A 93,633-nucleotide genomic window follows, 5' to 3' on the forward strand; every position below is an offset into this window, starting at 1 on the left:
TCCGAAGCCCCGCCCGCCTCGCCCTACGGCACGTTGCCGCCCGCCTCGCCCCTGGCACAGCGCAAGCCCGTGAGCCTGCCGCGGCTGGCCGACATGCATGCGCGCGGCGAGAAGATCGCCATGCTCACCGCCTACGACGCCACCTTCGCGGCCATGGCCGACGCGGCCGGCATCGACTGCCTGCTGGTCGGCGACTCGCTCGGCATGGTCTGCCAGGGCCTGAACAGCACCGTGGGCGTGAGCCTGGAGGCCATGCGCTATCACACCGACAGCGTCTCTCGCGGCCTGCGCCGCGTGCAGGGCACGACCTGGCTCATCGCCGACCTGCCCTTCGGCAGTTACCAGGAATCGCGCGAGCAGGCCCTGGCCAGCGCCACCGTGCTGATGCAGGCCGGCGCACACATGGTCAAGCTCGAAGGCGGCGGCTGGACCACCGAGACCGTGCGCTTCCTGGTCGAGCGCGGCATTCCCGTGTGCGCCCACCTGGGCCTGACGCCGCAGACCGTGCATGCACTCGGCGGCTACCGCGTGCAGGGCAAGGGCGACACCGCCGGCGCGCTGCTCAAGCAGCAGGCCCACGCGCTGCAGGACGCCGGCGCCGCCATGCTGGTGCTCGAGATGGTGCCGGCCGCGCTGGCCGCCGAACTCACGGCCGAGCTGACCCGCTGCGCCACCATCGGCATCGGCGCCGGCAAGGGCACCGCGGGCCAGGTGCTCGTGCTGCACGACATGCTGGGCATCAACCTCGGGAAGATGCCGAAGTTCGTGCGCAACTTCATGGCCGACGCGCCGGGCGTGCTGCCCGCGCTGCAGGCCTACGTGCAGGCCGTGAAGAACGGCAGCTTCCCCGACGACCGCCTCCACGCCTGGTAAGCACAGAAGGACACCGACCATGTACATCGCCAAGACCATCGACGAACTGCGCCAGCACCTGTCTTCCAGCCAGCGCCCCGCCTTCGTGCCCACCATGGGCAACCTGCACGAGGGCCACCTCGCGCTCGTGCGCCAGGCCAAGCCGCTGGGCGACGCCACGGTGGCGAGCATCTTCGTGAACCGCCTGCAGTTCCTGCCGCACGAAGACTTCGACACCTACCCGCGCACCTGGGACAGCGACTGCGAGAAGCTGCGCGCCGCCGGCTGCGACGTGCTGTTCGCGCCCGACGAGAAGGCGCTCTACCCCGAGCCCCAAACCTGCAAGGTGCACCCCGATCCGGCGCTGGCCGACCTGCTCGAAGGGCACTTTCGCCCGGGCTTCTTCATCGGCGTGTGCACGGTGGTGATGAAGCTGTTCCAGTGCGTGCAGCCGCGCGTGGCCGTGTTCGGCAAGAAGGACTACCAGCAGCTCATGATGATCCGCCACATGGTGCGGCAATTCGCGCTGCCGATCGAGATCGTGGGCGGCGAGACCTTCCGCGCCGACGACGGCCTGGCGCTCTCGTCGCGCAACGGCTACCTGAGCGCCACCGAACGCGCCGAGGCCGTGCAGCTGTCGAAGGCGCTGCGAGACATGGCCGAGGCCGTGCGCGCCGGCGAGCGCGACGTGGCCGCCCTCGAGGCGCGCGCCATGCAGTCGCTCGCGCAGCGCGGCTGGCAACCCGACTACGTGGTGCTGCGCCGCCGCGCCGACCTGCAGGCGCCGCAACCCGGCGATGCGCTCGTAGCCCTGGCCGCCGCGCGGCTGGGCAGCACGCGGCTCATCGACAACCTCGAAATCGACACTCCTCTTTCGGCATGACCTACAGCGTCAAGGAAATCTTCTACACGCTGCAAGGCGAAGGCGGCCAGGCCGGCATGCCGGCCGTGTTCTGCCGCTTCGCCGGCTGCAACCTCTGGACCGGCCGCGAGGAAGACCGCGACACGGCCGTCTGCCGTTTCTGCGACACCGACTTCGTCGGCACCGACGGCACGCTGGGCGGCAAGTTCAAGAACGCCGACCAGCTCGCCGACACCATCGCCGCGCAATGGCCCGCCGGCGACACCGCGCACCGGCTGGTCGTGCTCACGGGCGGCGAGCCGCTGCTGCAGGTCGATGCGGCGCTGGTCGACGCGCTGCACGCGCGGCACTTCCGCATCGCGGTCGAAAGCAACGGCACGGTCGCCGCGCCCGCGGGCATCGACTGGCTGTGCATCAGCCCCAAGGCCGGCGCGCCGTGGGTGCAGCAGCGCGGCCAGGAGTTGAAGCTGGTGTGGCCGCAGGCCGGCATCGACCTCGATGCAATGGCACGCACCGGCGAATTCACGCACCGTTTCCTGCAGCCGATGGACGGGCCCGACCGGCTCGCCAACACCGAGCTGTGCATCGCCGAATGCATGAAGCAGCCGGTGTGGCGCCTGAGCGTGCAGACCCACAAGATCACGGGCATCCGCTGACGCGCGGCCCCTTTCAGTTTCGAGTTTCTTTTTTTGACGATGCGCTTCACCATCAGCCAACGCTTCTTCTTCGACGCCGCCCACACGCTCAAACGCGAGATCGAGGTCGAAGGCAGCCGCCGCATTCACGGCCACACCTACCACGCGGAGGTGTGGCTCGCGGGCGAGCGCGACCCGGTGACGGGCATGGTGATCGACCTGGGCCTGCTGCGCCGCCGGCTCGAGGACGTGCGCGAGCAGCTCGACCACCACCTGCTGGACGACGTGCCGGGGCTGCATCCGCCGACGCTGGAGAACCTGTGCGTGTTCATCGCCGACGCACTGCCCGACCTGCGGCCGTCGCTGGCGCGCGTGCGCGTGTGGCGCGAGGCGCTGGGCGACAGCTGTACGGTGGAGTTCTAGCCGCCGCCGGTCAGGCGGCGCCGATGCCGGCAACCAGGCTGCCCGGCGCCTGGCCGTTCTTCAGCCCAGCGGTGAACGCCAGCATGCGGTCGATCGGCACGCGCGCGCGCACGCCCAGTGCCGGATCGACGTGGATCTCGCCCGCGCCGGTCTCCAGCGCGTTCGCCAGTTCGACCAGCCCGTTCATCGCCATCCACGGGCAGTGCGCGCAGCTCTTGCAGGTGCCGCCGTTGCCCGCCGTGGGCGCTTCGATGAAGGTCTTGCCGGGATTCAGCGTGCGCAGCTTGTGCAGCATGCCGGTGTCGGTCGCGACGATGAACTCGGTCGCGTCGAAGCGCTGCGCCGCGTTCAGGATCGCCGAGGTGGAGCCCACCGCGTGCGCCAGCGCGATCACGTCCGAGGGCGACTCGGGGTGCACCAGCACCTTGGCCTTCGGGTGTTCCTTCATGAGCAGCTCGAGTTCGAGCGCCTTGAATTCGTCGTGCACGATGCACGCGCCGTTCCAGCTGACCATGTCGGCGCCGGTCTGGCGGCGGATGTAGTCGCCCAGGTGGCGGTCGGGGCCCCAGAGGATCTTCTGGCCGGCCGCATGCAGCGCGTTCACCACGTCGAGCGCGCAGCTGGAGGTGACGAGCCAGTCGGCGCGCGCCTTCACGGCCGCGCTGGTGTTGGCGTAGACCACCACGGTGCGGTCGGGGTGCTGGTCGCAGAAGGCGCTGAAGGCGTCGACCGGGCAGCCCAGGTCGAGCGAGCAGTTGGCGTCCAGGTCAGGCATCAGCACGCGCTTTTCGGGCGAGAGGATCTTCGAGGTCTCGCCCATGAAGCGCACGCCCGACACCACCAGCGTGGTGGCGGCGTGGTCGCGGCCGAAGCGCGCCATCTCGAGCGAATCGCTCACGATGCCGCCGGTTTCCTCGGCCAGGTCCTGCAGGTCGGGGTGCACGTAGAAGTGCGACACCATCACCGCGTTGCGCTCGCGCAGCAGGCGGCGGATGCGGTCCTTCAGCGCGACGCGCTCGTCGGGCGAAGGCTCGGGGGGCACGCGGGCCCAGGCGTGGCGCGTGTCGCAGACCGCGCCTTGCGCGGGCTGTTCGTAGTCGACATCGATGACGGAAGCGGTCGTCATGGCGGTTCAGTGGGTCAGGAAGCGCATCGAGTAGTCGATGGCCTTCACGTCCTTGGTCAACGCGCCGATCGAGATCCGGTCGACACCGGTCTCGGCCAGGGCGCGCAGGCCGTCGAGCGTGACGCCGCCCGAGATCTCGAGCACGGCCTTGCGGCCCTCGCCCACGGCGTCGTTCAGGCGCACGGCCTCGCGCAGCGTGGGCAGGTCCATGTTGTCGAGCAGCACCATGCGGGCGCCGGCGTCCAGCGCTTCCTGCAGCTGGGCCAGGGTCTCGACCTCGACCTCGACGAACGCGGCCTGCGCGGCCACGGGCGCCACCGCGCGCAGGGCGGCAGCCACGCCACCGGCCGCGGCGATGTGGTTTTCCTTGATGAGCACCGCGTCGTACAGGCCGATGCGGTGGTTCAGCCCGCCGCCCGTGCGCACCGCGTACTTCTGCGCCAGGCGCAGGCCCGGCAGGGTCTTGCGGGTGTCAACGATGCGGGCACGGGTGCCCTTCACGGCGTCGGCGTACAGCGCGGTCTTGGTGGCGACCGCGCTCAGCAGCTGCAGGAAGTTGAGCGCGGTGCGCTCGGCCGTCAGCAGCGCGCGGGCGCCGCCTTCGATTTCGAGCACGGGCTGGTCGGCGGCGCAGCGCTGGCCCTCGCCGCACAGCCAGGTGATGCGCGCCTGCGGATCGAGCCGCCGCACGGTGGCCTCGACCCAGGGCGCGCCGCACACCACGGCGGTTTCGCGCGCGAGCACGCGGGCATGGGCGGTGCGGGAGGCGTCGACCAGCGAGGCGGTCAGGTCGCCGTCGGCGACGTCTTCCTGCAGGGCGCGGGCGACGTCGGACTCGGCCAGCGCGGCGACGGCCGACGCCGAGAAATCAAAGCGAGGGCTCATGTCTCTGGAATCTCTAATCTTCTTCAGGAGGAATGGCGCGAGGCCGGGCCGGCGGGCGGCTGCACCGACTCGGGCACCGGGTCGCGCCCGGTCAGCGCCGCCACGGCGTCGCGCGGGCTCACCTGGCCGTCGAGCAGCGCGACCACGCCTTCGGCGATGGGCATCTCGATGCCCAGGCCGCGCGCGCGCTGCACCACGGTGCGGGCGCAGTACACGCCCTCGGCCACGTGGCCCAGCGAATCGACGGCCTGCGCCAGCGTGCGGCCCTGGGCCAGCAGCAGCCCGACCTTGCGGTTGCGCGACAGGTCGCCGGTGGCGGTCAGCACGAGGTCGCCCAGGCCCGACAGGCCCATGAAGGTGTCGGCGCGGGCGCCGAGCGCCAGGCCGAAACGGGTCATCTCGGCCAGGCCGCGGGTGATCAGCGCCGCGCGGGCGTTGAGCCCGAGCGCGAGGCCGTCGCACAGCCCGGTGGCGATGGCGAGCACGTTCTTCACAGCGCCGCCGACTTCGACGCCGACGATGTCGTCGTTGGCGTACACGCGCAGGGCCGGGCCGTGGAAGGCATCGACCAGCGCATCGCGCACGCCGGCGTGCGGGCTGGCGGCCACCAGCGCGGTCGGGCGCCCTTCGGCGACCTCCTGCGCAAAGCTGGGGCCGCTGAGCACGCCCGCCTTCAGTTCAGGCGCGACCTGCGCCCAGATCTCGTGGGCGAGCAGGCCGAAGGCGGTGGGAGAGGCATCGAGCGCGGGCTCGACGCCCTTGCACAGCCACGCCACCTGGGCGCTGGTGCCGCGCAGGGCGATCAGCTGTTCGCGCAGGGCGGCCATGGGCGTGGCCACGATGACGAGGTCGGCCCCGGCCTGCGCCTGGGCGATGTCGCCCGCGCGCACGGCCAGCGAGGCCGGCAGGGCCAGCCCGGGAAGGTAGCGGGTGTTTTCACGCGCGGCCGACATGGCGTCGGCCTGGGCGGCGTCGCGCGCCCAGAGGGTGACCTCGTGGCGGGCCGCCGCGTTGACTGCGACGGCCGTGCCCCAGGCACCGGCGCCATGAACGCAGATCTTCATCGTGCGCTGGCGGCGTCGTGCGGCCGGTTTACTGGGCCAGGGTGGGGGCAGCCTGGCCGGCGGCCTGGGCTTGCTGCTGCTCGTACATGGCCTGGAAGTTGATTTCGGCCAGGTGCACGGGCGGGAAGCCGCCGCGCTGGATCACGTCGGCCACGTTGCCGCGCAGGTACGGGTAGACGATCTGCGGGCAGGCGATGCCCAGGATCGGGCCCATCTGGTCTTCCGGCAGGTTGCGGATCTCGAAGATGCCGGCTTGCTTGGCTTCGACCAGGAACACGGTGCGGTCTTCGATCTTGGTCTGCACGGTGGCCGACACGGTGATCTCGAAGATGCCGTCGGCCACGGGCTGGGCGTCCACGCCGAGCTGGATGTCGACGGTGGGCTGGGTCTGCTCCAGCAGGATCGCGGGCGAGTTGGGTTGTTCGAGCGACAGGTCCTTGAGGTAGACGCGCTGGATCTGGAACACGGGATCTTGGGCTTGCTGGTCGGCCATGGCTGAACTTTCGAGGATCAAAACAATGCCCGCCGGGGAGAGGGTCCCGCAGCGGGCTGCAGATGAGGGAACAAACGATTATCGCCCGACGGCCCGCGCACTTTCGTGACGCCCGGCCGCGTGGGACTTCAGGCGCCTTGCAGCAGCGGGACCAGGCCGCCGCGGCTGTCCAGGGCCATGAGGTCGTCGCAGCCGCCCACGTGGGTGTCGCCGATGAAGATCTGCGGCACCGTGCGGCGCTGGGTGATCTCCATCATGGTGGTGCGGGCTTGCGGGTCGGTGTCGATGCGGATCTCTTCGATCTGCTCGACGCCCTTGGCCTTGAGGATCTGCTTTGCACGCGTGCAGTACGGGCAGACGGCGGTGGTGTACATCTTGACGGCTTGCATGCGCTCTACCTTGGGAACAATCAGGCTTTTTCAACCGGCAGGTTGGCCTCTTTCCAGGCCTTGAGCCCGCCAGCGACGGCTTGGGCCTGCTCGTAGCCGAGCTTCTTGGCCGTGGCCACGGCGCGCTGGGCGCGGGCGCCGGTGGCGCACACTAGCAGCAGCGGCACGTTCTTGTTCTTGACCGTGCTGGCCAGCTTCTCGTCCAGCAGGTTCAGGGGCACGTTCTTGGCGCCGATCATGTGGCCGGTCGCAAATTCTTCGGGTTCGCGCACGTCGACCAGCACCGCGCGTTCGCGGTTGATGAGCTGCACGGCGCCCTGGGCCGTGAGCGTGCCGCCGCCCGCACCCCGGAGCATCGGCCAGGCCAGCATGCCGCCCGAGGTGAGCGCCATCAGGATCAGCATCCAGTTCGCGGTGACGAATTCGATCAATTTCACGGGGGTTCCTTGGATGGCAAACCCGGGATTTTAGAATGCTGGTTTTCCCACGCGCTGCCAAAGGCCTCCGACATGCACAAACTGGTACTGATCCGCCACGGCGAATCGACCTGGAACCTCGAAAACCGCTTCACCGGCTGGACCGACGTCGACCTGACCGAGACCGGCGTCGAGCAGGCCAAGCAGGCCGGCCGGCTGCTCAAGGCCGAGGGCTACGACTTCGACGTGGCCTACACCAGCGTGCTCAAGCGCGCCACCCGCACCCTCTGGCACACGCTCGACGAACTCGACCGCACCTGGCTGCCCGTGGTGCACTCCTGGCGCCTGAACGAGCGCCACTACGGCGGCCTGCAGGGCCTGAACAAGGCCGAAACCGCCAAGAAGTACGGCGACGAGCAGGTGCTGGTCTGGCGCCGCAGCTACAGCACCCCGCCGCCGCCGCTGGAAGCGGACGACCCGCGCAGCGAGCGCTCCGACGTGCGCTACGCCAAGCTGTCGCCCGAGCAGATCCCGCTGACCGAATGCCTGAAGGACACGGTGGCGCGCGTGCTGCCGTTCTGGAACGAATCGATGGCCCCGGCCATCCGCACCGGCCGCCGCCTGGTCGTGGCCGCGCACGGCAACTCGATCCGCGCGCTGGTGAAGTACCTGGACGGCATCTCGGACGACGCCATCGTCGGCCTGAACATCCCGAACGGCATCCCGCTCGTGTACGAGCTGGACGACGACCTCAAGCCCCTGCGCCACTACTACCTGGGCGATGCCGCGGCCGCCGAAAAGGCCGCCGCCGCGGTGGCTTCGCAGGGCAAGGGCTGAAGACGTAAGCAAAAGAAGAAAACCCCGCCTGCCGGTTCCTCCGTGGAACCCCGGCAGGCAATTTGCTTCCAAGCTGTGTATATTGGTTCGACAGCCGTCGACATACAGGACATTTCACTCATGATGGGCCAGAAACTGAAGATCACCGGCTGGGTCGCCGCCGGCGCCGTTGCTGGCGTCCTGACCACCGTCTCGCTGCAGACGGTCGCGCGGGGTTCGCTCGCGCCGCTTCCGCTCGAGGAATTGCAGCAGCTCGCGGCCGTCTTCGGGATGGTCAAGAGCGACTATGTCGAGGCGGTCGACGAGAAGAAACTCATCTCGGACGCCATCTCGGGCATGGTCGCCGGGCTCGATCCGCACTCGCAGTACTTCGACAAGAAGTCCTTCAAGGAATTCCGCGAGGGCACCACGGGCCGCTTCGTCGGCGTGGGCATCGAGATCTCGCAGGAAGACGGCCTCATCAAGGTCGTCTCCCCCATCGAGGGCTCGCCGGCGTTCCGCGCCGGCTTGAAGCCGAACGACCTGATCACCAAGATCGACGACACCGCCGTGCGCGGCCTGTCGCTGAACGAAGCCGTCAAGCGCATGCGCGGCGAGGCCAACACCAAGGTGCTGCTGACCATCTTCCGCAAGGACGAGAGCCGCACCTTCCCGGTCACGATCACGCGCGAGGAAATCCGTACCCAGTCGGTGCGCGGCAAGATGATCGAGCCGGGCTACGGCTGGATCCGCCTGTCGCAGTTCCAGGAGCGCACGGTCGACGACTTCGTCAAGAAGATCGAGGAGCTCTACAAGGAAGACCCGAACCTCAAGGGCCTGGTGCTCGACCTGCGCAACGACCCGGGCGGCCTGCTCGACGCGGCGGTGGCGGTGTCGGCGGCCTTCCTGCCCGAGAACGTCACGGTGGTCACCACCGACGGCCAGCTGGCCGAAAGCAAGTCGATCTACAAGGCGGCGCCCGAGTACTACCAGCGCCGTTCGGGCAGCGACCCGCTGCGCAACCTGCCGGCCGCGATCAAGAACGTGCCGCTGGTGGTGCTGGTGAACGAAGGCTCGGCCTCGGCCAGCGAGATCGTGGCCGGCGCGCTGCAGGACCACAAGCGCGCCACCATCATGGGCAGCCAGACCTTCGGCAAGGGCTCGGTGCAGACGGTGCGCCCGCTCGGCCCGGACACCGGCCTGAAGATCACCACCGCGCGCTACTACACGCCCAGCGGCACCTCGATCCAGGCCAAGGGCATCGTGCCCAACGTGCTGGTCGACGAAAGCGCCGAGGGCAGCCCCTTCGCCGCCCTGCGCATGCGCGAGGCCGACCTCGAGAAGCACCTGGCCAGCGGCCAGGGCCCCGAGGTGAAGGACCCCGAGCGTGAAAAGGCCCGCGACGAAGCCCGCAAGCGCCTCGAGGAAGAAGCCAAGAAGCCGCCGCAGGACCGCAAGGTGCCCGAGTTCGGCACCGACAAGGACTTCCCGCTGGTGCAGGCGCTCAACCGCCTGAAGGGCCAGCCGGTGCTCGTCAGCAAGACGCAGGTCATCGTCGACAACAAGGACGAGAAGAAGGAAAACTGATCCCGGCGAGCGGGCCGCACGCACCGTGCGGTTCGCGCCACCGGCGTTTTCCCCTCCCCCGCACAGGCCCAGGCAGGCGCGCATGGACGATCACGACCTGCTGCGCTATTCGCGGCACATCCTCCTCGAAGAATTCGGCATCGACGGCCAGGAACGCGTCAGCGCCGGGCGGGTGCTCGTCATCGGCGCCGGCGGGTTGGGCTCGCCGGTGGCCCTGTACCTCGCGGCAGCGGGGGTCGGCCACATCGTGCTGGTCGACGACGACGAGGTCGATCTCACCAACCTCCAGCGACAGGTCGCTCACACGCAGGCGCGAGTCGGCCAGCCGAAGGTCGCATCGGCCGCGCAGGCCATGCGAGACATCAACCCCGGCATCGCCATCGAGACCCACGCCGTGCGCGCCGACGAAGCGCTGCTGTCGCGGCTCGTGGCTGAGGCCGACGTGGTGGTCGATTGCTGCGACAACTTCGCCACCCGGCAGGCCGTGAACCGTGCCTGCGTGGCGCACGCCAAGCCGCTGGTGGCGGGCGCGGCGATCCGTTTCGACGGCCAGCTGAGCGTGTACGACACGCGCGACGCGGCCTGCCCCTGCTACGCCTGCCTGTTCCCGCCTGAGGCCAGCTTCGAGGAAACCCGCTGCGCGGTGCTCGGCGTGTTCGGCCCGGTGGTCGGCACCATCGGCACGCTGCAGGCCAGCGAGGCGCTCAAGCTGCTGGCGGGCATCGGGCCGTCGCTGGCGGGCAAGCTGCTGATGTTCGACGGGCGCAGCACCGGTTTCGACACGCTGCGCGTCTCGCGCGACCCGCACTGCAGCGTCTGCGCGCAGCGGCCCCAGGCCGGCGCCTGAGCGCCCGCCTTCTTCTTTCTCGAGTTCTTTCTCAAGGCTGGCGAGCCCCCTTGGCCCGCGCGGCACCGCGCGCGGCGGCCCCGGCCGTGGGCCGGTTCGCCAGCGCCAGCACGCCCGTGCAGTCGGCGTTCTCGCCGGGGCCGGTCTCGATGGTCGCGGCCAGTGCCAGCAGCGGGTTGATGGCGCCCAGCGCCAGCGCCGCCAGACCGCGGCCGGCCAGCGGCCCGATCTCGACGCCGCCCTTGGGAGCGCCGAAGGTGCCGCTCACGACCAGTGGCGTGCGCAGCGACAGGAAGCTCGCGCTCTTGGGCTCGGGCCGGATCACGAAGTCCAGCGTCTCGGTCGCGAGATTGGCCTGGCCGGTGGCGGTGAAGACGGCGTTGGTGGTGTCCAGCACCAGCGTGCGCCCGTTCATCACGCCCTTGTTCACGTCGAAGGCCAGCGCCGCGCAGCGCAGCTCGACGTCGCGGTCGCCGCGCAGCAGGAACTTCAGGATGTCGCCGCCCACCAGCGTCGCGAACACGGGCATCAGGTTGCCGAACTGGCCGCGCCCCGACAGCACCGCCATGTCGCCCGATGCGCCGCCCAGCCAGCTGGCCACCGAATTGCCGGCGCCCGACAGGTTGATGCGCCCGTCGAGCCGGCCGACGCTGTTGCCCGAGTTCTCGAGCTTGGGAATGAGCCGCGCCAGCCGCAGGCCGCGCACATCGAGCGAGGCGCGGATGTCCGCCGGCGTCTTGGTGGCGTCGATGCGGATCGCGCCCACGAGCTTGCCGTTGGCCACGCCCAGGTCGAGCGGGTCGAGCGACAGCACGCCGTCGGTCAGCCGGATCTTGACGCTGCCGCGGTCCAGCGGCACTTCGCGCACGTTGCGGATGCGCTCGGCCGTGTAGGCCACGTCGGAGTTCATGGCGTGCAGCCGCCCGAAGTCGAAGGGCGTGGTGGGCAGCACCTTGCCGCCGGGCGGTCGCTTGGGCTGGGCCGAGGCGACCGGCGCCACGCCTTCCACCGCGTTGGCGGAACGCGCCGTGGGCGGCAGGCCGATCAGCGGGCCGAGGTCGTCCATGTCCATCACGCGCGAGCGCAGCGTGCCCGACAGGCGCGGCACCTTGCCGGCCTGGTCGAAGGCCATGTCGCCGCCGATGTCCGACAGGCCCAGCCGGCCGTTGAGCCCCGCCGCCTCCCAGAGCTTGCCGCGCTTGCGCAGCCCGCCGCTCAGCGCATAGGGCGGGGTCTGCGGCAGCACGATGCCGGTCAGCGGGTACAGCGCGCTCAGCGTCTGGCCCTTGACCTGGAACGTGGCGTCGATGCCGTCGAAGCCTGCGAGCTGGGCCACCGTGCCATTGGCCTTGAGCCGGGTCTGGCCGGCGGCGGCGTTGATCTCGAGCGGGAACGGCGGCGCGCCCGCGGCGTTGATCTGCAGCACGTTACCGGTGCGCCCGTCGGCCGTGAGCGGCTGGCCCTTGTAGCGGCCCTTGATGCGGTAGTGCAGCGGCAGCTCGCCGCGGGTGCTGTCGTAGTCCAGGTCGGCGTGCACGTCGACGCCCAGGTGCGTGGCCAGGAAGTCGACGGCGCCCTTGTCGACCTGGATCAGGCCGATGGTGGGCACGGTGCCGGTGTCGGAGGTGTCCTTGCCGAAGGCCCAGGTGCGGCGCCCGTCGGGTTCCATCTGCAGGCCGACGGTGGGCGCGGTCAGCGCCAGGCTCGGAATGACCACCCGCTTGTCGATCAGCGGCCACAGGCGGATCTCGAAGCTCGCGCGCTCGGCCTTCACCAGGTAGGGATCGCGCGCCCAGTCGGGGTTGGCGAATTCGATGCCGTCGACGTGGATGGTGGCGGCCTTCCAGCCCAGGTCCACGTCGAGCCGGCGGGTGATCTCGAACTTGCGCCCGGTCTTCTCGCTCACGAAGCGGTTGAGCGGCTCACGCAGCGTGTCCCACGGAAAGAAGGCCACGAGGAGCGCGAACGCGGTCAGCAGGACGGCGACCAGCAGCACGAAGACCGCCAGCAGCTTCTGCCAGCGCGGCCGGGTGCGAAGGGATTGGGTTGCCATGGTCGATTCTTACCCGGATGCGCACCCGAAGCGGGTCGGCGGCGGGCCGCAGACCCCGTGCGGCTTGGCCTACGGGCGGGCGCGAGGCGGCGTGGAGACAGCCGCCTGCACATGCGTCAGAACCCGCCTACAACGCGCGGCCCTCGAACCCTGCATGATCCGCTGCGGGAAAGCCTCAATGTCCATGGGCAGGCTCTCTCCTCCGCAGGGCGCTTGGACACGAGCACCTGCCCACCTCAGAGGAAGCGCGGTTCGGCATGGATTCCAGATTGCAGACCTACGTTGTCGAAGACAACCCCACGATCCGTGAAAACCTCATCGGCACTCTGGAAGAGCTCACCTGCACCACGGTCGTGGGCTTTGCGGAAACCGAGCAGCACGCGCGCGACTGGCTGCACGCCCATGCCGACGAGTGGCACCTGGCCATCGTCGATCTCTTTCTCAAGCAGGGAAGTGGCCTGGGCATCCTGCAGGCCTGCCAGTCGCGCAAGCCCGGCCAGAAGGTGGTGGTGCTCAGCAACTATGCGACGCCCGACATCCGGCGCCGCTGCGCCGAGTTCGGGGTCGACGCGGTGTTCGACAAGTCGAACGAGATCGACGCACTGGTCGACTTCTGCATCCGCCAGGCCGCCGCGCTGCGGTCCGCACCCGGCGATGCCTAGGCGCGGCTCAATCGATGAGCTTGTTCTTCAGCGCGTAGTAGGTCAGGTCGCTGTTGGAGGACAGGTTCATCTTCTCCATCAGCCGCGTGCGGTAGGTGCTCACCGTCTTCACCGACAGCGACAGCGTCTTGGCGATGTCGCCGGCGGTCTCGCCCTTGGCCAGCTTCAGGAACACCTGGAACTCGCGCTCCGAGAGCTGCTCGTGCGGCGCGGCGTCGTCCTTGCGGTCGAGCTGGCGGGCCAGCAGTTCGGCCACGGCGGGCGTGATGTAGCGCCGGCCCAGCGAGATGGTGCGAATGGCGTTCACGATCTCGATCGGATCGCACTCCTTGTTGAGGTAGCCGCTGGCGCCCTGACGGATCAGGTTCATCGCATAGTGCTCCTCGGGGTAACCGCTGAGGATCAGGATGCCCACGTCCGGCGCCTTGGCGCGGATCATGGCAAGGGCATCGATACCGCTTTGTCCCGGCATGGAGAGATCCATCACCAGCACGTCCAGTTCGGTGGTGCGTACCAGCTCGATGGCTTCACGGCCGCTCGCTGCCTCGCCCGCCACGCGCAGGTCCACGTGCTCGGAGAAGAACTGCCGGAGGCCCGATCGCACGATGGCGTGGTCGTCCACAATTCCAATTTTGATCATCTGTTACTTTCGTCGTTGTGCCGCAGCTTTGGAAGCCGCAGCATGCCGGTCCCTGATTGTTATCAATTATTCACGAAGTTGCATTGAATGCGACCCTAAGGGTGTCATGCACTGGTTAGCCCCCCAAAAAATGGCCGTGAGCCTCTTGCTCGCGGCGCTGGCCGCACTGGCCCTCGTGGGCATCAACGAGGCAGGATACCGGCAATCGAGCCGCGCCCTGGCGGACATCGACGAGGCGCAGCAGATCCGCGGCACGCTCAACCAGATCCTGCAGAACATGCTGGACGCCGAAACCGGCCAGCGCGGCTTCCTGCTCACGGGTGAAGCCGCCTACCGCCAGCCCTACGACATCGCGGTCAAGCAGGTGGACGGCAACCTGGCCACGCTGCGCCAGCTGTACGCCGAACGCCCGGCCGAGCGCACCCAGCTGTCCGAGCTGTCCAAGCACGTGCTGCGCAAGATCGCCGAGATGGACATGAGCGTGCGGCTGCGCCACGAGGGCAACGAGGACGCCTGGAAGTTCGTCATGACCACCGACGTCGGCCGCGAGGAGATGGAAGCCATCCGCGCCACGGCCAACGAGCTGGTGAAGACCAGCAACGCGACGCTGCAGGCCGGTCAGCTGCAGGTGATGAAGTCGCTGCAGCTGGCGCGCGTCGGCACCGGCATCGTGGCGCTCGCGGCGCTGATCGCCTTCTTCCTGTACCTGCGCCAGACGCACGCGCTGCGCTCCGTGGGCGAGCGCCAGCAGGAAGCGCTGCAACGCGAACGCAACGCGCTCGAGGACGAGGTGCGCGAGCGCACCGCCTCGCTGGCCGAGCTCGCCACCCACCTGCAGGACGTGCGCGAGACCGAGCGCGGCTACCTGGCGCGCGAGCTGCACGACGAGCTGGGCTCGCTGCTCACGGCCGCCAAGCTCGACGTGGCGCGGCTGAAGTCGCGCCTGGCCGACTCGCCCGACGCGATCCAGCGGCTGCAGCATCTGACCGAGCTGCTCAACAGCGGCATCGCGCTGAAGCGCCGCATCATCGAGGACCTGCGGCCTTCGTCGCTCTCCAACCTCGGGCTGGTCGCCTCGCTGGAAATCCTGGGGCGCGAGTTCGGAGAGCGATCGGGGCTGGAGATCGAAATGGCGCTGGAGCCCGTGACCATGGACGAGTCGCGCCAGCTCACGATCTACCGCATGGTGCAGGAGAGCCTGACCAACATCGGCAAGTACGCCGAGGCGAGCGAAGCCACCATCGTGCTGAAGAACTACGCCAACCACGTGATCGTGGAGGTGGCCGACAACGGCAAGGGCTTCGACGCGCAGCGCATGCGTCCGTCGACGCACGGCCTGGCGGGCATGCGCCACCGGGTCGAGGCGGCGCGCGGCAAGCTCACCATCACCTCGGCGCCCGGCCAGGGCACGCGGCTCACCGCGATGCTGCCGGTGGTGAAGCCGGCACCGCAGGCCGGCACGCCGGCGAGCCCCGACACCCCCGCGTCGCGCGGTGCCTGACGCAGGCGCTGGCATTTCTTCACGCCCCGGGCCTGCGGCGACTCGGTCGCCTCCTACGCACCCCCGCCCCGGTCGCTGACAGGGCCGATGCGGCCCTGCCCTTAAGGTGGGTCCTGTGTCATCCGGCACCGGGCCGCGTCTTCAGCGATGCGCCCGGATGCATGGTTTCAAACCACAAAGAGGGAAGCCTCGAAGGAGTTCCGCATGCTGCACTACGCCGTGGTATTTCTGGTCATCGCACTCATCGCTGCCGTGTTCGGCTTCGGTGGCATTGCCGCCAGCGCGGTGGGGATCGCCAAGGTCCTTTTCATCATCTTTGCCGTGCTCGCCATCGCCAGCTTCCTGGCCGGCTTGCTACGACGCAAGTAGCGTAGTTACGATCCACAGGCTCCCGCATTTCATCTTCCCGGAAAGGACTCTCCCATGAACACGACCAAGACCCCTTCGCAACTCGCCGACGACGTGCGCCAGACCGCCCAGGAAGCGGCCGAAACCACCCGCGCCTACGCTCAGAACGCGGTGAATGCGGCGGGCGAAAAGGTCCGCGAACTGCGCCGCGACGCCGAACCGGGTGTCGAGCAGTTGGCCGCACGCGTGCAGCAAGCCGTGCAGCGCGGTCTCGACGCCGCTTCGACCACCAGCGCCCGCGCGCACCGCCGCATCGAGCAGGCCGCCGACGTGACCGGCCGCTACATCTCCGACCAGCCCGTGCGCTCGGTGCTGCTGGCCGCCGCGGCCGGCGCGGCCATCACGGCACTGATCGTGCTGGCCAGCCGCCGCAACCGCGACGACTACTGATCCGCTGTTGCATCGCCACTGAACGACCGACCCCGCCCGACCACCCTCGCACATGCTTCATCCGATCTTCTCGACGGTGCTCGGGCACCCGGAGCTCATTGCCGATCACATCGCCAACTACGCCGCCCTTGTCCGGCAGGAGAGTGCCGTGGCAGGACGCGGCCTGGTTGCCCGACTGGTCGCGGGCGTTCTGGCAGTGGCCACCGCCGTGCTCGCCCTCGGGCTGATCGGCGTGGCCGTGCTGCTCGGCGTGCTGCACGGCAGCTTCCACTGGGTGCTGGTGGCCGTGCCTGCCGTGGCAGTGGTCATCGCGGCGATCTGCACCTGGATCGCCACCCGCCCGAGTCCGAACTACGGCTTCGACGATCTGCGCGCCCAGCTGGCCGCGGACCTCGACGCGCTGCATGCCGCCGGAGCCCGCCATGAGCAGCCCTGATCCCCGCCGCCCTGCCGCATCGCAGTTGACCCCGCAGCAGCGGCTGGCCATTTCGCGCCGTGCGCTCGTGCGGCAACTGAACGGCGGCGAGCCGGACGCACCGGCGCCGCATCGCGCCTTTGCCGCTGGCGAGGCCGACGACGATCTCGAATACGCACACACCGACGCGGACGATGCGCCACCCGCCTCGCCGGGGCGCCGTCACAACGTCTGGAGCGCCATGGCGCGCGGCGTGGTGCAGCGCTGGTGGCGCCGCCATCCCGCGCACGCGGCGGGCCAGCTGGCCCGCCCCCTGCTCGAACACTATGCTCGCACCGAGCCCGTCAAGCTCATGGCCGCCGCGGCCGCCACGGGCTCGCTGCTGGTGCTCGTGCGGCCCTGGCGGCTGCTCTCGGCCACGGCCGTGATCGCGGCGGTGCTCAAGACCTCCGATGTGGCCGACCTGGTCAACACGCTGCTGCAGAAGCCTGGGCGGCCGCCGCGGCAAGACCCGCCCTGACGCCACGCCAACGCGTGGCATGCAGACAAGAAAAAGCCCGGTCGAACCGGGCTTTTTGCTGGGCGCGGCGGAAGGGCCGGTCAGCCCTTCACTTCGAGCTGGTTGTTCACTGACTTCACGCCCTGCACGGCCTTGGCGATCTCCTCGGCGCGCGACTTGGCGGCGGCCGTCGGGGCCGGACCCTTGAGGCTCACGGCGCCGCCCTTGGTGTCGACGTCGATCTTGATCGCGCTCAGGTCCGGGTCCTTGGCCAGGCCGGCCGAGACCGAGGCGGTGATCGCGGCGTCGTCGACCGTGGCGGTCACGGCGGCGGTGGCGTCCTTGGCGGCTTCCTTCACATCGGCCGTGGCGCCGGCCATGCCGGTCTTGGCATCGGCCGCGGCCTGTTCGGTTTTGGCCTTGGCATCGGAGGCCGCCTGCTCGGTCTTGGCGACGGCGCTGTCGAGCTTCTCACCGGCGGTCTGGTTGCCCGGCTTGTCGCAGGCGGCCAGGGTCAGCGCGGCGCCGGCTGCGAGCACGGCGAGCCAGGTGCGCGAGGTGGCAAAGGGAGCGAGGGAACGGTTCGACGTTGTCATGGGAAATCCTCCTGCGGTCGGAATGGGTGCATGGACCGGCTTGGTCCACGCCAGTCAATCTAGTCCCCGCCGCCTGCGCCCGGGTGTCGCCGCAGGCCCGAAGCGCTGTAGGACAAGCAAGCGACGGCAGGCGGCTCAGGCGCTGACGATCCAGCCTTCGAGCGGGTCCATGGACCCCGGCAATCCATAGCCCGGCCCGGGGCTGCCGGCGCGCTGGCGGGCCCAGGCGGCCTGCAGCAGGCACAGCACCGCATCGAGCGCGTCGCCCTTGGCGTCGGCGCGCAGCCCGTCGCGCTGCGCGGCCGTGAGCTGGAGGCGCAGGCCGAGCCGCGTGCGCCCGGCTTCCAGCGCGGCCAGCAGGTCGGTGCGCGCGGCTTCGCGCTCGGGCGACTGACGCGCGAGGTCGTCGCTCTTGTAGCTGCGCCGGCCGATCAGCTCGCGGGCCAGCAGTCCGGGATACGCCTCCAGCGCGATGCGTTCCTTGTGGGTGCCCGTGTGCAGGCCCGGCAAGGTGGCGCCGGCGGCGAGCAGGCGCGGCACACCGGCGTGCAGCATGTAGGCGACCGGCGGGTTCACCCACTTCATCGACGGGCTCGAGCCAGCCGGCGCGTCGGTCGCACGGTGCGCGAACTTGCCGCCGACCGGACGCGCCGCGCAGAAGGCGACGAAGGTGTCGCGAATCTCGGCGCGGCTCAGGCCGGCGTAGTGGGCGATCAGCGCATCCCATGCGGTCGGCCACTGCAGATGCTCGACCAGTTCGCGTGGCAGGCCGAAGGGAAAGTCGAACCCGCCGACCCAGGCGGGCGTGCTGTTGTCGAGCCACAGGCCCCAGGCGTTGAGCGTGGCGAAACGGTGCAGGCCAGTCAGCGTGACGGCGTCCGTGCCGGCCAGTTCACCGACGGCCACGACGATGGGTTTGCGGGCGGTCGGTGCGCTCGAGAAATCGCAGCCGAAGAGCATCGCCCGCCTTCGGTCAACCCAGTGCGAGCGCGATCACGCCGGCCGCGATGAACAGCGCGCCCAGCAGCCGCAGCATGCGGTCGCCTTCGCGCAGCAGGTGCCCGCCGATCAGCGCGGCGAACAGCATCGACACCTCGCGCGCCGGCGCGACGTGCGAGATGGGCGCCTGTTGCACCGCGTACAGCACCAGCACGTACGAGACGGGGCTGATCGCCGCCACCAGCAGCGCGTACTTCCACTGTTCACGCCACATGCGCACGGTGGTCGCGCGGTCCTGCAGCGCGGCGGGCAGCAGCAGCACGAGGCGCACGAAGTTGCTCATGTAGTCGAGCAGGATCGGCGACATCGCGAGGAACTTGACGGCGTAGCTGTCGGTGACCGTGTAGGCCGCGATGAAGGCACCGGTCAGCACGCCGTAGCGCATGCCCTTTTGCACGCGCTCGCGTTGCACCGGGTCGTGCTTCTTGTGAAAAAGGCGCGGGCCGCCGGCCACCAGGAACACGCCGAGCACCACGCCGAAGATGCCGGCCACGCCGACGAGGCTGATCTTCTCGCCCAGGAACAGGATCGCCACCAGCGACGACAGCAGCGGCCCCGAGCCGCGCGCCAGCGGATAGACCACCGTGAGGTCCGACTTGCGGTAGCCGCGCAGCAGCACGACGTAATAGAAGACGTGCAGCACGCCGCTCAGCACGATGAAGGCCCATTCCTTCGTGCCCCAGGTCGGCACGACGCTCCAGCCGAGCGTGACGCCCACGGGCGCCCACACCACGGCCATGAACACGCCGCTCTGGAACGCGAAGCGCGAATCGCCGTTCGCCTTCTTGGCGGCGATGTTCCAGCTGGCATGGATGACCCCGGCCAGCAGGATCAGTGCGAAAGCGGAAAGGGGCACCCCGGTCGAACCGGGATCAGTGGCGGCCGACGATGGCCGCGGTGGCCATCAGTTCTTCGAGCAGCGCAAGCGAGACCTTGCCCGAGACCTTGTAGGGGTCGAGCTCGGGCTTCTCGGAGTACTTGAGCAGCGTCGAGGCGTTGAGCTTGGAGAGGTTGACCTGCCCCATCGTCCAGCCACCGAAGCGGCGCTCGGAGATTTCCTCGTAGTGCAGCAGCACCACATCCTTGTGGCGCGGATCGCGCTGGATGTGGCCGTAGAGATCGCTGATGGCGTCGCGCCCGCCCTCGATCGCCTGCAGGAAGGTGCCGGCGCCGTAGCAGAGGATGCCGGTGATGCCGCAGGCCGGGTTGTGCGTGCGCGATTTCGCGAGGATCGCCTCGATGGCCTCGGGGCTGGTATCGACGGCGCGACTGGCGTAGAGAAGTCGGACCAGCATGGCTCAGCTCTTTCGTGGCAGGAGGGAGAGGAATTCGCGGCGCAGGCTCGGGTCTTTCAGGAACACGCCGCGCATGACGGAGTTGATCATCTTGCTGTCCATTTCCTTCACGCCGCGCCAGGCCATGCAGAAATGCTCGGCCTCCATGACCAGCGCCAGGCCGTCGGGCTGGGTCTTTTCCTGGATCAGGTCGGCCAGTTGCACCACGGCTTCTTCCTGGATCTGCGGACGGCCCATGACCCATTCGGCCAGGCGCGCGTACTTCGACAGGCCGATCACGTTCGTGTGCTCGTTGGGCATCACGCCGATCCACAGCTTGCCGATGATCGGGCAGAAGTGGTGCGAGCAGGCGCTGCGCACGGTGATCGGGCCGACGATCATCAGCTCGTTCAGGTGCTCGGCGTTGGGAAACTCGGTGAGCGGAGGTGCCGGCACATAGCGGCCGCGGAACACCTCGTTGAGGTACATCTTGGCCACGCGGCGCGCGGTGTTGTCGGTGTTGTGGTCGTTCTCGACGTCGATGACCAGGCTCTCGAGCACGCCCTTCATCTTGACCTCGACCTCGTCGAGCAGCGACTCCAGTTCGCCCGGCTGGATGAACTCGGCGATGTTGTCGTTGGCGTTGAAACGCTTGCGCGCTGCATTCAGTCGCTCGCGGATCTTGACGGAGACGGGGGTGCCCTCGTCATCGTCTTTTCGATCGGGAAGCGGTTCGACGTCGGTTTTCCTCAGCATGGCGGGGATCGTACCAGTGAATGGCCCCAGGGGATTCGGGCTACAACGCCCGCCCCTTCTCGGAGCAATGCTATCAATTAGGTAGCGCGAAGTCGGCTACCAGCGGAAGGTGGTCGGACATGCGGGCCCAGATGGGACCCCGCGGCACGTTGCAGGCCAGCGGTTCGAGCTGGCGGCCGTAGACGAAATCGAGCTGCGTCACGGGCAGGCGCGAGGGGTACGTGAGCGTGCGCGGGCCGCGCAGGTCGCTGGTGTCGCGCAGGCCCATGGCGTTCATGGCGTAGCGCATGCGCGCGCCCCAGTCGTTGAAATCGCCGGCCACCACCACGGCCTCGTCGGCCGGCACCTCGCGCTCGATGAACTCGCGCAGCCGGGCCACCTGCCGCACGCGGCTGCCCTTGATGAGCCCCAGGTGCACCACGATGGCGTGCACCCGGCGCCCTTCGATGTCGATCACGGCATGCAGCAGGCCGCGCTGCTCGAAGCGGTGGTCGGAGATGTCCTGGTGGCCGGTGCGGATCACCGGCCAGCGCGTGAGCAGCGCGTTGCCGTGCTCGCCATGGCGCGTGACGGCGTTGGTCTCGTAGACGGCCGTGTAGCCCTCGGGCGCCAGAAAGTCGGCCTGCGGCAGCTCGGGCCAGCGCGGAAAGCGGGCGGCGGCCTGGCGGTTCATCTTGCGCACTTCCTGCAGGCAGACGATGTCGGCATCGAGCTGCTCGATGGCGTGGCCCAGGTTGTGGATCTCGAGCCGACGCGCCGGCCCGATCCCCTGCACACCCTTGTGGATGTTGTAGGTCGCGACCCGGAGGTTCTGCGTTGCTGCTGCTGCGGCGGCCGGTGGGTTCATCGCGCAAATTCTGGCAGCAACAGAATGGCTTCGGCGTTCGACGGGGAAAAGCAGGCGTCCGCCGCCTCGTGGTACGGCAGCCATTGCCAGTCGGTGTGCTCGCGCGGATCGAGCACGGGCGTCAGGCGTTCGGGCACGCACAGGCCGAACAGGTGCTCGGTGTTGTGGGTGACGCCGGGTTCGTAGCGCGCGCGCCAACCGGGGTAAATCTCGTAGACGTTGCGCAGCTGCCAGTCGACCAGCTGCGACGCCAGCGGCGTGCCTTCACTGCAATCGATGCCGGTCTCCTCGGCCACTTCGCGTGCGGCGGTGAGCGCGAGCGGCTCGTCGACTGCGTCCTTGCTTCCAGTGACCGACTGCCAGAAGTCGGACTCGGCATCCGCACGCCGGATGAGCAGCACATCGAGTGCCGGCGTGTGGATCACGACCAGCACCGACTCCGGGATCTTCCAGGGCCGGGTGCCGGTCGTCATGGCTGCATCAGGCCGCCTGCGGCGTGTTGCGCAGCTTGATGTGCAGTTCGCGCAGCTGCTTCTCGTCGACCGGGCTCGGCGCCTGCGTCAGCAGGTCTTGCGCGCGCTGGGTCTTGGGGAAGGCGATCACGTCGCGGATCGATTCGGCGCCGGTCATGAGCATGACCAGGCGGTCCAGGCCGATGGCGATGCCGCCGTGCGGCGGGGCGCCGTACTGCAGCGCGTCCAGCAGGAAGCCGAACTTGAGCTGCGCGTCCTCGGCGCTGATCTTCAGCGCACGGAACACCTTGCTCTGCACTTCCTCGCGGTGGATACGCACCGAACCGCCGCCCATCTCGATGCCGTTGAGCACCATGTCGTAGGCCTTGGCGATGCACTTCTCGGGCGCGGTGTCCATGAGGTCTTCATGGCCGTCCTTCGGTGCGGTGAACGGGTGGTGCACGGCGCTCCAGCGCTGGCCTTCCTCGTCGAACTCGAACATCGGGAAGTCGACCACCCACAGCGGGGCCCAGCGGTCGTCGAACAGGCCCGCCTTCTTGCCGAAGGCGCTGTGGCCGATCTTCACGCGCAGCGCGCCGATGGCGTCGTTGACGACCTTTTCCTTGTCGGCGCCGAAGAACAGGATGTCGCCGTTGCGCGCACCCGTGCGGGCGATGATCTCGGCCAACGTGGCGTCGTCCAGGTTCTTGACGATCGGGCTTTGCAGGCCGTCGCGGCCGGCAGCGGCATCGTTGACCTTGATGTAGGCCAGGCCCTTGGCGCCGTAGATCTTCACGAACTCCTGGTAGGCGTCGATTTCGCCGCGCGACAGGCCGCCCTCGGCACCGCCGCCGGGCACGCGCAGTGCGACGACGCGGCCGCCGGCCATGGTGGCGGCGTTGGAGAACACCTTGAACTCGACGCGCTTCATCAGCTCGGTGAGTTCGGTGAACTCGAGCTTCACGCGCAGATCGGGCTTGTCCGAGCCGTACTTGAACATCGCGTCGGCGTAGCTCATGGTCGGGAACACCGGCAGGTCGATGTCCGCGGCGTTGCGGAACACGTTGCGGATCATGCCTTCGAACATTTCGCGGATTTCCTCTTCGGCGAGGAACGAGGTCTCGATGTCGATCTGCGTGAATTCAGGCTGACGGTCGGCGCGCAGGTCTTCGTCGCGGAAGCACTTCACGATCTGGTAGTAGCGGTCGTAGCCGGCCACCATCAGCAGCTGCTTGAACAGCTGGGGCGACTGCGGCAGCGCGAAGAAGCTGCCGTCGTGCACGCGGCTGGGCACGAGGTAGTCGCGTGCGCCTTCGGGCGTGGACTTGCCCAGCATCGGCGTCTCGATGTCGATGAAGCCGTTGGCATCGAGGAACTTGCGCGTTTCCATCGTCACCTTGTAGCGCAGCATCATGTTGCGCTGCATGGCCGGGCGGCGCAGGTCGAGCACGCGGTGCGTGAGGCGGGTGGTTTCCGAGAGGTTGTCGTCGTCCAGCAGGAACGGGGGCGTGACCGAGGGGTTCAGCACCTTCAGTTCGTGGCACAGCACTTCGATCTTGCCGCTCTTGAGGCTGTCGTTGGTCGTGCCTTCGGGACGCGAACGCACCAGGCCGGTGATCTGCACGCAGAACTCGTTGCGCAGGTTCTCGGCCACGGCGAAGGTCGAGGCGCGGTCGGGGTCGCACACCACCTGCACATAGCCTTCGCGGTCGCGCACGTCGATGAAGATCACGCCGCCGTGGTCGCGGCGACGGTTGACCCACCCGCACAGGGTGACGGTCTGGCCCAACAGGGCTTCGGTCACAAGACCGCAATAGTGAGTACGCATGGCCATAGAGATGACTTCCGGCGCCGTCGTGGCGCGTTCGTTTTTATGAGTTGGATGGCTTGATCGCCACCGAGGAGGGGCCGCCTGGAACGACCACGCCCATCGAGACGATGTACTTGAGCGCTTCGTCCACGCTCATCTTCAGTTCGACGCAGTCGCTGCGCTTGAGCATGACGAAGTAGCCGCCCGTGGGGTTGGGCGTGGTCGGCACGTAGACGCTGAGGAATTCCTCGCTGCCCAGGTACTCGGCCACCTCGTTGCCCGGCGCGCCGGTCACGAAGGCAATGGTCCACACGCTCTCGCGCGGCCACTGGATCAGCACTGCCGTGCGGAATGCGTTGCCGTTCTCGGAGAACAGCGTGTCCGACACCTGCTTGACGCTCGAGTAGATCGAGCGCACGACCGGAATGCGGCGCACCACGGCGTCGCCCCAGCCGAGCAGGCGCTTGCCGACGAAGTTGCTCGCAATGGCACCGACCACCAGCAGGATGGCCAGCGTGAGCAGCACACCGAGCCCGCGGATGTTGTTGTCGTAGAGCCAGCGCTGCCATGCGCCCGGCAGCACCCACAGCGTCTGGTCGAGCGTGTCGATGATCCACTTCAGCACCGCCAGGGTGATGAACAGCGGAACGATCACCAGCAAGCCGGAGAACAACCATTTGCGCAGGGCGGACATGGGAGAGGGTTCCGTCAGTCGCCGCTCTTGGCGGCAGCCGTTGCAGCGGGGGCCGGCGCGGGAGCGGGCGCCGGTGCGGGGCTGGAGGCGGGGGACGAAGAAGAAGCGTCGGCCGACTTGGCGCCGTCGCCGGACGCAGCGGGCGCGGTGGCGGCCTCGGACTTCTTGCCGCCGCCCTCGCGGAAGTCGGTCACGTACCAGCCCGAGCCCTTGAGCTGGAAGCCGGCGGCCGTGACCTGCTTTTCAAATGCGCTCGCACCGCATTCCGGGCACACCGAGAGCGGCGTGTCCGACATCTTCTGCAGAACGTCCTTGGCAAAGCCGCAGGAACTGCACTTGTAGGCGTAAATGGGCATGGGAAATCGGGGTGGGAATGAGCGACGCAGCTGCCGCTCGCAAAGCCCTCGATTATAGGGGCGCCCCCGCCCGCAGGGGCCGTGGGGGCGCGGCCCGGCCCGCCGTCAGGCCGGCTCGGTCGCCAGGAGGCGGTGCGGCGTGTGAGTGTTCGCTATCCATTGCGGCAGCAGCGAGCCGATGACCATGCCCGCGAAGGAGGACAGCACGCCCGCCAGCTGGGCCGGGAAGGCGGTACCCCAGGGCATCGCCATGAACAGCAGCCAGACGCCGATGCCCCCCACGATCGAGGCGATGGCGCCCTGGGTGGTGGCGCGGCGCCAGTACAGGCCGCACACCAGCGGCACGAAAGCCCCGACCAGCGGCACCTGGTAGGCGCCCGACACCAGTTCGTAGATCGGCGTGCCCTGCATGCGGATCGCATAGGCCAGCACGGCGGCGCTGAACAGCAGCACCGTGATGCGCATGGTCATCAGGTTCTCGCGGTCGGTGCCGGCGGGACGGAACTGGCGCCAGATGTTCTCGGTGAAGGTGACGCTGGGCGCCAGCAAGGTGGCCGAGGCGGTCGACTTGATGGCCGACAGCAGCGCGCCGAAGAACAGCACCTGCATCACGAAGGGCATCTTCTGCAGCACCAGCGTGGGCAGCACCTTCTGCGGATCTTCCTTCAGCAGCACGGCCACCTCCTCCGGCATGATCAGCAGCGCGCTGGCCACCAGGAACATCGGCACGAAGGCGAACAGGATGTAGGCCACGCCGCCGATCACCGGCCCGCGGGTCGCGGCCTTGACGCTGTTGGCCGACATCACGCGCTGGAACACGTCCTGCTGCGGAATGGAGCCCAGCATCATCGTGATGGCCGCGGCGAAGAAGAACACCATGTCGTGCCAGTTGGGCTCGGGCCAGAACTTGAAGAGGTCCTTGCTGACCGCGAAAGCCACCACCTTGTCGGCGCCGCCGGCCATGTCGCCCGCGAACATCGCGATCACCGCGAGGCCGACGACCAGGATGATCATCTGGATGAAATCGGTCACGGCCACCGACCACATGCCGCCGAACAGCGTGTAGGCCAGGATCGAGACCACGCCGATCACCATGCCCAGCGGGATGCTGATGGCGCCGGCCGACAGCACGTTGAACACCAGCCCCAGCGCCGTAACCTGCGCCGACACCCAGCCCAGGTAGCTCAGCATGATGATCAGCGAACAGGCCACTTCCACGCTGCGGCCGTAGCGCTCGCGGTAGTAGTCGCTGATGGTCAAGAGAGTCATGCGGTACAGCTTGCCCGCGAAGAACAGGCCCACCAGGATCAGGCAGGTGCCCGCGCCGAACGGGTCTTCGACCACGCCGCTGAGGCCGCCCTCGATGAACTTGGCCGGGATGCCGAGCACCGTCTCGGACCCGAACCAGGTCGCGAAGGTGGTCGTGATGATCATGAACAGCGGCAGGTGCCGCCCCGCGATCGCGAAGTCGGTGGTGTTCTTCACCCGTTTGGCCGCATACAGGCCGATGGCGATGGTGACCAGCAGATAGACGATGACCAGCGTCAACAACACGGCGAAACTCCTCCAGCCTCTAGAACAAACGCACGCGCACCAGCACTTGCATGGCGAGCAACCCCAGGACGAATCCGATGCCGCCATAGAGGATGGCCTGCAGCAGCCGGTTGGTGCGCTTCTGCGCGGCCAGCAGCTCCTGCAACTCGCGGCGGTGATCGGGCGGCCGATTTTCCAGGAAATCGTGCAGCAAACGCGGCAATTGCGGCAGCAATTTCGCGTAGCGCGGCGCCTCGGCCCGCAGCTGCTGGAACAGCTTCTTCGGCCCGATCTGGTCGATCATCCACTTCTCGAGGAAAGGCTTGGCCGTGGCCCAGAGGTCGAGTTCGGGGTCGATGCTGCGGCCCAGGCCTTCGATGTTCAGCAGGGTCTTCTGCAGCAGCACGAGCTGCGGCTGGATCTCGACGTGGAAGCGGCGCGAGGTCTGGAACAGGCGCATCAGCACCATGCCCAGCGAAATCTCCTTCAGCGGCCGGTCGAAGTACGGCTCGCACACGGTACGGATCGCCGCCTCGAGCTCGTCGATGCGCGTGCCCTGCGGCACCCAGCCGCTTTCCAGGTGCAGCTCGGCCACGCGCTTGTAGTCGCGCCGGAAGAAGGCCGCGAAGTTCTGCGCGAGGTACTCCTTGTCGGACTCGGTGAGCGTGCCGATGATGCCGAAGTCGAGCGAGATGTAGCGCCCGAAGGTCTCGGGCGCCAGGCTCACCTGGATGTTGCCCGGGTGCATGTCGGCGTGGAAGAAGCCGTCGCGGAACACCTGCGTGAAGAAGATCGTCACGCCGTCGCGCGCGAGTTTGGGAATGTCGACGCCGGCGGCGCGCAGCTTGTCGATCTGGGCAATGGGCACGCCGTTCATGCGCTCCATCACGATGACTTCGGGGTGGCAGAAGTCCCAGAACATTTCGGGGATCAGCACCAGGTCGAGCGAGGCCATGTTGCGGCGCAGCTGCGCGGCGTTGGCGGCCTCGCGCACGAGGTCGAGCTCGTCGTGCAGGTACTTGTCGAACTCGCCGACCACCTCGCGCGGCTTCAGGCGCTTGCCGTCGGGCGAGAGCTTCTCGATCCAGCCGGCCATCATGGCCATGAGGGCCAGGTCCTTCTCGATCACGCCGCGCATGTTGGGGCGCAGCACCTTCACCGCCACGTCGCGGATCTCACCCTGGTTGGTGCGGATGGTCGCGAAGTGCACCTGCGCGATCGAGGCGCTGGCGATGGGCGTTTCGTCGAACTGCACGAACACGTCGCTCACCGGACGGCGGAAGGCGCGCTCGATGGTCGCGACCGCCACCGCCGAGGGGAACGGCGGCACGCGGTCCTGCAGGAAGGCCAGCTCGTCGGCGATGTCGGGCGGCAGCAGGTCACGCCGCGTGGACAGCACCTGGCCGAACTTCACGAAGATGGGGCCCAGCCGCTCCAGCGCCTCGCGCAGGCGCTGGCCGCGCGGCGCGTCGAGGTTGCGTCCGATCGAGACGATGCGCGCCACCACGCGCAGCCAGGGCTTCTGGAAGCTCGTGAGCACGAGCTCGTCCAGGCCATAGCGCAGTGCGACCCAGACGATGAACAGGCCGCGATAGAAGCGACTCATTCGGCGTGGCCCGCCGCACCGCCGGCACGGGCCGAGCGGTCGCCGACGAACTGGCGCAGCGCGCCCACCACGCGGCGCACGCCGTTGCCCAGCGTGTGCGCAGGCACGTCGCCGATCACGCGGGCCAGGTCGTCCTCGACGTCCCAGCGCACGTGGTCGACCAGCCAATTGACCTCGGCCGCGAGCTGCACGTCGCCGACGATCTGCACGGAAGGCTTGTCGCCGCGCAGCGTGGCGCGGGCGATGTCGAAGGGAGAGTCATCGATCACGGTGAGCGTGAGTTCGGGCGTAGAGCCGGCAGGTGCCAGATCGAGCAGGCCGGCCGGCGTGGCCACCAGCTCCATCGTCACGAAGCGCCACTGGAAGCGCACCACCCTGCCCTGCTGGCGCAGCAGCCGCTGCTGCGCTTCGGGCTCCTGCTGCAGCACGTGGTTCAGGAACAGGACCGCGCGGTGCTGGATCTCGTGGACGGCCCAGGCCGGCGGTTGCAGGCGTTCGCCGATGCGGTTGAACAGGTCGCCGAGCAAAGAAAAAGGGGACGATGGTGTAGCCATGGTCCCCATTATCCCGTCAGTGCTGCGCCCCGTAACCCGTGAACTGCATCGTCTCCTTCCAGAAACACCGCGGAACCGGCTTTGCCGGGCCGCTGGTGTTGCCCCCGGTAGGGGGTTGGAGAAGCGACACGCAGTGCGCGAAGCCTGGGGGCGAGCCTTTTACTTCACTGCAGCGCTTGCACGCCTGCGACGAGCCAGCCGGCGCTGCCGGTCTTGGTCATGTTCCAGACTTCGCGGAACGGGGCCGGGCCCGCCGACGCGTCTTCGCGGATCATGCCGGAGAACTCCACGCTCGCCATGTAGGCGTCGGGCAGCTCTTCGATGCCCAACAGCTTGGCGTCGAGCATCACGACTTCGGTCTTGTTGAGCGCACCGCCCGTGTGGCTGGCGCGGTCGGCCAGCTGCGTGCGGATCTCTTCGACCATGCTGTCGGTCATCATGGAACGCAGCATCGACACGTCGGCGCGGTCCCAGGCGTCTTGCAGGGTCACGAAGTTGCGCTTGGCGGCGGTGAGGAAACCGTCGGCATCGAAGCCTGCGGGGATGCCCCAGGACTGCGAACCGGCCAATGCCGAACCGATCATGCTGCCGCCGGCTGCGGCACCCGCGGCCGAGAGGCTGCTGCCGTGCGATGCCGGCGCGGCGTCGAACGCCGCGGCGTTGCGCTCCCACGGCCGTGCCGAGGCGTCGTTGCCGACGTTGGCCGGGCTGTACTGTGCCGGTGCGCGTGCATCGGCGGGGCTGCCGGCGCCCTGGAAGGCGAAAGCGCCCTGGCGGTTGGCGTTGCCCGACGACGCGGCCGAGCGCGCCTTGAAGATGCGCCACACCGCGAGCGCGGCAAAAGCCAGCAGCGCGATCAGCAGGATGTTGGCGAAGCCGGCACCCAAGCCCAGCGAATTCGCGAGCCATGCCAGGCCCAGGCCGGCGGCGAGACCGCCGAGCATCGCGCCCCACGGACGCTTCGGTCCAGCGGCGGCGGGCGTTGCGGGCTTGGGCGCCGCATTGGTCGCGTTCTGCTGCGCGGGGGCCGCGGGCTGCGTGGCCTGGCGCTGCGTCACGTTGGACGACTGGCGACCGACGGACTTGCCGCCACCCATGCGAGCAGCTTCCGCCTGAACGCTCACCAGCACCAGTGCTGCTGCCAAGAACAAAGAACCCAAACTCTTCATGCCGTCTCCTCTTGAGCGAAAAATTCGCGTCGTCATCGTGATCAACACTTGATTCCAACATGGAGGGCAGCAATTCCCCCCGTCATGTTGTGATAGTCCACATGTCCGAAACCGCCCTCTTTCATGAGGGTCTTGAGCTCCTCTTGCGAGGGATGCATCCGGATCGATTCGGCCAGGTAGCGGTAGCTCGCATCGTCGCCGGCCACGAGCTTGCCCAGGCGCGGCAGCACGTTGAACGAATACCAGTCGTAGGCCTTCGTGAGCGGCTTGGCGACCTTCGAGAACTCGAGCACCAGCAGCTTGCCGCGCGGCTTGAGCACGCGGTTCATCTCCTTGAGGGCGACGTCCTTGTGCGTCATGTTGCGCAGACCGAAGGCCACGGTGACCACGTCGAAGTGGTCGTCGGGAAAGGGGAGCTTCTCGGCGTCGCAGACGGTGGTGGGCAGCACCACGCCGGCGTCGAGCAGGCGGTTGCGGCCGGTGCGCAGCATGGCTTCGTTGATGTCGGTATGAACCACCTGGCCCGTGGCGCCGACCTTCTTCGAGAAGGCGAGCGCGAGGTCGCCGGTGCCGCCCGCGATGTCGAGCACGCGCGAGCCTTCACCCACGTTCGCGACCATCACGGTGTAGGCCTTCCAGGCCCGGTGCAGGCCGGCCGACATCAGGTCGTTCATGATGTCGTAGCGCGAGGCCACCGAGTCGAAGACGCCGCGAACGCGTTGCGCCTTCTCGCTTTCGTCGACTTTCTCGAAGCCGAAGTGGGTTGTACTCATGCGGTGGATGTTAGGCCGGAAGGCATTCCTTCAAGGCGACGACCCCGCGGGCACGGCGGACATTTGTTGCTTTTTCCTCCAACGGAGGGGCGCTGCAACGCGCGTGCTTGCTGTGTGTAAGGCTATCTTTTCAATAGCAACAGGGTATGTTTACCCTCGGTTCCCGTGACGCTCAATGGCTGCTGCAGGCGTGGCCGCCCTTGTCGGCCATCGGGGCATCGCGATCCACGCCCGCCGCGGCCAGGCGCCGCTCGTAATCGGCCCACAGTTCGGCCTCCCGCGCGCCCAGGTCGTACAGCAGGCTCCAGGTGTAGATGCCGGAGTTGTGGCCGTCGCTGAAGGCCGGCTGCACGGCGTAGTTGCCCACCGGCTCGAGCCCGACCAGGTCGACGTCGCGCTTGCCGGTCTGCAGCACCTCCTGCCCCGGGCCGTGGCCCTGCACCTCGGCCGACGGCGAATAGATGCGCATCAGCTCGAAGGGGATGCGGAAGGTGGCGCCGTCCGAGAAGCCAACCTCGAGCACGCGCGACTGCCCGTGCACGGTGATCGATTGGGGTGTCGGCGCGCCGGCTTGCAAACCTGCCATGGGGAATCCGTTCGGAAGAAGAGAGAAAGAGAAAAGGGGTGGGACTCGCGCAGTATGCCGCGCGCTGTGCGCCAGCGTGTCGGCCGCCTGCGCTTAGCATCGCTGCATGCCGTCACGCACACGCTCTCCCCTCCTCCTGTCGCGTCCGAACCGGGCCGCCCTCGTCCTCTGCATCGCGCTCGCGGGCGCTGCCCTTGCCCCGCCCGTCCATGCCTTCTGGGGCCTGATCGGCAAGGCGGCAGGCAAGGCCGCGACCGCCGGCAAGGCGGCCGGCGTGGCGGGCAAGGGCGCGGCGGTCGGCGCCGGTGCGGTGGCAGCCGAAGGTGCAACCGGCGTGGCCGCGAAGGGCGCGATGGCGCTGGGCGACGACGCAGCACATGCCGCCCAAGCGGGCTCGCGCAGCTTCGGCGGCGCGCATGAACTGAGCACCGTGAACGCCGCGCTGCCACCCGAGGTCGCGGCCTACCTTGCCAAGCCGGCGAAGGAGCTCACGCCCAAGGACACGTCGTTCATGATGGACAGCTACCGGCAGATGGTCGAGCGCGCCGGCAAGAGCGGCGACTTCACCGCCGTCGAGCGCATGCCGACCTCGGCGGGCACGGCACGCACGCTGCCAGCCGAACCCGTCAAGGCCGCAGCAACACCACAGCCAGCAACCACCACCGCATCGTCCGGCAGCTCGGGCGCGCTGCCCTTCCATGCGGTACGCCTGCTGGCCCACGCCGCGCATGCGGGCAACAAGAGCGCGCAGGCCGAGCTCGATCGCGTGTGCAGGGATGGCAGCGTGGCCTCGAAGCGCTTCTCGAAGGAAACGCGCGCCACGCCCGAATTCAAGCAGGCTTGTGCGGACCGCAAGGCAGGCAGCGCGACGCGCACCGCCGCGGCGAGCTGAAGAACAGGCCTCAGGCCAGCGTCGCGAGCCGGCGGACCATGTCGGCCTCTGCCTGCGGCAGCAACGCCTGAACGGCGGCCAGCCGCTCGGCCGGTGCGGTCCGTTGCACGGCGGCCCAGACCGACCCGGGGAAATGGCTGTCCCAATCGAAGCGCGCGATCACGTGCCAGTGCAGGTGCGCCACCATGTTGCCGAGCGCGGCGATGTTGAGCTTGGTGGGCGCCAGCGCGTCGCGCAGGCATTGCTCCACGCGCACCACGGCCTCCATGCACAGCACGCGGTCGGCCGCGTCGAGGTCGGAGAACTCCGCCGCATGGTCGCGCCACACCACGCGGTAGAAGGCCGGAAAGCCTTCTTCCTGCGCATGGATGACGCGCAGCTTCGCGCCTTCGAACACGACACGCCCGCCGGGCGCACCGCACAGCGGGCAACCCGCCACCGCCGTCATACGAGCACCCGCTCGATGCCGCCCTGGTTGGCCGCGGCCACGTAGTTCGGCATCCAGTCGTCGCCGAGCAGCTTGTTGGCCATCTCGACCACGATGTAGTCGGCTTCGAGCAGGCCGTTGTTCAGGTCGTTGCCGTAGCGCGAGAGGCCTTGCAGGCAGCTCGGGCAGCTGGTGAGGATCTTCACGTTGTCGGTCGCGCCGACCTTGCCGGCGTCGCGCAGCGCGGCTTCGCCCTTCTTCAGCTCTTCTTCCTTGCGGAAGCGGATCTGCGTCGAGATGTCGGGCCGCGACACGCCCAGCGTGCCCGACTCGCCGCAGCAGCGGTCGTTCTTGAGCACGTTGTCGCCGACCAGCGCCTTCACGGTCTTCATCGGGTCCTGCTGCTTCATCGGCGAATGGCAGGGGTCGTGGTACAGGTAGCCGCCACCGCCCGCATCGGCCAGGGTGATGCCCTTTTCGAGCAGGTACTCGTGGATGTCGATGATCCGGCAACCCGGGAAGATCTTGTCGAACTGGTAGCCCTGCAGCTGGTCGTAGCAGGTGCCGCAGCTCACCACCACGGTCTTGATGTCGAGGTAGTTGAGCGTGTTGGCGACACGGTGGAAGAGCACGCGGTTGTCCGTGATCATCTTCTCGGCCTTGTCGAACTGGCCGCTGCCGCGTTGCGGATAGCCGCAGCACAGATAGCCCGGCGGCAGCACCGTCTGCACGCCCGCGTGCCAGAGCATCGCCTGCGTGGCCAGGCCCACCTGCGAGAACAGCCGCTCCGAGCCGCAGCCCGGGAAGTAGAAGACCGCCTCGGTTTCCGAGCTGGTCGTCTTCGGGTTGCGGATGATCGGCACGTAGTCGGCATCCTCGATGTCGAGCAGCGCGCGCGCCGTCTTCTTCGGCAGGTTGCCCGGCATCTTCTTGTTGATGAAGTGGATCACCTGCTCCTTGATGGGCGCCGGCCCCAGCGTGGCCGGCGGCGCGCCGGTCTGCTTCTTCGCGAGACGGCTCAACAGGTCGTTGGCCAGGCGCTGTGCCTTGAAGCCCACGCCCACCATGCCCGCGCGCACCGCCTTGATGGTCTGCGGGTTGGTCGCGTTCAGGAAGAACATCGCGGCCGCGTTGCCGGGGCGGAAGCTCTTCTGGCCCATCTTGCGCAGCAGGTTGCGCATGTTCATCGACACGTCGCCGAAGTCGATCTTCACGGGGCACGGCGTGAGGCACTTGTGGCACACGGTGCAGTGATCGGCCACGTCCTCGAACTCTTCCCAGTGCTTGATGCTGATGCCGCGCCGCGTCTGCTCTTCGTAGAGGAAGGCCTCCACCAGCAGCGAGGTCGCGAGGATCTTGTTGCGCGGGCTGTACAGCAGGTTGGCGCGCGGCACGTGCGTGGCGCACACCGGCTTGCACTTGCCGCAGCGCAGGCAGTCCTTCACGCTGTCGGCGATGGCGCCGATGTCGCTCTGCTGCATGATCAGCGACTCGTGGCCCATGAGGCCGAAGCTCGGCGTGTAGGCGTTGGTCAGGTCGGCATGCAGGGTCTGCGTCTGCCCGGCGGGCGCGCGCAGCAGCTTGCCCTTGTTGAAGCGGCCCTCGGGGTCGACCCGGGCCTTGTACTCGGTGAAGGGACGCAGCTCTTCGTCGGTGAGGAACTCGAGCTTGGTGATGCCGATGCCGTGCTCGCCCGAGATCACGCCGTCGAGGCTGCGTGCCAGCGCCATGATGCGCACCACCGCGGCGTGCGCGGTCTGCAGCATCTCGTAGTTGTCGCTGTTCACGGGCAGGTTGGTGTGCACGTTGCCGTCGCCCGCGTGCATGTGCAGCGCGACCCACACGCGGCCCTTGAGCACCTGCTTGTGGATGGCGGTGCACTCGGCCAGGATCGGCCCGAACTCGGCGCCCGAAAAAATCTCCTGCAGCGGCTGGCGCAGCTGGGTCTTCCAGCTCGCGCGCAGCGTGTGGTCCTGCAGCTGCGGGAACAGCGTGTCGACGTTATCGAGCCAGCCGGCCCACAGCGCGCGCACCTCGTGCACCAGCGCCACGGCCTGCGCCACGCGGTCTTCCAGCAGCTCGGCCGCGGGAATCTCGTGCGCGTCGTCGGTCTTGCCCAGCGGCAGGTTGCCGCGTGTGAGGAAGGCTTCGAGCGCGTCGGTGAGCGCGAGCTTGTTCTGCAGCGACAGCTCGATGTTGATGCGCTCGATGCCGTCGCTGTACTCGGCCATGCGCGGCAGCGGGATCACCACGTCTTCGTTGATCTTGAAGGCGTTGGTGTGCTTGCTGATGGCGGCCGTGCGCTTGCGGTCGAGCCAGAATTTCTTGCGCGCCTCGGGGCTGATGGCAATGAAGCCTTCGCCGCTGCGCGAGTTGGCGATGCGCACCACTTCCGAGGTGACGCGCGCCACCGCATCGGCGTCGTCGCCCGCGATGTCGCCGAACAGCACCATCTTGGGCAGGCCGCCGTGCTTCTTCGACTTGGTGGCGTAGCCCACGGCCTTGAGGTAGCGGTCGTCCAGGTGCTCGAGGCCGGCCAGCAGCACGCCCGAGCGCTTCTGCTCGGCGAACATGAAGTCCTTGATCTCGACGATGCTGGGCACCGCATCCTTGGCGTTGCCGAAGAACTCGAGACACACGGTGCGCGTGTGCGCCGGCATCTTGTGCACCACCCAGCGGCAGCTGGTGATGAGGCCGTCGCAGCCCTCTTTCTGGATGCCCGGCAGGCCCGAGAGGAACTTGTCGGTCACGTCCTTGCCCAGGCCTTCCTTGCGGAAGGTGCGGCCCGGGATGTCGAGGCGCTCGGTGCGCAGCTTGGTCTTGCCGTCGGCGGCGTAGTACTGCAGCTCGAACACGGCGCTCTCGGCGTCGTGGATCTTGCCCAGGTTGTGGCCGACGCGGGTCACTTCGAGCCATTCGGCCTGCGGCGTGACCATGCGCCACGAGGCGAGGTTGTCCAGCGCCGTGCCCCAGAGCACGGCCTTCTTGCCGCCGGCGTTCATGGCGACGTTGCCGCCGACGCACGAGGCCTCGGCGGAGGTGGGGTCGACCGCGAACACGAAGCCCGCGCGCTCGGCCGCGTCGGCCACACGCTGCGTGACCACGCCGGCCTCGGTCCAGATGGTGGGCACGGGCGCGGCCAAGCCGGGCAGCGCGACGTGCTCGACTTCGGTCATGGCCTCGAGCTTCTCGGTGTTGATGACCACGCTCTTCCAGGTCAGCGGGATCGCGCCGCCGGTGTAGCCGGTGCCGCCCCCGCGCGGAATGATGGTCAGGCCCAGCTCGATGCAGCCCTTGACCAGCAAGGCCATCTCGGCCTCGGTGTCGGGGCACAGCACGACGAAGGGGTACTCGACGCGCCAGTCGGTGGCGTCGGTCACGTGCGACACGCGCGAGAGGCCGTCGAACTTGATGTTGTCCTTGGCCGTGAGCCGGCCCAGCACGCGGGTGGCCTTGCGGCGCAGCGCGGCGACGTCGCGGAAGGTGTCGTCGAAGGCGGCGACGGCCTGGCTGACCAGGCCGGTGAGCTCGCCCACCAGCTGGTCGCGCGGCAGGTCGCTGTCGGGGGTGCGGCGCTTCTGCACCTCGCCCAGGCGGTGGCGCAGGGCGTCGACCAGCTGGCCGCGGCGGCGCGGGTTGTCGAGCAGGTCGTCGACGAGGTAGGGGTTGCGCTGCACCACCCAGATGTCGCCCAGCACCTCGTAGAGCATGCGCGCCGATCGGCCGGTGCGACGCTCGGCGCGCAGGGTCTGCAGCAGGTCCCAGCCGCGTTCGCCCAGGAGGCGAATCACGATCTCCCGGTCGGAGAAGCTGGTGTAGTTGTAGGGGATCTCGCGCAGTCGTACAGGCTCTGCGGCCTGTGACAACAGCGTATTCAACGCGGTCGGAGCATTCATCGGGTGGGGCCCTTGGCCAGGCGCTGCGCGCCCATGTAGCCGGGGGGTCGATTTTAGGGCAGGCCCCGGGGGCTTTGCCGTGCCCCAGCCGCTATTCCCTATCGCGGGGCCCGCGGGGGCCCCGGCGGGCTCAGAACAGCACGCGGCTGCGGATCGTCCCGCCCACCTTCGCCAGCTTTTCCAGCGCCAGGTCGGACGAGGCGGCGTCGATGTCCATCACGACGTAGCCGATCTTCTCGTTGGTCTGCAGGAACTGGGACGAGATGTTGATGTTGTTGTCCGAGAAGATCTTGTTGATCTCGGACAGCACGCCCGGCACGTTGCGGTGGATGTGCAGCAGGCGGTGCTTGCCCGGATGCGCCGGCAGCGCCACCTCGGGGAAGTTGACCGACGAGGTCGAGGTGCCGTTGTCGCTGTACTTGACCAGCTTCTCGGCCACTTCGAGCCCGATGTTGGCCTGCGCCTCCATGGTCGAGCCGCCGATGTGCGGCGTGAGGATCACGTTGTCCAGCCCGCGCAGCGGCGACTGGAACTCGTCCTTGTTGGTGCGCGGCTCGACCGGGAACACGTCTATGGCGGCGCCCAGCAGCTTCTTGCTCTTGAGGGCCTCGGCCAGCGGTTCGATCTCGACCACGGTGCCGCGCGAGGCGTTCAGCAGGATGGCGCCCGGCTTCATGGCGGCGATCTCGGCCGCGCCGATCATCCATTGCGTGGCCTGGGTCTCGGGCACGTGCAGGGTCACGATGTCGCTCTGGCCCAGCAGCTGGTGCAGCTCGCGCACCTGGCGGGCGTTGCCCAGCGGCAGCTTGGTGACCACGTCGTAGAAGGCCACGTGCATGCCCAGCGCCTCGGCCAGCACCGACAGCTGCGCGCCGATGGAGCCGTAACCCACGATGCCCAGCGTCTTGCCGCGGATCTCGAAGGCGTTCTCGGCCGACTTGAGCCAGCCGCCGCGGTGCGCCACGGCGCTTTTCTCGGGCACGCCGCGCAGCAGCAGGATGGCTTCGGCCAGCACCAGCTCGGCCACCGAGCGGGTGTTGGAATACGGCGCGTTGAACACGGCCACGCCGTGTTCGCGGGCAGCTTCGAGGTCGACCTGGTTGGTGCCGATGCAGAAGCACCCGGCGGCCACCAGCTTGTGCGCGGCGGCGAACACCTCGGCCGTCAGCTGGGTGCGCGAGCGGATGCCCACGAAGTGCACGTCGGCGATCTTGGCCTTGAGTTCGGCGTCGGGCAGCGCACCCGGCAGCGACTCGATGTTGGTGTAGCCGGCGGCGCGCAGCACCTCCACGGCCGAGGGGTGGATGCCTTCGAGCAAAAGGAACTTGATCCTGCTTTTGTCGAGGGAGGTTTTGCTGCTCATGGCGTACTCAAGGAAGCCCCGGCCATGGCGACAAGCTAGGCCAAAAAAGGGAGGGCGATGCTAGCATGGTGCAGCGCAGCATGAGGCCCGCAACCCGCGCCGGGCTTGACGCCAAAGGGGTTTCCCCGATTGGAGGAACCCTTCGGTCCGTGCCCCAATGTGACGCGGCTGTGTCACGCACATGCCCTAGCATTCGCGCTTTCCATTTTTTCCCTTCAGGAGTCTTCATGCGATTCAAGACGCTCGCGTTGGCATCGGCGCTGGCCGCCACGCTGTTCAATGCAGCCCAGGCCCAGACCGAGATCCAGTGGTGGCATTCCATGACCGCCGTCAACAACGAGTGGGTCAACGACCTGGCCAAGCAGTTCAACGAGAGCCAGAAGGAATACAAGATCGTGCCGACCTTCAAGGGCACGTACGACGAATCCATGACGGCCTCCATCGCGGCCTTCCGCTCGGGCAACGCGCCGCACATCCTGCAGGTGTTCGAAGTGGGCACCGCCACCATGATGGCCAGCAAGGGCGCCGTCATTCCGGTCGGCCAGGTCATGAAGGACGCGGGCGAGAAGTTCGACCCGGCCGCCTACATCCCCGCCGTGGCCGGCTACTACACCGCCCCCAACGGCCAGATGCTGAGCTTCCCGTTCAACAGCTCGACCACGATCTTCTATTTCAACAAGGACGCCTTCAAGGCGGCCGGCCTGCCCACCGACAAGGCGCCCGCCACCTGGCCCGAAGTGGTCGCTGCCGCCGCCAAGCTCAAGGCCAGCGGCCACAAGTGCCCGTTCACCACGGCCTGGCAGAACTGGACGCAGGTCGAGAGCTTCTCGGCCTGGCACAACGTCGAGTTCGCCAGCAAGGCCAACGGCCTGCAGGGCCTGGACGCGCGCCTGAAGGTGAATTCGCCGCTGCACCAGCGCCACATCGAGAACCTGGCCAGCATGTCCAAGCAGGGCCTGTTCATCTACAAGGGCCGCGGCAACGTGCCCGAGGCCTCGTTCGTGTCGGGCGAGTGCGCCATGATCAACACGTCGTCGGGCTTCTACGGCAACGTGGCCAAGAACGCCAAGTTCGCCTACGGCCTGGCTCCCCTGCCCTACTACCCGGACGTGCCGGGCGCACCGCAGAACACCGTGATCGGCGGCGCCAGCCTGTGGGTCATGTCGGGCAAGAAGGCCGCCGAGTACAAGGGCGTGGCCAAGTTCTTCAGCTTCATCTCGACGCCTGAAGTGCAGTCCGCCAGCCACAAGCGCACCGGCTACCTGCCGGTGACCACCGCCTCGTACAAGCTCACCGAGGAATCGGGCTTCTACAAGCAGAACCCCGGCACCGACGTGGCCGTGACGCAGATGATCCGCAAGGTCACCGACAAGAGCCGCGGCATCCGCCTGGGCAACTACGTGCAGATCCGCGCCATCGAGGACGAAGAGCTCGAACAGGTCTGGGGCGGCAAGAAGACCGCCAAGGAAGCCCTCGATTCGATCGTGACCCGCGGCAACGAACAGCTCGAACGCTTCCAAAAGGCGAACAAAAGCTAACGATTGAAGATCCGGGCTCCGTGTCCGGCTAATATCGCCCGCCCCCGCACGCCCTTCTTCCAGGGTGCGCCGGGCGGGATTTTTTATGTAGGGGCTTCATGGAAAAACGCGTTTTCTTTCGCTCGGGCTGGTTGCCCTGGCTGCTGCTGACACCGCAGATGGCGGTGATCCTCGTGTTTTTCTTCTGGCCGGCCGGCCAGGCGCTGTTGCAGTCGCTGCAGCAGCAGGACGCGTTCGGCACCTCGGTCGAGTTCGTCGGGTTCGACAACTTCCGCCACCTGTTCGACGACCCGGCCTACGCCGAGTCGTTCAAGACCACCGCGCTGTTCTCGGTGCTGGTGGCCGGCATCGGCATCAGCCTGTCGCTGATGCTGGCCGTGTTCGCCGACCGCATCGTGCGCGGCGGCATGTTCTACAAGACCATGCTGATCCTGCCGTACGCCGTGGCGCCCGCCGTGGCGGCCGTGCTGTGGGTCTTCATGTTCTCGCCCTCGCTGGGCGTGGTGGCCTATGCCCTGGGCAAGATCGGCATCAACTGGAACCACCTGCTCGACTCGGGCCACGCCATGACGCTGATCGTGATGGCCTCGGTGTGGAAGCAGATCTCCTACAACTTCCTGTTCTTCCTGGCCGGCCTGCAGTCGATTCCGAAGTCGCTGATCGAGGCCGCGGCCATCGACGGCGCGCGCCCGTGGCGCCGCTTCTGGACCGTGCAGTTCCCGCTGCTGTCGCCCACCACCTTCTTCCTGCTGGTGATCAACGTGGTGTATGCCTTCTTCGACACCTTCGCGATCGTCGATGCAGCCACGCAGGGCGGCCCGGGCAAGGACACGACCATCCTGGTCTACAAGGTCTACCACGACGGCTTCAAGGGCCTGGACCTCGGCGGCTCGGCCGCGCAGTCGGTGGTGCTGATGGTGATCGTGGTGGCGCTGACCGTCATCCAGTTCCGCTACGTCGAGAAGAAAGTGCAGTACTGATGAAGCAACAAGAACAAATCGAATTCGGCGGAGCGCAGCATGGTTGAGAAACGCGGCACGCAGGGCATCCTGGCCCACGTCATCATGATCCTGGGCGTGTTCATCGTCGCCTTCCCGCTCTATCTGGCGTTCGTGGCCTCCACGCACACGGCCCAGGAGATCGTGCAGGCGCCAATGCCCCTGACCCCCGGCTCGAACATCGTCGACAGCTACAAGGGCGCCCTGTTCGGGCGCGAGAGCAGCGCGGGCTCCAACGCCCCGGTGGCGCACATGATGTGGGTGAGCTTCGTGACGGCCATGGTCATCGCCATCGGCAAGATCACCATCTCGCTGCTGTCGGCCTTCGCCATCGTGTACTTCCGCTTCCCGTTCAAGAAGATCTGCTTCTGGGCCATCTTCGTGACGCTGATGCTGCCGGTGGAGGTGCGCATCCTGCCCACCTACAAGGTGCTGTCCGACCTGAACATGCTGAACACCTACGCGGGCCTGACGGTGCCGCTGATCGCGTCGGCCACGGCGACCTTCCTGTTCCGCCAGTTCTTCCTCACGGTGCCCGACGAGCTCACCGAAGCGTCGCGCATGGATGGTGCGAGCCCCATGCGCTTTTTCTTCGACGTGCTGCTGCCGCTGTCCAAGACCTCGATCGCGGCGCTGTTCGTGATCCAGTTCATCTACGGCTGGAACCAGTACCTGTGGCCGCTGCTCGCGACCACGAGCGAAGACATGTACCCCGTGGTGGTCGGCATCAAGCGAATGATTGCCGGCGGCGACGGACAGAACGAATGGAACGTCGTGATGGCCACCGCCATCCTGGCGATGCTGCCGCCCGCGCTGGTGGTGATCCTGATGCAAAAGTGGTTCGTCAAGGGCCTCGTGGACACTGAAAAATAACTATGGCTGCTCTCTCTCTACGCAACGTCATCAAGCGCTACGGCCACGGGCCGAAAGCCAACCAGGTCATCCACGGCGTGAGCGCCGAGATCGCCGACCACGAATTCATCGTCATCGTCGGCCCTTCGGGCTGCGGCAAATCGACGCTGCTGCGCATGGTCGCGGGCCTGGAGGAAATCTCGGCCGGCGAAATCTGCATCGGCGGCAAGGTCGTGAACCAGCTCGAACCCTCCGAGCGCGACATCGCCATGGTGTTCCAGAACTACGCGCTGTACCCGCACATGAGCGTGTTCGCGAACATGGCCTACGGACTGAAGATCGCGAAGGTGCCGACGGCCGAGATCAAGGTGCGCGTCGACAAGGCGGCCAAGATCCTCGAGCTGGGCCACCTGCTCGAGCGCAAGCCGCGCGAACTCTCGGGCGGCCAGCGCCAGCGCGTGGCCATGGGCCGCGCCATCGTGCGCCAGCCGCAGGTGTTCCTGTTCGACGAACCGCTGTCGAACCTGGACGCCAAGCTGCGCGCCCAGACCCGCCTCGAAATCCAGAAGCTGCACCGCGAACTCGGCATCACCTCGCTGTTCGTCACGCACGACCAGGTCGAGGCCATGACGCTGGCGCAACGCATCATCGTGATGAACGGCGGCGTGATGGACCAGTTCGCCACGCCCGAAGAGGTGTACTCCAGGCCCGCCACCACCTTCGTGGCGAGCTTCATCGGCTCGCCGCCGATGAACCTGCTCAAGCACGCACCGGGCGTGCGTCCGGGCCAGATCCTGGGCATCCGCCCCGAGCACATGAAGCTCGACGAAAGCGGCTGGACGGTGCAGGTCGAGCAGGTCGAACTGCTGGGCGCCGAGCGCCTGGTGTACGGCCGCATCGGCGAAGAACAGATCATCATGCGCACCGACGAAGGCGACCACCCGCCGGTGGCCGGCGACACGGTGAAGATCGCCGCGCGCGAAGACAAGCTCCATTGGTTCGACGCCGGCTCCGGCAAGCGCGCCGACTGAGCGATGGCCGAACGCAGCCCCTGGCCCTACCCCCGCTGGGTCGCGCACCGCGGCGCCGGCAAGCTGGCGCCCGAGAACACGCTCGCCGCCTTCCGTTTCGGCGCCTCGCACGGCTACCGCATGTTCGAGTGCGACGCCAAGCTCAGCGCCGATGGCGTGGTCTTCCTGATGCACGACGCCACGCTCGATCGCACCACCAACGGCCACGGCATCGGCGGCCAGCAGGCGTGGAGCGCGCTGTCGCAGCTCGACGCGGGCGGTTGGCATTCGCGCGCCTTCGCGGGCGAGCCGCTGCCCACGCTGGAAAACCTGGCGCGCTTCTGCCGCGCCAACGACCTGCTGCTGAACATCGAGATCAAGCCCACGCCCGGCACCGAACGCGAGACCGGCGAGGTGGTGGCACGCGAAGCCGCGCGCCTCTGGCAGGGTGCGGCCATTCCGCCGCTGCTCACTTCGTTCCAAGTCGACGCACTGAAGGGTGCCCAGGCCGTGCAGCCCGAACTGCCGCGCGGCCTGCTGCTCGACACGCTCTGGAACGGCTGGCTCGACACGGCATTGAGCCTGGGCTGCCAGGCCATCGTCTGCAACCACGCACTGTGGGACGCCACCACCGTGGCGCAGGTGCATGGCGCGGGCCTGCGCTCGCTGAGCTACACGGTGAACGACGACTGGGCGGCGCAGCGGCTCATCGACCTGGGCACCGACGGCATCATCACCGACCGGGTGGACCTGTTCAGCCCCGCGGGCTGACGCTGCATTTCTTACCCGTTCTTACGTCATGGCGGCTTCTATGATGCGGCCATGAATCGGACCTCTCGCCTGGCGGGCCTGTGCCTTCCCGCCCTCCTGGCTCTGTGGGCCCTGCTGACGTGCGGCGGCGCCTTCGCGCAGCCGGACGCCAGCATGAACGCAGGCAACGGCAACCCCAACAACAGCGCCAACACCGCGGCGGCGGCCGCCCCGCCCCCCACCATCGCCGAACTGCGCGCGCAGTTCGCCCGCATCGCGCCTTCGGGCAAGGGCAACGCCAGTGTCGTTCCGGGCGCCGAAGACGACGCACGCAAGCAGCTCGCGCAGATCAACGAGATCGGCGTGCAGGCCGACAAGTTCGTCGCCGCCCGCGCCAGCGAGCTGGCCGACCTGAACGCGCGCCTCGGCGAACTCGGCAACCCGCCCGCCGCCGGCGCCACCGAAGACCCCAACATCACGCGCCAGCGCGCGCAGCTGACCAAGGAGCGCAACGCGCTCGACGCGGACATCCGTCTGGCCAAGCTGCTGGCGATCGACGTGCGCCAGCGCGGCACCGACGTGGTGTCGCAGCGGCGCCAGCAGTTCGAGGCCGAGCTCACCAGCCGCGCCGCCTCGCCGCTCAGCGGCGAGTTCTGGGACGACCTGCGCGAGGCTTGGCCCGACGACTTCGAACGGCTGCAGGCGATCGGGGCGGCGCTCGGCGACGGCTTCGACCAGGCACTGCAGCCCGAAAGCCGCACGCCCGTGATCGCCTCGTTCATCGGCGCGCTGCTGCTCGCCTGGCTCGGCGTCTGGGCCGCCGAGCGCGGGCTGGCGCGCCTGGCCACGCGCGTGCTGCCGGCCGGGCGGCTGCGCCGCTCGCTGCTGGTGATCGCCATCGTCGCGACGCACGTGCTGCTGGTCGCCGTGGCCGCACACGGCGTCGTCGAGGTGCTCAAGGCCCACGCGATGTGGGACGCGCAGGCGCGCAAGGCGCTGCAATCGGCGGCGCAGACGCTGACCTTCATGGCCTTCATCATCGGCCTGGGGCGCGGGCTGCTGGCCACCGGAAGGCCGTCGTGGCGCCTGCCGGCCATTCCCGACCTCACGGCGCAGCGCCTGTCGGCGCTGCCGTGGCTGGTGGCGCTGGTGGCCGCGCTGGCATGGACGCCGGCCGAGATCAACGCGCTCATCGACGCCAGCTTTGCCGCCGTGGTCACCACGCACGTGGCGACGGCGCTGCTGCTCACCGCGCTGGTCGGCACCGTCGTGTACCGCCTGAAGGCGCTGCGCGCCGACGCGCCCGACGCCGGCCTGCCGGAACGGCCGATGTGGGTCGGGGTGCTGGTGGCGCTGATCGTGGTGCTGGTGATCGCGATCTGGGTGCTGGTGGCCTTCGGCTACGTGGCGCTGGCGAGCTTCCTGGCCTCGCAGCTCACCTGGAGCGGCATCGTCGCGGCGGCCTTCTATGTGCTGTTCAAGTTCGCCGACGACCTGTTCATGGCCGTGGTGTCCTCGCGCAGCGCCTCCGGCCAGCGGCTGCAGAAGAGCTTCGGCCTGGCGCCGCAGACGCTCGACCAGGCGGCCACGGTGCTCTCGGGCCTGAGCCGCGTGGCGCTGTTCTTCTACATGCTGGTGGCGCTGGCCGCGCCGCTGGGCACGGGCCCGGGCGAGGTGTTCCAGCGCGGCGGCAAGCTCGGCACCGGCGTGAAGGTGGGCGAGTTCCAGCTGGTGCCGGGCGCGATCCTCAGCGCCGTGGCCGTGGCGGTGATCGGCTTCATCGTGCTGCGGGTGTTCAAGCGCTGGCTGTCGCGCAGCTACCTGCCGAGCACGCAGTTCGAGCCCGGCATGCAGAGCTCGATCACCACGCTGCTGGGCTACGTGGGCGGCATCCTGGTGGTGGCGTTCTCGCTGTCGGCGCTGGGCATCGGCATCGAGCGCATCGCGTGGGTGGCGAGCGCGCTGTCGGTGGGCATCGGCTTCGGCCTGCAGGCCATCGTGCAGAACTTCATCTCGGGGCTGATCCTGCTGGCCGAGCAGCCGGTGAAAGTGGGCGACTGGGTGGTGCTGGGCACCACCGAGGGCGACGTGCGGCGCATCAACGTGCGTGCCACCGAGATCCAGCTGGGCGACCGCTCGACGCTGATCGTGCCCAACTCGGAGTTCATCACCAAGACCGTGCGCAACATGACGCTGGCCAACGCCGAGGGCCGCGTGCTGATCCGCCTGCCGATGCCGCTGACCACCGACGCGCAGCGCGTGCGCGAGCTGATCCTCGAGGCCTGCCGCGCGCACGAGGGCGTGCTGGAAACGCCGGCGCCTTCGCTCACGCTCGAAGGCATCGAGAACGGGCTGCTGATCTTCCAGGCCATCGCCTACGTGCCGAGCCCCCGGCTGGCGGGCGGCGTGCGCAGCGACCTGCTGTTCACGATCCTCGACGCGCTCAAGCAGGCCGACCTGCCGCTGGCCACGCCCACGACGCTGGTGATGGCGGCGCCCGCGCCGGTGCTGCCCGCCGAGCCCTCGCCAGCGCCCGCCACGCCGGCGTCTCCGCTGCCAGGCACCACCAGCACCTGAAGCGCCGGCAGCTCTATTCGAGCGGCAGCGCCCCCGTGCACTTGATCTCGTTCAGGCACACGCTGGAGCGCACCGCCGACACGCCCGGCATGTGCATCAGCGTGTGCATCAGGAACTGCGACAGCGCCTCCAGGTCGCGCGCGACCACCTTGAGCACGTAGTCGAAGTCGCCCGTCACCGAGTAGCACTCCAGGATCTGGCGCATGTCGGCGATCAGGTCCTGGAACTTGGGCAGTTCGTCGACGTGGCCGCGCGCCATCGTGACGTGGATGAAGGCAATCACGCCCAGCCCGATGTGGCGCGCGTTGAGCCGCGCAGCGTAGCCGCTGATCAGCCCCAGTTCCTCGAGCCGCCGGTGGCGCCGCAGGCACTGCGCGGGCGACAGCTGGGCCACCTCGGCCAGGTCCAGGTTGGACGCGCGACCGTGCGCCTGGAGGTGGTCCAGAATCCGCCGGTCGGTGCGGTCGAGTTCGATGATCTGCAATTTCGTCTCCCCATACGCATCAATGATGCAATTATGTTTCCTAAAGCGGGGAAAGCCCGAGGCATTCATGCACCTTAATTGTGCAAAGTACGATCTAGACTTCGACGCGCCCGGACGGCGTTGCGCCACGCCGGGCCGCTGAATTGCGCGCCCTGGTGCTTTGCCGGTGCCTTGCCGGCGGCTTCGAACGCACCCACACCCCTTTCCCCACCCGGAGACCCTTACGTGAAAAACGCTTTGCTTCGCACCCCCTTCAGCGCCGTGGCCCTGGCCCTCGGCGTGCTCGCCGCCGCACCGGCGCTGGCCGCCGACAAGTCGGTCGCCGTGACCGCCATCGTCGAGCACCCGGCGCTGGACGCCGTGCGCGACGGTGTGAAGGAAGAGCTGAAGGCCGCCGGCTACGAAGCGGGCAAGAACCTCAAGTTCACCTACCAGAGCGCCCAGGGCAACGTGGGCACCGCCGCCCAGATCGCCCGCAAATACGTGGGCGATGCGCCCGACGTGATCGTTGCCATCGCCACGCCGTCGGCGCAGGCGACCGTGGCTGCCACCAAGACCATTCCCGTCGTGTACTCGGCCATCACCGACCCGGTGGCCGCCAAGCTGGTGAAGAACTGGGAGCCCTCGGGCACCAACGTGACCGGCGTGTCCGACCTGTCGCCGCTCGAAAAGCACATCGACCTGATCAAGAAGGTCGTGCCCACGGCCAAGCGCGTCGGCGTGATCTACAGCCCCGGCGAAGCCAACTCGGTGGCCATCGTCGAGTCGCTCAAGAAGGCCGCCTCGGCCGCCGGCATGACGGTGGTCGAAGCCGCCGCCGCGCGCACGGTCGACGTGCCCACCGCCGCCCAGAGCCTGGTCGGCAAGGCCGACGTGATCTACACGCCCACCGACAACAACGTCGTCTCGGCCTTCGAGGGCATCGTGAAGGTGGCCCAGCAGGCCAAGCTGCCCGTGGTGGCCGCCGACACCGCCACCGTCGAGCGCGGCGCCGTGGCCGCGCTGGGCCTGAACTACACCGACATCGGCCGCCAGACCGGCAAGATCGTGGTGCGCATCCTCAAGGGCGAGAAGCCCGGCACCATCGCCTCGCAGACCAGCACCAACTTCGAGCTGGTGGTGAACCCCGGCGCGGCCAAGCTGCAGGGCGTGACCCTGTCGGACGCGCTGCTGAAGTCGGCGAAGGTCGTCAGCACCAAGTAAACGCCGCCCCGGCGGGCCTTCTGCTCCCGGCGCAGGCCGGGCGCCGGGGCCCGCCGACTGCGCTCCCGCCGGAAGCCCCCATGTCCCTCATTGCTTCGCTGGGCGCCATCGAGATCGGTCTGATTTTCGGACTGGTCGCGCTGGGCGTCTTCATGTCGTTTCGCATCATCAACTTTCCCGACCTCACGGTGGACGGCAGCTTTCCGCTGGGCGCCGCCGTGGCCGCGACGCTCATCGTCGCGGGCTGGAACCCCGCCGCCGCCACGGCCGTGGCCTGCGTGGCCGGTGCCGCCTCGGGCTGGCTCACGGCCTGGCTCAACGTCAAGCTGAAGATCATGCAGCTGCTCGCGAGCATCCTGGTGATGATCGCGCTGTACTCCATCAACCTGCGCGTGATGGGCAAGCCCAACGTGGCGCTCATCACCGAACCCACCGTGTTCAGCATGGTCAGCTTCGGCGGCATGCCCGAGCAGTGGGCCAAGCCGCTCTTGCTGCTGATCATCGTGATCGCCGCGAAGATCGTCGTCGACCTGTTCTTTGCCTCCGAAGCGGGCCTGGCGATGCGCGCCACCGGCGGCAACGCGCGCATGGCGCGGGCCCAGGGCATTTCGACCGACTTCCAGACCATGGCGGGCCTGGCGCTCTCCAATGCGCTGGTGGCGCTGGCCGGTGCGCTGTTCGCGCAGAGCCAGGGCACGGCCGACATCTCGATGGGCGTGGGCACGATCGTGATCGGCCTGGCCGCCGTGATCATCGGCGAGACCCTGCTGCCCGCGCGCAGCATGGTCATCACCACGCTGGCCTGCGTGCTGGGTGCGCTGCTGTACCGCTTCTTCATCGCGATGGCGCTGAACACCGACTTCATGGGCCTGCAGGCGCAGGACCTGAACCTGGTCACCGCCGTGCTGGTGGCGTTCGCGCTGCTGGTGCCCGCCTACAAGCGCAAGCTGGGCGGACTCTTCAAGGGGAAGAACTGATGCTGCGCGCCCAACAACTCGAAATCACCTTCAACCCGGGCACACCGATCGAGAACCGCGTGCTGCGCGGCCTGAGCCTGGACATTCCGACCGGCCAGTTCGTCACCGTGATCGGCTCCAACGGCGCGGGCAAGTCGACCTTTCTCAATGCGATCAGCGGCGACCTGATGGTCGACAAGGGTCGCCTGGAGATCGACGGCAAGGACGTGACCCGCCTGAACGCCTGGCAGCGCTCGGGCATGGTGGCCCGCGTGTTCCAGGACCCGATGGCGGGCACCTGCGAGGCGCTGACCATCGAGGAGAACATGGCGCTGGCGTGGAAGCGCGGCGAGCGGCGCGGCTTCGGCTTCTCGCTCAACCGCAACCTGCGCGAGCTGTTCCGCGAGAAGCTGTCGATCCTGAAGCTGGGCCTGGAAAACCGCCTGGCCGACCGCATCGGCCTGCTCTCGGGCGGCCAGCGCCAAGCCGTGAGCCTGCTGATGGCCTCGCTGCGGCCCTCGCGCATCCTGCTGCTCGATGAGCACACGGCCGCGCTCGACCCGAAGACCGCCGCCTTCGTGCTGGAGCTCACCGCCAAGATCGTCGAAGGCAGCCAGCTCACGGCGATGATGGTCACGCACAGCATGCGCCAGGCGTTGGACTACGGCACGCGCACCGTGATGCTGCACGAGGGCCAGGTGATCCTCGACGTGGCCGGCGACCAGCGCGCGGGCCTGGACGTGCCCGACCTGCTGCGCATGTTCGAGCAGACGCGCGGCGAGAAGCTGGACGACGACAAGCTGCTGCTGGCCTGATGGACGCAGCGGCTCCTCTTCTCCTCGTGCGCGACATGCGCGCGGACGACCTCGACGCAGTGCTGGCGATCCAGCTCGCCTGCTACGGCGCGGGGTTCGTGGAGGACGGCGTGCTCATCGCGCGGCGGCTGGCGGCCTCGCCGCACACCGGCTGGGTGGCCGAGCACGGCGGCGCCGTGCGGGCCTACCTGGCGGCGTACCCCTCGCAGCGCGGCAAGCTCACGCCGCTGCACGGCGACTTCGAGGTGGCGCCCGACGCCGACGCGCTGTACCTGCACGACCTGGCGGTGCACCCCGAAGCCTCGGGGTTGGGCTTGGGGCCGCGCCTCGTGCGCCACGCCTGGGCGCACGCGCTGCGCGCGGGCTGGCGGCATTCGACGCTGGTGTCGGTGCAGGCTTCGGTCGGGTTCTGGGAACGCCAGGGTTATGCGGCCACGGTGCCGGCCGACGACCTGCAGCAGGCCCGATTGGCGACCTACCCCGGGCACTCGGTCTACATGGCCCGCCGGCTGGACTGAGCCCGGCTCAGCGGCCCCAGCCGCGCATCGCGAGCCACTGCACCGTGCCGCAGACCACCGCCAGCGCGGCGTAGGTGGCCATCGAGCCGTCGCGGCCCGTGAGGATCAGCCCGGCCAGCGAAGTCAGCAGGCCGGCCCCGAAGGTGATCGCCCATTGCTTCCACCAGTGCGGAATGCCGGTGCGCGGGCCGCCGAGGAAGCGCCCGACCGCCACCAGCACCAAGGCGATGAAGGCCGCCGGTGCCGCAAAATTAAGCAGGTGGTTGAAGAGGTCCAGCAGGTCCATGAGGGGCTGTGAGTGAGCGCAAGGCCATGTGGCGGCGCATATGGCTGTCATAGGGAAAGCCATTTGCCCCTCGGCAAACCTCGCCCGGCTGCTGATTTTATAATCATGGACATGTCAGTCTGGGCTCTCGGCTTGAACCACACGACCGCGCCGCTCGATCTGCGCGGTCGTTTCGCGTTCGCGCTCGACCAGATCGCCCCGACGCTGCACAGCCTGCGCAGTTCTTTTGGCAGCAGCAGCCACCCGCAGGTCGAGGCCGCGATCATCTCGACCTGCAACCGCACCGAGATCTACTGCGCCTCCGAGCACATCGCGCTCGACCACACCTTCGGCTGGCTGGCCCAGAGCGGCGGCGTGGCCCCCGCCCTGCTGCGCTCGCACGCCTACACCCTGCACGACGACGAAGCCGCGCGCCATGCCTTCCGCGTGGCCAGCGGGCTCGACTCCATGGTGCTCGGCGAGGCCCAGATCCTCGGCCAGATGAAAGACGCCGTGCGCGCGGCCGAAACCGCCGGCGCGCTCGGCAGCACGCTCAACCAGCTGTTCCAGCGCTCGTTCGCGGTCGCCAAGGAAGTGCGCACCGCCACCGAGATCGGCGCCCATTCGATCAGCATGGCCGCCGCCGCCGTGCGCCTGGCCGGCCAGCTGTTCGAAGACCTTCGCAAGACCCGCGTGCTGTTCGTCGGCGCGGGCGAAATGATCGACCTCGCGGCCACGCACTTCGCGGCCAAGGAACCCAAGGCCATCGCCATCGCCAACCGCACGCTGGAGCGCGGCGAAAAGCTCGCCTCGCGCTTCGGCGGCGAAGCCATGCGGCTGGCCGACCTGCCGGCGCGGCTGGCCGAGTTCGACATCGTCATCAGCTGCACCGCGAGCACGCTGCCGATCATCGGCCTGGGCGCCGTAGAGCGCGCGCTCAAGGCACGCAAGCACCGACCGATGTTCATGGTCGACCTGGCCGTGCCACGCGACATCGAACCCGAGGTGAAGGCCCTCGAAGACATCTACCTGTACACCGTGGACGACCTCGCCCAGGTCGTGCAGCAGGGTCAGGCCAACCGCCAGGCCGCCGTGGCGCAGGCCGAAGTCATCATCGACGCCGGCGTGCAGAGCTTCATGCACTGGCTGGGCCAGCGCGGCACCGTGCCGCTGATCCAGCAACTGAACGCGCAGGCCGACGAATGGCGCGCCACCGAAATGGCCCGCGCGCGCAAGCTGCTGGCCAAGGGCGAATCGATTGACGTGGTGCTCGAAGCCATGTCGCGCGGCCTCACGCAGAAGATGATGCACGGCGCCATGGCCGAGCTGCACGCGGGCGATGCCGCCTCGCGCGAACAAACGGCGCAGACGCTGTCGCGCCTGTTCCTGCGCAAAGAGCGTTAGCGACGACGCGCGTCGATGGCCCCGCTCGCCGCGCGGGCCGCGGTCTCCATGCGCCCTGCCGCTGCACTGCGGCGTTCCCTCCCCTTTTTCGAGCCCCTTCCGTCGTGAAATCCTTTCTGCGCCACCAACTCGAACGTTACGTCCAACGCCTGGGCGAGCTCGACTTCCTGCTCTCGCGCGAAGACATCATGAGCGACATGGCGCAGTACCGCACCATCTCGCGCGAGCACGCCGAGGTCACGCAGATCGCCGGCCGCTACGAGCGCTTCAAGCAGCGCGAGGCCGACATCGCGGGCGCGAAAGAAATGCTCGACGACCCCGACATGGCCGAGATGGCCAAGGAAGAAATCGCCGGTGCCGAGGCCGAGCTGGTGCAGCTCGAAGACGAACTCCAGCGCCTGCTGCTGCCCAAGGACCCCGACGACGCACGCAACGCCTTCATGGAAATCCGCGCCGGCACAGGCGGCGACGAATCGGCCCTCTTCGCGGGCGACCTGCTGCGCATGTACACGCGCTACTGCGAGCGCGCCGGCTGGCGCTGCGAAGTGGTGAGCGAAAGCGAGAGCGAGCTCGGCGGCTACAAGGAAGTGGTGATCCGCATCGTGGGCGACGACGTGTTCGGCCACCTGCGCTTCGAGTCGGGCGGCCACCGCGTGCAACGCGTGCCGGCCACCGAGACGCAGGGCCGCATCCACACGAGCGCCTGCACGGTCGCCGTGCTGGCCGAGCCCGACGAGACCGTGGCGGTGCAGATCAACCCGGCCGACCTGCGCATCGACACCTACCGCGCCAGCGGCGCGGGCGGCCAGCACATCAACAAGACCGACTCGGCCGTGCGCATCACGCACATCCCGACCGGCATCGTGGCCGAGTGCCAGGACGACCGCAGCCAGCACCGCAACAAGGCCAAGGCGCTGCAGGTGCTGTCGGCGCGCATCCAGGAAAAGGAGCGCAGCGAGCGCGCCGCCAAGGACGCCGCCATGCGCAAGGGCCTGATCGGCAGCGGCGACCGCTCGGACCGCATCCGCACCTACAACTTCCCGCAGGGTCGGCTCACCGACCACCGCATCAACCTCACGCTCTACAAGCTGCTGGCCATCATGGAAGGCGACCTGGGCGACGTGCTCGAGGCGCTGCGCGCCGCACGCGAGGCCGAGCAGTTGGCCGAACTCGAATCAAGCCTGCCCGCGTGATGACCGAAGCCACCGCACCGTCCACCGTGGCGCAGGCGCTGGCCGCGGCCATGGCCCTGGGCATCGATCGCCTCGACGCCCAGCTGCTGCTGCTGCACGCGCTGGGCCGCCCCGTGAACGACCGCGCCTGGCTGCTCGCGCACGACACCGACCCGTTCCCCGGCGAGGCCTGGCCCGCGTTCGCGCGCCAGCTGTCGCGCCGCGCGGCGGGCGAGCCGGTCGCCTACCTGCTGGGCGAGAAGGAATTCCACGGCCTGCAGCTGCAGGTCGATGCCCGCGTGCTGGTGCCGCGCCCCGACACCGAGACGCTGGTCGAGTGGGCCCTCGCCTGCCTTGCATCTCCGGACAGCCGCCCGGCCCCGCGCGTGCTCGACCTCGGCACAGGCAGCGGCGCGATCGCGCTGGCGCTGCAGCACGCGCGCCCCGATGCGCAGGTCGACGCGGTCGACGCCAGCGCCGACGCGCTCGCGGTGGCCCGGGCCAACGCGCAGCGCCTGGGCCTGCCCGTGCGCTTCACCGAATCGAGCTGGCTCGACGGCGCCGCAGACGGCTACGCGGTCATCGCCAGCAACCCGCCGTACATCGCCGCCGGCGATCCGCACCTGCCCGCGCTGCGCCACGAGCCGACCCGCGCGCTGGTCGCCGGCGCCGACGGCCTGGACGACATCCGCCAGATCGTGCGCGACGCTCCCGCCCACCTGGCCGACGGCGGCTGGCTGCTGCTGGAGCACGGCCACGACCAGGCCGAGGCGGTGCGCCAGCTGCTGGCCGAACGCGGCTTTGCCGAGGTGCAAAGCCGTGACGACCTCGCCGGCATCGCGCGCTGCTCCGGCGGCATCTGGCGCACGGTGAAATAATCCCCCCAGCCCACTTTTCTTCAGGAGTCCCCATGTCCGACGCTCAACAACGCATCGACGACCTCGTCAAGTCCAACGAACTCGTGCTCTTCATGAAGGGCAACGCCAGCTTCCCGATGTGCGGTTTCTCGGGCCGCGCCATCCAGATCCTCAAGGCCGTGGGCGTCGACACCAAGACGCTCAAGACCGTCAACGTGCTCGAAGACGACGGCATCCGCCAGGGCATCAAGGAATACAGCAACTGGCCCACCATCCCCCAGCTCTACGTGAAGGGCGAATTCGTGGGCGGCTCGGACATCATGATGGAGATGTACGAGTCGGGCGAGCTGCAGCAGGTGATCGGCGGCGGCGCGTCCGCCTGAGTCTTCCGCTCCCCGTTTGACGGGCGCCGCGCCCCGCGCGCGCCCGGACCCGGTGCCAGTCATGGCACCATGGCGGTCTACGACGTGCCGCCATGACCCTCACCCAAAGCCTGCTCATCATCGCGCTGCTGATCGCGATGAGCGCCTTCTTCTCCCTCGCCGAAATCTGCCTGGCCGCCTCGCGCCGCCTGCGTCTGCGCCAGATGGCCGACGAGGGCGACCCGCGCGCGGAAAAGGTGCTGCGCGTGCAGGAGCAGCCGGGCCACTACTTCACCGTGGTGCAGATCGGCCTGAACGCCGTGGCGATCCTCGGCGGCGTGGTGGGCGAAGGCTCGCTGAGCCCGTATTTCGCCCGCTTCTTCGAGAACTGGCTGAGCGTGGAGGTGGCGGCCAACATCGCCTTCCTGTGCTCGTTCGTGATCGTGATCGCGGTGTTCCTGGTGTTCGCCGACCTGTTCCCCAAGCGCCTGGGCATGAGCGCACCCGAGCGGCTCGCGGTGCGCATCGTCGGGCCGATGCTGCTGCTGATCACCGCCTTCAAGCCGCTGGTGTGGTTCTTCACGCGCGCGACCGACCTCTTGTTCAAGGTGCTGGGCATGCCGATGGCGCGCGACGACAAGATCACCTCGGCCGACATCCTGGCCATGACCGAGGCCGGCGCGCAGGCCGGCGTGCTGGCGGCGCGCGAGCAGCAGGTGATCGCCAACGTGTTCGAGCTGGACACGCGCCTCGTCAGCAGCGTGATGACCGCGCGCGAAAGCATCGCCTGGTTCCTGCACGATGACCCCGAGTCGGTGCTGCGCGCGCGCATCGTGGCCGAGCCCTATTCCGCCTACCCGGTGTGCGACGGCGACATCGACCACGTGCTGGGCTACGTGGATGCCAAGGACATGTTCCAGCGCGTGCTCAGCGGCCAGCCGCTGGCCTTCGACCAGGGCCTGACGCTGCACAAGGCCCTGGTGATTCCCGACCGCCTCTCGCTCACCGAGGTGCTCGAGCAGTTCCAGCAGGCGCACGAAGACTTCGCGATCATCGTCAACGAGTACAGCCTGGTGGTGGGCGTGATCACGCTCAACGACGTGATGAGCACGGTGATGGGCGACCTGGTGTCGACCTCGACGCCCGAAGAAGAGCAGATCGTGAAGCGCGACGAGAACTCGTGGCTGATCGACGGCATCACGCCCATCCAGGACGTTCAGCGCGCCCTGCACATCGACGAGCTGCCGCATGCCGAGGAGTACGAAACGCTGGCGGGCTTCCTGATGGTGATGCTGCGCCGCGTGCCCAAGCGCACGGACAGCGTGACCTGGGGCGGCTACACCTTCGAGGTGATGGACGTCGACAGCTACCGCATCGACCAGGTGATGGTCACCAAGGGCTCGGCGACCGCCAAGGCGGTGGTCGCCGACTGAGCGACGACCTTCAGGCCGCCGAGCGGTCCCTGTCGACGTACGCCCAGAGCCGCTGGTTCGCGAACACCGCGTTCGGGTACGGCGCGCGGCCCCGGCTGCCGTTGTAGCGGCCCAGCGTCATGAACAGGTCGCCCTTCTCGCGGTCGAGGTAGTGGCGCAAGATCACGCAGCCGAAACGCAGGTTGGTCTGCATGTGGAACAGCTTGGCCGAATCGCTGTCGCCGATCACGCGGGTCCAGAACGGCATCACCTGCATGTAGCCGCGCGCGCCCGCACTGGAAACCGCGAACTTGCGGAAGTTGCTCTCGACCTGGATCAGGCCCAGCACCAGGCTCACGTCAAGCCCCGAGCGCTTGGCCTCGTACCAGACGGTTTGCAGGAACTCGATGCGCGTGGCCGGGTCGGCGACCTTCTTGCGCAGGCGCTCGCTCATCTCGCCGAGCCACCGCAGGTACGCGAGGCGGGCCTCGGTGTCGGCGAACTGCGGCACCGGCGGCGCCTTGTTGTGGATGGCCGAGCTCAGCGCGGTGCGCACCGAGTCGATCAGCGGCTCTTCGATCTGCGCACCGGCCCAGGCCGTTTGCGGCAGCGACAGAGCAGTGAGGGCACCGGCGACGGCGCTGCCCAGCAGGCAGCTGCGTCGCGAAAGGCCCCCCGCCACGCTCATGCCGCGAGCTTGCCGGCGATGAAGTCGGCGACGCCGGCCGCGGGCACCTTGGTGGCGGCGGTGTCGCGCCGGCCCTGGTACTCGAGCTGGCCTTCCTTGAGACCACGGTCGGAGATGACCACGCGGTGCGGCACGCCGATCAGTTCCCAGTCGGCGAACATCGCGCCGGGGCGCTCGCCGCGGTCGTCGAGCAGCACGTCGACGCCCTTGGCCAGCAGTTCTTCGTAGAGCGCTTCGGCCGCGACCTTGACCTCGGGGCTGCGGTCCATGCCGATCGGGCAGACCACGACCGTGAACGGTGCCAGCGCGTCGGGCCAGATGATGCCGCGCTCGTCGTGGTTCTGTTCGATGGCGGCGGCCGGCAGGCGCGTGATGCCGATGCCGTAGCAGCCCATCTCGAGGAACTGCGGCTTGCCGCCTTCGTCGAGGTAGGTGGCGTTCATGTCCTTGCTGTACTTGGTTCCCAGCACGAAGACGTGGCCCACTTCGATGCCGCGCTCGATGGCCAGCACGCCCTTGCCGTCGGGCGAAGCGTCGCCGGCGACCACGTTGCGCAGGTCAGCGACCAGGTCGGGCTCGGGCAGGTCGCGGCCCCAGTTGACGCCGGTCATGTGAAAGTCGATCTCGTTGGCGCCGGTGATCCAGTCGGCCAGCACGGCGGCTTCGCGGTCGGCCACGAGCTTGACGGGCTTCTTCAGGTTCAGCGGGCCGAGGTAGCCCGGCTTGCAGCCGAAGTGCTCGTCGATCTCGGCGGTGGTGGCAAAGCGGAAGCCCTTGTCCAGGCCGGGCAGCTTGCTGACCTTGATCTCGTTCATGTCGTGGTCGCCGCGCAGCAGCAGCAGCCAGACCTGCGCGCCCTGGATGTTGCCGGCGTCGTCGAGGATGTCGGTGGCCAGCACGAGCGACTTGACCGTGGTGGCCAGCGGCACGCCGAGCAGCTCGGCCACGTCGGCGCAGGTGCTCTTGCCGGGCGTGGGCGTCTTCTCGAGCGCGTTGGCGGCGGCCGGGCGCGGGCCGGCCGGGGCCAGCGCCTCGGCCTTTTCCATGTTGGCGGCGTAATTGCTGTCGGGGCAGTAAACGATGGCGTCTTCGCCGGTCGCGGCGATCACCTGGAACTCTTCGCTCAGGTCGCCGCCGATGGCGCCGCTGTCAGCCGCCACGGCGCGGTAGCGCAGACCGAAGCGGTCGAAGATGTTGCGGTAGGCCTGGGCCATCACCTGGTAGCTGGCCTTGGCCGCGTCGAGGTCGCGGTCGAAGCTGTAGGCGTCCTTCATGATGAACTCGCGCCCGCGCATCAGGCCGAAGCGCGGACGGCGCTCGTCGCGGAACTTGGTCTGGATCTGGTAGAAATTCTTCGGCAGCTGCTTGTAGCTGCGGATTTCCTGGCGCGCGATGTCGGTCACCACCTCTTCGCTGGTGGGCTGGATCACGAAGTCGCGGTCGTGGCGGTCCTTGATGCGCAGCAGCTCGGGGCCCATCTTCTCGAAGCGGCCGGTCTCCTGCCAGAACTCGGCCGGCTGGACCACAGGCATCGTGAGCTCGACGGCGCCGGCGCGGTTCATTTCCTCGCGCACGATCGCTTCGACCTTGCGGATCACGCGCAGGCCCATGGGCATGTACGTGTAGATGCCCGTGCCGAGCTTCTTGATCATGCCGGCCCGCATCATGAGGCGGTGGCTCGCGACCTCGGCGTCAGCGGGCGCTTCCTTCAGGGTGGAGACAAAGAATCGGGAAGCTTTCATCGGGATCGCGCAGGTGGGTTCGAAGTGAGGAGGGAGACAGGCACCCCGGAGAGACCCTGAGAGCCCGGAACCGGTCGCTTGCCGAGTGCAACCCGGCATGCATAATCGACTCAGTTCAAAAATTGGGGTTTGATTATGCTCGACCGGGACGGCTTCAGGCCCAACGTCGGCATCATCCTGCTCAACCAGAGAAACCAGGTTTTCTGGGGCAAGCGCATACGCACGCATTCCTGGCAGTTTCCGCAAGGCGGCATCGACCGTGGCGAAAGTCCCGAGCAAGCCATGTTCCGGGAACTGCACGAGGAAGTCGGGCTCCACCCGGAGCATGTGCGCATCGTGGCCCGTACCCGCGACTGGTTGCGCTACGAGGTGCCGGATCGGTTCATCCGCCGTGACGCACGGGGCCACTACAAAGGCCAGAAGCAGATCTGGTATCTGCTGCAACTTGTCGGCCACGACTGGGATCTCAACCTGCGTGCCACCGACCATCCCGAATTCGACGCCTGGCGCTGGCATGACTACTGGGTCCCGCTCGACGTGGTCGTCGAGTTCAAGCGCGGCGTCTACGAGATGGCGCTTACCGAGCTTGCTCGCTACCTGCCCCGGCAGGATTTCCGCAACCGCTTCCTGCGCAGTAACGTGCGCGCCCGAGAATTCGAGCGCCACACGCTGGACCATGGAGCGCCCGCGGGCCTCGATCTGCCGCCCGGCGGCAGCTTCGACCCGCATCCCGACATTCCTTCTGCGAGCGATGAACCTCCTCCCAAGAACAGCGCGCCCTCTTCTTTCCCGACGCCACGCTGAGCGTGCGCTCGTCATCGCCTGCGTCAGCCTGCTGGCCGCCTGCGCCTCCCGCGGCTACGACACCGACAACCCCGACTGGGCCCAGGCCGGCATGCCGCCGGCGCCCAAGAGCACCGAGCAGGACAAGGAGTGGGAAGAAACCGCGGTGCCGCCGCCGCCCGCCTTCAGTGAAAGCCGTCTGCTGCCGATCGCGATGCCGCCCTACATGACGCTGAAGTTCGGCGTCGATCCGAACACCATCGCCATCACGAAGGACGGCATCGTGCGCTACGTGGTGGTGGCGCAGAACCGGGCCGGTGGCGCCGTCAATGCGTTCTACGAAGGCGTGCGCTGCTCGACGGCGGAGATGAAGAGCTATGCCCGCTTCAACAACGGTGCCTGGCAGGAAACGAAGACGCCCGAGTGGAAGCGCGTAAGGGACATGAACTCCAGCTACGTGCCGGCGCTGGCGTCGCAGGGCCTGTGCCGCGGCAACGCACCGCGCAGCTCGGTCAACGAGATGGTGCAGAACATCCGCAACCCGCTGCGCGAACTGCCCTGAAGCAGCGGCGGGGCACGGCGCCCCGCCCTGGCGGCGATCAACCGGGCATCAGCACCATGTTGTCGCGGTGCACCATCTCCGGCTCGGCCGCGTAGCCCAGCAGCCGCTCGAACTCGGCCGAAGGCTTGCGGCACAGCAGCCGGGCCTCCACGCTCGAATAGTTGGCCAGCCCGCGGGCCAGTTCGACGCCGTCGACGTCGCGCACCGCAATCACGTCGCCGCGCGAGAACTCACCCGACACACCCGTCATGCCGATCGGCAACAGGCTCTTGCCTTCGCCGCGCACCTTGGCGGCCGCGCCGGCGTCGACGATGACGGCACCACGCAGTTGCAGGTGATCGGCCATCCAGCGCTTGCGTGCCTGGTGCTTGGCGGTCTGCGCCACCAGCAGCGTGCCGATGGATTCGCCGCGCGTGAGCCGCAGCAGCGCGTCGGCTTCGCGGCCCCAGGCGATGACCGTGGAAGCGCCGGACCCCGCCGCGCGCTTGGCCGCGAGGATCTTGGTGATCATGCCGCCGCGCCCGATGCTCGAGCCGGCGCCGCCCGCCATGGCTTCGAGCGCCGGGTCGCCCGCGGCGGCCTCGTGCACGAATTTCGCGCCTGGGTCCTTGCGCGGGTCGGCCGTGTACAGGCCCTTCTGGTCGGTCAGGATGATCAAGGCATCGGCTTCGACCAGGTTGGCGACCAGGGCGCCGAGCGTGTCGTTGTCGCCGAACTTGATCTCGTCGTTGACCACCGTGTCGTTCTCGTTGATCACCGGCACCACGCCCAGGCGCAGCAGCGTGACCAGGGTCGAGCGTGCATTGAGGTAGCGCTCGCGGTCCGCGAGATCGGCGTGCGTCAGCAGCACCTGCGCGCTGCCGATCTGGTTCTCGCGCAGCTTGGTCTCGTACATCTGGGCCAGGCCCATCTGCCCGACGGCCGCCGCGGCCTGCAGTTCGTGGATTTCGTGCGGCCGGGTCTTCCAGCCCAGGCGCTTCATGCCTTCGGCGATCGCGCCGCTCGACACCATGACCACCTCGCGCCCATCGCGCACCAGCTCGGCCAGTTGCCGGCACCACTCGCCGATGGCGCCTTCGTCGAGGCCGCGCCCCTCGTTGGTCACGAGGCTGGAGCCCACCTTGACGACGATACGGCGGGCATCCCGCAAGGCAGTGGAACCGGAATTCGAGGTCATGAAGGAAGAAGGCGTGTTTCAGGGATGCAGCCTGCGCTGCTTGCTATCCATTTTGCAGCACCGAAGGCGCCGCAACGCCCTCAGTTTCCTTCGGGCGGCAGAGGAACGAAGCGCGGATCGACCACGACGGTTTCGTGCTCGGCCACTTGCTGCGCCTTGACCTGCTGGTACACGGCCTTGATCAGGTGCTCGCAGCCTTCGCGCGTGAGCGCCGAGATCTCGAAGACCGGGCCCTTGAAGCGCAGGCGCTTGACGAAGTCCTTGACGCGCGCGGCGCGCTCGTCGTCCGGCACCATGTCCAGCTTGTTCAGCACCAGCCAGCGCGGCTTCTCGTGCAGCGCCGCGTCGTACTTCTTGAGCTCGGCCACGAGGGCCTTGGCCTGAGCGACCGGGTCGACGCTGTCGTCGAACGGTGCCATGTCGACCACATGCAGCAGCAAGCGGGTGCGCTGCAGGTGGCGCAGGAACAGGTGACCAAGGCCGGCGCCTTCCGAGGCACCTTCGATCAGACCGGGCAGGTCGGCCACCACGAAGCTTTGCTCGGGGCCGACGCGCACGACACCGAGGTTCGGGTGCAGCGTGGTGAAGGGGTAGTCGGCAATGCGCGGACGGGCGTTCGAAACGGCGCTGATCAGCGTCGATTTGCCGGCATTCGGCATGCCCAGCAGGCCCACGTCGGCCAGCACCTTGAGTTCGAGCTTGAGGCTCTTCTTCTCGCCGGGCCAGCCGGGCGTCTTCTGGCGCGGCGCGCGGTTGATCGCGCTCTTGAAGCGCATGTTGCCGAAGCCGCCGTCGCCGCCCTTGGCGATGGTGATGACCTCGCCGTCCTTGAGCAGCTCGTACAACACCTCACCCGTCTCAGCGTCGGTGATGATCGTGCCGACAGGCATCTTGAGGACGATGTCGTCGCCGGCGGCGCCGAACATGTCGGAGCCCATGCCGTGCTCGCCGCGCTTGGCTTCGTGCCGGCGCGAGTAGCGGAAATCGACCAGGGTGTTGAGGTTCGAGTCGGCCACCGCGAACACGTGGCCGCCACGGCCGCCGTCGCCGCCGTTGGGGCCGCCGAACTCCTTGTACTTCTCATGACGGAACGACACGCAGCCGTTGCCGCCATCGCCCGCGGCGATGTCGATGAAGGCTTCGTCGACGAACTTCATGGGATGTCCAGTTTACAAATGAAGAAGCCCCGGCAATGCGGGGCCTCGGAAAGATCGAAGTGACTGCGGGGCTTAGGCCGCGGGCGTCACGTTGACCATGTGCTTGTTCAGCGCACCCTTGTGACCGAACGACACGTGGCCGTCGACCAGGGCGAAGAGCGTGTGGTCCTTGCCCACGCCGACGTTCACGCCGGGGTGGAACTGGGTGCCGCGCTGGCGCACGATGATCGAGCCTGCGCTGATCAGTTCGCCGCCGAAGGCCTTCACGCCGAGCATCTTGGGCTTGGAATCGCGCCCGTTTCGCGTGGAGCCGCCGCCTTTTTTCTGTGCCATGGAATGTGCTCCTTAGCCGGCGATCGCGCCGATTTGCAGTTCGGTGAACTGCTGGCGATGGCCTTGACGTTTTTGATAGTGCTTGCGACGGCGCATCTTGAAGATGCGAACCTTGTCGTGCAGGCCGTGCGACAGCACCGTGACTGTCACCGTTGCGCCGGACACCAGGGGCGTGCCAACCTTGATTTCAGCGCCGTTTCCGACAGCCAGAACCTGGTCGATCACGATTTCCTGGCCTACGTCCGCAGCAATCTGTTCTACTTTAATTTTCTCGCCGGAAGCAACGCGATACTGCTTGCCGCCGGTTTTTATGACCGCGTACATGTAAACCTCTTAGAAATGAGTCTCCGCAGCGAATTCCGCAGAGCCCAAGATTATAGCGCGGTTTGCGAACACTCACCACCCCGACGCTGAGACGCTCCAGGGAATCGTGCACGGCTCCCTATAATTCGCGCGTTCCGGCCTCCAGGGCCGCCCTCATCCTCGCAGCGCCCCGCGCCTTCGCTTTGCCAGTTCCCGCCGCCGACACCTCCCCCACCGCCACCGTGCTGGACCTGATTGCCGGCGACATGGTCGAAGTCGACCGTGTGATCGCCCAACGCCTCAATACTGGCGTTCCGCTGGTCAGCCAGGTTTCGCAATACATCATCTCGGCCGGTGGCAAGCGGCTGCGGCCGGCGCTGCTGCTGCTCATGGCAGGCGCGCTCGGCTACACGGGCGAACAGCGCTTCAACTTGGCGGCCGTGGTGGAGTTCATCCACACCGCGACCCTGCTGCACGACGACGTGGTCGACGAATCGACCCTGCGCCGCGGCCGTGCCACCGCCAACGAATCCTTCGGCAACCCAGCCAGCGTGCTGGTGGGCGACTTCCTGTACTCGCGCGCCTTCCAGATGATGTTGGATGCAAACAACATGCGCATCATGCAGATCCTGGCCGAAGCGACCAACGTGATCGCGGAAGGCGAAGTGCTGCAGCTGATGAACATGCACGACGCCTCGCTGGACGAAGCAGCGTACCTGCGCGTGATTCGCTCCAAGACCGCCAAGCTCTTCGAGGCAAGCACCCGGTTGGCGGCCGTGCTGGCCGGCAGCACATCCGAAGTCGAAGAGGCCTGCGCCACTTACGGGCAAGCACTGGGCACCGCCTTCCAGGTGATCGACGACGTACTCGACTACGCGGGCGACGCCCAGGAAACCGGAAAGAACGTCGGCGACGACCTGCGCGAAGGCAAGACCACTCTGCCGCTGATCTTCGCCATGCAGCGCGGCACACCCGAACAGAGCACGCTGGTGCGCGCCGCCATCGAGGCCGGAGATACCGCCCAGCTGGGGAAAATCGTCGAGATCGTTCGCGAAACCGGCGCGCTGGAAGCCTCACGCGCGGCTGCCGCGGCAGAGGCCGAACGCGCAATTCATGCATTGCGCGACCTTCCGTCGAATTTGCACGCTTCAGGTTTGCTACAATTAGCGGCTCAGTTGCTTGAGCGACGTGCCTGAAACACCTCCACAGAGTTGGCATCTAGGACGAGTTCTTTTTCTTGCAACCAATCGGGGTGTAGCTTAGCCTGGTAGAGCGCTACGTTCGGGACGTAGAGGCCGGAGGTTCGAATCCTCTCACCCCGACCAGTTTTTCTCGACTGGTCCAGTTAATGTCAGCCCCTGTTGCTGTGTAACGATTTACAGCACAGGCGTGTTCAGCGATGATCGTGAAGCACTTTTTCACATCTTTTGCATTCGCTGAATGGCCGCTGCCGAAATTCCCGTTAAAGAAACTACGCAGATCGCCCTTCCCGGCCTGGCGCGCGCCCTCGTGTCGGCCGGCAAGCTCGCGGCGAAGACAGCCGAAGACATCTATCAGAAGTCACTGAGCGGCCGCACCAGCTTCATCGCCGAACTGACCGGCACCGGCGCCGTCTCGGCCGCAGACCTCGCCCACACCCTGTCAAGCGCCTTCGGCGCCCCGCTGCTCGACCTCGATGCCATCGATCACCAGCGCCTGCCCAAGGACCTGCTCGATCCGAAGCTCTGCCATGCGTACCGCATCGTCGTTCTCAGCAAGCGCAACAACCGCCTGATCGTCGCGACGGCTGATCCGTCGGACCAGCAGGCCGCGGAAAAGATCAAGTTCGCATCGCAGATGGGCGTGGACTGGGTCATTGCGGAGTACGACAAGCTCTCGCGCATGATCGAAGCCGCCGCAGCCAGTGCTGCGGAAACGATCAACAGCATCGTCGGCACCGAGTTCGAGTTCGACGACGTCACGGCCGACACCTCGGGCGATGCCAACGAACAGGCCATCGCCGAGGTCGAAGACGCACCCGTGGTGCGCTTCCTGCACAAGATGCTGCTCGACGCCGTGAGCATGCGAGCCTCGGACATCCACTTCGAGCCCTACGAACACCACTACCGGGTGCGCTTTCGAGTCGACGGCGAGCTGCGAGAAATCGCCAGCCCACCCACGGTCATCAAGGACAAGCTGGCCTCGCGCATCAAGGTCATTTCGCGGCTCGACATCTCGGAGAAGCGCGTGCCGCAGGACGGCCGCATGAAGCTCAAGATCGGCCCCGATCGCGTGATCGACTTCCGCGTGAGCACGCTGCCCACGCTGTTCGGCGAGAAGATCGTCGTGCGTATCCTGGACCCGAGCAGCGCGCGCATGGGCATCGACGCCCTGGGCTACGACGCCGACGAAAAGGAACGGCTCCTCCACGCCATCGGCCGCCCCTATGGCATGGTGCTGGTGACCGGCCCCACGGGCTCGGGCAAGACCGTGTCGCTATACACCTGCCTGAACCTGCTCAACCAGCCGGGCGTCAACATCGCGACGGCAGAAGACCCGTCGGAAATCAACCTGCCCGGCGTCAACCAGGTCAACGTCAACGAGAAGGCCGGCCTCACCTTCGCGGCGGCGCTGCGCGCCTTCCTGCGACAGGATCCCGACATCATCATGGTCGGCGAAATCCGCGACCTCGAAACCGCCGACATCTCGATCAAGGCCGCGCAGACCGGCCACCTGGTGCTGTCGACGCTGCACACCAACGACGCCCCGACCACGCTCACGCGCATGCGCAACATGGGGATCGCGCCCTTCAATATCGCATCGAGCGTGATCCTGATCACCGCGCAACGCCTCGCGCGCCGGCTGTGCATGCTGTGCCGTGCGCCGATCGACATCCCGCGCGAAGCCCTGCTCGAAGCCGGCTTCAACGAGGAAGACATCAACGGCAGCTGGAAGCCCTACCGCCCGGTCGGCTGCGCCGCCTGCAGCGGCGGCTACAAGGGCCGGGTCGGCATCTACCAGGTGATGCCGATTTCGGAAGCCATCCAGGAAATCATCCTGCGCGATGGCAGCGCACTGGACATCGCGAACCAATCCGAAGCCGAAGGCGTGCGCTCGCTGCGCCAGTCCGGCCTTCGCAAAGTCATGCAGGGCCTCACTTCGCTCGAAGAAGTCGTGGCCTGCACCAACCTATAACGAACACACTGAACCGGAGATCGAATGGCAACAGTGGCATCCTCACGCTCCCAGGTCACGCACAAGGAATTCGTCTTCGAATGGGAAGGCAAGGACCGCAACGGCAAGCTGGTGCGCGGCGAACTTCGCGCCGCCGGGGAGAACCAGGTGCAGGCGGCCTTGCGTCGCCAGGGCGTGCTGGCCTCCAAGATCAAGAAGCGCCGCATGCGCTCGGGCAAGGCGATCAAGCCCAAGGACATCGCGATCTTCACGCGCCAGCTCGCGACCATGATGAAGGCCGGGGTGCCGCTGCTGCAGTCCTTCGACATCGTGGGTCGCGGCAACGCGAACGCGAGTGTCGCCAAGCTGCTGAACGACATCCGCAGCGATGTCGAGACCGGCACCTCGCTGTCGGCCGCTTTTCGCAAGTTTCCGAAGTACTTCGACAACCTCTATTGCAACCTGGTGGAAGCCGGTGAGGCGGCCGGTATTTTGGAGGACCTGCTCGACCGCTTGGCGACCTACATGGAAAAGACCGAAGCGATCAAGTCCAAGATCAAGTCGGCATTGATGTACCCGACCTCGGTGGTCGTCGTGGCCTTCGTGGTGGTGGCGATCATCATGATCTTCGTGATCCCTGCCTTCAAGCAGGTGTTCAGTTCGTTCGGTGCTGACCTGCCCGCGCCTACGCTCTTCGTGATGGCAATGAGCGAGTTCTTCGTTTCCTATTGGTGGCTGATCTTCGGCGTGCTCGGTGGTGGCATCTATTTCTTTCTGCAAGCGTGGAAACGCAATGAGCGCGTCCAGAAGGTCATGGACCGCCTGCTGCTGCGCATTCCCATTTTCGGCACGCTGATCGAGAAATCCTGCGTGGCCCGCTGGACCCGCACGCTCGCCACCATGTTCGCGGCCGGCGTGCCGCTGGTGGAGGCGCTCGACTCGGTGGGCGGCGCATCGGGCAACTCGGTGTACGGCGACGCCACCGCCAAGATCCAGCAGGAGGTCTCGACCGGCACCAGCCTCACGACGGCCATGACCAACGTCAACCTGTTCCCCTCGATGGTGATTCAAATGACCGCCATCGGCGAGGAATCAGGCTCGATCGACCACATGCTCGGCAAGGCCGCCGACTTCTACGAATCCGAAGTCGACGACATGGTCGCCGGCCTCTCCAGCCTGATGGAGCCCATCATCATCGTGTTCCTGGGCGTCATCATCGGCGGCATCGTGGTGTCGATGTACCTGCCCATCTTCAAGCTCGGCCAGGTCGTCTGATGCTGGTGTCGCAAGGGTTCGACACCGCATTGGCCGGTGTGCTGGGGCTATTGATCGGCAGTTTCCTCAACGTGGTGATCTACCGCACCCCGGTCATGATGTACCGGGGCTGGCTGGGCGATGCGGTCGCCAACCTCATGTCGTCGAAGGACATGCCTTCGCTCTGGTCACTGGTCTTCGGTCCGAAGGCCGTGCCGCCCGCAGGGCTCGAGGCGGCCGCCGACAAGGCCGCCGAAGCGCTAGAGAAGCTCCCGCCCTTCGACCTCACCCGCCCCGCTTCGCGCTGCGGCGCGTGCGGCCACAAGATCCGCTGGTACCAGAACATCCCCGTGCTCAGCTACCTCGTGCTGCGTGGCCGGTGCGCCAGCTGCAAGACCTCGATCAGCCCCCGCTACCCGCTCGTCGAGCTGATCACGGGCGCGCTGTTCGCCCTGTGTGCACACCGCTTCGGCATCACCCCCACGGGCGCGCTCTGGGCAGCCTTTGGCGCCGTGCTGATCTGCCAGTTCCTCATCGACTTCGACACCCAGTTCCTGCCCGACGCCCTGAACTACCCGCTGCTCTGGCTCGGCCTGGTCGGTGCCGCCATGGGCTGGACCGGCGTCAGCCTGAACACCGCGGTCTGGGGCGCCGTGTTCGGCTACCTGAGCCTGTGGCTTGTGTACCATGCCTACCGCCTGGCCACAGGCAAGGAAGGCATGGGACATGGGGACTTCAAACTGCTCGCCGCTCTGGGCGCCTGGCTCGGCGCCGACTACCTCATCGCAATCATCCTCGTCTCCTCGGTGGTGGGCGCCGTGATCGGCCTCACGCTGCGCTTCGCCGGCAAGCTGGCCCACAAGGACATTCCCATCGCCTTCGGCCCCTTCCTGGCCGGCGCCGGCCTGATCTGCCTCGTGGCCGGTCCCGCCGTCGTCAAGCAGTGGATTCCCTTCGCCTTCCCTTTCGGGGCCCTGGCCCTTTGAGAACGACAGCGGCATGGCGGTGAAGCGCATCGGCCTGACCGGCGGCATCGGCAGCGGCAAGAGCACGGTCGCGTCGCTGTTGGTGGCCGAAGGGGCGGTGTTGGTCGACACCGACGCCATCGCACGCAGCATCGCGCAGGCCGGCGGCATCGCGATGCCCGCCATCGAAGCCGCGTTCGGCCCCTCCGTCATCGCACCCGATGGCAGCCTCGACCGGGCCGCCATGCGCCAGATCGTGTTCGCCGACGCGGGTGCCAAGGCCCGCCTCGAAGCGATCCTGCATCCGCTGATCGGCGCCGAGACCCAGCGCCAGGCCGCTGCGGCCGGCGACGATGCCGTCGTCGTGTTCGACGTCCCCCTGCTGGTCGAATCCGGCCGCTGGCGCGCCCTCGTGGACCGCGTGCTGGTGGTCGATGCCCGCGAAGACACGCAACTGCAGCGCGTGGTCGCCCGCTCGGGATGGGAGCCCGAGGCCGTGCGCGCCGTGATCGCCCAGCAGGCGCCGCGCAAGGCGCGCCGGGCCGCCGCCGACGCCGTGATTTTCAACGAGTCGTTGACGCTCGCGGAACTGGGCACCGAGGTGCGGGGTCTCTGGAAGCTGTGGGCTGCGGCCACCACGCGATAATCCGAGACCAGCCGCCCCGGCGGCTCTATAACGATTACGACAAAAAGGCGCTCGCCACTGCAGTGCCCTCCCCGAGATGCTTTTCAACTCGTATCCCTTCATTTTTGTCTATTTCCCGCTGGTCCTGATCGGGTTCTTCCTGATCGGCAAGCGCAACGCCCGCGCCGCCGCCGGCTTCCTCGGACTGGCCTCGCTGTTCTTCTACGGCTGGTGGAGCGTGCAGGCCCTGCCGCTGCTGCTGGGTTCCATCTGCGTCAACTACTGGTTCGGCCTGCAGCTGACGCCCGCGCCGGGGCGCAACGACCGCAAGCGCAAGACGCTGCTGATCGCCTCGCTGGTGATCAACCTGGGCGTGCTGGCCGTCTTCAAGTACGCCAACTTCTTCCTGGAAAACGTCGATGCGGGGCTGGTCGCCGCGGGCCTCACGCCGATCGAGCTGGTGCACATCGTGCTGCCGATCGGCATCTCGTTCTACACCTTCACGCAGATCGCGTTCCTGGTCGACTGCTGGCAGGGCAAGGTGCACGAGCGCAGCTTCATCCACTACGTGCTGTTCGTCACCTACTTCCCGCACCTGATCGCGGGTCCGGTGCTGCACCACGCGCAGATGATGCCGCAGTTCGCGAACCCCGCGACCTACCGGATGGACCCGAACAAGGTCGCCATCGGCCTCACGATCTTCGTCTTCGGCCTCGCCAAGAAACTGCTGATCGCCGACCCCATGGGGCAGTACGCCGACCTGATGTTCAACGGCGTTCACAAGGGCATCGAGCCCACGCTGTACACCGCATGGTTCGGCGCGCTGGCCTACACGCTGCAGATCTATTTCGACTTCTCGGGCTACTCGGACATGGCCGTCGGCCTCTCGATGTGCCTGGGCGTGCAGCTGCCGCTCAACTTCCGCTCGCCCTACAAGTCGACCAACATCATCGAGTTCTGGCGCCGCTGGCACATCTCGCTGTCGACCTTCCTGCGCGACTACCTCTACGTGCCGCTGGGCGGCAACCGCAAGGGCCCGGCGCGGCGCTACCTGAACCTGTTCCTCACGATGCTGCTGGGCGGCCTGTGGCACGGCGCGGCCTGGACCTTCGTGGTCTGGGGCGCGATGCATGGTGCGTTCCTGATGGTCAACCACCTCTGGAACGCCAAGGTCCGCCGCAACGCCACCCCGGGGCGCATCGCGCGCGTGCTGGGCTGGCTGCTGACCTTCCTGTGCGTGGTGGTGGCCTGGATCGTCTTCCGCGCCGACGGCATGAACACGGCCATGTCCATCTACAAGGGCATGCTGGGGATGCACGGCGCACCGGTCTCGGCGTTCAGCGAGTTCGGCAAGGTGCCATTCCGCAAGCCGGAGTTCTTCCAGCTCATGCTGGTGGCCATCGTCATCTGCCTGACGCTGCCGCCGACCATCACCCTGGAGCGCTGGATTCCCCATCCCAAGTCGATGGCCGGCCGCCCGGTGATGGCCCGCCTGTCGACCGTGGTGCTCGCCATCGCTACCTTCGCACTGTTCGCGTGGTGCGTTTCGAAGCTGGGCGGCTACAGCCCCTTCCTCTATTTCCAATTCTGATTCGACATGACGACGACCACGACGCCCGCGAAAGTCTGGCTGCGGTTCTTCCTCTTCGGCTACTTCGTCCTGATGGCCCTGTGGATCATTTCGCTCACCAGCCCGGTGCCCTACGGCGACCTCACGCGCATCGGACGCCTGTCCGAACGCGAGTTCGGCTGGCGCGACCCGCCGCCCAAGGTCGACCCGGTCTACCTCGCCAGCACACCCATCGAACAGGCGGACGTGATGGTCGTCGGCGACAGCTTCTCCATGACGCACCGCTGGCAGTCCGTGCTCGCCAAGGCCGGCTACCGGGTCTCGACCTCGTACTGGGGCCAGTACGGCGAATCGCTGTGCGGCGACTTCAGCCAGTGGGTCCACGACTCCGGCTTCAAGGGCAAGCTGGTCATCATCGAAAGCGTGGAGCGCCTGCTGGACATGCGCATGCGCTACAGCGAGCGCTGCAAGGATGGCAAGACCATCTTCCCCTACAGCGCCAAGGCCGAGCCCCTCATCGAGCCCGACGAGACCGTGCCGGCCTTCGCGCCCAACTGGGAAGTCCAGTACATGACCGGCGTCGTCACCTACTACCACACGTGGAAGGCCAGGAACTCGCCGGTAGACACCTATTTCGATCGTGACACCTGGGTAAGGAAAGTCCCCGACGGTTGCAAATTCTTCTCGCATCGCCAGTGCGACCGGATGCCCTTCTTCCAGGAAGACGAGGACAATGGCCCGTTGACCTCCGACACGCTGGCGCGAATGAAGAACTTCACCGCTGCGCACAGCACCATCCCGCTCCTGTGGATGGTGGTGCCCAACAAGACCACGGTCTACCTCAAGCCCGATTTCTCGAAAGACTTCGAAAGCGGCTTCCGCGATGCGAAGCTGGGCCCCGACCTGTACGCCTTCACCCGCGAAAAGCACACGCAGATCCGCGACTTCTACTTCTCGAACGACACGCACATGTCCATGCACGGACAGCTCGCACTCGGCGAGCGCATGCTGGCCGCGGTGCGTGAAGTGATGCCCACACCCCCTTCCAAATCGCCCTGAAGTTATGATTCCGCGACAGGAAACCGACAAATACGCGTGATCCTCTACGAGTACCCCTTCAACGAGCGCATCCGCACGTACCTGAGGCTGGAGCATCTGTTCCGTCGCCTCGGGGAACTGGTGCCCTCGGAATCGCCGCTTTCGCACCACTACGCCCTGGTCACGATCTTCGAGATCATGGACGTGGCGGCGCGCGCCGACCTCAAGGCCGACGTGCTGCGCGATCTCGACAAGCACAAGAACGTCTTCAACAGCTACCGGGGCAATCCGGCCATCGCCGAGACGGTGCTGAACCAGGTGGTCGACCAGCTCGAACGCAACTTCAGCGCGCTCAACGGCGTGGCCGGCAAGGCGGGACAGGCACTCACCGAGAACGAGTGGCTCATGAGCATCCGCAGCCGCGCCGGCATCCCGGGCGGCACCTGCGAGTTCGACCTGCCCGCCTACTACGCGTGGCAGCACCGCACGCCGGCCAGCCGCCGCGCCGACCTGGAGCGCTGGTCGAACACGCTGTCGCCGCTGGCCTCGTCGATCTACCTGCTGCTCAAGCTGCTGCGCGACGCCGACGTGCCCTACAAGGTGATCGCCGCCCACGGGCAGTTCCAGCAGAACCTGCCGCAGGGACGCAGCTTCCAGCTGCTGCGGCTGCGCATCGATCCCAAGCTGGGCCTGGTCCCGGAAATCAGCGGCAACCGCCTCATGGTCTCGGTGCGGCTCATGCGGCACGAGGCCGACGACCGCCTGCACCCGAGCACGGAAGACACCCCCTTCGAACTGACCCTCTGCGCGTGAGGCCCGGTGTGAGCAAGAAGAAAGAAGACGAACGCATCGTCCGCTGCCCGACCTGCGGCGGCGACAGCATTTATGCGGAGCGCAACCCGTTCCGGCCGTTCTGCAGCGCACGCTGCAAGGGCATCGACTTCGGCGCCTGGGCGACCGAGGAATTCAGAATGCCGGCGGAGACACCGCCCGACGAAGAGCCCTTCGGCGATCCCAAGCTGCAGCAATAGATTGCATGCACGCCGCCGCAGCCTAGGGCTGCGGGGCCGTCAGTTGGCTGCCGCGGGCTGCACGCCCTCTTCCAGGAACACCTTGTCCAGGTAGGTCGCGAACTGCCGCGTGAACGCAGGCCGCAGATGGCCGTGGTCCTTGTAGGCCGGCGCACCGTCGGGCATGGTCCGCGGGCACTGGCCGTCCTTGCACAGGGCGCCCAGCACGTCGATCGCCTCCGCGCCGCTGGCGGCCGCGATCTGCAGGAGCCGCTGGTTGAGCTTCACCTGGTCAGCCAGCACGGGCGCGGTCGGCGAATTGCCCACCACCGAGAGCGTGCGCAGCCGGCTGCCCTCGATCATGCGGCGGGGTTCGAAGTCGTCACCCAGTGCGTTGTCCAGCAGCAGGTAGACCTTTTTCTTCTGCTTGACCAGTTCGGTCACCCAGGCCTGCAGCGCCGCCAGCGAGGGCTCGATGCCGGCGCGGTCGCCGCGGGTCAGGGAGAGCGACGCGCCGTTCGCGCGCAGCACGTAGTCCAGCGGGAAATCGCCCGTGAAGTAGCAGTTCCAGCAGCTGCCGATCAGCACGGTGTCGATCTGCGGGTCGCGTGCCATCGCCATCCACTGGTCGCGGGCCGGGCCGCAGCCGGGGTTCTGTTCGGCGAAGACGTTCGGAATGGCCGGGCATGCGCCGTAGGTGAAGAAGTACGTGGTCGCCATGCGCTCGGGCGCGAGGCGCGCCAGCTCCGCGGCGCGGGGGCCGTATTCGATGACGTGGCTGTCGCCGATCAGCAGCACCTTGCGGGCGCCGTTGCCGATGCGATTCACCGCGTAGGGGCCGAAGTTCTCCGAGGAGAAGCCGGCGTAGTAGTCGCCGTCCACCGTCGCATCGGTCACCTTCTGCAGCAGTTCGCTGTTGTGGCGGGCGGGCAAACCGTTGAGCACCGCCACGCCGGCCACGGCCACGAAGGCACCGGTGCCCACGAGCGTGCGCAGCATGCCCGCGCCCAGGCGGGCTCGCGTGAACCGCTCGATGAAGCGATAGGTCAGCCAGGCCAGCAGCACGCTCGCGACCACCATCGTCACGCGCGTGCCCACCGACGGCTCCGCGCCCTTGACGATCCGCGCATACACCAGCAGCGGCCAGTGCCACAGGTACAGCGGATAGCTGATCAGGCCGATCCACACCATCGCGCGGTTCGACAGGAAGTACTTGTTCAGCACCCCCGTCGGGCCGGCCGCGATGCAGCTCACCGCACCCAGCGTCGGCAGCAGCGCCCACCAGCCGGGGAAGGCCTTGTCGCTGCGGATCATCACGAGGCCCAGCACGATCAGGCCCACGCCCAGCACCGACTGCACATGGCTGCGCCAGACGCTCGGTGCCGACGGCTTCATCCGCATGCAGGCCAGGATGCCGCCCACCATGAGTTCCCAGAAGCGCGAGGCCGGCGAATAGAAGGCCGCCGTGCGGAACGGGTGGATCGTCGTCACGTTGATGAGGAACGACACCACCGCCAGCACCCACAACACCCGCACGATCGGCCAGCGACGGCGCCAGGCCAGCCCGAGCAGCAGCGGCCAGAAAATGTAGAACTGCTCCTCGATGCCCAGCGACCACAGGTGCAGCAGCGGCTTGGTCTCGGCGGCCGTGTCGAAGTAGCCGGCCTCGCTCCAGAAGACGAAGTTGGCCACGAAGCCCACGCCGCCCAGCGCCTGCTTGCCCAGCTCGACGAATTCCTTGTTCAGCAGCACGTACCAGCCGAAGGCCAGCACGCCCGCCAGCACCAGCATCAGCGCCGGGAAGATCCGACGGATGCGCCGTGCATAGAAGTCGCGGTAGCTGAAATCGCCGGCCGCGTGGCTCTGCATGATGATCGTCGTGATCAGGAAGCCCGAGATCACGAAGAAGATGTCGACGCCGATGAAGCCGCCAGGCAGCAGCTTCGGAAACGCGTGAAAGATGACGACCGAGGCCACGGCCACGGCGCGCAGGCCGTCGATGTCGGCACGGTACTTGGGATGCATATCTCTTACTTCTGGACCACGGTCGTGCCGTGCGTCGTCAGGCGACGGTCGACACCGCCTCGGCGGCCGACGCGGGCAGGCCGCGTTCCTCGACCAGCCACGCCAGCACCGGCAGCGCGCCCGGCAGCACCGGCGCCACGTCGAGCGGCAATTGCTGCCAGGCCATGGCCTGGCTTTCGCGCATTTCGAACTCGCCGGTCCAGTCCGTCACCTTGCACCAGTGCAGGCGCACCAGCGCGTGCGGGTAGTCGTGCTCCGTGACCTTCCAGACCTCGGCGCCGCCGATGGTGATGCCCAGTTCTTCCTGCAGCTCGCGGCGCAAGGCTTCCTCGACCGTCTCGCCGGCTTCGATCTTGCCGCCCGGGAACTCCCAGTAGCCCGCATAGGCCTTGCCTTCGGGGCGCGTGGTGAGCAGCAGCGCCTCGTCGGCCAGGCGGATCAGCACGCCGACGGCCACTTCGGTGTGCTTGCGCGCCGATGTCACAGCCTCGCTCACGCGCCGGCCCGCCCTGCGTAGTCGCGCGCGAACTGGTAGGCCACGCGGCCGCTGCGCGAGCCGCGCTCCAGCGCCCACACGAGCGCCTCGGGCCGCGCTGCGGCGATGGCCGCGTCGTCGACGCCGAACGACGAGAGCCACTGGCCCACGATCGTCAGGTATTCGTTCTGGCTGAAGGGGTAGAAGCTCACCCAGAGGCCGAAGCGCTCAGACAGCGAGATCTTCTCTTCGATCACCTCGCCCGGATGCACTTCGCCATCGTCGGTGTGGGTGTACGTGAGGTTTTCCTTCATGTACTCGGGCAAGAGGTGGCGCCGGTTGCTGGTCGCGTAGATCAGCACGTTGGGCGTCGAGGCGGCAATCGATCCGTCGAGGATCGACTTGAGCGCCTTGTAGCCCGGCTCGCCCTCGTCGAAGCTCAGGTCGTCGCTGAAGACGATGAACTTCTCGGGACGCTGCGACACCACCTCGACGATGTCGGGCAGGTCGGTGAGCTCGGCCTTGTCGACCTCGATCAGGCGCAGGCCCTGCGGCGCGTAGGCCTGCAGGCAGGCGCGGATCAGCGACGACTTGCCCGTGCCGCGCGCGCCGGTCAGCAGCACGTTGTTGGCCGGCTTGCCTTCGACGAACTGGCGCGTGTTGCGCTCGATCTTTTCCTTCTGGACGTCGATTTCCCTCAGCGAATCGAGCGCCATCGTGGCCACGTGCTTCACGGGCTCCAGCACGCCATGGCCGGAGCTGCGGCGACGGTAGCGCCACGCGATGGAGGCGCTCCAGTCGGCGGGCGCGGCCAGCGGCTGCGGCAGGATCGATTCGATGCGGCCGATGAGCTGTTCGGCGCGCTCGATGAGCTTCTGGAACTGCTCGTTCATGACCGGTAGTCGGCGTTGATGGTCACGTATTCGTGGCTGAAGTCGCAGGTCCACACGGTGTCGCTGGCGGTGCCGCGGCCCAGGCCGATGCGCACGGTGATCTCGCTCTGCTTCATCACGCGCTGGCCGTCTTCCTCGCGGTACGACGGGTTGCGCCCGCCCTTCACCGCCACGTGCACGTCGTCCAGGAACAGGTCGATGCCGGTCTGGTCGAGGTCGGCAATGCCGGCGTAACCGACGGCCGCCAGGATGCGGCCCAGGTTCGGGTCGCCGGCGAAGAAGGCGGTCTTGACCAGCGGCGAATGCGCCACGGCATAAGCCACCTGGCGGCACTCGGCCCCGTCCTTGCCGCCGTCGACCTGGATGGTGATGAACTTGGTCGCGCCTTCGCCGTCGCGCACGATGGCTTGCGCCAGCAGGCGGGCCACGTCGCGCATCGCGGCCACGAGCGCCTGGCCGTCGGCCGAGTCGAGCGAGGTGATGGTCGCGTGCGCGGCCTTCTGCGTGGCGATGACCACGAACGAGTCGTTGGTCGAGGTGTCGCCATCGATGGTCACGCGGTTGAACGAGGCTTCGGCCAGTTGCGTGGCCAGCGGCTGGATCAGCGACGGGTCGATCTTCGCGTCGGTCGCCATGAAGCCGAGCATGGTCGCCATGTTCGGACGAATCATGCCGGCGCCCTTGCTGATGCCGGTGATGGTGACCGTGGCACCGCCGATCTGCACCTGGCGGCTGAACGCCTTGGGGATCGTGTCGGTGGTCATGATGCCTTCGGCGGCACGGCCCCAGTTGTTTTCCGACGCGTCGGCCAGCGCGGCCGGCAGGCCGGCCTCGATGCGGTCCACGGGCAGCGGCTCCATGATCACGCCGGTCGAGAACGGCAGGATCTGCTCAGGTGCGAGCTCCAGGTGACGCGCCAGCGCGATGCAGGTGGAGCGCGTGCGCATCAGGCCGTCTTCGCCGGTACCGGCGTTGGCGTTGCCGGTGTTGATCACCATCGCGCGAATGCCGTAGTTGGCCTTCAGGTGGTCGCGGCAGACCTGCACCGGCGCGGCGCAGAAGCGGTTCTGCGTGAACACGCCGCCGACCGCCGAGCCTTCGTCGATCAGCACGACGGTCAGGTCCTTGCGGTTGGCCTTGCGCACGCCGGCTTCGGCCACGCCGATGCGGACGCCGGGCACCGCGAACAAGGCGGCGGGATCGGGAGCGGACAGGTTCACGGGCATGGGATTTCTCTCAATGAAAGGTGCGGGACTTCAGCTCAGTTCAGCTTGCCGTGGCACGCCTTGTACTTCTTGCCGCTGCCGCAGGGACAGGGGTCGTTGCGGCCGACGCGCGCAAACGCCGCGGCTTCGGCGCTCAGCGCTCCGGTGCCGACAGCCGCCAGGCGGCGCTGGTTCTCTTCGTCGACGCGCACCTCGACCTCGCCGGTCTCGGTGGGCGCGGTGTAAGTGATGTTCGAGACGTTCTCGCCGCGGCTTTCCATTTCCTCGGCCGCCTGCTCGAGCTGTTCGCCCGACTGCACGCGCACCGTCATGAGCTGGCGCGTGACTTCGTTCTTGACCGAATCGAGCAGCTGGCCGAAGAGCTCGAAGGCCTCGCGCTTGTATTCCTGCTTGGGCTGCTTCTGCGCATAGCCGCGCAGGTGGATGCCCTGGCGCAGGTAGTCGAGCGAGGCCAGGTGTTCGCGCCAGTGGGTGTCGATGCTCTGCAGCAGCACCATGCGTTCGAACTGGGTGAAGTTCTCCTGGCCGATCAGCGTGACCTTGGCGTCGAAGCTCTCGTTGGCGTAGGCCACGATCTTCTCGACCACTTCCTCGTCGGAGATGGCTTCGGACGCCTCGACCTGCTGCTTGAGCGGCATGTCGATGCCCCACTCGCTGAACAGGCTCTTCTCGAGGGCGTCGAGGTCCCACTGCTCCTCGACCGATTCACGCGGCACGTACTGGCGCGCGAGGTCGGTGAAGCAGCCTTCGCGCAGCGCGGCGATCTGCGCCGTGAGGTCGGCCGCGTCGAGGATGTCGTTGCGCTGCTGGTAGATCACCTTGCGCTGGTCGTTCGACACGTCGTCGTACTCGAGCAGCTGCTTGCGGATGTCGAAGTTGCGCGCCTCGACCTTGCGCTGCGCGCTCTCGATGCTGCGCGTGACGATGCCGGCTTCGATGGCCTCGCCATCGGGCATCTTCAGGCGGTCCATGATCGCCTTCACGCGGTCGCCCGCGAAGATGCGCATCAGCGGATCGTCCAGGCTCAGGTAGAAGCGCGACGAACCCGGGTCGCCCTGGCGGCCCGAACGGCCGCGCAGCTGGTTGTCGATGCGACGCGACTCATGGCGTTCGGTGGCGATGATGCGCAGGCCGCCCAGCGACTTCACGAACTCGTGGTCCTTGGTCCACTCGGCGCGCACATGGGCGATGTCGGCCTGCTTGGTGGCTTCGTCGCGACCTTCGTCGGCCTCGATCGCCTCGATCATCTTCTCGATGTTGCCGCCCAGCACGATGTCGGTACCGCGGCCGGCCATGTTGGTCGCGATGGTGATCATCTTCGTGCGGCCGGCCTGCGCGACGATGTCGGCTTCGCGGGCGTGCTGCTTGGCGTTGAGCACCTGGTGCGGCAGGCCTGCCTTCTCGAGCAGGGCGTCGATGATTTCCGAGTTCTCGATCGACGAGGTGCCCACCAGCACCGGCTGGCCGCGCTCGTAGCACTCGCGGATGTCCTGGATGGCTGCTTCGTACTTCTCGCGCGTCGTCTTGTAGACGCGGTCGAGCTGGTCGTCGCGCTTGCTGATGCGGTTCGGCGGAATGATCGTGGTCTCGAGACCGTAGATTTCCTGGAACTCGTAGGCTTCGGTGTCGGCCGTGCCGGTCATGCCGGCCAGCTTGCCGTACAGGCGGAAGTAGTTCTGGAAGGTGATCGAGGCCAGGGTCTGGTTCTCGGCCTGGATCTCGACGCCTTCCTTGGCTTCGACGGCCTGGTGCAGGCCGTCGCTCCAGCGGCGACCGCTCATGAGGCGGCCGGTGAATTCGTCGACGATGACCACTTCGCCCTGCTGCACCACATAGTGCTGGTCGCGGTGGTACAGGTGGCGGGCACGCAGCGCGGCATTCAGGTGATGCATCAGCGTGATGTTGGCCGGGTCGTACAGCGACGCGCCTTCGGGAATCAGCTTGAGCTCGCCCAGGATGCGCTCGGCGTTCTCGTGGCCGTCTTCGGTCAGGAACACCTGGTGGGTCTTCTCGTCGACCGTGAAGTCGCCGGGCACCGTGACGCCCTCGCCCGTGCGCGGATCGGCTTCGCCTTCCTGCTTCTTGAGCAGCGGCACCACCTTGTTGATCGCCAGGTACAGGTCGGTGTGGTCTTCGGCCTGGCCGCTGATGATCAGCGGCGTGCGGGCCTCGTCGATCAGGATGGAGTCCACCTCGTCGACGATCGCGAAGTTCAGGCCGCGCTGCACCCGGTCGCCGGGCTCGTAGACCATGTTGTCGCGCAGGTAGTCGAAGCCGTACTCGTTGTTCGTGCCGTACGTGATGTCGCTGCCGTAGGCGGCCTGCTTTTCCTCGCGCGGCATCTGCGGCAGGTTGATGCCGACCGACAGGCCCAGGAAGTTGTACAGGCGGCCCATCCAGGTCGCGTCGCGGTTGGCCAGGTAGTCGTTCACCGTGACCACGTGCACGCCCTTGCCGGACAGCGCGTTCAGGTACACGGGCAGCGTGGCGGTCAGCGTCTTGCCTTCGCCGGTGCGCATTTCGGAGATCTTGCCGTTGTGCAGCGCCATGCCGCCGAGCAGCTGGACGTCGAAGTGGCGCATCTTCATGACGCGCTTGGAGCCTTCGCGCACGGTGGCGAAGGCTTCGGGCAGCAGGTCGTCGAGCGACTCGCCCTTGGCGATGCGGTCCTTGAATTCCTGCGTCTTGGCGCGCAGCGCGTCGTCGCTGAGCTTTTCGAATTCGGGTTCGAGCGCATTGATGCGCGTCACCGTCTTGCGATACTGCTTGAGGAGCCGGTCGTTGCGACTGCCGAAGATCTGGGTCAGGAAGTTGGTTGCCATGGGCGTGGAGAGGGGCGGGCACCTGACACGACAGGCACTGCGACCGGATTCCCTAAGATATGGTGAAAGCAGTTGGGCGCACCTTCTTCGAATGCAAGCTTCGCAAGTCTCGAAGTCGGATGGCCCCGTTCCGGAACAAACGCCGACGCACGCGTCGGCAAACCGGGCATTTTAGCTGTCTTGTTTCTAACCCCTGGATTACCCATGTATCGCCGACTGCCCCCCGCCATTTCACTGCACGATGCTGCGGCAGGCGCCCCCACCCTGGGGAGCCTGATGGCGCGCGCGCGGGACACGGCCGAGCGGCTGAAGGCGATCGAAGGGTTGATTCCGCCGGCCATGCGCGCGGCCATCCAGCCCGGGCCGGCCGAGGGCGACGTGTGGTGCCTGCTGGTCAAGGGCAGCGCCGCGGCCGCCAAGCTGCGGCAGCTGTCGCCGATGCTGGTCACGCGGCTGAAGAACCGGGGCTGGGACGTCGCGACGATCCGCATCAAGGTGCACACGGGGCGCTGAGCCCCGGGGTCGCGCACCGCCTCAGGCGGCCACGGCGCGATCGGGCCAGCTCGGGTCGCTCGATGCGTCGGAGGTCAGCACCATCACGACATGCGCATCGGCCGCGATGGTCTCGGCCTCGCGCAGCTGCCGCACGGCCCCCAGGCCCGCCGCCGCCGCGAGTTCGGCGCTCACGCCGGCCGCAGTGAGCAGCCGCCGCGCCGCGCGGGCTTCGTCGTCGCCCACCACCACGGCACCGCCGCCGCTGGCCGTGGCGGCCTGCCATTGCAGATAAGTGACCGTCGCGCCCGCGCTCGACAGCTGCGCCGTGCGACCGGGGTAGCTGCCGTTGAGCGCCCCGCCGCCGAGCACGCGCGACAGCCGCGGAAAGGGCTCGACCAGCCACATCCGCGGCAGGCGCGCGATGCGCCCCGCCGCCAGCAGCTCGCGAAAACCGGCGTAGATGCCCCACGCCATGTCGCCGCGGCCGGTCGGCACCACGACGTGATCAGGCAGGCCGCCGTCCTTCAGGCACTCTTCGGCGATGGCCTTGTAGCCCTCCACGCCCAAGGGCGCGCTGCCCAGCGCCGGCAGGCGGTAGTTGGAGAGCGCGAAATACCCCGGGTACTGCGAGCGCTCGCGCACGAAGCCCCAGCGGCCGGTGTTGTCGGCGAACACATAGCGCCGCGCGCCCAGCGCGTCGAGCTGGCGGGCATAGGTGGCGGGCATCGCCTCGTAGGAGGCCACCTCGCAACCGAGCCCCGCGGCCCAGGCGTAGTGCGCCGCCGATACCGCCGTGTTGCCCGACGAGGCGAGCACCAGCGTGTGGGCGCCGGCGTCCAGCGCCTGCGCCACGCCCATCGCGGTCAGCCGGTCCTTGGGTGAGCCGGTCGGGTTGCGCGATTCGTCCTTGATGCTCAGGCGCGCGATGTCGAACTGCCGCGCGAGCTCGGGCATGTCGTGCAGCGGCGTGTTGCCCTCGCCGAGCGAAAAGCCCTGCACGTACGGCATCGGCACCACGTCCGGGCCGCCGGGCCGGTAGCTGGCGCGCAGCCCGACGTGAAAGCCGGCCTGCCGGCAGGCCGGGCAGCCGTCGTTGGCGAGCGTGACCGGGTACAGCGCGTCGCAGCGCAGGCACTGCAGCCCCTGCAGGCGCGGATTGCGCTGCGGCGTGAACGAGCGGCCGAGCACCCCGGCCGGCCGCCCCGGCAGGAAGGTCTGCGCGGGGCTCTCCGGCGGCGCGGTGAACTTGAAGTCCAGGACGGGCGATGGGGTCACGGATCGTTGACTCGTTAATAAATGTGACGGAATCTTATTCAAAATCAACGAAATCCACGATACGGGAGTTCATCCCATTGCAGCGGATTTCAGTTTTCCTTCACTTATTTCATTTCCAGGTGAATTCGTGGTTCAGCCCGATCACCACGCCGCGCACGCCCTGCGGCCCGGTGCGCGAGGTGCTGATGTCGACACTGATCAGCGGCGTCAGGCTGAAACGGCCGCCCACGCGCGAGGTCCACAGGCCCCCGGCCCGGTGGCGCTCGGCGATCAGCGACACGGCGTCGTTCAGCGCCCACTCCACGGCCAGGCCGCCGCGCGGCGTGCGCGCGCCGGTGCCCAGCGCCCAATCGGCGCCCAAGTTGGCATGAATCTGCAGGCTGGCCGTGGGCCGCCAGGTCAGCGGCACCACCAACTGGCCGCCCCAGCGACCGCCGCGCCGCAGGTCGGCCACCGCGCCCATCGACACGGCGGCGCTGAAAGGCGCGTCGGCGGCCGCGCCGGCAAAGGTCCACTTGAGCTGCGGGCCGCCCGTGACCGAATGGACGCCCTGCGCCGACAGCCGGTCGAAATTCAGCCCCAGCTCGACCGGCCCGACCCGGCAGGCCGGCCCGACATGGAAACCCGTCGTGACCGGCCCGGCGCCGCTGCGGCCCCACCAGGTCTCGTACTGGCACTGGCCGGGTCGAGCGTGCCGGCGTCGTCGACATCGAAGTGGCCGGCGGCTTGTGCACCCAGGCCCGGCAGCGCCGCGAAGGCGGCCAGGAGCAGGCGTGCGGTGCGCGTGTTGTTGTTCTTCATTTCGTGCTTCCCTCGGAGAGCCCTGCCTCATTCTAGGAAGCCGGAAAGTCCGCGCTATGACGCGGCAACGCCATCCCCCACCCTTCAGAGTTCGAACTGCGGCTGCAGCTCGCGGATGCGCTTGATCGCCACGCCGGCTGCTGCCGTGCGCGTCTCCACGCCCAGCTTCACGTACACGCGCTCCAGGTGCTTCTTGGCGGTGGCCGGGCTGCTGCCGAGGATCTCGCCGATGTCCTTGTTGGTCTTGCCCTTGACCACCCAGTACAGCACCTCGGCCTCGCGCGCCGTGAGCTTCAGGCTCAGGCTCATGGCCTCGATCACGGCGGTGTCGGAGACCTCGCGCATGACGATCATCCATTCGTCGCCGGTGTCGTCCTCGCCGGTCTGGCGGTGCAGCCGCAGGCTCAGGCTGCGCGCGCCCTGCGCGATGACCAGCGCGGGCGGCTCGATGCCGCGCGCGCGGGCGTCGGGCGCGTGCTGGCGCAGCCAGCCGAGCACCGCCGGCGGCGTCTCGGGCGCCTGCGTCTCGCAGTAGCGCGCCAGCAGGTCGCGCGCCAGCGCCGTCTGCCAGATCAGCCGCCCCTCGGGCAGCCGCACCGTGATGCTCGCGTAGCCGAAGGCGTCGAGCGCATTGCGTGCCTGCCCCGCCTGGTGCGCCTCCTGCCGCGCGCGGCGCGCGCCCTGCAGGTGCACGTTCATGCGCGCCAGCACCTCCTTCGGCTTGATCGGCTTGGTGACGTAGTCGACCCCGCCCGCCTCGAGCGCGGCCACGAGGTGCTCGGTTTCGGTCAGGCCGGTCATGAACACGATGGGGATGTGCGCGGTGGCCACATCGGCCTTGAGCCGGCGCGCCACTTCGAAGCCGTCGATGCCCGGCATCATCGCGTCGAGCAGCACGATGTCGGGGCGCGCCTGCGCGGCGCGCTGCAGCGCCTGCTCGCCGTTCGTGGCGATGAGCACGGTGTAGCCCGATTCGTCGAGCGCGTCGTGCAGCACGGCGAGGTTGTCGGGCACGTCGTCGACGATCAGCACCAGGTCGCCGTGGGCGCCCTGCTGCTCGCGCAGCGTGCGGGCGAGCGGCGAAGCGGGCATGGTCGGTGGAGACAACAGGGTCATGCGGCGCCCTCGGCGGCTTCGGCCAGCGCGCGGCCCATGGCTTCGAACTGGAACTGGCGGGCCAGCGCGCGCTGGGCCTCGGTCCACGCGGCGCACTCGGGCTGCGCGGCGTCGATGTCGTCGAGCTGGTTCATGATGCCCCGGAAGTAACCCAGGCCCACGGCCTCGTCGAGCGCGCGCAGGCGCGCGAGCGACGGCGGCTGCATCGCGCGCGGCGCGGCCACGGCGGGCGCGGGCCGGTCAGCGGTGTCGGTCCACTGCAGGGCCAGCCGACGCTCCAGCCAGTCGAGCAGTTCGGTGTGGCGCACAGGCTTGACGAAGAAATCTTCGGGCGCAATGCCCACGTCGTTGTCCAGGCCCTTGTCGAAAGCGTTGGCCGAGACGATGGCCACCGACGCCTCGACCAGCCCCAGCTTGCGCGCGCGGCGGATGGTCTCCCAGCCGTCGATGCCGGGCATCGCGAGGTCGACGAACATGGCGTCGGGCCGGTAGCCGGCGGCGATGAGGTCCAGCGCATCGTGCCCGCTGGCCGCGCTGCGCAGCTCGAAGCCCAGCGGCGCGAGCACATGGCCCAGCAGCTCGCGGTCGGCCTCCTCGTTGTCGACCACCAGCAAGCGCCGGCGCGCGCCCTCGTAGCCGCGCCGCGCGCGCGGTGCCGGTGCAATGCGCGCACTGCCCGCCACCGCCTCGTGCACGCGCGGCAGGAACAGCCGCACGCAGAACAGCGAGCCCTCGCCCGGCGTGCTGCGCACCTTCATCTCGCCGCCCATCAGGTCGGTCAGCATCTTCGCGATGGTCAGGCCCAGGCCCGCGCCCGGCGCCGACGACACCGCCGCGTGGCCACGCGCAAAGGGCTCGAAGATGCGCTCGATGTCGGCCGCCGTCATGCCCGGCCCGGTGTCCTCGATCTCGATGGCGGCGAACTCGCGCGCGTACGAAATGCGCAAGGTCACCTGCCCCGCCGCCGTGAACTTGATCGCGTTGCCCAGCAGGTTGATGAGGATCTGGCTCACGCGTTTTTCGTCGGCGCGCACCACGTCGGGCAGCGCACCGGCCGCCTCGAAGCGAAAGCGCAGGCCCTTCTCGGCCGCCTGCAGCTCGAACATGTCGGCCAGCTCGCGCATCGCATCGGCAAAGCGCATCGGCCGCGCGTCCAGCGTGAGCTTGCCGGCCTCGATGTGGGCGATGGCCAGCGTGCCCTCGATGAGCGACAGCAGGTGCTCGCCGCCGCGCTTGATCACGGCCACCGCCTGCTGGCGGTGCGGCGGCACCGAGTGGTCTTCGCCCATGAGCTGCGCGTAGCCCAGGATGCTGTTGAGCGGCGTGCGCAGCTCGTGGCTGATGGCGCTGATGTAGCGGCTCTTGGCCTGGTTCGCGAGGTCCGCCGCGCGCCGCGCCTGGTCGGCCGCGAGCTTGGCGTGCTCGGCGATCTCGCGGGCCTCTTCGGCGCTCTGCTTGGCGTCCTGCAGTGCGCGGTCGGTCTCGCGGTGCAGCGCAATCTCACGCACCAGCAGGTGGGTCTGGCGGTTCGATTCTTCCTGCGCCACCTTGCGGCTCTGGTGCGCCAGCACCAGCCACCACGCGACGATGCCCGCGATGACCAGCAGCGCCATGTAGGCCTTGAGAAAGCCCGAACGCAACGACGCCTGCTGCACCGCGACCAGCGCCCCGCCCACGTCGGCCTGCGCCGCCAGCGCGAGTGCGCCTTCGCTCAAGGCCCGCAGCTCCTGCTGGTAGAGCACGCCGAACACCACGGCCAGCAGCGGCACGATGACCAGCATCAGCAGCAGGAAGTGCCCGAGCCCCGTGTCGAGGTAGCGCCAGCTGCGGCGCGGCAGCAGCCAGCGCAGCACCGCGGACCACTGCGCCGACAGGCTCGCGTGCGGCTTGCACAGGTCGCCGCAGCGCGCGTCGAGCGTGCAGCACAGCGAACAGATCGCGCCCTGGTAGGCCGGGCAGTGCGCCATGTCGGGGCCTTCGTACTCGCGCTCGCAGATCACGCAGTGCTGCACCTTCAGGCGCTGGTAGCTGCCGCCCTCGTCCGGCGATGGCTCGACCCGCGCCCAGCGCACCTTGCGCCCGCCCGCGGCCGGCGCGAACAGCACGGAGCCGCCGGCATCAGAGGTGCGCGCCAGGTAGTACCTGCCGCCCGTGGCCCACGCCAGCAGCGGCGACGCCACCAACGCCGTGCCCAGCGCGATCAGCGCCGAGAAGGCCTGCGCCAGTGGCCCGAACACGCCCAGGTGCGCCGTGATCGACAGCACCGACGCCAGCGCCATCGCGCCCACGCCCACCGGGTTGATGTCCCACAGGTGCGCGCGCTTGAACTCGATGCCCGGCGGCGACAGCCCCAGCGGCTTGTTGACGACCAGGTCGGCCACCACGGCCATCATCCAGGCGATGGCGATGTTGGCGAAGAGCCCGAGCACGTCGCCCAGCGCCTCGAACACGTTCATCTCCATCAGCATGAAGGCGATGAGCGCGTTGAACACCACCCACACCACGCGCCCCGGGTGGCTGTGCGCCACGCGCGAGAAGAAGTTGCTCCAGGCCAGCGAGCCCGCGTAGGCGTTCGTCACGTTGATCTTCAGCTGCGAGACCACCACGAACAGCGCCGTCGCCGCCACCGCCCAGCCGTAGCTCGGGAACACGTACTCGTAGGCCGCCAGGTACATCTGGTTCGGGTCGACCGCGCGCTCCACCGGCACCATGTGCGTGATCGCCAGGTAGGCCAGCGCCGCCCCGCCCAGCATCTTGACCACGCCCAGCACCACCCAGCCCGGCCCGCCCGCCAGCACGCCGGCCCACCAGCGGCGTGCCGTGCCCGCGGTGCGCGCGGGCATGAAGCGCAGGTAGTCGGCCTGCTCGCCCATCTGCGTGATGAGCGCGATGCCGACCGTCAGTGCGGCACCGAACAGGTGCAAGTTGAATCCTTGTGCGCCCGACTTCGCCCCGCTGTAGTGCGTGATGCCCGCGAACGCACCAGGATCGCGCACGAGCACGAAGACGAAGGGCACCACCAGCATCAGCAGCCACAGCGGCTGCGTCCACAGCTGCAGCCGGCTGATCACCGACACCCCGTGCGTGACCAGCGGAATCACCACCAGCGCGCACACCAGGTAGCCCCACACCGGCGGAATGCCCAGCGCCAGCTCGAGCGCGTAGGCCATCACGGCCGCCTCGAGCGCGAAGAAGATGAAGGTGAAGCTCGCGTAGATCAGCGAGGTGAGCGTGGAGCCGATGTAGCCAAAGCCGGCGCCGCGCGTGAGCAGGTCCATGTCCAGGCCGTAGCGCGCCGCGTACACGCTGATCGGCAGCCCCGCCAGGAAGATGATGAGCCCCGTGACCAGGATCGCCCAGAAGGCGTTGGCGAAGCCGTACTGCACCAGCAGCGTGGCGCCGACCGCCTCCAGCACCAGGAACGAGGCCGCCCCGAAGGCCGTGTTGGCCACCCGCCATTCGGACCATTTGCGAAAGCGCTGCGGCGTGTAGCGCAGCGCGTAGTCCTCCAGTGTTTCGCTCGCGACCCAGCTGTTGTAGTCGCGCCGCACCTTGACGATGCGCTGGGGAGCGTCGTCGGTCAGGAGAGGTGGGTCGGCGGAATTCACACCGTTTCGGTGCAGCTTCCGTGCCACCGGGTACGGCATTTGGCGAACAGGGCACGACTGTTGCAAAGCCACAGCCTTGCCCATAATCACCGACCGCCACCCGACCCCACCCCCGCCATGGAACTGACCCCGCGCGAAAAAGACAAGCTGCTGATCTTCACGGCCGCGCTGCTGGCCGAACGCCGCAAGGCGCGCGGGCTCAAGCTCAACTACCCCGAAGCCGTCGCGCTGATCACCGCCGCCGTGATGGAAGGTGCCCGCGACGGCAAGAGCGTCGCCGAGCTGATGAGCGAGGGCCGCAGCGTGCTCACCCGCGCCGACGTGATGGACGGCATCGCCGACATGATCCCGGACATCCAGGTCGAAGCCAGCTTTCCCGACGGCACCAAGCTCGTGACCGTCCACCAGCCGATCGTCTGAACCTCCGCCACAAGAAGAAAGAAAGATCCCTCCATGCGCTTCGCAAAGACTTCCGCCCTGCTCTCCGCCCTCCTCCTGCCGCTGGCCGCCAGCGCCCACACCGGCGTCGACGGCGGCGTGCACCACGGTTTCGTCACTGGCTTCATGCACCCGCTCACCGGCGCCGATCACCTCGCGGCGATGGTCGCGGTGGGCCTGTGGAGCGCGCTGGTCGCGCGCCGCGCCTGGCCCGACCTGCTGTGGGCGCCGCTGGCCTTCGCGGGCATGCTGCTCGCGGGCGCGCTGGCCGGGCTGGCCGGCGTGCAGCTGCCGGCGGTGGAACCGATGATCGCCGCCTCGCTGCTGGTGCTGGGCCTGCTGGTCGCCACGCGCGTGCACCTGCCGGCCGGCGTCGCCATGGCCGTGGTGGGCCTGTTTGCCGTCTTCCACGGCGTGGCGCACGGCCACGAGCTGGCGGGCGAGCACGGCGCGGCCCTCACGCTGGCCGGCATGGTCAGCGCCACGCTGCTGCTGCACGCGGCCGGCATCGCGCTGGGCTGGGCACTGCGCCACGCCAACGCGTGGCTGCCCCGCGTGGCCGGCGCTGCCGTTGTCGGCCTCGGCGCCACTCTGCTGGCCCAGGCAATCTGAGGCGGCCATGACGCCCGGCGAACTTTTCACCGACGACGGCGAGCACACGCTCAACCCCGGCCGCCGCGCCCTCACGCTGGTGGTGCGCAACACAGCCGACCGGCCGATCCAGGTCGGCTCGCACTACCACTTCGCCGAAACCAACGGCGCGCTCGACTTCGACCGCGCCGCCGCGCGCGGCATGCGGCTGAACATCGCCTCGGGCGCCGCGGTGCGCTTCGAGCCGGGGCAGCAACGCACGGTCGAGCTGGTCGACTTCTCGGGCGATCGCATCGTCTACGGCTTTCGCGGCCTGGTTCAAGGCAAGCTCTGAGCTGACATCGGCATGCTGTCGCTCGCGATCTCCGCATTTTTTCTGGGCCTGGTTTTCAATGCCGCGCCGGGCGCCGTTTTCGCGGAAACGGTCCGTCAGGGAATGCAGGGCGGCTTCCGCCCTGCATTCGCTGTCCAGATCGGCTCGCTCGTTGGCGACGCGCTGTGGGCTGTTCTCGGCTTGGCCGGCGCAGGCATGCTGATGCAAATCGATGCTTTGCGTTGGCCGTTGGGTATTGCCGGCGTGCTCTATCTCCTGTGGCTCGCAACGGATAGTTGGCGTGCGGCGAAGCGCGATACCACCATTGACGGTTCGCAACCAGCGCCCGCTGGGCGAGCACTGCGCTCGGGCGTGGTCCTTTCCGTCACCAATCCCCAGAACCTTGCGTATTGGGCCGCGCTCGGGAGTGCGATGGCCGGCCTCGGCATGAACGAGCCGACTGCATCTCAATACACGGTTTTCTTCGCAGGCTTCATGACGGCATCGGTGTTCTGGTGTTTCGTGTGCGCGGGCGTCGTCGCCAAGCTTTTCGGCCGGGCCGGCCAGCGCTGGACGCACATCACGCACCGCATGTGCGCCATCGCATTCGTCGCATTGGCCCTTGCATCGATGCGCGATCTCTTGAACTTCACCGGCCCTGCTGAACCACGGCCTGCGACCTCTCCTGCAAAACAAGGAACGACATGGCAACCATAGGCAGGCGCGCCTACGCAGAAATCTTCGGCCCCACCGTGGGCGACCGGGTCCGCCTTGCGGACACCGACCTGCTGATCGAAGTCGAAGCCGACTACACGCTGCGCGCCGGCGGCTACGGCGAAGAGGTGAAGTTCGGCGGCGGCAAGACGATCCGCGACGGCATGGCGCAGTCGCAGCGCACGCGCGCGCAGGGCGCCGTCGACACGGTGATGACCAACGCGTTGATCCTCGACCACTGGGGCATCGTGAAGGCCGACATCGGCCTGAAGGACGGCCGCATCGCCGCCATCGGCAAGGCCGGCAACCCCGACGTGCAACCGGGCGTGGACATCGTCATCGGCCCGGGCACCGAGATCATCAGCTGCGAAGGCACCATCGTCACCGCGGGCGGCATCGACAGCCACATCCACTTCATCTGCCCGCAGCAGATCGAGGAGGCGCTGGCCTCGGGCGTGACGACCATGCTCGGCGGCGGCACCGGCCCGGCCACCGGCACCTTCGCGACCACCGCGACGCCCGGCCCCTGGCACATCGAGCGCATGCTGCAGGCGGCCGACGCGTTCCCGATGAACCTGGGCTTTCTCGGCAAGGGCAACGCCAGCCTGCCCGATGCGCTGCACGAGCAGATCGAGGCCGGCGTCATGGGCCTGAAGCTGCACGAAGACTGGGGCACCACGCCGTCGGCCATCAGCAACTGCCTGGACGTGGCCGACGCCACCGACACGCAGGTGGCGATCCACAGCGACACGCTGAACGAATCGGGCTTCGTCGAGAACACCATCGCCGCCGTGGGCGGGCGCGCCATCTGCGCCTTCCATACCGAGGGCGCGGGCGGCGGCCATGCGCCCGACATCCTGCGCGTGGTGGGCGAGTCGAACTTCCTGCCCTCGTCGACCAACCCGACGATGCCCTACACCGTGAACACGCTCGACGAGCACGTCGACATGCTCATGGTCTGCCACCACCTGGACGCCGGTATCGCCGAAGACCTGGCCTTTGCCGAGTCGCGCATCCGCAAGGAAACCATCGCCGCCGAGGACGTGCTGCACGACCTGGGCGCGATCAGCATGTTCAGCTCCGACAGCCAGGCCATGGGCCGTGTCGGCGAGGTGGTGATCCGCACCTGGCAGACCGCGCACAAGATGAAGCAGCAGCGCGGCACGCTGCCCGAGGACAGCGAGCGCAACGACAACTTCCGCGCGCGGCGCTACGTGGCCAAGTACACGATCAACCCGGCCCTCGCGCACGGCATCGCACACGAGGTGGGCTCCATCGAAATCGGCAAGTGGGCCGACCTCGTTGTCTGGAAGCCGGCCTTCTTCGGCGTGAAGCCCTTCACCATCATCAAGGGCGGCACCATCGCGATGGCCGCCATGGGCGATCCCAGCGCGTCGATTCCCACGCCGCAGCCGGTGCACTTCCGGCCGATGTTCGGCGCCTACGGCGGCTCGCTGGCGAAGAGCTCGCTGACCTTCGTCTCGCAGGCCGGGCTGGCCGCGGGCATCAAGGAGCGCTACGGCCTGAGCAAGCACCTGAGCGCCGTGAAGAACATCCGCAACGTGCGCAAGCAGGACCTGATCCACAACGGCTACACGCCGAAGATGGAGATCGACGCGCAGACCTACGCCGTGCGCGCCGACGGCCAGCTGCTGACCTGCGAGCCGGCCAAGGTGCTGCCGATGGCGCAGCGCTACTTTCTGTTCTGACGACTTACACGTCCGGGTGCCGGCGGTGCCAGTCGGTCGCCCGCTGGAACGCCCAGCCCGCGCGCACCAGCAGGTCTTCGCCGAAGTGCGGCGCTACGAACTGGAAGGCCACCGGCACGCCCGCCTCGGTGGCGCCGCCCGGCAAGGTGAGCGTGGGGCTGCCCGTGAGGTCGAACGGGCAGGTGTAGCGCAGCATGCCCGCCAGCAGCTCCGGGTCCACGCCGAGCTGGCCGGCACGCTCGAGCGTCGGCGCCGCGAAAGGAATGGCCGGGATCAGCAGCAGGTCGACCTGTTCGAAAAACGTGCGCACGCGGCCGGTGAAATCGGCGCGGCGCAGCAGCAGCTTCTGGTAGTCGGTGGCGCTTTGCGACAGGCCCAGGTCGATCAGCCCCGAGAGGCCCGGGCCGTACTCGTCACGCCGCGACGGGTACGTGGCCTCGTGCGCCACGGCGGTCTCGACCGCGCACAGCGGCGACCAGTCGAGCACCGCCTGCGTCGTGTCGGGAAACACCACCTCGCGCACCGAGGCGCCCAGCGACTCCACCGTGCGGATCGCGGCCGCCAGCGTGGCGCGCGTGGGTGCGTCCACGCGGTCCAGCGTCCACGCAGGGTCGATGCCCACGCGCAGGCCGGCCAGGCCGCGCGTCATCGTTGCCAGGTAGTCGGGCACCGGCACCGTGCTGGCCGTCGGGTCGCGCGGGTCGGCGCCCGCGATGGCCGCCAGCATCGCGCCCGCGTCGGCCGCGCTGCGCGTCATCGGGCCGATGTGGTCGAGCGAGGCGGCGAGTTCGAAGGCGCCGTGGCGGCTCACCCGCCCCCACGTCGGCTTCAGGCCGGTGATGCCGTTGGCCGCCGACGGAAAGCGGATCGATCCGCCCGTGTCGGTGCCCAGCGCGCCGAAGCACAGCCCCGCCGCCGTGGCCACGCCCGAGCCGCTGGACGACACGCCGGGCCACAGCGTGGCGTCCCACGGGTTGACCGGCGACGCGATCTGCGGATGGTGGTCGGCAAAGGCGCCTTCGGTCTGCTGCAGCTTGCCCAGGATCACTGCGCCAGCCTCGCGCAGGCGGTGCACCACGGTCGCGTCTTCCGTCGGGCGGAACGCCTTGTGGATCGTCATGCCGTGCGCGCTCGGCACGCCCTCGGTCCACAGCAGATCTTTCACGGCCAGCGGCACGCCGTGCAGCGGACCGCGCGCACGGCCGGCGGCGATCTCGGTGTCGGCACGGCGCGCCTCGTCGAGCGCCTGCGCGTCCATGCGCGTCGCATAGCTGCGCAGCCGGCCGTCGACGGCCTCGATGCGCGCGAGCATGGCGCGCGTGACCTCTTCCGACGAGCGCTCGCGCGACTGGATCTGCCGGCCGACTTCCAGCAGTTCGAGATGATGCAATTCCTTGTCCGCCATGACTGACTCCCGCGTGTGTAGGGTTGAGAAAGAAGGTCCGAATCCAAGTGGCAGAACCTGCCACCCCGGGCGAACCTTATCGGCGCGCGGCGGCCCGCGCTGGTCTCTTCCGGACATGCACTTGTGCTGGGGCGGACACCCCGCGCGCGGCGCTCAGCGCGGCTTCAGCAGCGTGTGCGGCGCGCAGCCGTAGGCCTTGCGGAAGACCCGGCTGAAATGCGACAGGTCGGAAAACCCGTGCTGGAACGCGACGTCGGTCACGCTGTGCGCGCGCCCACCCACCAGCGCCTCGCGGCTGGCCGCCAGGCGCGCCTGCCAGACCGCGCCCATCGCCGTGGCGCCCTGGCGCGCGAACGCCCGCGCCACGGTGCGCGCCGAGACGTGGTGCGCCTGCGCCAGCGCCTCGAGCGACAGCGCCGGGTCGTCCAGATGGCGCTCGATGTAAGCCGTCATGCGTGCGTGCAGGCCATGCTCGGCGCTGGCGTCACCAGTCCCGTCCTGCTGGAGTTCGAGCGTCACGGCCAGCAGATCGATGAGCGCGCCGCCGAAGCGCTCGGCGGCGACGGAATGCGGCTGCGCAAAGGCCGGGTTCGCCGTCTCCCGAAGCATCGCGTGCAGCGGCGCCGCGCCGGGGCGGTCCGCGGCGATGGTGCGGGCGGTGAAGTCCTCGGCCTTCACGAAGCGCCGCAGCAGCAGCCGGCGCGGCATGCGCGCCAGGTAGACCGAGCGCGCGTCCATCGTGCATTCGAACGGCCGGCCCGCGTCGTAGAGCACCATGTCGCCACTGCGCAGCCGCCCCTGCCGCCCGCCTTGCACCAAGGTGCCCTCGCCCTCCTGCACGAACGCCAGCCACAGGTCGTCCAGTGGGTGCCGGCGCAGGTGGGGCGCGTCGCGCGACCAGTGATGCATCGGCGCCGACATGCGGTTGACGCTGACCGCGCCCACCTCGCGCACGTCGAGCCGCCCTTCGAACGGCTCGGCCGTCATCGCACGGCTGGCCGCGGGAATGCAGTGGCGGCACACGACGTCGTGCCAGTAGTCGAAACGCAGCGGGGTCGCGACGTCGGTCGTCAGGTAGGCCAGGCTGTTCATGAGGCGGATGCTGGGGCGGATGGCGCGCGCAAGCAAGCCCCGCGCGGGGCCCGGTACTTGCTACGGGAGGAAGAACCCTTGTTACACCGTGCCCATGCCTGCGTTTTCACTCACCCGCGCCGCGCGCGCCACTTCAGTCGTTGCGTGGCCCCAGGTGCTCGCGAATCCACTGGGCGAGCGCGTCTTCGTCCAGCCCGCCTTCGGCGAGCTTCAGCGTGATGAGCACGCAGTCGTGGTCGGACGCCACCAACTCGAAGCCATTGAGGTCGAGGAACACTTCCATCGCGACGAAAGCGGTTCGCTTGTTGCCGTCCGTGAAGGGGTGGTTGCGCGCGATGCCGAAGGCATAGGCTGCGGCCAGCGTGGCCGCATCGGGCGATTCGTACAGCGCGCGGTTCTGCGGCCGGCCCATGGCCGAGGCCAGAAGGCCCTCGTCGCGCACGCCCGCCGGCCCGCCATGCTCGGCCAACTGCTCTTCATGCACCGCATGAATCAACTGCAGGCTGAGCCAGACCCAGGCCTGGTTGGCCGCGCTCATTTCGCCAGCTCGCGCAGCACGTTGCGCCGCTTCTTCATGACGCGCCGCGCCGCCTCCATCTGGCGTTCGAAGGCGTCGTCGTACGGCGTGAGCGTGAAGCCGCCACCCGCGGCCTGCGTGAGGTAGACCGTGTCGCCCTTGCCGACCTTCATGCTGGCCAGCACCTCCTTGGGCAGGATGACACCGACCGAGTTGCCGATCTGGGTCAGTTTGAGTGCGGACATGGCGGACTCCCACGAGCAAAAGTTATAACAAGCGTTATATTATTCCGCCTCATCTGGAGTCGCAACCCGCCATGCTCACCGCCAACAAACTCATGCCCCAGGGCCGCGGTCTCGCGCCCGTGCTGCTCAAGCGTGCCGCCACCATCGAACTCGACTGGGACGTGCGCCAGAAAAGCCGTTTCGACGCCACCGACTCGCAGGGCCGGCAGATCGGCATCTTCCTGCCGCGCGGCACCGCGGTGCGCGGCGGCGACGTGCTGGTCGCGGAAGACGGCTCGCTGGTGCGCGTGATCGCGGCGCCGCAGCCCGTGCTGCGCATCACGCACTGCACCGCCCACGGCACGCCCTTCGACCTGACGCGCGCGGCCTACCACCTGGGCAACCGGCATGTGCCGATCGAGCTCAAGCCCGACCACCTGAAGATCGAACCCGACCACGTGCTGGCCGACATGCTGCGTTCGATGCACCTGATCGTCGTCGCCGTCGAGGAAGCCTTCGAGCCCGAAGGCGGCGCGTATGGGGCGCAGGGGCATTCGCATGGCGGCCACAGCCATGACCATGACCACAGTCACGACCACGGGCACTCGCACAGCAGCGGCCCGAAGCCCCTCGTGCTCGCCCCCGAGCTGCTCGACGACGATCACGGCCACGGTCACGACCATTCCCACGGCCATTCGCATTGAAATGACCCACCGCCCTTCCCGTGCGCAGGACACCGGGTGCTTCCCGCAGCGAAATCAAGGAGGAGGGGCGAAGCCCCGGGGGACATTCGCGGAGGGAAGTACCCGGTGGCC

95 protein-coding genes and 1 tRNA gene are annotated in these 93,633 nt (G+C 68.0%); 48 read left to right on the plus strand and 48 right to left on the minus strand.

Annotated features, from left to right (window positions below; genetic code table 11):
* From panB to AC07Y4_RS13165, 4 genes are all read left to right on the plus strand, one after another.
* Positions 1–873, plus strand: an 873-nt coding sequence (gene panB / locus AC07Y4_RS13150; RefSeq protein ID WP_495274646.1) for a 3-methyl-2-oxobutanoate hydroxymethyltransferase, incomplete at its 5' end; no start/stop codon positions are given.
* Positions 874–892: 19 nt separating this feature from the next.
* Entirely contained in the window at positions 893–1,735 is an 843-nt protein-coding gene (panC, locus tag AC07Y4_RS13155) for a pantoate--beta-alanine ligase (protein ID WP_495274647.1), read from the plus strand.
* Entirely contained in the window at positions 1,732–2,370 is a 639-nt protein-coding gene (queE, locus tag AC07Y4_RS13160) for a 7-carboxy-7-deazaguanine synthase (RefSeq protein ID WP_307696249.1), read from the plus strand. The genes panC and queE overlap by 4 nt, the downstream gene beginning before the upstream one ends.
* A 39-nt stretch (positions 2,371–2,409) precedes the next feature.
* On the plus strand, positions 2,410–2,772 hold the full coding sequence (locus AC07Y4_RS13165) for a 6-carboxytetrahydropterin synthase (RefSeq protein WP_062477101.1): 363 nt from the start codon (positions 2,410–2,412) through the stop codon (positions 2,770–2,772).
* A gap of 10 nt (positions 2,773–2,782) precedes the next feature.
* On the opposite strand, the gene nadA is transcribed toward AC07Y4_RS13165, so the two are convergent.
* The 6 genes from nadA to AC07Y4_RS13195 all read right to left on the minus strand — a co-directional run bounded on the left by nadA (position 2,783) and on the right by AC07Y4_RS13195 (position 7,133).
* A complete protein-coding gene (gene nadA / locus AC07Y4_RS13170; protein ID WP_495274648.1) occupies positions 2,783–3,898 on the minus strand; it encodes a quinolinate synthase NadA in 1,116 nt (371 codons plus the stop codon).
* A 6-nt stretch (positions 3,899–3,904) separates the two neighbouring features.
* The gene (nadC, locus tag AC07Y4_RS13175) at positions 3,905–4,783 is read right to left on the minus strand and encodes a carboxylating nicotinate-nucleotide diphosphorylase (RefSeq protein ID WP_487847817.1); all 879 of its coding nucleotides are present in this window, start codon (positions 4,781–4,783) and stop codon (positions 3,905–3,907) included.
* Between the two features lie 23 nt (positions 4,784–4,806).
* Positions 4,807–5,847, minus strand: a complete 1,041-nt coding sequence (locus tag AC07Y4_RS13180) for an NAD(P)H-dependent glycerol-3-phosphate dehydrogenase (RefSeq protein WP_495274649.1) — start codon at positions 5,845–5,847, stop codon at positions 4,807–4,809.
* A 28-nt stretch (positions 5,848–5,875) separates the two neighbouring features.
* On the minus strand, positions 5,876–6,340 hold the full coding sequence (secB, locus tag AC07Y4_RS13185) for a protein-export chaperone SecB (RefSeq protein ID WP_056578332.1): 465 nt from the start codon (positions 6,338–6,340) through the stop codon (positions 5,876–5,878).
* Positions 6,341–6,468: 128 nt separating this feature from the next.
* Complete coding sequence (grxC, locus tag AC07Y4_RS13190) at positions 6,469–6,729, minus strand: glutaredoxin 3 (RefSeq protein ID WP_062477087.1); 261 nt, start codon at positions 6,727–6,729, stop codon at positions 6,469–6,471.
* Positions 6,730–6,749: 20 nt separating this feature from the next.
* Entirely contained in the window at positions 6,750–7,133 is a 384-nt protein-coding gene (locus AC07Y4_RS13195; RefSeq protein ID WP_370681259.1) for a rhodanese-like domain-containing protein, read from the minus strand.
* Between the two features lie 105 nt (positions 7,134–7,238).
* On the opposite strand from AC07Y4_RS13195, the gene gpmA reads away from it, so the two are divergent.
* The 3 genes from gpmA (at position 7,239) to AC07Y4_RS13210 (ending at position 10,395) form a co-directional block, all read left to right on the plus strand.
* A complete protein-coding gene (gene gpmA / locus AC07Y4_RS13200; protein WP_013543140.1) occupies positions 7,239–7,982 on the plus strand; it encodes a 2,3-diphosphoglycerate-dependent phosphoglycerate mutase in 744 nt (247 codons plus the stop codon).
* 123 nt (positions 7,983–8,105) lie between these two features.
* Positions 8,106–9,548 carry a S41 family peptidase gene (locus AC07Y4_RS13205; protein WP_495274678.1) on the plus strand — a complete coding sequence of 481 codons (1,443 nt, stop codon included), beginning with the start codon at positions 8,106–8,108 and terminating at the stop codon, positions 9,546–9,548.
* An 82-nt stretch (positions 9,549–9,630) separates the two neighbouring features.
* Positions 9,631–10,395 carry a HesA/MoeB/ThiF family protein gene (locus AC07Y4_RS13210; RefSeq protein ID WP_307637116.1) on the plus strand — a complete coding sequence of 255 codons (765 nt, stop codon included), beginning with the start codon at positions 9,631–9,633 and terminating at the stop codon, positions 10,393–10,395.
* Between the two features lie 31 nt (positions 10,396–10,426).
* On the opposite strand, the gene AC07Y4_RS13215 is transcribed toward AC07Y4_RS13210, so the two are convergent.
* Positions 10,427–12,448, minus strand: coding sequence for an AsmA family protein (locus AC07Y4_RS13215; protein WP_495274650.1), 2,022 nt, complete (start codon positions 12,446–12,448; stop codon positions 10,427–10,429).
* 257 nt (positions 12,449–12,705) lie between these two features.
* Between AC07Y4_RS13215 and AC07Y4_RS13220 the strand changes: the two genes are divergently transcribed.
* Positions 12,706–13,110, plus strand: coding sequence for a response regulator (locus AC07Y4_RS13220; RefSeq protein WP_307696255.1), 405 nt, complete (start codon positions 12,706–12,708; stop codon positions 13,108–13,110).
* Positions 13,111–13,117: 7 nt separating this feature from the next.
* Here AC07Y4_RS13220 and AC07Y4_RS13225 read toward each other — a convergent pair whose 3' ends face one another.
* Complete coding sequence (locus AC07Y4_RS13225) at positions 13,118–13,750, minus strand: response regulator (RefSeq protein WP_007837167.1); 633 nt, start codon at positions 13,748–13,750, stop codon at positions 13,118–13,120.
* Between the two features lie 130 nt (positions 13,751–13,880).
* Here AC07Y4_RS13225 and AC07Y4_RS13230 point away from each other — a divergent pair, with 130 nt between their 5' ends.
* The 5 genes from AC07Y4_RS13230 to AC07Y4_RS13250 all read left to right on the plus strand — a co-directional run bounded on the left by AC07Y4_RS13230 (position 13,881) and on the right by AC07Y4_RS13250 (position 16,984).
* Positions 13,881–15,251, plus strand: coding sequence for a CHASE3 domain-containing protein (locus AC07Y4_RS13230; RefSeq protein ID WP_062477077.1), 1,371 nt, complete (start codon positions 13,881–13,883; stop codon positions 15,249–15,251).
* A 204-nt stretch (positions 15,252–15,455) separates the two neighbouring features.
* Positions 15,456–15,620, plus strand: coding sequence for a DUF1328 domain-containing protein (locus tag AC07Y4_RS13235; RefSeq protein ID WP_070063586.1), 165 nt, complete (start codon positions 15,456–15,458; stop codon positions 15,618–15,620).
* A gap of 54 nt (positions 15,621–15,674) precedes the next feature.
* Positions 15,675–16,049 carry a hypothetical protein gene (locus tag AC07Y4_RS13240; protein ID WP_062477074.1) on the plus strand — a complete coding sequence of 125 codons (375 nt, stop codon included), beginning with the start codon at positions 15,675–15,677 and terminating at the stop codon, positions 16,047–16,049.
* A gap of 52 nt (positions 16,050–16,101) precedes the next feature.
* Positions 16,102–16,485, plus strand: a complete 384-nt coding sequence (locus AC07Y4_RS13245; protein ID WP_062477071.1) for a hypothetical protein — start codon at positions 16,102–16,104, stop codon at positions 16,483–16,485.
* Positions 16,472–16,984 (plus strand): hypothetical protein, encoded by a 513-nt coding sequence (locus AC07Y4_RS13250; RefSeq protein ID WP_495274651.1) that lies wholly within the window; start codon positions 16,472–16,474, stop codon positions 16,982–16,984. The genes AC07Y4_RS13245 and AC07Y4_RS13250 overlap by 14 nt, the downstream gene beginning before the upstream one ends.
* Positions 16,985–17,064: 80 nt before the next feature.
* On the opposite strand, the gene AC07Y4_RS13255 is transcribed toward AC07Y4_RS13250, so the two are convergent.
* The 16 genes from AC07Y4_RS13255 to AC07Y4_RS13330 form a co-directional block, all read right to left on the minus strand.
* Positions 17,065–17,559, minus strand: a complete 495-nt coding sequence (locus tag AC07Y4_RS13255; RefSeq protein ID WP_062477068.1) for a BON domain-containing protein — start codon at positions 17,557–17,559, stop codon at positions 17,065–17,067.
* A 135-nt stretch (positions 17,560–17,694) separates the two neighbouring features.
* A complete protein-coding gene (locus tag AC07Y4_RS13260) occupies positions 17,695–18,519 on the minus strand; it encodes a DUF429 domain-containing protein (protein ID WP_495274652.1) in 825 nt (274 codons plus the stop codon).
* 13 nt (positions 18,520–18,532) lie between these two features.
* Positions 18,533–19,414 (minus strand): DMT family transporter, encoded by an 882-nt coding sequence (locus AC07Y4_RS13265; RefSeq protein WP_095949357.1) that lies wholly within the window; start codon positions 19,412–19,414, stop codon positions 18,533–18,535.
* 16 nt (positions 19,415–19,430) lie between these two features.
* Complete coding sequence (locus tag AC07Y4_RS13270; protein WP_062477059.1) at positions 19,431–19,853, minus strand: BLUF domain-containing protein; 423 nt, start codon at positions 19,851–19,853, stop codon at positions 19,431–19,433.
* A 3-nt stretch (positions 19,854–19,856) separates the two neighbouring features.
* The gene (gene folE / locus AC07Y4_RS13275) at positions 19,857–20,588 is read right to left on the minus strand and encodes a GTP cyclohydrolase I (RefSeq protein ID WP_062477056.1); all 732 of its coding nucleotides are present in this window, start codon (positions 20,586–20,588) and stop codon (positions 19,857–19,859) included.
* 73 nt (positions 20,589–20,661) lie between these two features.
* Positions 20,662–21,435 carry an endonuclease/exonuclease/phosphatase family protein gene (locus tag AC07Y4_RS13280; protein ID WP_070063590.1) on the minus strand — a complete coding sequence of 258 codons (774 nt, stop codon included), beginning with the start codon at positions 21,433–21,435 and terminating at the stop codon, positions 20,662–20,664.
* Entirely contained in the window at positions 21,432–21,908 is a 477-nt protein-coding gene (gene nudB, locus AC07Y4_RS13285; protein WP_095743927.1) for a dihydroneopterin triphosphate diphosphatase, read from the minus strand. The genes AC07Y4_RS13280 and nudB overlap by 4 nt, the downstream gene beginning before the upstream one ends.
* 7 nt (positions 21,909–21,915) lie before the next feature.
* On the minus strand, positions 21,916–23,721 hold the full coding sequence (aspS, locus tag AC07Y4_RS13290) for an aspartate--tRNA ligase (protein WP_495271171.1): 1,806 nt from the start codon (positions 23,719–23,721) through the stop codon (positions 21,916–21,918).
* Between the two features lie 37 nt (positions 23,722–23,758).
* Positions 23,759–24,391 carry a DUF502 domain-containing protein gene (locus tag AC07Y4_RS13295; RefSeq protein ID WP_062477045.1) on the minus strand — a complete coding sequence of 211 codons (633 nt, stop codon included), beginning with the start codon at positions 24,389–24,391 and terminating at the stop codon, positions 23,759–23,761.
* Between the two features lie 14 nt (positions 24,392–24,405).
* The gene (locus AC07Y4_RS13300; RefSeq protein WP_062477042.1) at positions 24,406–24,747 is read right to left on the minus strand and encodes an FmdB family zinc ribbon protein; all 342 of its coding nucleotides are present in this window, start codon (positions 24,745–24,747) and stop codon (positions 24,406–24,408) included.
* A gap of 105 nt (positions 24,748–24,852) precedes the next feature.
* Positions 24,853–26,301, minus strand: a complete 1,449-nt coding sequence (locus tag AC07Y4_RS13305; RefSeq protein ID WP_062477039.1) for a high affinity choline transporter 1 — start codon at positions 26,299–26,301, stop codon at positions 24,853–24,855.
* Positions 26,302–26,320: 19 nt separating this feature from the next.
* Positions 26,321–27,886, minus strand: a complete 1,566-nt coding sequence (ubiB, locus tag AC07Y4_RS13310; RefSeq protein WP_062477035.1) for a ubiquinone biosynthesis regulatory protein kinase UbiB — start codon at positions 27,884–27,886, stop codon at positions 26,321–26,323.
* Positions 27,883–28,440, minus strand: coding sequence for a ubiquinone biosynthesis accessory factor UbiJ (locus tag AC07Y4_RS13315; protein ID WP_062477123.1), 558 nt, complete (start codon positions 28,438–28,440; stop codon positions 27,883–27,885). Before AC07Y4_RS13315 ends, ubiB begins: the two co-directional genes overlap by 4 nt.
* Positions 28,441–28,604: 164 nt before the next feature.
* Positions 28,605–29,609 (minus strand): Tim44 domain-containing protein, encoded by a 1,005-nt coding sequence (locus AC07Y4_RS13320; RefSeq protein ID WP_495274653.1) that lies wholly within the window; start codon positions 29,607–29,609, stop codon positions 28,605–28,607.
* Between the two features lie 41 nt (positions 29,610–29,650).
* Positions 29,651–30,382 (minus strand): bifunctional demethylmenaquinone methyltransferase/2-methoxy-6-polyprenyl-1,4-benzoquinol methylase UbiE, encoded by a 732-nt coding sequence (gene ubiE, locus AC07Y4_RS13325; RefSeq protein ID WP_056578284.1) that lies wholly within the window; start codon positions 30,380–30,382, stop codon positions 29,651–29,653.
* A 172-nt stretch (positions 30,383–30,554) separates the two neighbouring features.
* Positions 30,555–30,968, minus strand: coding sequence for a gamma-butyrobetaine hydroxylase family protein (locus tag AC07Y4_RS13330; protein WP_495274654.1), 414 nt, complete (start codon positions 30,966–30,968; stop codon positions 30,555–30,557).
* Positions 30,969–31,074: 106 nt separating this feature from the next.
* Here AC07Y4_RS13330 and AC07Y4_RS13335 point away from each other — a divergent pair, with 106 nt between their 5' ends.
* Positions 31,075–31,860, plus strand: a complete 786-nt coding sequence (locus tag AC07Y4_RS13335; RefSeq protein ID WP_495274655.1) for a hypothetical protein — start codon at positions 31,075–31,077, stop codon at positions 31,858–31,860.
* A gap of 10 nt (positions 31,861–31,870) precedes the next feature.
* Here the strand turns inward: AC07Y4_RS13335 and AC07Y4_RS13340 are convergent, their stop codons facing one another.
* From AC07Y4_RS13340 to serA, 3 genes are all read right to left on the minus strand, one after another.
* The gene (locus AC07Y4_RS13340) at positions 31,871–32,308 is read right to left on the minus strand and encodes an HIT family protein (protein ID WP_495274656.1); all 438 of its coding nucleotides are present in this window, start codon (positions 32,306–32,308) and stop codon (positions 31,871–31,873) included.
* A complete protein-coding gene (locus tag AC07Y4_RS13345) occupies positions 32,305–36,183 on the minus strand; it encodes a DUF3683 domain-containing protein (protein WP_495274657.1) in 3,879 nt (1,292 codons plus the stop codon). Before AC07Y4_RS13345 ends, AC07Y4_RS13340 begins: the two co-directional genes overlap by 4 nt.
* A gap of 130 nt (positions 36,184–36,313) precedes the next feature.
* Complete coding sequence (gene serA, locus AC07Y4_RS13350) at positions 36,314–37,546, minus strand: phosphoglycerate dehydrogenase (RefSeq protein WP_070063599.1); 1,233 nt, start codon at positions 37,544–37,546, stop codon at positions 36,314–36,316.
* 227 nt (positions 37,547–37,773) lie between these two features.
* Here serA and ugpB point away from each other — a divergent pair, with 227 nt between their 5' ends.
* The 6 genes from ugpB to AC07Y4_RS13380 all read left to right on the plus strand — a co-directional run bounded on the left by ugpB (position 37,774) and on the right by AC07Y4_RS13380 (position 45,271).
* Complete coding sequence (gene ugpB, locus AC07Y4_RS13355) at positions 37,774–39,084, plus strand: sn-glycerol-3-phosphate ABC transporter substrate-binding protein UgpB (RefSeq protein WP_070063600.1); 1,311 nt, start codon at positions 37,774–37,776, stop codon at positions 39,082–39,084.
* A 98-nt stretch (positions 39,085–39,182) separates the two neighbouring features.
* The gene (ugpA, locus tag AC07Y4_RS13360; RefSeq protein ID WP_062474481.1) at positions 39,183–40,064 is read left to right on the plus strand and encodes a sn-glycerol-3-phosphate ABC transporter permease UgpA; all 882 of its coding nucleotides are present in this window, start codon (positions 39,183–39,185) and stop codon (positions 40,062–40,064) included.
* Between the two features lie 39 nt (positions 40,065–40,103).
* Positions 40,104–40,955, plus strand: a complete 852-nt coding sequence (gene ugpE / locus AC07Y4_RS13365) for a sn-glycerol-3-phosphate ABC transporter permease UgpE (protein WP_062474482.1) — start codon at positions 40,104–40,106, stop codon at positions 40,953–40,955.
* 2 nt (positions 40,956–40,957) lie between these two features.
* Positions 40,958–41,965: a sn-glycerol-3-phosphate ABC transporter ATP-binding protein UgpC gene (gene ugpC / locus AC07Y4_RS13370; protein WP_062474484.1), complete on the plus strand. Its 1,008-nt coding sequence runs from the start codon at positions 40,958–40,960 to the stop codon at positions 41,963–41,965.
* A 3-nt stretch (positions 41,966–41,968) separates the two neighbouring features.
* Positions 41,969–42,715: a glycerophosphodiester phosphodiesterase gene (gene ugpQ, locus AC07Y4_RS13375; protein ID WP_495274658.1), complete on the plus strand. Its 747-nt coding sequence runs from the start codon at positions 41,969–41,971 to the stop codon at positions 42,713–42,715.
* A 51-nt stretch (positions 42,716–42,766) separates the two neighbouring features.
* Positions 42,767–45,271, plus strand: coding sequence for a DUF3772 domain-containing protein (locus tag AC07Y4_RS13380; RefSeq protein ID WP_159274958.1), 2,505 nt, complete (start codon positions 42,767–42,769; stop codon positions 45,269–45,271).
* Between the two features lie 13 nt (positions 45,272–45,284).
* Here AC07Y4_RS13380 and AC07Y4_RS13385 read toward each other — a convergent pair whose 3' ends face one another.
* Positions 45,285–45,755 (minus strand): Lrp/AsnC family transcriptional regulator, encoded by a 471-nt coding sequence (locus AC07Y4_RS13385; RefSeq protein WP_056578260.1) that lies wholly within the window; start codon positions 45,753–45,755, stop codon positions 45,285–45,287.
* Between the two features lie 225 nt (positions 45,756–45,980).
* Between AC07Y4_RS13385 and AC07Y4_RS13390 the strand changes: the two genes are divergently transcribed.
* The 4 genes from AC07Y4_RS13390 (at position 45,981) to AC07Y4_RS13405 (ending at position 49,247) form a co-directional block, all read left to right on the plus strand.
* Positions 45,981–46,958: an ABC transporter substrate-binding protein gene (locus tag AC07Y4_RS13390; protein ID WP_172438392.1), complete on the plus strand. Its 978-nt coding sequence runs from the start codon at positions 45,981–45,983 to the stop codon at positions 46,956–46,958.
* A gap of 80 nt (positions 46,959–47,038) precedes the next feature.
* On the plus strand, positions 47,039–47,935 hold the full coding sequence (locus AC07Y4_RS13395) for an ABC transporter permease (RefSeq protein WP_062474491.1): 897 nt from the start codon (positions 47,039–47,041) through the stop codon (positions 47,933–47,935).
* Positions 47,935–48,729: an ABC transporter ATP-binding protein gene (locus tag AC07Y4_RS13400; RefSeq protein WP_159274960.1), complete on the plus strand. Its 795-nt coding sequence runs from the start codon at positions 47,935–47,937 to the stop codon at positions 48,727–48,729. The genes AC07Y4_RS13395 and AC07Y4_RS13400 overlap by 1 nt, the downstream gene beginning before the upstream one ends.
* Entirely contained in the window at positions 48,729–49,247 is a 519-nt protein-coding gene (locus AC07Y4_RS13405) for a GNAT family N-acetyltransferase (RefSeq protein WP_495274659.1), read from the plus strand. The genes AC07Y4_RS13400 and AC07Y4_RS13405 overlap by 1 nt, the downstream gene beginning before the upstream one ends.
* A 7-nt stretch (positions 49,248–49,254) precedes the next feature.
* Here the strand turns inward: AC07Y4_RS13405 and AC07Y4_RS13410 are convergent, their stop codons facing one another.
* Positions 49,255–49,533 (minus strand): hypothetical protein, encoded by a 279-nt coding sequence (locus AC07Y4_RS13410; protein WP_139700144.1) that lies wholly within the window; start codon positions 49,531–49,533, stop codon positions 49,255–49,257.
* Positions 49,534–49,644: 111 nt separating this feature from the next.
* Here AC07Y4_RS13410 and hemA point away from each other — a divergent pair, with 111 nt between their 5' ends.
* The 5 genes from hemA (at position 49,645) to paeA (ending at position 54,740) form a co-directional block, all read left to right on the plus strand.
* Positions 49,645–50,916: a glutamyl-tRNA reductase gene (hemA, locus tag AC07Y4_RS13415; RefSeq protein ID WP_495274660.1), complete on the plus strand. Its 1,272-nt coding sequence runs from the start codon at positions 49,645–49,647 to the stop codon at positions 50,914–50,916.
* Between the two features lie 104 nt (positions 50,917–51,020).
* Positions 51,021–52,109, plus strand: coding sequence for a peptide chain release factor 1 (prfA, locus tag AC07Y4_RS13420; protein WP_159274964.1), 1,089 nt, complete (start codon positions 51,021–51,023; stop codon positions 52,107–52,109).
* Positions 52,109–52,966 (plus strand): peptide chain release factor N(5)-glutamine methyltransferase, encoded by an 858-nt coding sequence (gene prmC, locus AC07Y4_RS13425; RefSeq protein WP_495274661.1) that lies wholly within the window; start codon positions 52,109–52,111, stop codon positions 52,964–52,966. The genes prfA and prmC overlap by 1 nt, the downstream gene beginning before the upstream one ends.
* Positions 52,967–52,998: 32 nt before the next feature.
* Positions 52,999–53,328: a Grx4 family monothiol glutaredoxin gene (gene grxD, locus AC07Y4_RS13430; RefSeq protein WP_062474501.1), complete on the plus strand. Its 330-nt coding sequence runs from the start codon at positions 52,999–53,001 to the stop codon at positions 53,326–53,328.
* A gap of 92 nt (positions 53,329–53,420) precedes the next feature.
* A complete protein-coding gene (gene paeA, locus AC07Y4_RS13435) occupies positions 53,421–54,740 on the plus strand; it encodes a polyamine export protein PaeA (protein WP_062474502.1) in 1,320 nt (439 codons plus the stop codon).
* Between the two features lie 10 nt (positions 54,741–54,750).
* Here paeA and AC07Y4_RS13440 read toward each other — a convergent pair whose 3' ends face one another.
* Positions 54,751–55,407: a lytic transglycosylase domain-containing protein gene (locus AC07Y4_RS13440; RefSeq protein ID WP_492734157.1), complete on the minus strand. Its 657-nt coding sequence runs from the start codon at positions 55,405–55,407 to the stop codon at positions 54,751–54,753.
* Positions 55,404–57,149, minus strand: coding sequence for a proline--tRNA ligase (locus AC07Y4_RS13445; RefSeq protein WP_495274662.1), 1,746 nt, complete (start codon positions 57,147–57,149; stop codon positions 55,404–55,406). The genes AC07Y4_RS13440 and AC07Y4_RS13445 overlap by 4 nt, the downstream gene beginning before the upstream one ends.
* A 135-nt stretch (positions 57,150–57,284) precedes the next feature.
* On the opposite strand from AC07Y4_RS13445, the gene AC07Y4_RS13450 reads away from it, so the two are divergent.
* Positions 57,285–57,953, plus strand: coding sequence for an RNA pyrophosphohydrolase (locus tag AC07Y4_RS13450; RefSeq protein WP_062474507.1), 669 nt, complete (start codon positions 57,285–57,287; stop codon positions 57,951–57,953).
* Positions 57,901–58,494 carry a CNP1-like family protein gene (locus tag AC07Y4_RS13455; RefSeq protein ID WP_495269090.1) on the plus strand — a complete coding sequence of 198 codons (594 nt, stop codon included), beginning with the start codon at positions 57,901–57,903 and terminating at the stop codon, positions 58,492–58,494. Before AC07Y4_RS13450 ends, AC07Y4_RS13455 begins: the two co-directional genes overlap by 53 nt.
* Before the next feature lie 37 nt (positions 58,495–58,531).
* Here AC07Y4_RS13455 and proB read toward each other — a convergent pair whose 3' ends face one another.
* From proB to rplU, 4 genes are all read right to left on the minus strand, one after another.
* Positions 58,532–59,671, minus strand: a complete 1,140-nt coding sequence (gene proB, locus AC07Y4_RS13460) for a glutamate 5-kinase (protein ID WP_495274663.1) — start codon at positions 59,669–59,671, stop codon at positions 58,532–58,534.
* 80 nt (positions 59,672–59,751) lie between these two features.
* Positions 59,752–60,828, minus strand: coding sequence for an Obg family GTPase CgtA (gene cgtA / locus AC07Y4_RS13465; RefSeq protein ID WP_062474512.1), 1,077 nt, complete (start codon positions 60,826–60,828; stop codon positions 59,752–59,754).
* Between the two features lie 72 nt (positions 60,829–60,900).
* Positions 60,901–61,161, minus strand: coding sequence for a 50S ribosomal protein L27 (gene rpmA, locus AC07Y4_RS13470; RefSeq protein ID WP_013543198.1), 261 nt, complete (start codon positions 61,159–61,161; stop codon positions 60,901–60,903).
* A gap of 12 nt (positions 61,162–61,173) precedes the next feature.
* Positions 61,174–61,485 (minus strand): 50S ribosomal protein L21, encoded by a 312-nt coding sequence (gene rplU / locus AC07Y4_RS13475; RefSeq protein WP_062474515.1) that lies wholly within the window; start codon positions 61,483–61,485, stop codon positions 61,174–61,176.
* A 182-nt stretch (positions 61,486–61,667) separates the two neighbouring features.
* Here rplU and AC07Y4_RS13480 point away from each other — a divergent pair, with 182 nt between their 5' ends.
* From AC07Y4_RS13480 to AC07Y4_RS13525, 10 genes are all read left to right on the plus strand, one after another.
* On the plus strand, positions 61,668–62,660 hold the full coding sequence (locus AC07Y4_RS13480) for a polyprenyl synthetase family protein (protein WP_159278182.1): 993 nt from the start codon (positions 61,668–61,670) through the stop codon (positions 62,658–62,660).
* Between the two features lie 52 nt (positions 62,661–62,712).
* Positions 62,713–62,789 (plus strand) — tRNA-Pro (locus AC07Y4_RS13485).
* 115 nt (positions 62,790–62,904) lie between these two features.
* On the plus strand, positions 62,905–64,638 hold the full coding sequence (gene pilB / locus AC07Y4_RS13490; RefSeq protein WP_492694035.1) for a type IV-A pilus assembly ATPase PilB: 1,734 nt from the start codon (positions 62,905–62,907) through the stop codon (positions 64,636–64,638).
* 24 nt (positions 64,639–64,662) lie between these two features.
* Complete coding sequence (locus tag AC07Y4_RS13495; protein ID WP_369631666.1) at positions 64,663–65,892, plus strand: type II secretion system F family protein; 1,230 nt, start codon at positions 64,663–64,665, stop codon at positions 65,890–65,892.
* Complete coding sequence (locus tag AC07Y4_RS13500) at positions 65,892–66,857, plus strand: prepilin peptidase (protein ID WP_495274664.1); 966 nt, start codon at positions 65,892–65,894, stop codon at positions 66,855–66,857. The genes AC07Y4_RS13495 and AC07Y4_RS13500 overlap by 1 nt, the downstream gene beginning before the upstream one ends.
* A gap of 13 nt (positions 66,858–66,870) precedes the next feature.
* On the plus strand, positions 66,871–67,482 hold the full coding sequence (coaE, locus tag AC07Y4_RS13505; protein WP_495274665.1) for a dephospho-CoA kinase: 612 nt from the start codon (positions 66,871–66,873) through the stop codon (positions 67,480–67,482).
* A 76-nt stretch (positions 67,483–67,558) separates the two neighbouring features.
* Complete coding sequence (locus AC07Y4_RS13510; RefSeq protein ID WP_159274970.1) at positions 67,559–69,052, plus strand: MBOAT family O-acyltransferase; 1,494 nt, start codon at positions 67,559–67,561, stop codon at positions 69,050–69,052.
* 6 nt (positions 69,053–69,058) lie between these two features.
* On the plus strand, positions 69,059–70,090 hold the full coding sequence (locus tag AC07Y4_RS13515; RefSeq protein ID WP_495274666.1) for a hypothetical protein: 1,032 nt from the start codon (positions 69,059–69,061) through the stop codon (positions 70,088–70,090).
* A gap of 36 nt (positions 70,091–70,126) precedes the next feature.
* Positions 70,127–70,882 carry a cell division protein ZapD gene (gene zapD, locus AC07Y4_RS13520; protein ID WP_495274667.1) on the plus strand — a complete coding sequence of 252 codons (756 nt, stop codon included), beginning with the start codon at positions 70,127–70,129 and terminating at the stop codon, positions 70,880–70,882.
* Positions 70,883–70,890: 8 nt separating this feature from the next.
* Positions 70,891–71,100: a DNA gyrase inhibitor YacG gene (locus AC07Y4_RS13525; protein ID WP_062474531.1), complete on the plus strand. Its 210-nt coding sequence runs from the start codon at positions 70,891–70,893 to the stop codon at positions 71,098–71,100.
* 39 nt (positions 71,101–71,139) lie between these two features.
* On the opposite strand, the gene AC07Y4_RS13530 is transcribed toward AC07Y4_RS13525, so the two are convergent.
* From AC07Y4_RS13530 to secA, 5 genes are read right to left on the minus strand one after another with little or no spacing between them, the layout of a single operon-like run.
* Positions 71,140–73,104: an acyltransferase family protein gene (locus AC07Y4_RS13530; RefSeq protein ID WP_495274668.1), complete on the minus strand. Its 1,965-nt coding sequence runs from the start codon at positions 73,102–73,104 to the stop codon at positions 71,140–71,142.
* A 37-nt stretch (positions 73,105–73,141) separates the two neighbouring features.
* Positions 73,142–73,600, minus strand: a complete 459-nt coding sequence (locus AC07Y4_RS13535) for an NUDIX domain-containing protein (protein ID WP_070063620.1) — start codon at positions 73,598–73,600, stop codon at positions 73,142–73,144.
* Positions 73,597–74,472, minus strand: a complete 876-nt coding sequence (locus tag AC07Y4_RS13540) for an ATP-binding protein (RefSeq protein ID WP_495274669.1) — start codon at positions 74,470–74,472, stop codon at positions 73,597–73,599. Before AC07Y4_RS13540 ends, AC07Y4_RS13535 begins: the two co-directional genes overlap by 4 nt.
* Entirely contained in the window at positions 74,469–75,698 is a 1,230-nt protein-coding gene (gene argJ / locus AC07Y4_RS13545; protein WP_495274670.1) for a bifunctional glutamate N-acetyltransferase/amino-acid acetyltransferase ArgJ, read from the minus strand. The genes AC07Y4_RS13540 and argJ overlap by 4 nt, the downstream gene beginning before the upstream one ends.
* Positions 75,699–75,733: 35 nt before the next feature.
* The gene (gene secA / locus AC07Y4_RS13550) at positions 75,734–78,520 is read right to left on the minus strand and encodes a preprotein translocase subunit SecA (protein ID WP_495274671.1); all 2,787 of its coding nucleotides are present in this window, start codon (positions 78,518–78,520) and stop codon (positions 75,734–75,736) included.
* Positions 78,521–78,724: 204 nt separating this feature from the next.
* On the opposite strand from secA, the gene AC07Y4_RS13555 reads away from it, so the two are divergent.
* Positions 78,725–79,033, plus strand: a complete 309-nt coding sequence (locus AC07Y4_RS13555) for a DciA family protein (protein WP_062474543.1) — start codon at positions 78,725–78,727, stop codon at positions 79,031–79,033.
* Between the two features lie 21 nt (positions 79,034–79,054).
* Here the strand turns inward: AC07Y4_RS13555 and AC07Y4_RS13560 are convergent, their stop codons facing one another.
* The 4 genes from AC07Y4_RS13560 to AC07Y4_RS13575 all read right to left on the minus strand — a co-directional run bounded on the left by AC07Y4_RS13560 (position 79,055) and on the right by AC07Y4_RS13575 (position 85,830).
* Positions 79,055–80,290, minus strand: a complete 1,236-nt coding sequence (locus AC07Y4_RS13560; protein ID WP_095949380.1) for a pyridoxal-phosphate dependent enzyme — start codon at positions 80,288–80,290, stop codon at positions 79,055–79,057.
* A 109-nt stretch (positions 80,291–80,399) separates the two neighbouring features.
* Positions 80,400–81,122 (minus strand): PA4824 family protein, encoded by a 723-nt coding sequence (locus tag AC07Y4_RS13565; RefSeq protein ID WP_495274672.1) that lies wholly within the window; start codon positions 81,120–81,122, stop codon positions 80,400–80,402.
* 53 nt (positions 81,123–81,175) lie between these two features.
* The gene (locus AC07Y4_RS13570; RefSeq protein ID WP_495274679.1) at positions 81,176–82,183 is read right to left on the minus strand and encodes a response regulator; all 1,008 of its coding nucleotides are present in this window, start codon (positions 82,181–82,183) and stop codon (positions 81,176–81,178) included.
* Positions 82,184–82,203: 20 nt separating this feature from the next.
* Positions 82,204–85,830 (minus strand): hybrid sensor histidine kinase/response regulator, encoded by a 3,627-nt coding sequence (locus AC07Y4_RS13575; RefSeq protein ID WP_495274680.1) that lies wholly within the window; start codon positions 85,828–85,830, stop codon positions 82,204–82,206.
* A gap of 102 nt (positions 85,831–85,932) precedes the next feature.
* On the opposite strand from AC07Y4_RS13575, the gene AC07Y4_RS13580 reads away from it, so the two are divergent.
* Genes AC07Y4_RS13580 through ureC form a run of 5 tightly spaced genes read left to right on the plus strand, consistent with a single transcriptional unit; the run spans position 85,933 to position 89,580 of the window.
* Entirely contained in the window at positions 85,933–86,235 is a 303-nt protein-coding gene (locus tag AC07Y4_RS13580) for an urease subunit gamma (protein WP_099792388.1), read from the plus strand.
* 33 nt (positions 86,236–86,268) lie between these two features.
* Complete coding sequence (locus tag AC07Y4_RS13585; RefSeq protein ID WP_495274673.1) at positions 86,269–86,865, plus strand: HupE/UreJ family protein; 597 nt, start codon at positions 86,269–86,271, stop codon at positions 86,863–86,865.
* A 7-nt stretch (positions 86,866–86,872) separates the two neighbouring features.
* Positions 86,873–87,178 (plus strand): urease subunit beta, encoded by a 306-nt coding sequence (locus AC07Y4_RS13590; RefSeq protein WP_099792392.1) that lies wholly within the window; start codon positions 86,873–86,875, stop codon positions 87,176–87,178.
* A 12-nt stretch (positions 87,179–87,190) separates the two neighbouring features.
* The gene (locus tag AC07Y4_RS13595; RefSeq protein WP_495274674.1) at positions 87,191–87,874 is read left to right on the plus strand and encodes a LysE family translocator; all 684 of its coding nucleotides are present in this window, start codon (positions 87,191–87,193) and stop codon (positions 87,872–87,874) included.
* Positions 87,862–89,580 carry an urease subunit alpha gene (gene ureC, locus AC07Y4_RS13600; RefSeq protein WP_495274675.1) on the plus strand — a complete coding sequence of 573 codons (1,719 nt, stop codon included), beginning with the start codon at positions 87,862–87,864 and terminating at the stop codon, positions 89,578–89,580. The genes AC07Y4_RS13595 and ureC overlap by 13 nt, the downstream gene beginning before the upstream one ends.
* Before the next feature lie 4 nt (positions 89,581–89,584).
* Here the strand turns inward: ureC and AC07Y4_RS13605 are convergent, their stop codons facing one another.
* The 4 genes from AC07Y4_RS13605 to AC07Y4_RS13620 form a co-directional block, all read right to left on the minus strand.
* Positions 89,585–90,985 carry an amidase gene (locus AC07Y4_RS13605; protein WP_495274676.1) on the minus strand — a complete coding sequence of 467 codons (1,401 nt, stop codon included), beginning with the start codon at positions 90,983–90,985 and terminating at the stop codon, positions 89,585–89,587.
* A gap of 153 nt (positions 90,986–91,138) precedes the next feature.
* On the minus strand, positions 91,139–92,077 hold the full coding sequence (locus AC07Y4_RS13610) for an AraC-like ligand-binding domain-containing protein (RefSeq protein ID WP_495274677.1): 939 nt from the start codon (positions 92,075–92,077) through the stop codon (positions 91,139–91,141).
* A gap of 133 nt (positions 92,078–92,210) precedes the next feature.
* Positions 92,211–92,615 (minus strand): type II toxin-antitoxin system death-on-curing family toxin, encoded by a 405-nt coding sequence (locus tag AC07Y4_RS13615; protein ID WP_487847851.1) that lies wholly within the window; start codon positions 92,613–92,615, stop codon positions 92,211–92,213.
* Positions 92,612–92,839 (minus strand): AbrB/MazE/SpoVT family DNA-binding domain-containing protein, encoded by a 228-nt coding sequence (locus AC07Y4_RS13620; protein ID WP_095743901.1) that lies wholly within the window; start codon positions 92,837–92,839, stop codon positions 92,612–92,614. Before AC07Y4_RS13620 ends, AC07Y4_RS13615 begins: the two co-directional genes overlap by 4 nt.
* 71 nt (positions 92,840–92,910) lie before the next feature.
* On the opposite strand from AC07Y4_RS13620, the gene ureE reads away from it, so the two are divergent.
* Positions 92,911–93,522 carry an urease accessory protein UreE gene (gene ureE, locus AC07Y4_RS13625; protein WP_307584141.1) on the plus strand — a complete coding sequence of 204 codons (612 nt, stop codon included), beginning with the start codon at positions 92,911–92,913 and terminating at the stop codon, positions 93,520–93,522.
* Positions 93,523–93,633: the final 111 nt, after the last annotated feature.

Source organism: Variovorax sp. GW460-12-1-14-LB1, assembly GCF_059423605.1.

Bases quoted from the DNA above. Each gene is read 5' to 3' on its own strand.
- AC07Y4_RS13330 (WP_495274654.1), bottom strand. From the start codon at position 30,968: ATGGCAGGTTTGCAAGCCGGCGCGCCGACACCCCAATCGATCACCGTG.
- AC07Y4_RS13195 (WP_370681259.1), bottom strand. From the start codon at position 7,133: ATGCTGATCCTGATGGCGCTCACCTCGGGCGGCATGCTGGCCTGGCCG.
- AC07Y4_RS13410 (WP_139700144.1), bottom strand. From the start codon at position 49,533: ATGGACCTGCTGGACCTCTTCAACCACCTGCTTAATTTTGCGGCACCG.
- ubiB (WP_062477035.1), bottom strand. From the start codon at position 27,886: ATGAGTCGCTTCTATCGCGGCCTGTTCATCGTCTGGGTCGCACTGCGC.
- AC07Y4_RS13280 (WP_070063590.1), bottom strand. From the start codon at position 21,435: ATGAACCCACCGGCCGCCGCAGCAGCAGCAACGCAGAACCTCCGGGTC.
- AC07Y4_RS13500 (WP_495274664.1), top strand. From the start codon at position 65,892: ATGCTGGTGTCGCAAGGGTTCGACACCGCATTGGCCGGTGTGCTGGGG.
- AC07Y4_RS13315 (WP_062477123.1), bottom strand. From the start codon at position 28,440: ATGGCTACACCATCGTCCCCTTTTTCTTTGCTCGGCGACCTGTTCAAC.
- AC07Y4_RS13590 (WP_099792392.1), top strand. From the start codon at position 86,873: ATGACGCCCGGCGAACTTTTCACCGACGACGGCGAGCACACGCTCAAC.
- AC07Y4_RS13450 (WP_062474507.1), top strand. From the start codon at position 57,285: ATGCTCGACCGGGACGGCTTCAGGCCCAACGTCGGCATCATCCTGCTC.
- gpmA (WP_013543140.1), top strand. From the start codon at position 7,239: ATGCACAAACTGGTACTGATCCGCCACGGCGAATCGACCTGGAACCTC.
- ugpA (WP_062474481.1), top strand. From the start codon at position 39,183: ATGGAAAAACGCGTTTTCTTTCGCTCGGGCTGGTTGCCCTGGCTGCTG.
- secA (WP_495274671.1), bottom strand. From the start codon at position 78,520: ATGGCAACCAACTTCCTGACCCAGATCTTCGGCAGTCGCAACGACCGG.
- AC07Y4_RS13380 (WP_159274958.1), top strand. From the start codon at position 42,767: ATGAATCGGACCTCTCGCCTGGCGGGCCTGTGCCTTCCCGCCCTCCTG.
- AC07Y4_RS13340 (WP_495274656.1), bottom strand. From the start codon at position 32,308: ATGACGGCGGTGGCGGGTTGCCCGCTGTGCGGTGCGCCCGGCGGGCGT.
- AC07Y4_RS13320 (WP_495274653.1), bottom strand. From the start codon at position 29,609: ATGAAGAGTTTGGGTTCTTTGTTCTTGGCAGCAGCACTGGTGCTGGTG.
- AC07Y4_RS13245 (WP_062477071.1), top strand. From the start codon at position 16,102: ATGCTTCATCCGATCTTCTCGACGGTGCTCGGGCACCCGGAGCTCATT.
- ureE (WP_307584141.1), top strand. From the start codon at position 92,911: ATGCTCACCGCCAACAAACTCATGCCCCAGGGCCGCGGTCTCGCGCCC.
- ureC (WP_495274675.1), top strand. From the start codon at position 87,862: ATGGCAACCATAGGCAGGCGCGCCTACGCAGAAATCTTCGGCCCCACC.
- AC07Y4_RS13205 (WP_495274678.1), top strand. From the start codon at position 8,106: ATGGGCCAGAAACTGAAGATCACCGGCTGGGTCGCCGCCGGCGCCGTT.
- nadC (WP_487847817.1), bottom strand. From the start codon at position 4,783: ATGAGCCCTCGCTTTGATTTCTCGGCGTCGGCCGTCGCCGCGCTGGCC.
- coaE (WP_495274665.1), top strand. From the start codon at position 66,871: ATGGCGGTGAAGCGCATCGGCCTGACCGGCGGCATCGGCAGCGGCAAG.
- rpmA (WP_013543198.1), bottom strand. From the start codon at position 61,161: ATGGCACAGAAAAAAGGCGGCGGCTCCACGCGAAACGGGCGCGATTCC.
- ubiE (WP_056578284.1), bottom strand. From the start codon at position 30,382: ATGAGTACAACCCACTTCGGCTTCGAGAAAGTCGACGAAAGCGAGAAG.
- AC07Y4_RS13610 (WP_495274677.1), bottom strand. From the start codon at position 92,077: ATGAACAGCCTGGCCTACCTGACGACCGACGTCGCGACCCCGCTGCGT.
- hemA (WP_495274660.1), top strand. From the start codon at position 49,645: ATGTCAGTCTGGGCTCTCGGCTTGAACCACACGACCGCGCCGCTCGAT.
- AC07Y4_RS13210 (WP_307637116.1), top strand. From the start codon at position 9,631: ATGGACGATCACGACCTGCTGCGCTATTCGCGGCACATCCTCCTCGAA.
- AC07Y4_RS13580 (WP_099792388.1), top strand. From the start codon at position 85,933: ATGGAACTGACCCCGCGCGAAAAAGACAAGCTGCTGATCTTCACGGCC.
- AC07Y4_RS13215 (WP_495274650.1), bottom strand. From the start codon at position 12,448: ATGGCAACCCAATCCCTTCGCACCCGGCCGCGCTGGCAGAAGCTGCTG.
- nadA (WP_495274648.1), bottom strand. From the start codon at position 3,898: ATGACGACCGCTTCCGTCATCGATGTCGACTACGAACAGCCCGCGCAA.
- AC07Y4_RS13255 (WP_062477068.1), bottom strand. From the start codon at position 17,559: ATGACAACGTCGAACCGTTCCCTCGCTCCCTTTGCCACCTCGCGCACC.
- AC07Y4_RS13455 (WP_495269090.1), top strand. From the start codon at position 57,901: ATGAACCTCCTCCCAAGAACAGCGCGCCCTCTTCTTTCCCGACGCCAC.
- AC07Y4_RS13540 (WP_495274669.1), bottom strand. From the start codon at position 74,472: ATGAACGAGCAGTTCCAGAAGCTCATCGAGCGCGCCGAACAGCTCATC.
- rplU (WP_062474515.1), bottom strand. From the start codon at position 61,485: ATGTACGCGGTCATAAAAACCGGCGGCAAGCAGTATCGCGTTGCTTCC.
- queE (WP_307696249.1), top strand. From the start codon at position 1,732: ATGACCTACAGCGTCAAGGAAATCTTCTACACGCTGCAAGGCGAAGGC.
- prmC (WP_495274661.1), top strand. From the start codon at position 52,109: ATGACCGAAGCCACCGCACCGTCCACCGTGGCGCAGGCGCTGGCCGCG.
- pilB (WP_492694035.1), top strand. From the start codon at position 62,905: ATGGCCGCTGCCGAAATTCCCGTTAAAGAAACTACGCAGATCGCCCTT.
- AC07Y4_RS13240 (WP_062477074.1), top strand. From the start codon at position 15,675: ATGAACACGACCAAGACCCCTTCGCAACTCGCCGACGACGTGCGCCAG.
- grxD (WP_062474501.1), top strand. From the start codon at position 52,999: ATGTCCGACGCTCAACAACGCATCGACGACCTCGTCAAGTCCAACGAA.
- AC07Y4_RS13585 (WP_495274673.1), top strand. From the start codon at position 86,269: ATGCGCTTCGCAAAGACTTCCGCCCTGCTCTCCGCCCTCCTCCTGCCG.
- AC07Y4_RS13555 (WP_062474543.1), top strand. From the start codon at position 78,725: ATGTATCGCCGACTGCCCCCCGCCATTTCACTGCACGATGCTGCGGCA.
- AC07Y4_RS13620 (WP_095743901.1), bottom strand. From the start codon at position 92,839: ATGTCCGCACTCAAACTGACCCAGATCGGCAACTCGGTCGGTGTCATC.
- AC07Y4_RS13565 (WP_495274672.1), bottom strand. From the start codon at position 81,122: ATGAGGCAGGGCTCTCCGAGGGAAGCACGAAATGAAGAACAACAACAC.
- AC07Y4_RS13250 (WP_495274651.1), top strand. From the start codon at position 16,472: ATGAGCAGCCCTGATCCCCGCCGCCCTGCCGCATCGCAGTTGACCCCG.
- AC07Y4_RS13260 (WP_495274652.1), bottom strand. From the start codon at position 18,519: ATGCTCTTCGGCTGCGATTTCTCGAGCGCACCGACCGCCCGCAAACCC.
- AC07Y4_RS13510 (WP_159274970.1), top strand. From the start codon at position 67,559: ATGCTTTTCAACTCGTATCCCTTCATTTTTGTCTATTTCCCGCTGGTC.
- ugpB (WP_070063600.1), top strand. From the start codon at position 37,774: ATGCGATTCAAGACGCTCGCGTTGGCATCGGCGCTGGCCGCCACGCTG.
- AC07Y4_RS13335 (WP_495274655.1), top strand. From the start codon at position 31,075: ATGCCGTCACGCACACGCTCTCCCCTCCTCCTGTCGCGTCCGAACCGG.
- AC07Y4_RS13440 (WP_492734157.1), bottom strand. From the start codon at position 55,407: ATGAGCGTGGCGGGGGGCCTTTCGCGACGCAGCTGCCTGCTGGGCAGC.
- AC07Y4_RS13225 (WP_007837167.1), bottom strand. From the start codon at position 13,750: ATGATCAAAATTGGAATTGTGGACGACCACGCCATCGTGCGATCGGGC.
- ugpC (WP_062474484.1), top strand. From the start codon at position 40,958: ATGGCTGCTCTCTCTCTACGCAACGTCATCAAGCGCTACGGCCACGGG.
- AC07Y4_RS13235 (WP_070063586.1), top strand. From the start codon at position 15,456: ATGCTGCACTACGCCGTGGTATTTCTGGTCATCGCACTCATCGCTGCC.
- AC07Y4_RS13180 (WP_495274649.1), bottom strand. From the start codon at position 5,847: ATGAAGATCTGCGTTCATGGCGCCGGTGCCTGGGGCACGGCCGTCGCA.
- argJ (WP_495274670.1), bottom strand. From the start codon at position 75,698: ATGCCCGTGAACCTGTCCGCTCCCGATCCCGCCGCCTTGTTCGCGGTG.
- AC07Y4_RS13220 (WP_307696255.1), top strand. From the start codon at position 12,706: ATGGATTCCAGATTGCAGACCTACGTTGTCGAAGACAACCCCACGATC.
- AC07Y4_RS13270 (WP_062477059.1), bottom strand. From the start codon at position 19,853: ATGCTGGTCCGACTTCTCTACGCCAGTCGCGCCGTCGATACCAGCCCC.
- grxC (WP_062477087.1), bottom strand. From the start codon at position 6,729: ATGCAAGCCGTCAAGATGTACACCACCGCCGTCTGCCCGTACTGCACG.
- proB (WP_495274663.1), bottom strand. From the start codon at position 59,671: ATGACCTCGAATTCCGGTTCCACTGCCTTGCGGGATGCCCGCCGTATC.
- AC07Y4_RS13570 (WP_495274679.1), bottom strand. From the start codon at position 82,183: ATGCCCGCTTCGCCGCTCGCCCGCACGCTGCGCGAGCAGCAGGGCGCC.
- folE (WP_062477056.1), bottom strand. From the start codon at position 20,588: ATGCTGAGGAAAACCGACGTCGAACCGCTTCCCGATCGAAAAGACGAT.
- AC07Y4_RS13405 (WP_495274659.1), top strand. From the start codon at position 48,729: ATGGACGCAGCGGCTCCTCTTCTCCTCGTGCGCGACATGCGCGCGGAC.
- AC07Y4_RS13400 (WP_159274960.1), top strand. From the start codon at position 47,935: ATGCTGCGCGCCCAACAACTCGAAATCACCTTCAACCCGGGCACACCG.
- ugpE (WP_062474482.1), top strand. From the start codon at position 40,104: ATGGTTGAGAAACGCGGCACGCAGGGCATCCTGGCCCACGTCATCATG.
- panC (WP_495274647.1), top strand. From the start codon at position 893: ATGTACATCGCCAAGACCATCGACGAACTGCGCCAGCACCTGTCTTCC.
- secB (WP_056578332.1), bottom strand. From the start codon at position 6,340: ATGGCCGACCAGCAAGCCCAAGATCCCGTGTTCCAGATCCAGCGCGTC.
- paeA (WP_062474502.1), top strand. From the start codon at position 53,421: ATGACCCTCACCCAAAGCCTGCTCATCATCGCGCTGCTGATCGCGATG.
- AC07Y4_RS13605 (WP_495274676.1), bottom strand. From the start codon at position 90,985: ATGGCGGACAAGGAATTGCATCATCTCGAACTGCTGGAAGTCGGCCGG.
- cgtA (WP_062474512.1), bottom strand. From the start codon at position 60,828: ATGAAGTTCGTCGACGAAGCCTTCATCGACATCGCCGCGGGCGATGGC.
- AC07Y4_RS13345 (WP_495274657.1), bottom strand. From the start codon at position 36,183: ATGAATGCTCCGACCGCGTTGAATACGCTGTTGTCACAGGCCGCAGAG.
- AC07Y4_RS13615 (WP_487847851.1), bottom strand. From the start codon at position 92,615: ATGAGCGCGGCCAACCAGGCCTGGGTCTGGCTCAGCCTGCAGTTGATT.
- AC07Y4_RS13495 (WP_369631666.1), top strand. From the start codon at position 64,663: ATGGCAACAGTGGCATCCTCACGCTCCCAGGTCACGCACAAGGAATTC.
- AC07Y4_RS13295 (WP_062477045.1), bottom strand. From the start codon at position 24,391: ATGTCCGCCCTGCGCAAATGGTTGTTCTCCGGCTTGCTGGTGATCGTT.
- AC07Y4_RS13530 (WP_495274668.1), bottom strand. From the start codon at position 73,104: ATGCATCCCAAGTACCGTGCCGACATCGACGGCCTGCGCGCCGTGGCC.
- AC07Y4_RS13300 (WP_062477042.1), bottom strand. From the start codon at position 24,747: ATGCCCATTTACGCCTACAAGTGCAGTTCCTGCGGCTTTGCCAAGGAC.
- AC07Y4_RS13230 (WP_062477077.1), top strand. From the start codon at position 13,881: ATGGCCGTGAGCCTCTTGCTCGCGGCGCTGGCCGCACTGGCCCTCGTG.
- AC07Y4_RS13515 (WP_495274666.1), top strand. From the start codon at position 69,059: ATGACGACGACCACGACGCCCGCGAAAGTCTGGCTGCGGTTCTTCCTC.
- AC07Y4_RS13165 (WP_062477101.1), top strand. From the start codon at position 2,410: ATGCGCTTCACCATCAGCCAACGCTTCTTCTTCGACGCCGCCCACACG.
- nudB (WP_095743927.1), bottom strand. From the start codon at position 21,908: ATGACGACCGGCACCCGGCCCTGGAAGATCCCGGAGTCGGTGCTGGTC.
- serA (WP_070063599.1), bottom strand. From the start codon at position 37,546: ATGAGCAGCAAAACCTCCCTCGACAAAAGCAGGATCAAGTTCCTTTTG.
- aspS (WP_495271171.1), bottom strand. From the start codon at position 23,721: ATGGCCATGCGTACTCACTATTGCGGTCTTGTGACCGAAGCCCTGTTG.
- AC07Y4_RS13445 (WP_495274662.1), bottom strand. From the start codon at position 57,149: ATGAAAGCTTCCCGATTCTTTGTCTCCACCCTGAAGGAAGCGCCCGCT.
- AC07Y4_RS13395 (WP_062474491.1), top strand. From the start codon at position 47,039: ATGTCCCTCATTGCTTCGCTGGGCGCCATCGAGATCGGTCTGATTTTC.
- AC07Y4_RS13595 (WP_495274674.1), top strand. From the start codon at position 87,191: ATGCTGTCGCTCGCGATCTCCGCATTTTTTCTGGGCCTGGTTTTCAAT.
- ugpQ (WP_495274658.1), top strand. From the start codon at position 41,969: ATGGCCGAACGCAGCCCCTGGCCCTACCCCCGCTGGGTCGCGCACCGC.